A 93462-nucleotide genomic window follows, 5' to 3' on the forward strand; every position below is an offset into this window, starting at 1 on the left:
AGTGCCCGCTCTTCAACACCGCGTACGGGGTGGCGGAGGCGACACTGGCCAAGATCGCGGACGTGCTCGGCCTCGACCCCGAGCCGCACGAGCGCGAGGCGGCCGCGATGACCGCCGCCATGGTGGAGCACCTCTTCGACGGCGGCCTCTTCCAGGCCCGCGACGTGCGCACCGGCGAGCTGATCCGCTCCGAGAGCACCGCCGGGCTGACCCCGCTCATGCTCCCCGGCCTGCCGGCCGAGGTCGCCGACGCGCTGATCGCGACCGCGCTCGACCGGTTCGCGCTCAAGGACGGGGCGCTGCCCAGCTACTCCCCGTCGGGGCCCGAGTTCGACCCGGCCCGCTACTGGCGGGGCCCGAGCTGGATCAACCTCACCTGGCTCGTCTGGCAGGGGCTCACCGAGCGCCGCCCCGACCTGGCCGGCCTGGTCGCCGACGGGATGATCAACGCGGTCTCGCAGGCCGGGTTCCGGGAGTACTTCGACCCGTTCACGCTGCGCGGCCATGGCTGCCGCGACTTCAGCTGGTCAGCCGCCCTCGTCCTCGACGTGGTCGCAGAGCACGGCCTGAACGGTCTGCCGGCGTCCGGCCGCGAGATCGGCCAGGAACTGGGGGGCCTCGGCGAAGCCGACGAGGTCAGTGATCACGTGCTCGCGTAGCCGGGGGCCGTACCTCCTGAGCAGGGTGATCGTCTCGTGCGAGAGCCGCTCCCTGTCCCAGGCGTGCGACAGGCCGCGCGGCACCCGGCCGATCTGGGCGCAGCGCACCGTCAGCCCGTTGTGGTGGAACTCCTCGCCCAGCCGCACCTCGTCGGCGCCCCGCGTGTAGAAGGCGAGGTCCACCAGCGTGCCCTGGGGACGGAGCAGCCTCAGCCCGAGCGCCAGCGCCCTGGGCTGGCCGCGGCACTGGAAGACCACGTCGGCGCCTCGGTCGTCGCGGCCGTGCCGCCAGCGGCGCTTCAGGTCCACCGCCGGGTCGTTGTCGGCGGCCAGGACGTTCGCGCCGAGCGCTTCGGCGATCTCGAGCCGGTCCGGGGTCTCGTCCACGACCACGACCTCGGCCGCGTCACACGACATGGCGAAGCAGGCCGTCAGCAGCCCGACCACGCCGGCGCCCACGACCGCGACCCGCCGCCCGCGCACGCCGTCGCCGAGCTGCTGCACGGCCGGGCCGTGCAGGTCGTGGGCGGCGTGCAGCAGGCCGTTGGCGCAGATCGGGCCCATGTGGGCGACGTAGACGCCGAGCAGCGGGTCGAGGTCCTCCGGCAGCGCCACGAACCTGTCGGCCATCGGGTCCGCCACGTACGCCGTGCGGTGCCCGTAGCACATCGCGACCAGCGCGCCCTCGCTCACGGCCCGCGTGCGCGTCTCCACCACCAGGCCGACCTGCATGTAGCCGATGCCGCGCACGGGATAGCTGATCGACGGCGCGCCGTCCCGGAACAGCCCGAGCGCCGGATCCCAGCTCGAGGCGAGGTAGGGGTTGGTGCCCTTGACGTAGGTGAGCTCGGTGCCGGCCGAGACGCCACTGTGCGTGGTCGCCACCATGAACCCGCCCTCGGGGATCTCGGGCAGCTTCTCCGGCACCAGGCATACCTCGCCGGGCGCCTCAATGCTGATCACATCACTCATCGAGGGTCACCGGCCTCCCTTCAGCCGCGGACCGTGCGAGCGCCAGGGCCAGGCGATGGGTCCGCAGGGCCTCACCGTACGGCACGCGCACGTCGGCGTCCTTACCCTGCACGGCGTTGATGAACTCACGGTCCACCCGCGTCTTCGCCAGACCGTCGTCCTCGATGACCCGCTGGCCGTCCACGAGCAGCCGGGTCTCGCTGAGCTCCAGCGCCAGGCCCTCGGCGCACACCTCCAGGCCCACCCGGTGCTTCTGGGTGAGCAGACAGGAGGTGGCCAGCAGCCCGGCCGCCCCGTCGGCGAAGCGCAGCACCGCCGCCGTCGCCCGGTCCACCTCGCCGTCGATCTTGTTGTCGGCGGGTACGGCGTGCACCATCGTCACCTCGCCCACCAGGACCCGGGCCAGATCCAGTACGTGGACCGCCTGCTCCACGATCTGGCCGCCGGACATGCTCGGGTTCAGCCACCAGGCGACCGGGGGCACCTTGTCCAGCCAGTGGCCCAGGGCGAGCCGTACCGGACGCTCGGCGAGGAGATCGCGGGCCTGCTCGACGATGTCGAGGTAGCGCCAGTGGTGGCCGACCGCGGAGGGCAGAGATCTCCGCTCGATTTCGGACGCGATGATTTCTGCGGTTTGGAGGTCGAGAGAAAGCGGTTTTTCCACAAAAATCGGCAGATTACACGACAGAACATCGTGTTCCGGGTTACCGTGCGCAAAAGGAGGCACACACACGTAGACCGCGTCAAGACCGCCGGCACTGAGCAGGTCGGCATGGCCGCCATAGGCGGTTGCGTCATGCCTTGAGGCCAGCGCCTCGGCCCTGTGGGGATCCGTGTCGGCGATCCCAGCGATCGTGACATCTGGGAAGCCGGACAGTACATCGGCGTGGCGAGCGGCGACATTTCCGGCACCTATGATGCCGACGCGAGTGATTGGGGACACATTCCGGCATATGCCACGTCTACTCGCGGCCAAACAAAGAGGTTCGAAGGCGTATAGATCGGGCAGAAGTCGTGACCTCATGAGATCGGGGCTGACTGCATGGAGACAGATCTGCGAGCCTTGGCCAGGGTCCAGGAGTGGTACGGTCCGCACTCGAGCACAGCAGCCGAGTGGCCGGCGGACGCGTTAATCCTGGCCAAGGGATCCACGACGATCAGCGTCGTGCTACCCGCACGTGACGAGGAGCTCACCGTGGGCGACATCGTCCGCGAGATCCGCCGTGAGCTCGTCGAGCGCCTGCCGCTCGTCGACGAGATCCTGGTCGTCGACTCGAACTCCACCGATGCCACCGCCGAGCGGGCACGCGAGGCAGGCGCCCGCGTGGTGGCACAGAACCAGGTGCTCTCGCACCTGCCACCCCTGACGGGCAAGGGCGAGGCGCTGTGGAAGGGGCTGGCCGCCTCCAGCGGCGACATCGTCGTGTTCGTGGACGCGGACCTGCGCGACTTCTCCGCGCAGTTCGTGTCCGGCCTGGTGGGGCCGCTGCTGACGGATCGCGGCATCCACTTCGTCAAGGGCATGTACGAGCGGCCGTTCACGGGCGAGGACGGGGTCGTGCGCCGCGGCGCGGGCGGGCGCGTGACCGAACTGGTGGCCCGGCCGCTGCTCACCATGTTCTGGCCGGAGCTGACGGGATTCGCCCAGCCCCTCGGCGGCGAGTACGCCGCCCGGCGCGAGGTGCTGGAGCAGGTGCCGTTCGTCACCGAGTACGGCGTGGAGTTCGGGCTCCTCGTCGACCTCCTCGAGCTTGTCGGACTTGACGCGATGGCCCAGGTGGATCTGGGCACGCGTACGCACACGCACCAATCGGTGGCCGCGCTCGGCCGGATGGCCGGGCAGATCATGCTCACCGCCTGGTCCCGCCTGGAACGGCAGGGCCGGGTGCTGCCGGCCGACCCTCCCGGGCACACCATGCTCCAGTTCGGGCTGGAAGGGGTCGACCTGGTGGACGTGGCCGTGGCGGAGCGACCTCCGCTCGCCTCCCTCGTACTTGAGGAGGATGTGGCATGAAAGTCCTGGTGAACGCGGGGCCGTGGCTCGCGGTCCCGCCTCCCGGCTATGGGGGGATCGAGAACGTGGTGGCCACGCTGGTGCCCGCGCTGCGCGAACGCGGCGTGCGGGTCGTCCTGGCCTCCGTAGGGTCCAGCACGCTCGAGGTGGACGAGCTGATCAGCGTCTTCGACGACGGCCAGTTCACGGAGCTGCAGAAGCCGTACAACCAGGTCATGGGGATCGCGCACGCGCACCAGGCCAGGGTGGTGGCCGAGCTGCGCTCCCGCGACGACATCGACCTCGTGCACGACCACGTGGAGGTCGTCGGGCCCGCGGTGCTGTCGGCGCTCGGCGGGCCGCCCGTCCTGCACACCCTGCACTGGGACCTGCGCAAGCATCCGGCCTTCTACGGCGCGTTCCCGCCGGGGATCGCGGTGAACAGCGTCTCGGAGTCGCAGATCGCCCGTGCCCCCGACGCCCTGCGCGCGGCCTCGCTCGGCGCCGTCTACCTGGCGAGCCCGCTCGCCGACCGCGACCTGCGGGTCGAGCGGGGCGAGCACCTGGTGGTCATGGGCCGGATCTGCGCGCTCAAGGGGCAGCACGTGGCGGCCAGGATCTGCCAGAAACTCGGCCTCCCGCTGGTGCTCGCCGGGCCGGTCAGCGGCCGGAACAGCGCCGCCGAGCTGGACGTCGTCGTCCAGAACCCGTACCACCCGCTGCACAGCCACCCGGACGTCCGCTACCACCTCGACCAGGTGTCCCGCTATCTCGACGGGGAGCTGGTCAGGTGGGTCGGCGCGGTGGGCGGCGCGGACCGGGACCGGCTCTACGCCTCGGCCAGGGCCGCGCTCTTCCCGATCCAGTGGGACGAGCCCGGCGGGACGGCGGTCGTCGAGGCGCTCGCGCTGGGAGTGCCGCCGGTGGGCCTGCGCCGCGGCTGCCTGCCCGAGATCATCGACCACGGCCGCACCGGGTTCCTGGCCGACTCCGAGGAGGAGCTGGCGGAGTGGGTGCTGCGGGTGGACGAGCTGGATCCGGAGGAGTGCCGCAGGGAGGCCCGCCGCCGCTTCTCGCCGTCCGTCATGGCCGAGCGCTACCTGGAGCTGTACGAGCGCGTGACGACCCGCTGACCCGCCGCTGCGGCGGCTCGCGCGATGGGTCAGGCGTAGCCGCGGGGGAGCACGATGACCGGGCAGGGTGAGGCCCGTAGCGCCTTCATGGCCAGCTCACCCAGGAACACCCGGTGCGGCTGCGCGTCCTCACTCGCCGCGCAGACCAGCAGCTCGCCCGGCAGCCACTCGACGCCGGCCAGCGCGGCGGCCACGTCGTGCCCCTCGGCCACCTCTGACTCCGCCTCGATCCCCGTGGTCTCCCACGCCAGCCGCACGGCCAGCGCGAGGTCGTCCCTGAGCTTGCCCTGGTTCTCGGTGCGCAGGTCGAGGGTGATCAGCCGGAGCGGGATGCCGAGCCGCAGCGCCGCCTGCGCGACGCGTTCGACCGCCTCGTCGCACTGCGGCCGGTGCACGTAGGCCAGGGTGAGGCGCTCAGGCCCGTTGACGGGGACGTAGTGGGCGGGCGCCAGCATGACCGCCTCCGACGACAGGTGGAGCAGGTGGTCGGCGGTGGCGCCGATCGCGATGCGGCCGTGCTGGCCGCCCTCCTCCGAGCCGACCACGATCAGGTCGGCCCTGATCCGGCTGGCCAGCACCGAGAGCCCGCGCCCCGTGCCCCTGCTCTCGTACGTGAGGTACTCGGCCGGGGTGGGCCCCAGCTCCTCGGCCGCGTGCGCCAGGTTGGCCTGCGCCTCCACCGCCAGCCCCGGGCTGCCCGGCGGGTAGATCGTGGCGACCGTGAGCTCGCCGCCGGTGACGCGCGTGATCGCCGCGCCGAGGGCCAGCGCATCGCGTCCGCCCTGGTCGGCCGTGTAGCCGACGATCACGTGCTCTCCGATCACGACAGCCCTCCTACCCGCTCTGAGCTGGGAATACGCGGCCTTGATCGGAACGTTGTAAACCCTTGGAGGCGCAAAGAAGTGAAGATCACCCTTGATACCCGCTTCAACTTCAACGGGTCCGTCATGGTCACCCTCCGCGAAGCGGTCCAGCAGCTCAGGGAGCGCGATCTGGCCTGCACGGTGGCCGCGGAGGTCGTGGAGAAGAAGGTCACCGTCTTCTCCGACTGCGTCGAGCGCGGTTTCACGCCGCTCCGCAGCGAGATCATGGCCGCCTTCTACGTCGCCTCCCGCGACGCCACCACCGAGGCGTTCGACCGGGGCCTCATCACCAGAGGCGAGCTGGAGACCCAGCAGGCCGCCCTGGTTCGGCAGCTGCTTTCCTAGACTTCTCCCGATATTTCCGTCGAATGGTCGAGGCATCTGACGGCGATAGTTCGTAAGGTCGTGTCCACTGCCCATTAACGGATTGGACACACGTGTACCGCGACATCGTCGACTTCGCCATGACCACGCCCGGGTGGCTGCACACACTCGCCGAAGTCGGGACCGATGCCGGGTTATTCCTGTTCGTGGCGCTGTTCGCGGTCGCCGCCCTCCGGGCGTGGCGGGGCCCGGCCCGTGACCTGGCGCTGGTGATCGCGGGCCCGGCCGGGGTCGTGTGCGCGTACGTCGTGAGCGAGGTCGTCAAGACGATCATCAGGGAGGACCGGCCGTGCCGGGGCGGGATCACGACGATCGCCGCCTGCCCGCCTCCCGACGACTGGTCCTTCCCCAGCAACCACTCGGTGATCGCGGCCGGCGCCGCGGCCACGCTCGTGCTCGCCTGGCGCGCCCTGGCCTGGGTGGTGCTGCCGCTGGCGGCGCTCATGGCGTTCTCGCGGGTCTTCGTGGGCGTGCACTACCCGCACGACGTGGCCGCGGGCTTCCTCGTCGGGGTGACGCTGGCGCCGCTGTTCGCGCTGCTGGTGGTGGGGGCCGTCACTCCTGCCGTACGGCTCGCGAGAACCCGTCTGTCGCCTCAACGAGCCGGTCAGTGATGCCCGGCTCGGTGAAGGCGTGGCCGGCGTCGTCGACGACCTTGAAGTCGGCCTCCGGCCACGCCTTGTGCAGGTCCCAGGCGGTGGTCATGGGCGTGCAGGCGTCGTAACGGCCCTGGACGATCACTGCGGGGATGTGCCGGATCTTGTGGACGTCCCTGAGCAGCTGGTCGGGCTCGAACCAGCCGTTGTGATGGAAGTAGTGGTTCTCGATGCGGGCGAAGCAGACGGCGTGCCTGTCCTCGCCGTACTCCTCGACCCGGTCCGGGTCGGGCAGCAGCGAGATCGTGCCCCCCTCCCACTGCGTCCACGCCTTGGCCGCCGCCAGCCTGGCGGCGGTGTCCTGCCCCTCGAGCCGCCTGCGGTAGGCGCCCATGAGATCGCCGCGCTCCTTGGGCGGGATGGGCGCCAGGTAGGACTCCCACAGGTCGGGGAAGAGGTAGGAGGCGCCTTCCTGATAGAACCAGCGCAGCTCGTGGGGGCGGAGCATGAAGATCCCCCGCAGGACCAGCTCGGTGGTGCGGTCGGGGTGCGTCTGCGCGTACGCGAGCGCCAGCGCGCTGCCCCACGAGCCGCCGAACACCTGCCACCTGTCGATGCCCAGGTGCTCGCGGAGCCTCTCCATGTCGGCCACGAGGTGCCAGGTGGTGTTGGCGGCGAGGTCGGTGGCCGGGTCGCTGGCGTGCGGCAGACTGCGGCCGCAGTTTCGCTGGTCGAACAGGACGATCCGGTAGAGCTCGGGGTCCCATTGGCGCCGGTGCTTGGCCGTGCACCCGCCGCCGGGGCCGCCGTGCAGCATCACGGCGGGCTTGCCGTCCGGGTTGCCGCAGACCTCCCAGTAGATCTGGTTGCCGTCGCCCACGTCCAGCAGGCCCGACTCGTACGGTTCGATGGGCGGGTACAGCGTTCTCATGGTCCCCGATCCTGCCTCATTTGCCGGTCCGTAGGATGATCGCATGGACCTCGTGACCATTGACGACATCCGCGCCGCGGCCGGGCGGATCAAGGGAGTGGCGGTGCGGACGCCGCTCGTGCGGATGGGCGAGGCATGGGTGAAGCCGGAGAGCCTGCAACCCGTCGGTGCGTTCAAGCTCCGGGGCGCCTACAACGCCGTGGCCGCGTTGCGGCCCGACGGCGTCGTCACCCACTCGTCCGGCAACCACGGGCAGGCCCTGGCGTACGCGGCCAGGGAGTTCGGAGTGCCGTGCGTGGTGGTCGTGCCCGAGGGCGCGCCCAAGGTGAAGCTGGCCGCGATCAAAGGCTGGGGCGCCAAGATCGCCATCGTGCCGGTGGCCGAGCGCCAGGTTGTCGCCGAGAGGCTGGCGCGGGAGCGGGGGTTGACGCTGGTGCCGCCCTACGACCACCCGCTGGTGATCGCGGGCCAGGGGACCGTCGGGCTGGAGATCGTCGAGGACCTGCCCGACGTCGAGGTGGTGCTCGTGCCGGTGGGCGGCGGCGGGCTGGGCTCCGGGGTGAGCACGGCCGTCAAGGCGCTGCGCCCCGAGGCCAAGGTGATCGGCGTCGAGCCCGAGCTGGCCGCCGACGCCGCGGAGAGCCTGGCCGCCGGGCGCCTGGTGGAGTGGGGGCTGGCCAGGACGTTCAGGACGATGGCCGACGGACTGCGTACGGGGCTGTCCGAGCTGACCTTCGCGCACCTCAGCCGGCGGCTCGACGGGATCGTCACCGTGTCGGAGGACGAGATCAGGGCCGCCATGGGACACCTGGCGCGGTCGGCGCGGCTCGTGGCCGAGCCCAGCGGGGCGGTCGCCACGGCGGCGCTCCTGTCCGGCCGGGTCCCGGTCCCGGCCGGGCGCACGGTGGCCGTGCTGTCCGGGGGGAACGTCGATCCCGACCTCTTCCGGCAGGTGATCTAGGAGGCCCACTCGTGGCGGCTGAGGAACGAGCGGTCGCCCGTGGCGTACTCGTTGAAGGCCGCCTGCACCTCCTCCAGCTCGGGCACCATGGTCCTGATCAGGGTGCCCTCCTTGTACTCCAGCTCGTAGCCGGGGGAGACCTGCAGGAAGTGGCGGCCGAAGTTGACCAGGGCGACGAACGGGTTCTGCGCCGACAACGTGGCCAGGACGTCGTGGACGAGGCCGAGGTCCGGGTCGTGGACGATCATGCCGTCGCCCGTGTGGAGCTGCATGCCCTCGTACACGCCGAGCGGCGCCACGTTGTGCACCAGGTCGCGCTGAGGGTCGTAGCAGACGAGCCCGTGCGCCCGCGCGACCGTGAGGACCTGGGCAGACGTCTCGTCCATGGTGTCCAGGTCCATCGACACCAGCACGTGTCCCGGATAGAGCGTGACCTCCCCGGGCAGCTCCTTGGCGACGTCGGGCACCTCCCCGTCCACGGGGGGCGTGCGCTTCACCGCCAGATAGGTGGCGCGGGCCTGGTCCCGGCTGATCGGCACCGGCTCGTCCCACACCATCAACTCAACGCTCATCGGTCCATCTTGTCGGACCGGCACCCCGCCCGCGCACCACTCGCCCAAGTGCCGGAAACCTGCGTCGCGCCATCTCCGGGCAAACCTACCTGGGCTTCTCCGAATCCGGCACCAGCTCGACCGTGCAGGCGGCGCACCGGCGGGCCTCTGTCGGGATGTCGGTGAGACATTCGGGGCACTGCTTGGTCGTGACCTTCTTGTCATGGTCGAACAGGCTGATGAGCCGGGTCATCGGGGCCACGATCAGCCAGTAGACGACCGCGGAGACGACCAGGAAGGTGAGCAGGTGGTTGAGGAAGTCGCCGTACTTGAACTGGCTGCCGTTGATCGTGAAGGAGTATTCGGCGAAGTTCGGCTGCCTGCCGCCGGTGATGGCCCCGATCAGGGGCGTGATCAGATCGGTGACGAGCGCCTGCACCAGGCCGCTGAACGTGGCGCCGATGATCACCGCCACCGCGAGCTCGACGATGTTGCCGCGGAGTAAGAACTTTTTGAAGCCGCCCATGGCACCACCACGTAGCCAGGATCCGGCGCGGCAAACCCTTCGGGGACGGCTCACCCCGTTCAACTGGAGTAACGACGTGGTGTCGGTGGAAGGAACAAAGCGGCTTGTCGGGTTGAGCGAGGGAACGGAACATGGGGAGAGACCGCAAGGGAGCCTCGATGATCGAGATCTGGCCGGGTGACCCCTATCCCCTCGGGGCGACCTATGACGGCGCGGGCACGAACTTCTCGCTCTACACCGAGGTCGCGGACGCGGTGGAGCTGTGCCTGTTCGACGAGGACAACGTCGAGTCGAGGGTGCCGCTGACCGAGGTCGACGGGTTCATCTGGCACGGCTACCTGCCGGGGATCGGGCCGGGACAGCGGTACGGCTACCGGGTCCACGGGCCCTACGACCCGGCCCACGGCCTGCGGTGCAACGCCAACAAGCTGCTGCTCGACCCGTACGCCATGGCCATCGAGGGCGACGTGAGCTGGCACGAGGCGGTCTACGGCTACCGGTTCGGCCAGCCCGACACGCGCAACGACATGGACTCGGCCCCGTACGTGCCGCGCTCCATCGTGATCAACCCGTTCTTCGGCTGGGGGCACGACCGGCCGCCCGCGACGCCGTACCACGACACCGTGATCTACGAGGCCCACGTGCGGGGCCTGACGATCAGCCACCCCAAGATCCCCAAGCACCTGCGCGGCACGTACGCGGCGCTCGGCCACCCCGAGATCCTCGACCACCTCACCAAGCTCGGCGTGACGGCGCTGGAGCTCATGCCGGTGCACCAGTTCGTCACCGACCACATCCTGGAGCAGCGCGGGCTGTCCAACTACTGGGGCTACAACTCGATCGGGTTCTTCGCGCCGCACAACCGCTACTCCAGCCAGGGGCAGCGCGGCGGGCAGGTGCTCGAGTTCAAGGCCATGGTCAGGGCGCTGCACGAGGCCGGCATCGAGGTCATCCTCGACGTCGTCTACAACCACACCGCCGAGGGCAACCACCTCGGGCCGACGCTGGGGCTCAGGGGGATCGACAACCTCAACTACTACCGGCTGGTCGAGAACGACGAGCGCTACTACATGGACACCACGGGCACGGGCAACAGCCTGCTCATGCGCTCGCCGCACGTGCTGCAGATGATCATGGATTCGCTGCGTTACTGGGTCATCGAGATGCACGTCGACGGGTTCCGCTTCGACCTGGCCTCGACGCTGGCCAGGGAGCTGCACGAGGTCGACCGGCTGAGCTCGTTCTTCGACCTGGTGCAGCAGGACCCGGTGCTGTCGCAGGTCAAGCTGATCGCCGAGCCGTGGGACGTCGGGCCGGGCGGCTACCAGGTCGGGAACTTCCCGTCCCGGTGGACGGAGTGGAACGGGCGCTACCGCGACACGATCCGCGACCTGTGGCGGGGGCAGGCGGCCACGTTGCCCGAGTTCGGCTCCAGGTTCACCGGGTCGAGCGACCTCTACCAGGACGACAGCCGCCGCCCCGCCGCCTCGATCAACTTCGTCACCTGCCACGACGGCTTCACCCTGCAGGACCTCGTCTCGTACAACGTCAAGCACAACGAGGCCAACAAGGAGGGCAACCGCGACGGCACCGACGACAACCGGTCCTGGAACTGCGGCGAGGAGGGACCGGCGGGCGTCGCCGTGGAGGCGCTGCGCGAGCAGCAGAAACGCAACTTCCTCACCACGCTCTTCCTGTCGCAGGGCGTGCCGATGCTCTCCCACGGCGACGAGCTGGGCCGCACGCAGAAGGGCAACAACAACGGCTACTGCCAGGACAACGAGCTGACCTGGGTCGACTGGTCGGACGTGCGGGAAAACTGGCTGCTGCTGGAGTTCACCCAGAGCCTGGCCGAGCTCCGCAAGAGACATCCGGTCTTCCGCCGCAGACGCTTCTTCTACGGCAAGCCGGTACGCGGCCTGAACGACATCGCGTGGCTCACCCCGTCAGGGGAGGAGATGACCGACAGCGACTGGACCGTCGGCTACGCCAAGTCCCTGGCCGTCTTCCTCAACGGCGACGCCATCACCGAGCCGGACCGCCGCGGTCGCCCGATCCGGGACGACTCGTTCCTGCTGCTGTTCAACGCCCACTACGACACCATCAAGTTCACGATCCCCAAGGACTACGGTGAGATGTGGCTGACCGAGGTCGACACCGCCATGCCGATCAAGGTGGACGCGCGCACCTGCCGCGGCGGCGACGCCATCGAGGTGCCCGGGCGGAGCGTGCAGGTGCTGCGCCGTGTCTAGGCCCTCCTCCACCTACCGGCTGCAGCTGACCCCCGACTTCGGCTTCGCGCAGGTGGCCGAGATCGCCGGCTACCTGCGCGACCTCGGCGTCAGCCACGTCTACCTGTCGCCGATCCTGCAGTCCACGCCCGAGTCGCGGCACGGCTACGACGTCACCGACCACTCCAGGATCAGGCAGGAGTTCGGCGGGGCGGCGGGGTTCAGGGAGATGGCGCAGCAGCTCGCCGCCCATGACCTGGGCATCGTGGTGGACATCGTGCCCAACCACATGAACACGGTCAACGCGCAGTTCTGGTCGGTCCTCAAGGACGGGCCCGCCTCGCCGTACGCGAACTGGTTCGACATCGACTGGTCCGAGGGGAAGGTCGCCCTGCCCGTGCTCTGGGACGACACGGACCCGTACGTGGACGGCGACGTGCTGCGTTACCACGACCACGCCTACCCCTACCCCGGCCACTACCGGCTGGCCGACTGGCGCGAGGGCCCCGGCTACCGGCGCTTCTTCGACGTGTCGTCGTTAATAGGGCTACGGGTCGAGGACCCGTCCGTGCTGTTCGCCACCCATGAGGTGATCTTCTGGCTGCTCGACGAGGGGCTGGTGGACGGGCTGCGCGTCGATCACCCCGACGGGCTGGCCGACCCTCGGGGCTACCTCGAACGGCTGCGCGCCAGGGCGGGCGAGACCTGGACCGTGGTGGAGAAGATCCTCATCGGGCCCGAGCGGCTGCCGGGCGACTGGGCCTGCGACGGCACCACCGGTTACGACGTGCTCAACCGCGTCAACGGCCTCTTCGTGGATCCGGCCGGGAAATCTCCCCTTGTTCAGCTTTTTGCGGACATGACGGGGCAGCCTGCCGAGTACCGTCCCGTGATGGCGCAGGCCAAGCGGGAGGTCATCGACCTGTTCTTCGGCGCGGAGGTCGACCGCCTCGCCGACGCCGCCTGCAAGGACCCGGCCGCCGTGCGCGAACTGCTCGCCGCGATGCCGGTCTACCGCGCGTACGTGGTGCCGGGGGAGCCGCCGCCGCCCGAGTCCGTCGAGATCGTCGAGCTGGCCGCCGAGGCGTGCTCGCCCGCCGTGCTCCCGCTCGCCCGCGAGGTCCTGTACGGCTCCGCCGAGGCGATCGTCCGCTTCCAGCAGGCGTGCGGCCCGGTCATGGCCAAGGGCGTGGAGGACACGGCGCTCTACCGGTGGTATCCGCTGGCGTGCCTCAACGAGGTGGGCGGGGAGCCGGACGTGTTCGGGGTGCCGGTGGAGGAGTTCCACGACTTCTGCGCGGAGATGCGGCCGTACACGATGACCACGCTGTCCACGCACGACACGAAGCGGTCGGAGGACGTGCGCGCGCGGCTGTCGGTGCTGTCGGAGATGCCCGGGGAATGGGCCGCCGCGGTGTCGTCGTGGTCGTCGTCGGTGCGCTTCGATCCCGCGCTGGACTACCTGGCCTGGCAGAACCTCATGGCGGCCTGGCCGATCTCGGTCGAGCGGTTCACGGACTATCTGCTGAAGGCGGCGCGGGAGGCCAAGACCGCCATTTCCTGGATAAATCCGGATCCGTCCTACGAGCGAGGCTTGCGGGAGTTCGCGGAGGCGGCCGTGCGGCTGCCGGTGGGCGAGTTCACCGCGCGCATCGAGCCCTTCGCGATGTCGAACTCGCTCGGGGCCAAGCTCGTGCAGCTGATGATGCCCGGAGTGCCCGATGTGTACCAGGGCAACGAGACCACCGACTTCTCGCTGGTCGATCCGGACAACCGGCGGCCCGTGACGTATCCCCGCAAGCCGGAGAGCTCGTGGGACGCGGCCAAGCTGCTGGTGACGACGCAGGCGCTGCGCCTGCGCCGCCGCCTCGGGGGCGCGGCACCATACCGGCCGCTGCGGGCGGAGGGGCCCGCCGCGGAGCACGTGATCGCCTTCGCCAGGGGCGACCGGCCGCAGGCCGTCGCGGTCGCCACCCGGCTTCCGGTGCGGCTCGCCCGGTCGGGATGGGGCTCCACGTCCCTGACGCTCCCGGCCGGGACGTGGCGGGACCTGCTCACCGGCGGCCTCCACACGGGGCGCATCCCGCTCGCGCACCTGCTCAGTCAGTATCCCGTCTCACTTCTGGAGAGACATGATCTTTGAGGTCTGGGCACCGAAGGCCACGTCCGTCGAACTGTCCCTCGGGGACGTCCGTCACGCGATGTCGCGCGGGGAGGGGGGCTGGTGGTCGGTCGCGGTGGCGGGGGCCTCGCACGGCACGCGGTACGCGTACCTGGTGGACGGCGACGGGCCGTACCCGGATCCGAGGTCGCGGCGGCAGCCGGAAGGGATCTTCGGGCCCAGCGCCGTGTACGACCACGCCCGCTTCACCTGGTCCGACCACGAGTGGAAGGGCCGCGACCTGCGGGGAGCCGTGCTCTACGAGCTGCACGTGGGGACGTTCACGCCGGAGGGGACGTTCTCGGCGGCCATCGAGAAGCTGCCGCACCTCGTGGAGCTCTGCGTCGACTTCGTGGAGGTCATGCCGGTCGCGCCCGTGCCAGGGGGGCGTAACTGGGGGTACGACGGGGTGGATCTGTACGCGGTGAACGAGACGTACGGGGGGCCTGACGGGCTCAAGTCGTTCGTGGACGCGTGCCATCGGGCCGGGATCGGGGTCATCCTGGACGTCGTCTACAACCACCTGGGGCCGTCGGGGAACTTCCTGCACCCGTTCGGCCCGTACTTTGCCGGATTCAAAGGCAGTTATTGGGGCGAGGCCGTCAATCTGGACGGCCCGGACTCCGACGAGGTGCGGCGGTACTTCGTCGGCAACGCCGTGCAGTGGCTGCGCGACTACCACATCGACGGGCTGCGGCTGGACGCCGTGCACGCGCTGCACGACAGCCGCGCCAGGCACCTGCTGGCGGAGCTGTCGGAGGAGGTGGACGCGCTGGCCTGCGCGGTCGGCCGCCCCCTGTCGCTGATCGCCGAGTCCGACCTGAACGACCCGCGCATGGTGCGCTCGCTGGACGCCGACGGCCTGGGCATGACCGCTCAGTGGGACGACGACGTCCACCATGCACTGCACTGCGCGGTGAGCGGGGAGTCGCACGGCTATTACGGGGACTTCGCCCCGCTGTCGGCGCTGGCCAAGGTGCTGACCTCGGGCGTGCTGCACGACGGGAGCTATTCGACCTTCCGCGGCCGCGCCCACGGCCGCTCCTTCGCGGGCGTGTCCGGGCACCGGCTGGTGGCCTGCGTCCAGAACCACGACCAGATCGGCAACCGCCCCATGGGCGACCGGCTGCCCGTACCGGCGCTCAAGCTGGGGGCCGGGCTGCTGCTGACCTCGCCGTTCACGCCGATGCTCTTCATGGGGGAAGAGTGGGGGGCGCGTACGCCGTTCCTGTTCTTCTCCGACCACGTGGAGGCCGAGCTCCGCGAGAGCGAGGGCGCGCGGCGGTCGCGCGAGTTCGACGGTTTCGGGTACGTGTGGGACGCGCCCGATCCCTCGGACGAGGAGACGTTCCTGCGGTCGAAGCTCGACTGGAGCGAGGCCAAGGAGGAGGCGCACTGGTCGGTGCTGTGCTGGTACCGCGACCTGATCGCGCTGCGCAAGGCGCTGCCCGAACTGTCGGATCCGCGGCTGGACCGGGTTCGGGTGGAGGTGGATCCGCTGGAGAAGTGGCTGCTGATGTGGCGGGGCTCGCTGGCGGTGGCCGTCAACTTCGCGCCGGACTCGGTCACGGTGCCGGTGGCGGTGTCGCCGGGGATGGTGCTGCTGGCCTCGGACGAGCCGGTGGTGGCGGACGGGAAGAAACTGCGCCTCCCCGGTCAGTCCATGGCCATCTGCCGAACCTGACGGGGACGCCTCGGGCCGGGGTTGTCCACAGGGGCGTCGCGCGGGCCGGCCGTCGTCCACAGAATCCCGTTCCGCTCCACCTGGGCAACGCCCGATCACCGATGATCCTGAGTGCCTCGCCGACTCCTCTTCTACGCATGGAGCGCACTCACCCATGAAGATCACTTTGCCTTTGCCCGCCACGCTCACGTCCCTCTTCGTCGTGGCCATGGAGCAGTTGCTGTTCGACGTGGAGTCGTTCGTGCCCTGGCGCGTCAGCGGCCCGTACCGGCGGGCCGCGATCAGCGCCCTGGGCAGCGGAGCCCTGACGGTGACCCACCATCGGACACCTTGGAAACCGGCGGCGGCCGACCTCACGGACGACGAGAGACGCCGCCTGCGGCGCACCAGGCAGCACGTGGTGCTCGCCATGACCGCCCCCCCGCACAGGCTCCCCGCCGGGGTCCAGGCCGCGAGAGCGGCCGCCCGTGCCCTGGCCCGCGAATGCGACGGCCTGCTCCTCGATCCGCTGACGGGCTCCACCATCCTCACCTGCGGCAGATGCGCGGGCGAGCCCACGGACTTCCGCCTCGACGACGACTGGCTGTCCTGGGATGTCCAGGTCCACGACGCCGCGACCTGCCCTCCGTGGGACCCGGCCGACACGGGCGTGTGCGACTGCCTCCGCGTCACGTCCCGAGGACTGCGCCGCTTCGCCCTCCCGGAGGTCACCCTCGACGGCGCCGGCTGCGCCCACAACCTCTGCGCGACCAGCCTCCTGCGCACAGTGGCCCACCGCCTGGTCACCGACCACCTGGCCTACGTCACCGCCCATCCGGACGCCACCGAACGCGACATCGACGATTTCCTCCACATCCCCGCCTCGGACCAGCCGGACGGGGGCCTGCCCTTCGGCGTCCGGCTGACGCCGTACGACGCGGAGCTGGGCGAGCTGGGCCGCACCGGCACCATCCGCCGCCTGAAGATCGGCCCCGCCCCGGGCGCCGGCCAGATCACCTGCCTCAAGGTCGGGCCGCCTTCCGGCTTCCCCGGCTCGTTGAACGACTGGCTGTGTGCCACCCAGAGCGCCGTCCACCCGCCGCTGAGATTGATCGACCCGGCGCGGACGTCGGCGATGGCAGCGACCTCGGGCATCGCGGCCTGACGTTGACCGTTATGGCATGATTTATTGAGAAAAATGCCTGATTGTCCTGAACCAAAACGGGGCCTCTGACCGTCAAAGTGACGTGATCCCGTTTGAGATGATCGATGAAGATCTGCGTACGGCCCGTCAGCGGGCCCACAGGTGGGAGAAGCTGCGGGAGCGCCGCGCGGTCATGGCGGGCCTGATCCGTGAGGCCCGGCAGGGGCTGGAGGCGGTCGACGTATGGGATCCGGAACAGGTGGCCGTCGAGGAGGCGAGGCTGGCGGCGTACCGGATGCTCCTCGCGGAGGTGGAGCGGGAGCTGGCCGAGGTGGGGCCGGCGCGGGACCTCTACCAGGAGCTGCTGGCACGCGAGGAGCGGCGGCTGGCCCTGTCGGCCGATCCCCGGGGTGCTGAGCTGCTGGAGATCGGGCGGTTGCTGGCCGAGCTGGACGTCGAGCTGCCGGCATGGGAATGTGCCAGGGCGGCCGGGGTCGCGGTCCTGCGCGGGGACGAGGCGATGGGCGAGTTCGTCGCGAAGGTGCAGGCGCTCGGGATGACGGTGGAGGCAGCCGGCGTCGAGGGGACGGACGCCGTCCATGACCTGGTCGAGCGGCTGGGGGAGCGCTGCCATGAGCTCGAGCGACTGCGTTACCGGCTGCGGACTCGTCGGGAGGAAGTGCTCCTCGCCTGAGCCGGCCACCGGCTCGAGGGCCACGCTCCGATCGGGGCCGGTCTGACGAGCCGCACTCGGCGGTTGGAGCGACCTGACAAGCGCGCTCGGCGGTTAAGGCCGGTCTGACGAGCCGCGCCAGCGGTTGGGGTCGGCCCGACGAGCCGCGCCTCCGGTTGGGGGCCGGGCGGACGTGCCGTGGCCTCCCCCCGAACCGGATGCCGAGGCTTGAAGCCGCGAACGGGTCAGCGGCTGAGGACCTGCCTCAGGACGTGTTCCAGGGTCGCTGCCGGATTCGCGACGGAGCCGGCGGAGCGCCAGGCCACGTAGCCGTCCGGCCGGACCAGTACGGCACCGCCCCCGTTGACGCCGTACCGCTCCCTGAACCGCCCCTCCACGTCCATCAGCTCCTCATCCACCACCACCCGCGTGAGCTGTATCCCGAGCCGTTCCTTGACCACCCGCCCGGCGTCCATCCAGACCTGGCCCCCCTCCCGGTCGGCCAGCAGCACGAAACCGGAGCCGAACAGGTCGATGGTCGAGATGCGCTGCCCCTCCCAGTCGAGGATCACGTGAGGAGCGCGGCTGCCGGGACGTCCGTTCGGTACACGGGGATCCTCCAGGATCGAGCCGTCGTCGCCGGGCTCGTCCAGGATGGCCGTGGAGTGGTGGCGGAAGCCGATGAGGGCGCCCAAGGGGTCGTCCAGGGGCTCCGGGTATCCGACGCGGGCCGCGGGAGGCATGCGTGCGCCGAGGTTGGCGAGCTGGGCGTCGGCTGTCAGGGTGCAGATGGGCCGGCGTTCGGCGTCGTACGTGTCGAGGAAGGCCGGGCCGGCCTGGCCCGATACGACCAGCCAGAGACGCCAGGCGAGGTCGCAGCCGTCCTGGAGCGCCGTGCTGCCGCCCTGCCCGCCGGTGGGCGGCATGGTGTGGGCCGCGTCCCCGGCGAAGAAGACCCGGCCCACGTGGTAGGTGTCGGCCAGCACGTGCGCCATGGCGAAGAAGGCCTTGTCCAGCACCCGGACGTCCAGATCGGGCCGGCCGACCGCGATCCGTACCAGGTCCAGGCAGCGCTCGTCGGTGAAGTCGGCCTCGCTCTCGCCCTCGGAGAAGTTGACCCCCAGCACGTGCGCCCCCACGCCGGTGCCGGTCACGATCACGCCGTTGAAGACGTCGTTCTGCAGGTACCAGAGCGTGACTTCCCGCTCGCGCACCAGCCCGGTCAGGTCGGCGTCGAACATGATCGAGCACATCTGGCCCAGCTCGCCCTTGCCTGAGGTGGGCACGTTCAGGAGGCTCCGAAGCGGGCTACGGTAGCCGTCGGCGGCCACCACGTAGTCGGCCCGCACGAGGTGCTCCCCGCTCGCGTCGCGGATGAGCGCCGTCACCCCCTCGTCGTCCTGCTCCAGCGAGACCAGCTCGGTCGAGAACCGCAGGTCGGCGCCCAGCTCCTCGGCCTTGAACCGCAGCAGCCGCTCGATCTCGGCCTGCGGCGCGCCCACCTGCTGGACGGGCGTGACGTCGGCCAGGAAAGCCGTGTCCTCGCTCTCGCTGTTCATGATCATGTGGGGCTCCGGGTCGGCGAGGCTCTTGGCGATCGCGATGCGCATGTTCTCGCCGATGCCCGCCCAGATCTCGCTGAGCTCCTGCTCTATGCCGGGTACGGGACGCAGCAGCTCGATGGCTCGCGGGCCGACGCCGAACGCCTTCGGCTGGATCGAGGTGCTCGGATGCCTCTCCACCAGCATGACCGGTACGTCGCGCCACGCCAGGAGCATCGCCGTGCTCAGACCCGCGTAACCGCCGCCCACTACGAGGACGGGGACCCGCTCTTGTTCCATGCTTCTCCACCTCCGGGAACGCGTAGTATCGCGTTTGCGGTCGAGCGACACGATATGTCGCGTGTAGAGGACCGGTCAAGACATATCTCGATTTGGAGGCTGAGGGTGCGGGTCACGGAAAGGCGGCCCCCGAGGGGGTGACAGCTGTGCTGGGCGTGGCCCAACCTGGGCTCGGGAGCGTAGCGCGAGGCGGAGCGCCGAGCTGGCCGCGGAGGCGGGGCGCGGAGGCCGGAGGCGGGCCACGGCGCCCGGGCGCGGGACGGAGCGCGGAGGCCGGGCACGGGGGCTGGGTGCGGAGGCCAGGCACGGAGGCGGGGCGCGGAGGGTGGGTGCGGGGGCGACGGTTGCCCCGGCGTGGTTCAGGAGAGGTGGCGTTCCAGGGACTCGAGTTTGCTGGTCATCCCGTCCGTGACCCCCTCACGGAGGTCGGCCTTGAGCACCAGGCTGACCCGGGGCGCGACCTCAGCCACCGCGTCCACCGCGCGCTTGACGACGTCCATGACCTCGTCCCACTCGCCCTCGATCGTGGTGAACATCGCGTCCGTGCGGTTGGGCAGCCCGCTGTCGCGGACCACCTTGACGGCGCGGGCCACGGGCTCGGCGACCCCTTCGCCGACGCCCAGCGGGGTGATGGAGAATGCGACGATCACTGCTGCCCCCTTGCGGCCTGCCCGGAGGCTTTCGATCTTAGCGAGATCTCGGCGAGATCTCAGCCATGCGGTCTTCGTGGTGGGGTGGCCGCGCGAAAAGCCACGACGTCGGCGAACGCCGTGGCCGCCCGCGGTATGTCACACGTGGTCGTGCTCTTCTTCGTCTTCCTCGCTCGGCCCCTCCGACGGCTCCACCCCGAGCACCGCCTCGCGCGGCTCGATCTCGGTGATGTGGTCGACGAGCTGCAGCACGTGGTCGGGCTCGATCAGCCACTGCAGCGCCGAGGCGCCGGTCTCGTCCGAGGCGACCAGCTCGGCCTGCTCGGTGCGCTCCTCTTCGGTGAGGTCAGCCTCGGGATGCCTGATCTCGGCCAGAGCCGCCGCCTGCAGCGCGTCAACGTCGAGCACCTCGACGGTCAGCTCGACCGTGAGGCGCAGGTACTTCGGTTCATCACTCATGGCGACGACTTTAGGGCAGCTTCCACTCGACAGGGGTGGCGCCCTGCTGAATGAGCAGCTCGTTGGCCCGGCTGAACGGGCGCGAGCCGAAGAATCCGCTGCGGGCCGAGAGCGGGGAGGGGTGGGCGGACTCGATGCGCGGGATGTCGCCGAGCATGGGCGCCAGGTTGCGCGCGTCGCGGCCCCAGAGGATGGCGACCATCGGCTTGTTGCGGGCCACGAGCGCGTGGATGGCCTGCTCGGTGACCTGCTCCCAGCCCTTGCCTCGGTGGGAGGCGGGCTTGCCGGGCATCACGGTGAGGACCCTGTTGAGCAGCAGGACGCCCTGCTCGGCCCACGGCGTCAGGTCGCCGTTGGAGGGGCGGGGGAGGCCGAGGTCGGCCTCCATCTCCTTGTAGATGTTGACGAGGCTGCCCGGCAGCGGCCGCACGTCGGGGGCCACCGAGAAGGACAGGCCGACCGGGTGGCCGGGCGTGGGGTAGGGGTCCTGACCCACGATCAGCACCTTGACCTCGTCGAAGGGCTGGTTGAAAGCGCGCAGCACGTGCGCGCCCGCGGGCAGGTACTGCCTGCCTTCGGCGATTTCCTTACGCAGGAACTCGCCCATCTCGGATATCCGCTCGGAGACGGGCTCGAGCGCGCGCGCCCATCCGGCTTCGACGACTTCGTTCAGGGGACGACCGGCCATGGCCGATCAGCCTATCCAGGTCTGGTACGGCTCGCCGCCGAAACGTCGGCTCCGAGCCGTACCAGAATGATCACAGAGCCGGTTTGCCCGGCTTGAAGAGCCAGGCGTCGAAGAGGGAGCCGAGCTGCCTGCCGGAGACCCGCTCCGACAGGGCGATGAAGGCGGCCGTGTCGGCATTGCCGTACTTGTGGTCGGAGGCCCACGTGCGCAGGATCCTGAAGAACGCGTCGTCGCCCACCGTGCGGCGCAGGACGTGCAGGGTCATCGCGCCGCGGTCGTAGACCGGGTCGTGGAAGAGGCCGGCCGGGCCGCCGGGGTCGGCGGGGGGCGTCTGCCAGAACTCGTCGTCGGCCGCCCGCGCGTAGGCCTTGTCGAACGAGCTCTGCACGGTGCCGGCGCCCTGCTTGTCCGACCAGAGCCACTGCGCGTACGTGGCGAAGCCCTCGTTGAGCCAGATGTCCCGCCAGAGCTTCGGCGTCACCGAGTCGCCGAACCACTGGTGCGCCAGCTCGTGGGCCAGCAGCGACTCGCTCGGCACGCGCGGGTAGACGGGCCGGGACTGGGACTCCAGGGCGTAGCCGACCTCGGGGGCGTGGTCGGCGATCCCGCCGGTGGAGGAGAACGGGTACGGGCCGAAGAGGGAGCTGAAGTAGTCGAGCACGGGAGCGTGCCGCTCGGCGAAGTCCTTCGCGCCGTCGGCGAGCTTGGGATCCACGGCGGTGATCACGCGGTAGCCGCCCACCCGGGTGTCGGTGAGCACGAACTTCCCGATCGACACCGTGGCCAGGTAGCTCGCCATCGGCTCCCGGGAGTCCCATACGTACGTGGTGCGATCGCCCTTCGACGCCTTCGACACCAGATCGCCGTTGGCCACCGCCACGCGGGTGCTGGGCACGGTCACCGAGAAGCGGTAGGTGGCCTTGTCGGTCATGTGGTGGTTGCCGGGATACCAGGTCATCGCGCCCTGGGGCTCGTTGGCGTTGAACACGCCGTCGCTCGTCCGGATCCATCCGTCCCGGGAGCCGTCCGGGTCGACGACGTGCGTGGGCCTGCCGTCGTACCGGACCTCGACGGAGAAATCCCGTCCGGGAGGCAGCGCGGAGGTGATCACCAGCTCGGAGCCGCTCTGGGAGAACGCGGCGGGCCGGCCGTCCAGCGTCACGGAGCGGACCGTGAGCGTGCTGACGAGGTCGAGGTCGAAGCGGCTCAGCGCCTGCGTGGCCCGCGCGGAGAGGCGCGCCACGCCGGCCAGGCGGTTGGAGCTCGGGTCGTAGTCGAGCGTGAGGTCGTAGTGGCCGGCGTCGTAGCCGCCGTTCCCCTGGTCGGGGAAGTACGGGTCACCCGCGCCAGGTGCGCCGGGCCGGGCGTCGAGCGCGCGGGCGGGGACGAGCGGTAGAGAGATGAAGGCTGCTGCGGCGAGAGCGAGAAGACGCTTCATCGGACGATCATAGAACCGCGTCGCGGGCGCCCACCGGAACCGGCGGGCGCCCGCGAGCGTGTCACTTCACGGATCCGGCCATCATGCCCTGGACGAAGTACCGCTGGAAGGCGAAGAACAGGACCAGCGGGATGATCAGCGACAGGAACGCGCCGGACGACAGGATGTCGATGTTCGATCCGAACTGCCGCATCTGGGACTGCAGGTGCTTGGTCATCGGCTGGTTCTCGGTGTCGGCGAAGACCAGCGCGATGAGCATGTCGTTCCAGACCCACAGGAACTGGAAGATGCCCAGCGAGGCGATGGCGGGCTTGCCCAGCGGGAAGACCACCGACACGAAGATCTTCCACTCCGGCGCGCCGTCCATTCGCGCCGCCTCCAGCAGCGAGGAGGGGATGCCGACGAAGAAGTTGCGGAGCAGGAAGATGGCGAACGGCAGGCCGAACGCCACGTGGAAGAGCACCACGCCGGGGATCGTGCCGAAGATCCCGATACCTCCGTAGAAGGAGGCGATGGGGATCAGCGCGATCTGGATGGGCACGATCAGCAGCCCCACCACGACGAGGAAGGCCGCGTCACGCCCGGGGAACTCCATCCACGCGAACGCGTAGGCGGCCATGGCCGCGATGCCGATCACCAGGATCGTGGTCGGCACCGTGATCGCCACGGTGTTCCAGAAGGACGCGGTGAAGCCGCTGGCCAGCAGGCTCGCGTAGTTCGAGAGGGTCAGCTCGGCGGGCTTGGTGAAGACCGTCCACCAGCCCTCGGCGGTGTTGACCTGCGTCGTACGCATCGAGACGACCAGCAGGCCCAGCGTCGGCACCAGCCAGAACAGGCCCAGCAGCACCATGATCAGCTGGACGGCGCCGCCGCCGATCCGGTCCACCATCTTGCTCAGCACGCCTCTGCGCGGCGCCCCCGTCTCGAGTCCGGACGGCGCGGTAGCGGTTGCCGTGGTCATGAGTCTCCCCTCCTGAACCGGCGGATGTTCATGATCATGAAGGGGAGGACCAGTATGAGCAGGAAGACGGAGAGCGCGCTGCCCAGGCCCTGGTTGTTCCCGCCGCCGAACGACACGCGCCACATCTCCAGCGCGATCACGTTCGCCTGTGGCTGGACCGAGCCTGGCGCGATGATGAAGACCAGGTCGAACACCTTCAGCGTATTGATGATCATCGTCACGAAGACGACGAGCAGCACCGGCGAGAGCAGCGGCACGGTGATCTTGCGGAACACCTGCCACTCCGTCGCGCCGTCGATGCGGGCGGCCTCCAGCGCGTCACGCGGGATGGCCGCGAGGCCGGCCGCGATGAGCACCATGGCGAAACCTGCCCACACCCAGACGAACGCGCCGATGATCGCCGGGGTGATGAGTGTCGGGCCGAGCCAGCTCAGGCCGCCGTAGGAGGCCTGGAAGTTGGACTGCGGGAGCCGTACGACATAGGAGCCCGCGGGCAGGCCCTCGAAGCGGAACGAGCCGTCCTCGGCCGTCGTGGCGGTGCCGGCGACCTTGCCGTTCTGCACGGCCTCGACGGTCATGCCCGGCAGGCCCTTCTCCGAGGCGTCGACCTGGCCGTTCTTGCCGCCGCCTCCTGGCGTGAAGTCGAACCACACGGTCCCGGAGAGGCCGCCGGCGGCCGCGGGGGCCTTGGCGGGTTGGGCGTTGCCCGGCAGCACGTTCGGCTTGACGCCCACGATCGGGATCAGCACCGGCTGACCGGTCTGGACGGGCTGCTTGGTGACGACCGTGCCGCCCTCGGCGGCGACCGGGGACTGGTCGCCCTCGCGCGGGCGCGCCTCCGGGTAGCCCTGCGAGGAGGAGAACGTGTCGTGCACCGTGGTGAGCACCGCGTTGGCCAGGCCCTTGTCGGGGCTCTGCTCGTAGACGAGGCGGAAGATCACGCCGGCCGCCATCAGCGAGACCGCCATGGGCATGAACACGATGAGCTTGAACGCCGTCGCCCACTTGATCCGCTCGGTCAGCACCGCGAAGATCAGGCCCAGCGTGGTGACCACGATCGGCGCGACGATGACCCAGATGAGGTTGTTGCGGATCGTGGTCAGCGTGCCGGAGTCGGAGAAGATCGTGGCGTAGTTGCCCAGTCCCACGAATCCGGTGCCCGCCGCGTCGAACAGGCTCCGGAAGATGGAGTAGACGATCGGGTAGACCACCCAGATTCCCAGCAGCAGCGCCGCCGGGAGGAGGAAGGCGATGGCGACCGCCGGCGAGGGGCCGAGGCGTCTGTTGGTACGGGGGGTTTCAGCCGGTCCGGAGGAGGGCCCGTCCGCGATCTCCGCGGACGGGGCCTGCGGGCCGTCCAACCGTTCGGTCACGGCCTTACCTCTTTACTTCTTCCAGGCCTTCTTGGCCTCGGCTTCGAGTGCGGTCTGTGCGCCCTTGATGTCGCTCGGGTTGCGGAGGAAGTCCTGCAGCGCCTTCCACTCACCCTTGCCGTCGGTGCCGCCGAACGCGCTCGGCGCGAGGTCGGACATGTCGTAACGGACGGCGTCGCCGGCCGAGACGATCGTCTGGCCGAGCTGCTTGGTCAGCTCGTCGGGGTAGTTGTCAGGGGAGACGTTCTTGTTGGGCGACAGGTAGCCGGGCAGCTTGGCCCAGATCTCGCCGCCCTCCTTGGAGGCCAGGAACTGCAGCAGCGCCATCGCGCCGGGGGAGTCCTTCATCGCGACCGCGACGTCGCCGCCCAGGACGACGGGCGCCGTGTCACCGGCCTTGGGGAAGGGGAAGTACTTCGCCTCCTCGCCGACCTTGGCGCCCGACTGCGCGGCCTCGACGGCCACGAAGTCGCCCTCGACGACCATGGCGGCCTTCTTGTTGCCGTAGACCTTGGACACGCAGGTCGGGTAGTCGGTCTGGAGGGCGCCGGAGCTGCCGTCGAGCAGGAACTCCTTCTTGCCGACGAGCTGCTGGATCTTCTGCAGCGCGGTCGTCACGGTCGGGTCCGTCCACGGGATCTCGTGCTTGGAGAGCTTGTCGTAGTTCTCGGCACCGGCGGTGGACAGGTAGACGTTCTCGAACAGGTCGGTCAGCGTCCAGCCCGAGGCGGCGCAGAGCGAGAACGGCGCGGTGCCGGAGTCGGCGATGGTCTGCGCGTTCTTGACCAGCTCGTCCCAGGTGGTCGCCGGCTGCACGCCCGCGTCGTCGTACGCCTGCCCGCGGTACCAGACCAGCGACTTGTGCGCCGCCTTGATCAGCACGCCGTACACCTTGCCGTCGGCGGAGCCGAGCTCCTTCCAGTACGGGGTGTAGTTGGTGTCGATCTCCTTGATGACGTCGTCGGAGAGCGGCTTGAGCGCGCTCTGGTCGGCGTACTGCTGCACCAGGCCCGGCTGCGGGAGGATGGCCACGTCCGGCGGGTTCTTGCCCTGGATGCGCGGGCCGAGGTAGGCGCCGGTGTCCTCACCGGTGGAGGCGTACGTGACCTCGGCGCCGGTCTTCTCGGTGAAGGCCTTGAGCACCTGCTCGAAGTTCTTCTGCTCGGCGCCGGTCCACTTGGCGGCGACCTCGAGCTTCACGCCCTGGAGCGTCTTGGCGCCGGCGGCGGGAGCCGACGCGGAGCCCGACTCGGTGGGGGTGGTGGTCGTGGGGGCGTTGCCGCAGGCGGCGACGGCTACCGCGAGCCCGGCCAGGATGACTGCTGCTCTGGCTTTGCGCATTGGTGCCTCACTGGGTTCTGAGGATCTCTTCGAGTTCTGACTTCATGGAGGCCGCGACGTCGTCGGCGGACTCGCTGGAGGGGTTACCGAGCGCCTTGGCGACCGAACTGGCGATCACCAGGCTCAGCTGGTTGTAGTTGGCGCTCACCGGCCGTGGCTTGGCCGCGAGGATGCTCTCCTTGAGCACAGGCAGGTACGGGAAGCGTTCGATCAGGGTGGGATCGTCGTAGAGCTCGGTCCACACGGGCGGGAACGAGCCCTCGGTCAGGACGCGGCGCTCGTTCTCCAGGCTCGTGAAGTAGCGGATGAACTCCTGCGCCGTGCGCTGATGCCTGGAGTACGCGCTGATCGCCAGGTTGGCGCCGCCCAGCGAGCTGGACCCGGGGCCGTTGAGCCCGGGGAGCCGGGTCACGCCCAGCTTCTTGCCCAGCTTCGCCCTGGCGGGGCCGTAGGCGTGCGGCCAGTTGCGGGCGAAGGCCAGCCGGCCCTCCTGGAAGGCCAGGCGCGACTCCTCCTCCTTGTAACTCAGCGACTCCTTGGGGATCCAGCCTTCGCGCAGGCCCTGGAGCAGGAAGTCGAGCGCGATCTGAGCCTTGGCCGGATCGAGGGTCACCTCCGTGCCGTCCCGGCTGACGATCTGTCCGCCGGCGGACTGGAGGGCCTCGGAGAAGTTGACGGTGAGCCCTTCGTACGCCAGAAACTGCCCGGCATAGCCTCCAATGTCATGCTTTTTCATGATTTGACGGGCTTGGTCGCGAAGCTCCGCCCACGTCCGGGGTGGCTTCTTGACCAGGTCAGCCCGGTAGTAGAGCAGCCCCGCGTTGCTCGTGTACGGGACGGCCCAGAGCTTGTTCTTGTAGACCGCCGTTTCCACGACGGGCGGCAGGAACCTGTCGAGCGGGAACAACCCGCGCTCCAGGGGGATGATCCAGCCGTTCTCCGCGAACTCGGCAGTCCAGACCACGTCGAGCCCCAGTACGTCATACCGGTTGCTCTTGGCCTGGAGGTTGGCCACCATCTGAGCGCGCTGCTCGTCGGCGGCCTCGGGCAGCTCCAGCAGCGTCACCTTCTCGGCCGGGTGGGCCTGGTTCCAGCGGTCCAGCAGGGGTTGCAGGTACGCCGTGGTGTCGCGACCGGTGGCGAACGTGATGGGGCCTGTGCCGCCCGTACCCGTCTCGCCGCCGCCTTCATCGCTCGCTGACGCGCATCCGGCCGCCGTAAGCAGGACGGCGAGGAAGAGCGACAGTGAGCGCACCTCTGTTTCCTCCGTGTTCAGAGGGGATACATACGTGTTAGGTAGATGCATTCATGTTATGCACACCTGTAATCTGTAGGTCAACGGATAGCCACGTAACGCATTCGTAACACGGTGGGGAGGCGAGGCGGTGCGGCTTCACCTGCTGGCGCTCCTGGCTAAAGAGCCGGCTCACGGCTACGAGCTCAAACAGGCGCTGGAGCAGACGTTCGGCAGTGCCTATCCCTCTCCCAACATCGGCCAGATCTACGTCACGCTCGGCAGGCTGGAGAAGGACGGCCTCATCAGGGCGGTGGACGTCGAGCAGTCCAACCGGCCCAACAAGAAGGTCTACTACCTCACGGCCAAGGGCCGCGAGGTGCTCACCGAGTGGGTGGACGAGCCCACGGAGGGGCCCAGGGTGCGCGACGAGTTCTTCATGAAGCTCGTGCTCGCCCCCCTCACCGGCATCGCCGACCGGATGGTGCTGATCAGCCGGCAGCGCCGCCACTACCTGTCGCTCATGAGCGATCTCAACGACCTCCTCGCCCGCACACCGCCGACCGACCGGGTGGCGACGCTCCTCATCGAGGGCGCCATGCTCCACCTGCAGGCGGATCTTGACTGGCTGGAGCGTTGCCAGGAGGATCTGGCATGAGCACGGTTGTGAAAACGGTCAATCTGGTCAAAATCTACCAGGATGGCGCAGTGCCCGTGCCTGCCGTGCGCGGCGTGGACCTGCAGGTGGAGCCGGGTGAGTTCGTCGCGATCATGGGTCCTTCCGGGTCCGGCAAGTCCACGCTCGTCCACATGCTGGGCGGGCTCGACACCAGGACGAGCGGTGAGATCTGGCTCGACGGCAAGCGGGTCGACACGCTCTCCGAGAGCGCGTGGGCGCTGCTGCGGCGCAAGAAGGTCGGGTTCGTCTTCCAGTTCTTCAACCTCGTCGCCAACATGACCGTCGGCGACAACGTCGAGCTGCCGGCACTGCTCGCCGGGGCCTCTCCCAAGGTGGCCCGCGAGCGCAGGGAGAGCCTGCTCGGCGCGCTCAACCTCAACGACCGGGCCGACGCCTCACCCGCCCAGCTCTCCGGCGGGGAGCAGCAGCGGGTCGCGCTCGCCAGGGCGCTGGCCAACCAGCCGAGCGTGCTGCTGGCCGACGAGCCCACCGGCAACCTCGACAGCCGCAACACCCGCGACGTGCTCCGCCTGCTCGGCGACGTCCACAAGAAGGGGCAGACGATCGTCATGGTCACCCACGACGCCCGCGTCGCCAGCCTGGCCGACCGGGTGGTCTCCCTGTTCGACGGGGAGATCGTGGACGACGGCCGCATCGCGCGCAGGCGTACGGGCACGGCCGGCGAGGTGATCGACCTCCGATGAGCGCGACTCTGGCCGGTAGCCGGTGGATCAAGGCCGACCTGCGGGCCAGGAAGGCTCAGGCGGTGCTCACCGTGCTGACCGTGGCCGGCATCGTGGCCGCGCTGATCACCGCCGCGACCCTGCTCGAGGACAGCACCAACCCGTGGCGGAGCCTGTTCGCCCAGACCGACGGCGCCCACGTCTGGCTCTACACCGACGACAGCCCCCAGGTGTCCCTGGGCGGCATCGACGGCGTGACGCAGGTGGCGGGGCCGTACCGGTCGGCGCCCGTGACGGTGGCGCAGGACGGCAAGAAGGAGCCCGCGGCGCTGCGCGCGATGCCCGCCACGCCGCCGCAGGTGGCGCACCCGGTGGTGGCCGAGGGCAGGTGGCTGGACGCCTCGCAGCCGGACGGGGTGGTCGTCGAGCGCTCCTTCGCGACCTCGCTGCGGCTCAGGATCGGCGCGCCCTTCACGATCATCGCGCTCAGCGGCAAGCGCCACACCCTGTACGTACGCGGCATCGCCGACTCCGCCGAGCAGGGCTTCTACCCGCAGTGGACACCCGGCCTGGCCTACGTGCTGCCCGCCATGCTCGACCGGATCGAGCCCATGCTGGGCCACAGCGAGTGGGTGACCGGGCTGCGCCTGGCCGACCCCGACGCCACGAAGGTCGTCTCACAGCGCGTGGTCGTCATGCTGGAGGACAAGCTCCAGCGCGTCTACACCTGGCGCGAGGTCAGAGCCGCCATGGAGCTGGACAACCGGCTGCTGGGCACGCTCCTGGCGCTGTTCGGCGTGGTCGGGCTCGTGGCCGCCGCGCTCGCGCTGGCCAACGCCGCCGGTGGCCGGGTGCTGGGCCAGCTCCGCGACCTGGCCACGCTCAAGTCGATGGGCTTCACCAAGGGCCAGATCGCGCTGCTGCTCCTGGTCGAGCACGGCGCGCTCGGCCTGCTCGGCGTTGCGATCGGCGCCGTGGTGGGCTGGGGCGTCACGGCGGCGGTGCTCGGCGCGACGTCCGTGGCGCCCATCCCGGTGCTGGCCATCGTCGCGGGCACGGCCCTGATGGTGCTGGCCGCGGTCGGAGTGCCCGCGTGGCGCGGCGGCCGCACCCCGCCGATCCCCGCCGCGCCCGCCCTGCCGCCGCGCGGCCACCTGTCCAGGCTCGCCCGGCTGGCCCTGCTGGTACGCCTCCCGCCCGCCCTCGTCCTCGGCACCAGGGACGCCTTCACCCGTCGGGTGCCGGCGTTCCTGACGGCGTTCGGGCTGGCCGTGCCGATGATGATGATCACGATCGGGCTCGGCGTCTGGGCCACCCTGGACAACTTCGCCGACCACCCCGAGCAGGTCGGCCAGCACGCCAGCCTGTACGTCAGGCCGGGCAAGCTGGAGCCGGCCGCCGCCCAGCACATCGCCGAGTTCGACCAGGACGTGGCCCAGGTCTACCCGGGCACCGACGTGAACGCGCTGGCCCCCGGCGAGGGCCGCTCGGTCCGCGTGCGGGCCATCGGCAGCTCCACGGAGCCGTACCCGTTCCCCGTGGTCGAGGGGCGCATGTACGCCCGCCAGGGCGAGGCGGTGGCCGGTCAGGGCCTGCTCGACCTGCTGGGGGTGAAGATCGGCGACCGGGTGCGGCTGACCGTGGGCGGCACGCCGCTGATCGTCAGGATCGTCGGCAGGACCGTCGAGCCCGACCTCGACGGCGAAGTGATCTCGGTGGGGCTGGACAGCCTGGCGGCCAAGGACTCGGTGCCGCCGGAGTTCTACGCGCTCGCCCTGAAGCCGGGCGCCGACAAGGCGGAGGTGCGCGGGCGGCTGCTGGCCGAGTCGGCGGAGGGCCTGGACGTCCAGGCTGCGGTCAACCCGGCGGACCGGCTGTCGGTCATCCGGGTGGTGATCGTGGCGCTGATCGCCGTGCTGCTGCTGATCGGCCTGGCCAACCTGCTCACCGCCAGCGCGCTCGGCCTGCGCGACCACGCGTTCGACCTGGCCGTGCTGAAGGCCATGGGGCTGACGCCGCGCCAGGTCATGGCCACGCTCGTGACGGGCACGGGGCTGCTGGTCGTGCTCGGGGTCGGCGCGGGCGCCGCGGCGGGCATGTCCGTCGTGACCGGGCTGATCGACCTGCAGGGCCACACGAGCGGCGTCGGCGCGGGCATCGGGCGGGCGCCCTCTGCCCTGACGCTGGTCGTCGCCGTCGTGGTGGCCGTGGGCACGGCCCTCGCGGTGGCGCTCATTCCCGCCCGCCGCGCGGCCCGTGCCCAGGTGCCGGTCACATCCCGCTGAGAGAGCCGCTGTCCCTCGTCAGCTCGGTCTTCTTCAGCGCGAACCAGTAGAAGCCGTGCCCCGGCAGCGTGAGCAGGTACGGCAGCTGACCGATCGGCGGGAACTCCACGCCGCCCCGCGCCTCGACCGGGACCATGCCCTCGAACCTGCGCAGGTCCAGCTCGACCGGCTGCGGGAACTTCGACAGGTTGTTCACGCAGAGCATGATGTCGTCGCGGTCCTCGCGGACGAAGGTGAGCACGGACGGGTTCGAGGACCACATTTCCGTGTACGCCCCCACGCCGAACACCGGGTGCTTGCGCCGGATCTCCAGCATCTTGCGGGTGAAGTGGAGCAGCGAGCCTTCGTGGCGCTGCTGGGCCTCCACGTTGACCGCCTGGTAGCCGTAGATCGGGTCCATGACCGCGGGCAGGTAGAGCCGTCCCGGGTCGGCCGAGGAGAACCCGGCGTTGCGGTCGGGGCTCCACTGCATCGGCGTGCGGACCGAGTCGCGGTCCTCCAGCCAGATGTTGTCGCCCATGCCGATCTCGTCGCCGTAGTACATGACCGGCGAGCCGGGCAGGCTGAGCAGCAGCGCGGTGAACAGCTCGATCCGGTCGCGGTCGTTGTCGAGCAGCGGGGCGAGCCGCCGGCGGATGCCCAGGTAGGCCCGCATGCGCGGGTCCTTGGCGTACTCCTTGTGCATGTAGTCGCGCTCTTCCTCGGTCACCGTCTCGAGCGTCAGCTCGTCGTGGTTACGCAGGAAGATGCCCCACTGCGCCTTCTCCGGCAGCTTGGGCGTGCGCGACATGATCTCGGAGATCGGCTCGCGGGTCTCCTTCTTGACCGCCATGTAGATGCGCGGCATGAGCGGGAAGTGGAAGGCCATGTGGCATTCGTCGCCCCCCGTGGTGGGGTCGCCGAAGTACTCCACCACGTCCTCGGGCCAGCCGTTGGCCTCGGCCAGCAGCACCCGGTCGGGGTAGAGCCGGTCCACCTCGGCCCTGACCTTCTTGAGGTACGCGTGCGTCTCCGGCAGCCCGGAGCACGCCGTGCCCTCGCGCTCGAACAGGTACGGGACCGCGTCCAGCCGGAAACCGTCGATGCCCAGGTCCAGCCAGAACCGCAGGACCTCCAGCATGGCCTCCTGCACCGCCGGGTTGTCATAGTTCAGGTCCGGCTGGTGGTGGAAGAAACGGTGCCAGTAGTACTGCTTGCGCACCGGGTCGTAGGTCCAGTTGGACTCCTCGGCGCCAATGAAGATCACCGGCGCGTCCGGGTAGCCCGTGGGATGGTCGGACCACACGTAGAAGTCGCCGTACGGACCCTCGGGGTCGTGCCGGGACGCCTGGAACCAGGGGTGGCGATCGCTGGTGTGGTTCATCACGAGGTCGGTGATGATCCGCAGGCCGCGCTCGTGTGCCTTCTCGATCAGCGCCACGAAATCGCCCAGGTCGCCGAAGTCCGGGAGGATCTTCATGTAGTCCGAGATGTCGTAACCGCCGTCGCGCAGCGGCGACTCGTACAGCGGCAACAACCACAGGCAGTCCACACCGAGCCACTCGAGATAGCCGAGCTTCTCGATGAGACCGCGCAGGTCGCCGGTGCCGTCGCCGTTGGAGTCCTTGAACCCCCGGACGAGAACCTCGTAGAACACCGCCCGCTTGTACCAGGCTGGATCCTCCGAGACGAAGGCCTCGGAGATCGGCTCCGGCATTGGGGATGCGTTGATCATATGTCGCTCACAGGAAGAGATGTGGGCAGGACGAAGTCACCGGTTACCCCGGCGTTTATCTGGTGACCGCGCCGCGTGGAGTCGTCATCCCTGCGAACCCCACTGCCCTTGAACGAGACCTGATTTGTGATCTGGTGCCCGTTTGTGCGGCGCTTACGGGCCGAACACTACCAGCCCGGTGGCTTTCCGGAACCCGCTTCTGCTGTGCCGGGGTTAATACCCACGAGATCCGTACGTAATCGCCCTGTTACCGTGAGTTCAACTAAAAAGGTGGGGCAAGGTCCGAGACGTCGTTCTCGACGTCACTGATCCAGAGCCCGAAGAGCACCAATCCCCGTACCCAGAAGCGGTCGTTCCACCCGTTGAACCTGGTCAGAGCGTCGGGGCCGCCGGCGATCACCTCGTGCAGCTCCTCCGACAGCAGCCCGGGCACCCGCCTCATCACCGTCTCCAGCATGCGGTGCGCATAATTTCGGGCAGGGGCGGCCGTGGACCGCAGCGGCACCCTCTGGAGGGGCTGCTTGACCACGTTGGTGGAGGGCAGCGCGGCCACCCGCGGGTTGGCCGCGTGCAGCACCTCGCGGTAGAAGCGGCCCTTGTCCTTGCGTGCCACGCCGACCGAGAGCGCGGCGTCGAAGAAGCGGGGGTCGATGAACGGCGCCGCGAACGACGCCTCGGGCCCCACCAGGTTGACCGCGGAGCGGGCGATGCCGCGCACGGTCCGGGTGTGCAGCACCGAGAGCGGCAGCTCGGCCCGGTGCCCGTGGAGCATGGAGGTGGCGGCCGCGAACTGCTCGCGCACGGTCTCCTCCATCCACTGGGCGGCGGCCTTGGACAGGAACGGCTGCGAGGGCGCCCCCAGCGACAGCGAGCCGAGCACGGCCGCGGAGCGCTCCGCCTGGGTCCTGGCCTCCAGCGCGGCCCCGCTGACCATGAAGTTCTTCAGCAGCGGGCCGCCCGCCAGGCCGTCGACGAGGATCCGGCCCGCGCCGTGCACCTCCTTGGCGAAGGGCGCGTACCAGGCGTGGTGGGGCGTGAGGTACTCGAGCCTGCGGGCCACCTCGACCGCGTCGTCCGGGTAGTCGGCGGCGTCCTGGGTGATCACGCGGTGCGTGATGCCCAGCTCCCTGGTGATCGACCTGGCGAACGCGATGTCGGTGTCGGTGCCGTCGTCGGGGCTGGTCGTCCACGACTCGACGTCCATCCCGCGGGCCTTGGCCACGCTGGCGAGCAGCCGCGAGTCGTAGCCGCCGCTGACCGGCACGAGCAGCTTGCGCCCGTCGTAGTCCTCGTAGACCTCGTGCAGCAGCTCGACGATCTCGCCGGGGCTGATCCACGACTCGTACGGCTCCGTGCGCAGCCAGCGCGGCAGCCTGCGCTCGGCCGCGACCCGGCCGTGCCGCCACACCAGCGCGCTCGACCCCGGCAGCCGCTTGACCTCGGCGTACGGCGTCGCCTCGCCCAGCGGGAAGGTCACCTGGATGATCGAGGCCCACGCCGACCAGTCGATCTCGATCGGCACCAGGCTGAGCAGCGGCTGGATCAGCGACGAAAAGTAGACCGCGTCGCCGTGGCGCACGTAGTAGACGTCCACGAGCCCGAGAGCGCCCGCGTGCAGCGTGACGTGCTCGCCGTCGCCGATCAGCCCGGGGGTCTCGTACGTCTCGGCCACCGCCATCCAGTCGTCGGCCTCGGCGGGCTTGCGCTCGCCCCAGGAGAACGCGTACGCGTTCCCCGCGCGGTGGTAGGGCGGCAGCGGCGCGGAGCTGAACAGCGCCGCCTGCGGCGACTGGAGCGCCGGGAGGACCCGCGGGCCCGCGGCGGTCAGCTTGCCGAGCATGGCGGTGTCGATCCGGCCGAGAGCGCCGCAGACATAGGGTCGCACGTTGAACTGCACCGGATCTCATCCCTTCGAGACGCTTGCGGCAAAAGAGTATCCTTTGCCGGGCTGAGGGAGCGGAGGGCCATTTGTCGACAGAGCTAGAGAGCACGCGTAAGGCGCTGCGGGATGCCGTCGCGCAGGCCGAGCGCGCGGCCGAGCTGGCCAGGCTGCTGGACGCCGCCCAGGCCAAGCTGGCCGCCGCCGAGCAGAGCGTCCAGGAGGTCAGGGCCCTGGCCGAGCGGCTGAGCGAGGCCGAGGAGCGGCTCGCGGCCGAGGAGGCGACCGCCGAAAAGCTCCGCAAGGAGCTGGCCGAGCAGCGTTTCCAGGCCGAGGTCGCCAACTGGAAGCTCTCCTCGATCAAGGTCGCCCGCTGGAACCGCCTCGGCGACGCCCTCAAGAGCGGCAAGAGCAACCCGGTGCGGCTGGCCAAGGGGCTCAAGGGCGCAGCCAGGCCCGTCAAGCGGCCCACCGCGCCCACGCGCCGGCCGCCCGCGCCCGTCAAGCCGAAGGACGAGCGCCCGGGGGCCGCGTTCCAGGCCACCAGCACGACCAGGACGGTCGCGGGCGCCTCGTTCAAGCTCAAGCCCTTCCGGGTGCCGACGGGGCCCAACACCCGGCCGCACCTGACGGCGGCGGTGATCGCCGACCCGCACGTCGAGGCGCTGCTGCGCTACGAGTGGCGGCAGACGACCGGCTTCACGCCCCGCGACTTCGCCAGGGTCCTCCCGCTGGAGGTGCCCCACCTGCTGGTGGTCGAGTCCGTCACGCAGGGGCCGTGGGCCGAGGAGATCACCGGCGAGCCGGGTGAGGGGCTCAGGGCGCTGCTCGCCTGGTGCGCCGAGCGCGGCATCCGCACCGTCTTCTGGCACACGCAGGGTGACGTGGCCGAGTACGCCGCGGCGGCGGAGCTGTTCGAGCACCGGTTCACGACCGATCTCACGGTGGCCTGGCCGCGGCTGCAGTTCGGGATCCAGCCCAGGGTGCACAACCCGCTGCCGCTCTCCAGCGGGCGCATCGACCGGGTGCTCACGCTCGACCAGCTCCTGCCCGAGCACCTGACGTACCCTGACGTGCTGACGTCCTACCGGTGGCCGGCCGGCGTGGAGTGCCCGCCCGGCACGCCCCAGTGGCGGCTGGCCGAGCTCGCCGCCTGCGGCACGTCCATCGGCGCCGACCCCGACACCCGGCGGGCGCACGTGGCGCTGCGGCGGGCGTACCAGATGGGCACGATGACCGAGCGCGTCGACGAGCTGCTGGACGCGATCGGCCTGCCCAGCGCCCGTGCCACGCTCAACACCTCGGTCCTGCTGCCGGTCACGGACCCGTACCTGATGGAGCACGCGCTGGCGCAGGTCGCCAAGCAGTCCGGGATCGACCAGCTGATCATCATCGGGCCGCCCGAGTCGGAGCAGCGGGCCCGCGACGTGCTGCCCGACGTGGAGGTCGTCCACCGCCTGCCGCGCCCGGAGATGACCGTGGGCGCGATGCTCGGCGCCGGCATCGACCTGTGCGAGGCCGACCTGGTGGCGGTCATGGACCCGCGCGACATGTACGGCGCGCACTACCTGACCGACCTCAAGCGGGCCTTCCTCTTCAGCACCGCCGACATCGTGGGCAAGGCCGCCTTCTACGCCCACCTGCGCAAGGCCCGGGCCACGCTGATCAAGCAGCCCGACGCCGAGTACACGTACGTGCCCGAGATCGTCGGCGCGACCCTCCTGGCCCGCCGGAACACGCTGCGCGAGGTGGGCTTCGCCGACCTCACCGAAGGGTGGGACGAGGTGCTCATGCGGCAGTGCCGCACGGACGGGATCAAGGTGTTCTCGGCCGACCGGTTCGGCTACGTGCGGGTGCGCGACGAGGACAGCCGGCTGCTCGGTGCGGCCCAGCTGGTCGAGTACGGCTCGGCGGAGCCCCACGCGCTCATCTAGAGTCGACGGTGTGATCGCACGGGAGCTGGCCGGCGTGCTGGGGGAGCCGCCCGCGCCAGAGGGCTCGTGGGAGCGGGAGGCGGTGTACGTCTCCGCGGCGGCCCTGCGGCGGCGGCTGCCCGCACACATGCTCGCCGACCAGGTGCGGGCGGTGCCCGGGGTGGCCGGCGTGGAGGTGCGGGGCGACGGCCTGCTGCGGATCACCGTGGCGGTGCCCGGCGCGCTGCTGGAGTCGATGTCGGTGGAGCGCGCCGACATCCCCGAGCCGGGCTGGCCGGACTTCCCCCGCACCTGGGACAACCCTGGGTTCGTGGTGCGTTACGGGCATGCGCGGGCCTGCGCGGTGCTCCGGTGGGCGCGGGAGCTCGGGGTGGCGTCCGAGGGTTTCCGGGGCGAGCTGCTCGACGATCCGTACGACCGGCGGGTGCTGCGGGCGCTGGCCGAAATCCCGGGGCGGACGGTCAGCAGGGAGCCGGGGTGGGAGACGTACCTCGTGCGGCTGGCGCTGGCCTATCACGACGCGCACGAGCGCGCGCCCGCCGTGCCGGTCGGCGACGAGCCGCCGGGGCCGGTGCACACGGCGCGGGTGCGGCTGGCGGAGGCCGTACGGGGTGTGCTGCCCGGACCTGCGCGAATCTGAGCAGAAAATATCCGGCCAAATGGCGAAAAATCGTAAAAATATCCCTTGGGGAGCTTGATCGCGTCTCGATACGTGGTCAGTGGGTCATGGCTTACTTGCGGTTCCGATAGCCTCGATCGGGTGAGCCGATTCGTCCATCCCGCCGGGGACCGGCATGCCGAGATGCTGCCCCACGAGCGCCCGCCGGTGGCGCCCGCCGATCTCAACCGGATCAACCCCGCGATCTGGCCGCGAACGTCGACCCGGACCGATGGCGCGCTCACTGTCGGCGGCGTGGACGTGCGCGATCTGGCCCGCGAGCACGGCACGCCGCTCTACGTGCTCGACGAGGCCGACGTGCGCTCGCGCATGCGCGACTACGCCACGGCCTTCGCCGGCTCCGAGGTCCACTACGCGGGCAAGGCGTTCCTGTGCAAGGAGATCGTGCGCTGGCTCCGCGACGAGGGGCTCGGCCTGGACGTGGCCAGCAGCGGCGAGCTGGCGGTCGCGCTCAGCGTCGGCTTCCCGCCGGAGCGCATCACGATGCACGGCAACAACAAGTCGCTCGCCGAGCTGTCCAGGGCGCTCGAGGCGGGGGTCGGGCACATCGTGGCCGACTCGTACGAGGAGATCGCCCGGCTCGGCTACCTCGCCCAGGAGCTGGGCAAGCGGCCCAAGGTGATGATCCGGGTGACCACCGGGGTCGAGGCGCACACGCACGAGTTCATCGCGACGGCGCACGACGACCAGAAGTTCGGCCTGTCGCTCAACACCGGGGCGGCCGCCGAGGCCGTGCGGCGCGTCCTCGCGCTCCCGCAGCTCGAGCTGGTCGGGCTCCACTCGCACATCGGCTCCCAGATCGTCGACACGGCCGGGTTCGAGGTGGCGGCCAGGCGCCTGACCGCGCTGCTCGTGGAGATCAAGGAGGAGCACGGCGTCGTGCTCCCCGAGCTCGACCTCGGCGGCGGCTACGGCATCGCCTACGTGGAGGGTGACGAGGCTCCCGACATCAAGGAGCTGGCCGACAGCCTGCGCGAGATCGTCACCAAGGTGTGCAAGGACGCCGGCCTGCCCGTGCCCCGGCTGACCGTGGAGCCGGGGCGCACCGTCGTCGGCCCCGGGGGCATCACCCTCTACGAGGTCGGCACCATCAAGGACGTCGAGGGCCTGCGCACCTACGTGAGCGTCGACGGCGGCATGAGCGACAACGTGCGCACCGCGCTCTACGGCGCCGAGTACACCGCCGTGCTGGCCAGCCGCGAGAGCACCGCCGAGCCGATGCTCAGCCGCCTGGTCGGCAAGCACTGCGAGAGCGGCGACATCCTCGTGCGCGACTTCCACCTACCCGCCGACCTGGCGCCCGGCGACCTGATCGCGGTGGCCGCGACGGGCGCCTACTGCCGCTCGCTGGCCAGCAACTACAACTACCTGCCCAAGCCCGCCGTGGTCGCCGTCTCCGGCGGCGAGTCACGGGTGATCGTGCGGGGCGAGACCGAGGACGACCTGTTGAGGGGACAGCTGTGAAACCGCTGAAGGTGGCCCTCCTGGGCTGCGGCGTCGTCGGCACGCAGGTCATCAGGCTCATGCACGATCAGGCCGCCGACCTCGCCGCGCGCATCGGCGCCCCGCTGGAGCTGGCCGGGGTCGCGGTGCGCCGGCTCGGCCGCAAGCGCGACGTGGAGATCGACCCCGAGCTGTTCACGACCGACGCCGAGGCGCTGGTCACGCGCGACGACGTGGACATCGTGATCGAGGTCATCGGCGGCATCGAGCCCGCCCGCACGCTGATCGTCTCGGCCCTGTCCAGGGGCAAGTCGGTCGTCACGGCCAACAAGGCGCTGCTGGCCGAGGACGGCGCCACCCTGCACGAGGCCGCCAGGAAGGGCAATGGCGACCTCTACTTCGAGGCCAGCGTGGCCGGCGCCATCCCGCTGCTGCGCCCCCTGCGCGAGTCGCTGGCCGGCGACCGCGTCAAGCGGGTGCTTGGCATCGTGAACGGCACCACCAACTACATCCTCGACAAGATGGACACGACCGGGGCGTCCTTCACCGACGCCCTGGAGGAGGCCCAGACCCTGGGCTACGCGGAGGCCGACCCGACGGCCGACGTCGAGGGCTTCGACGCCGCCGCCAAGGCCGCCATCCTGGCCGGCCTCGCCTTCCACAGCCGCGTCACGGCCGCCGACGTGCACCGGGAGGGCATCACCGAGATCACCGCCACTGACGTGGCCTCGGCCAAGGCCATGGGCTACGTCATCAAGCTGCTGGCCATCTGCGCCCGCTCCGACGACGGCCGCTCCTTCGGGGTGCGGGTGCACCCGGCGATGATCCCCCGGACGCATCCGCTGGCCGGGGTGCGGGAGGCGTACAACGCGGTCTTCGTGGAGGCGGAGTCGGCGGGGCAGCTCATGTTCTACGGCAAGGGGGCGGGTGGCGCGCCCACGGCCTCCGCCGTCCTGGGCGACCTGGTGGCCGTCGCGAGAAACCGCTTGGCGGGCACGCGCGGGCCGGAGGAGTCGACGTACGCGGACCTGGCGGCCCACCCCATGGGCGACACGGTCACGCGCTGCCACGTGGCGCTCGACGTGGCCGACAAGCCGGGCGTGCTGGCGCGGGTGGCCGAGCTGTTCGCCAAGCACGACGTGTCGATCCAGACGGTGCGCCAGGAGGGGCACGGCGACGACGCCCAGCTCGTCATCGTCACCCACCGCGCCACCGACGCGGCGCTCTCGGCGACCATGGAGGAGCTGCGGGAGCTCGACATCGTCCGCGCCGTGGCCAGCGTGATGCGCGTCGAGGGCGACGACTAGCCTCAGGCCACCGACGCCTAAGAGCTCTAGGCGTCGGGGAAGGCCAGGCCGCGGACCTTCCGGACGGCTCTCTTGAGCACCGTGCGGTTCTGGGCGCGGGCGAGGCGGACCGCCTCCCTGCGCCAGGACTCCGCCTTCTCGCGCCAGCGGGCCGCGTCCCGGCCGTTCTTGCCCGCCTCGCGCCGCAGCTGGGCGATCTCCGCCCGTAGCGCGGCCACGCGCCTGCGATAGAGGGCGATCTCCTTGTCGTGCTCGGCCGCGACCCGGTCGAGCTCCGGGAGCGGCCTCTTGCGCGGCGGATAGACGGCGGGGCGTCGGGTGAAGCCCCAGCTCTCCCCGTCCAGCCATTCCAGGCCGAAAAGGGCGTCGACGAGGTCGTCCCAGTCGTCGTCCGGCGCGGCCACCAGCGCGGCCCGGGACTGTGCGGCCGTGCGGTCCAGGCGGGCGAGCGTGACGCCCGCCGCCGTCTCTTCCAGGGCCACGCAGAGGGCCCCCAGGTCGTGCTCCTCCATGTACGCCACCAGGCGTTCCACCGTGTCCTTCGAGGGCACCCAGCCGGGCGGGACCGAGAGCCGGAACGGGGGCGTGCCCTCGAGGGGCGGGGCCAGGTGGACGCGGGGGTCGTGGGCGAAGTTCGCGTGGATGAGGCGCAGGTCGAGGTACGGGTCGGCGAGCGGGGAGCGGCGCCCGTCGTCCAGCGCCTCCCAGGGTCCGGGGACGGTGACCCTGATGTCCGGGAGCGAGCTCGCCAGGAGGGCGTCGACCGTGGCCCGGACGTCCTCGTACGTGCCCGCCTGCACCGTCGCGTCCACGTACGGCACCAGCCACTGGCGGCCGGCGTCGGCGCGCAGGTAGCGCCGGTAGGGGACCCGGTCGGCGATGTACGGGTCGTTGTACCGCTTCAGCGCCGCGAAGTCGCGCATCGCCGTCGGGAGCCCGACGTGCCACGCACGCGACTCCGGGTCCGGCACGAACACCGCGCCCGCCTGCGTGAGGCGGTAGCCCAGCTCCGTGTCCTCGGCCAGCACCAGGGACGTGTCCATGCCGCCGATCGAGCGCAGCAGCGCGGCCGGGTAGGACACCGTGGCGCCCACGTGGACGCGGGTGGCCAGCGAGCTGGAGGCGGTGCGCAGGCCGTCGTGGTCGTGGATGATCCGTTCGGCCCAGTCGTGGCGGTGCGGCGCCAGGGGGAAGAGCTCGCCCTCCGCCCCCGTCTCCAGCGCCCGGCGTACCTGCTCCTGCGTCGGGAGGTCGGTGGCGGCGGTGAAGTCGATCCAGCCCAGCGCCACCACGTACGGGGCCAGGTGGTGCCAGCGGAGCTGGGCCTCCACGTGCCGCCGGTGCGGGACCATGTCGGCGTCCAGGACGAACACCACCTCGCCGGTCGCGGCGTCCAGGCCCGCCTGCACGGCCCAGGCCCGGCCCCAGCCGCCGGGCGGGCTGGACATCAGCGTGGTCTTCGCCGGGACGATCTCGGGCAGGCGGAGCGGGGTGGTGCTGCCGTCGTCCACGACGACGACGTCGATGAGGTGCTCGGGATAGCTCTGGGCGGAGAGGGCGGCCAGGGTGAGGTCCAGCGTCTCCTGGCGGTCGTGGACCGGGATGACGACGGTGACGGTGAGCGTGGGCTCCCATTCGCCCAGGGCGGGCGGGGTGAGCACGCCGAAGTCGTTGTGCCGGATGCGCGGAATGCCTGTCATGGGGTCCCGTCCATGGCCATGAGGGCGTTCGGGCGGAAGCCGCGCCACTGCTGTCGGTTGCGCTGCAGGAACGTCCCGATCGGCTCCTGCCAGGTGTGGTTGGCCGCCGGGCCCCTGCGCAGGATGTAGCCGAGCCCGTGCGTACGGTAGATCTGCCCGCCGGCCGCCTGCAGGGCCTCCTGGAACTGCGTGTCCACCGAGCGCCGCAGCGGCCTGAACCCGCCCACCGCCTGGAACGCCGACCGCTCCACCAGGATCGTCCCCCCGGCGACGAAGCTGGTGATCTGCTCGGTCACCTGCTTGCGGTGCACGGTGACGTCGATGGACGACAGGTACACGAACTCCGGCACCGTGCCGACCACCTGGGCGCCCGAGTACGAATGCGCCAGCAGCAGGTCGGACAGGAAGTCGGGGCCGTACCAGTCGTCGTCGTCCATCTTCAGCAGGAACGACCCCGAGGCCCGCGCGGCCGCGTCGTTCAGCACCTCGCCGAACACGGCCTGCTGGTCGGCCTCAAGCACGGTCAGCGGGCGCTCGAACGCCTCGATCGCCTTGGCCACGTCCGGGTGGTTCTTGGGGACGCCGTGCAGGGCGAGGACCACCTCGAGCTGCGCGCCGCGCTGGCGGGCGACCTGGTCGAGCGCGAACGACACCATGTCAGTACGGCGGGTCGCCAGCAGGACCGAGGTGAGCGGGGGAGCGGGGGCGGGGGCGCCGAGCTGCTCCCATCGTGCGGCCACGCCGTGGGTGCGGAGCGCGGCGCGGCGCAGGCGGATGCTGTGCTCCTCGCGCCGCAGGTCGTCGGAGAGGTCCGGACAGCGCTCGATGAGCCCGATGATCTCGTCGCCCAGGGCGCCCGCCCAGCGCGGCACCGTCCGCGCACGCAGCGGCACCCCGGCGGCGGCCAGCCCGGCCAGCACCCGTACGGCGGCCAGCGGGCCGCTGTGCGCGTGCCGCCAGTCGACCTCGACGCCGCGGATCTGCCGCAACCTGGCCACGTCCGCGTCGGTGACACCGCCCGACTCGGCGAACGACGTCATGACCTTCCCGTCCTGCACCACCGACCAGCGGCCGTCCCGCTCGGCCAGCGACGCCATGCCGCGTGACGGGGTGGTGACGAAACCCTGGGGGTTCACGAGCCGTTCGTCCACGGGCGGGATCATGGACGGCTCGCCCAGCACGTCGGGGTCGGTCAGCGGCGAGTCGCCCATCCCGGGGCGGCCCAGGCGCTCCCAGCTCACGGCCCGCAGCGTCGGCCGCTCGATCGGCTTCTCGTCACCGGCCCACTCGACGACCTCGTCGTCGGCGGACGCCCCGATCCCGCCCCCGCCCGCCGCGCCGGCCCGCCCCGCGCGGGATTGCGCGCCACTCCGGACGCCGTCGGCCCGTGCTGCGGGGTTGGCACTGTCGGCCTGTGCCGGGGGCTCGGCGCCATGGGCCTGCGCTGTGGGCTCGGCGCTGTCGGCCCGTGCCGCAAGCTCCGCGCCCTCTGCCCTTGCCGCAAGATCCGTGCCGCCGGCGTGGGACGCTCCTGCGCCGTCGGCGGCCGCCACCCTGCCCTTGTCGCCGTTGACCTGCGCCGGGCCGGGCTCGGGCGTCGCCGTGCCACCCGCGTCCCGGGGGCGTCCGGCGGAGCGGAGGGGCGAGAGGCCCCTCGCAGAGCCACCACCGGCCGCTGCGGCCTGGTCGGCGTCGAACGCGTGCTCCACCGACGGGTGCCCGAGCGTGCGGAGCACCACGTCGCTGCCCGGCGCGCCCACCCGCTCAGGCACCGGCCCCGTGATCTCGGCAGGGGTCGCGTTCGGGTCGCCGGGCCGCCAGTCCGCCGCCCCGACGCCCGCGATCGCCGCCGCGGGCGCCGCGATGACGTCGAGGCGGTGTCCAGCGAACGCCCGCGCCGTCGCCGTCACGGTACGGCCCGCGGGCGTGGACGCGGAGAAGCGGGCATCGACCACCCAGACCCGGTTCTTGGGCTGGTACACCCGCAGATCGGTCAAGGACCGCCACCGGTGGGCGGGCGTCGGCATGGGCACCGGCGCCGGGTGGGAGGCCGGCGTGTCCAGCACCGCCACCACCACCCGCCCGGCCTGCGGCAGCAGCTTGTGCAGCGTCGCGATCCTGCGCAGGTCGGCCGGCGTCCTGGCCAGCACCAGAACCTCATCCGCCTGCGCCGGCTCGGCGGATGGCTCCAGCAGGTCCCGATCGAGGTCCACGACGTCCCGGCCGGCGTCGGCGTAGATCGGGGCAATGTCATCGATCCCGGCGAAGAAGACGCGCGCTCCGCGTAGCTCCGCCAGCAACTTCCGGATCATCCGGCGCTCCGCAGGTGTCTGATCAGCGAGCCCAACCCGCCCCGGTCCTCCCGATCATCGGCAGGAGGCTCGGCGGACAGCCGCTCGACCTCGGCCGCGAGCCGCTGCACCTGCGCGCGCAGCTTCTTGACCTCCGCCAGCCGCTCCCCGGCCAGCGCCCGCCATTTCGCCGGGTCTCCGGCCAGCGGTTCGGCCTCCTCCGCCGTGGCGAAGCCGTACTCGCTCCCGCTGACCCACTCGGACCCGAACATCTCGTCCACCAGGTCATCGGCCGCGCCCTCGAACCGGGCGGCGCGGGCGAAGGCCGCCGTGCGCTCCAGGCGGGCGGCCACGACCCCGGACGCGCTCTCCGACAGCGCGACGCTGACCAGGCCGAGCAGGTCGCGTTCCGCGTGGCGTACGAGCCGGGAAAGGGTGTCGGCGCCCAGCACCCACCCGGCGGGCACGCTGAGCAGGAAGGGGGCCGGCGTGGCGGAGGCGGGTACGCTCTGCGCGAACGACACCCGAGGCTCATGGGCGTAGAGGTTGTGGAGCAGCCGCAGGTCGAGGAAGGGGTCGTCCAGGTTGGAGCGGCGTTCGTCCGTCAGCTGGTCCCAGGGGCCGACGAGCGTCACGGCGGCGTCGGTGAGGGTGCCCGCGAGGGCCGAGTCCACGGTCGCCCGCGTCTCCTCGTAGGTGGTCGCCGCCACGACGACCCGCACGTACGGCACCCGCCAGTGACGCCGGGGATGGCTGCGCAGCCAGCGCAGATCCGGGATGAGATCCCCGAGGTAGGACCAGTTGTGCCGGTGCACGTCCTTCTCCCGCAGCATCACGGTGGAGGGCCCGACGTGCCAGGCCCTGGCCTCCGCGTCGGGGATGAACACCGCACCCGCCTGGGCCAGCCGCCAGCCGAGCTCGGTGTCCTCGGCCATGTTCAGGGAGGCGTCCACGCCGCCCGCCGCACGCAGCAGCTCGGCCCGTACGGACGAGGACGCCCCCGTGTGCAGCAGGTACGCGGTCGGGCCCGCGTCCTTGAGGCGCCTGGAGGACTCCAAGGTCCTGGTCACGTACTCGGACTGGACGCCCTCCTCGCCCGGCCGCTCCACGAACCACGTGTCCCCGATCACCACCGCGTGGTCGATCAGGTGGTGCCAGCGCATGTGCGCCTCGATGTGGTCGTCCGCGAGGAGCATGTCGGAGTCGAGCCAGTGGATCACGTCGCCGGTGGCGGCGAGCTGCCCCGCCTGCCTGGCCGCGCCGCGCCCCCATCCGTCGGCGACCCGTACGACCCGAGCGCCCGGCACGTCGAGCGGCGGCTCGCTCCCGTCGTCCGCGACCACGACTTCCATCAGTTCGGCCGGGTACGTCTGCCGCGCGAGCGCCGCGACCGTACGCCCCAGCGCCTCCGCGCACTTGTAGGCCGGGATGACCACCGAGACCCGCAGCGAGGGCTCCCACGCCCCCAGCGCGGGCGGCCGCAGCACCCCGTAGTCGTTGTGCCTGACCCGCGTCATACGGAGTCCCTGGCCAGCGCGCGAACCTCTTCGCGCAGCTCCTCCACCTCTCGCGCCCGGGCCATGGCGTTCACCCGGTCCTCCCCGAGCGAGGCCAGGATCGCGCCCAGGTCGTCGGCCCGCCGGGCGGCCGAGTCCTCGACGGCCTGCACCAGGAGGTCCAGCCTGGTCTCGATGCTTTTCAGAGCGGTGGTGGTCCGTGCCAGCTCCGCCTCGTACTTCTTGATCCGCAGGTCGATCCGGTGCGCCTTGCCGTCGAGGCGGCGCACGGTGAGCGTGAGGAACGCGAGAGCCGCCAGCGCGACCAGGAAGGCCACCGTGGCCGCGGCCGCGCCGAGGGTGATCAGGCCGGCGAGCACGAGCAGGGCGAGCACGCCGACGGCCAGAGCGGCAAGGATTGCGGCGGTCGCCGCCAGCCGGCGGGGCGAGAGCATCCGCGCATACCTTTCGTAGTTCAACGCTTGACGGACATCAGAGGCGTCACGGACAACACGGGATTATTGACACCTTAATCAACACCGATCCCTACCGTGCCACAGGTTCCTGGAGGAAAACTGAGAATCATCCCGCCTTAACCTGCGGCTCAGGGCCCGCGGAATGCGGCGGAAGGCTCTACCTGTCAGTAAAACCGGCGTAAGGTAGGCGCCGACCGAGTCTCAAGGAGGCTTATGTCCATCACCCCTTGCGGCTTCGCCCGCACGGCGGAGAAGGGGCTGGCCCGCCTGCACTGGTCCGAGGGCGGCTGGGCGGTCGAGGGGCAGCCGCCCGACGTGCCGGCGCTGCGCCCGCTCCGCGGCCTGGAGATCGAGTGGCCCGCCGCCGAGGTGCCCCTGGACGGTCTGCTGAGCCTGGCCGCGGCCGGGATCCCGCTGACCGCCGACCGGGCGGCGCCGTGGGTGCCCGCCGGCCTCTCCGCGCTGCTCACCGACCGCGACTGGCTCGCTCACGCGGCCGACGGCAGCCCGCGTTCGCTGGCCGACCTGCGCAGGGAGGAGCACAGCGTACGCCTGCGCCGCCTGGCGCACCCCGTCGACAGGCCCAAGATCAGCATCGTCATGTCAAGCAAGCGGTCAAGGATGGTGGGGGCGGCGCTGGCCCAGATGGAGGCGCAGCGGGACGTCGAGGCCGAGGTGCTGCTCGGGCTGCACGGGGTGGGGTTCGAGGAGGTACGCGAGCCGGTCGAGTCCTGCTCGCTGCCCGTGAAATGGGTCGAGGCGCCGGAGTCCGTGCCGTTCGGCGAGGTGCTCAACCGGACGGCGGCGCTGGCGGGTGGCGACTACCTGGCCAAATGGGATGACGACGACTGGTACGGGCCGCGCCACCTGGGCGATCTGTTCATGGCGCTGTCGTACTCGGGGGCCGACGTGGTGGGCACGACGGCGGAGTTCTTCTATCTGGAGCCGTTACGGGCGACGGTCCGGCGTACGACCTTCGCCAGCGGGGCGGCGTATCCGAGCGAGGTCTGGGCCGATCATGTGGCCGGTGGGACGATCATGGTGTCTCGAGAGAAATTTCAGGAAATAGGCGGATTTCCCGGGTTACCCCGAGCGGTCGATCTTGAATTCCTGAAAGCGGCGCAAAAGGCCGGTGCGCGCGTCTACCGTACCCACGGACTGGGCTACGTCCTGCGCAGAGGGCTCAGTGACGAGCACACCTGGCAGTTGCCGCTGGCCCACTTCCTCAAGGTGGCCGTCAACCAGTGGCGCGGCTTCCGCCCGAGCCTGCTGATGGAAGCCGCATGACGACGGGCGTCGCCGGGCCGGCGAGGGTACGCGGGAACGACTACCGGATCCTCCGGCCCCTCCTCGGCGACTTCACCCCGGAGCTCAAGGTCAGCGTCGTCATCCCGGCCTACGGCGGGCAGGACAAGCTCGACCTCGTGCTGGCCGGACTGGCCGGGCAGACGTACCCGGCGGAGCTGACCGAGGTCATCGTCGTCGACAACGCCAGCGCGCCCCCGCTGCGCCTGCCCGCCGTCCGCCCCGAAGACACGCGCCTGATCGTCTGCGCGGAGCCGGGGCGCGCGAGCGCCCGCAACGCCGGCCTGGCCCAGGCGACGGGTGACGTGATCCACTGGCTCGACTCCGACGTGGTGCTCACCCCGGGCGCGATCGAGGCCCACATGCGCTGGCACCACGCCGCCCCCTATCTCGTCGTGACCGGCTGCATCCGGTTCACCGACGCGGAACTGCCCGCCGAGCTCCCCTGCGACCTGGAGGAGCACTTCGAGCCCGCCGAGCCGCACACCTGGATCATCGAGCTGCTCGAACGCACCGACGGCCTCACCGACAACCCCCAGCGCCCGTTCAGCCTGCACGTCGGGGGCGCGACCTCCGTCAACGCCGGCCTCGTCGAGGCGGCGGGCCTGATGGACGACGAGCTGATCCTGGGCCAGGACACCGAGATGGGCTACCGGCTCAGCCAGGCGGGCGCGGTCTTCGTGCCGGAGCCCGCGGCCCGCGCGTACCACCTCGGGCCCACCATGCGGATGCGCGACAAGAAGCCGATCGACCGGGTGAGCCACGCGTTCGTGGCCGATCGCATCCCGTCGTACCGCTGGCTGCGCGGGCATCCAGGGCGGCAGTGGAAGGTCCCGTACGTCACCGTGGCGGTGGACGGCACGGCGGGCTACGAAGCGGTTCGGGCCACCGTGGACGCGCTGCTCGCCGGCACCGTGCCCGACCTGTCCGTGCTCCTCGTCGGCCCCTGGGACACCCTCGAGCGCGACCACCGCGCGCCCCTGGAGGACCCCGGCCTCGACCTGGTGCTGGTCCACGGCCATTACCGGTACGAGGGGCGGGTGATCCTGTCGGCCACGGAGTCGGCCGACCCGGCCGTGCCCTTCGTGCTGCGCCTGCCGCCCGGCTGGATCCCCGGCGAGGACTCGCTCGCCCGCCTGCTCGACCTGGCCCGCGGCGAGGGCCTGGGCCTGGTGAACGTGCTGCTCCACGAGTCGTCCCAGGGCGTCGTCGCGGCCCGCCTGGAACGCACGTCCGCCTTCGCCAGGGCCCGCCTCCTGGCAGACCCGGGTGAGGACCTGGACGACGTGGTGGACACGGTGGCGGGCGTCTTCTGGGTGGAGGGCGAGACGTACGGGTTCACCACCGAGGCCGCGCCCCTGCTCGGGCGGCGGGGGGCGTACCGGGCCCGGCTGGAGGCCCAGGCCGAGGCGGCCCGGCTGGCCAAGGAGGCCGAGCGGCTGCGGGCGCAGGTGACCAGGTGGCGGGACGAGGCGCAGCGCTGGCGCAGGTCGGCGGTGGAGCTGCGGCGCGAGGTCGGCACGTTACGCCGCCGGCTGGCCGCCGCCGACCGCGCCCAGCAGAGCCTCCGTGTCGTGGTGTCGACGACGATGAAACGCGCCCTGCGCAAGCGCCTCCGCGGCTGAGCCGGCTGCACCGGGCTGCCTGCGCCGGGCTGCCTGTGCCGGGTCGCCTGTGCCGGGTCGCCTGGTGCGGCCGGTCAGTTGGGGCGGAGGGCGGACTTCAGGCGGCGCAGCAGCGTCTTCTCCGAGGGCGCCACGGACACCGTCACCGGCGCAGGCGCAGGGATGGTCACCGGTTCGGGCTGCTTGGGGGCCGGCCAGAAGCGGTCAGGGCGCTCGTGGCGTACCCCGTGGGTGGTGGCGATGACGTCGTCCAGGTCCGCTCCGGGGTCGGTGAGGAGGACGGCGCGGCCGAGGGCCGAGGTGCGCTCCAGGCGGGCCGTGCGGCCGTCGGCCAGGTCGACGACCAGGACGCCCGTGAGATCCTTCTGCGCCGACTCGATCATGCGCTCCAGCGTCACCCGATGCAGCGGCACGTCCACCGGCCCGCGGTAGCGGAACGGCGTGGGGGCGGGTGTCGGGGCGGCCTCGTCGATCAGGCGGATGCGTTCGTCGTGCGCGAACAGGTCGCGCATCAGCCGCATCTCGAAGCACGGATCCGACAGGACGGAACGGCGCGAGTCGCTCAGCCGCGACCACGGCGCCACCAGCGTCACCACGACGTCCTGCAGCTTGCCGTCCAGCGCCGCCGCCACCGCCTGCCGCACCACCGACTCCGAGGTGTCGGTGACGTCGAGCACGATCTCCACGTACGGCACCAGCCACCGCCGCCCCTGGTCCTTGCGCAGGTCCCTGCGGAGCGGGATCCGGTGCGCCAGGTACGGCTCCACGGCCCGCACGGCGCGTTCCCTGTCGCGGTGCTGCGCGGGCAGCCCCAGGTGCACGGCCTGCGCGTCCATGTCGGGAACGAACACCACGCCGTGCATGGCCAGCCGGTAGGAGAACTCGGTGTCCTCCCCGCGCGCCACGGTCGGGTCGAGACCGCCCACGGCGTGGAAGATCTCCCTGGGGAGGGCGAAGGTCGGCCCTGTGCATACGTGATACGGATTGCGGCTCTTGCGCAGCCCGTCGGTCTTGGCGATCGTCGCCTCGGTGGAGCTCGACACGGCCCCGGCCAGGTCGAACAGCTCGCCCAGGTGCCCCGCCTGGTAGACCTGGCGCGGCGTGACCCGCGGCGGCTCCACGAACTTCTTCATCCCGATCGTGACCAGGTAGTCCGTCACGTGGTGCCATCGGGCCAGCGCCTCGATGTGCTCGCGGCAGGGCACCATGTCGGCGTCGAGCCGCTGGATGATCTCGCCGTCGGCGGCCTTGGCGCCGGTGTTGACGGCGTTGGAGATGCCCCATCCGTCACGCACCCGTACGATGCGGGTGTTGACCGGGCGGATCTCGGGCAGCCGGACGGGAGGCTCGCTGCCGTCGTCGACGACCAGGACCTCCATGAGGTGGTCCGGGTACGTCTGCGCCGCCAGCGCCGCCAGTGACAGGTCGAGCTTGTCCTGCCCGCCGTGAGCCGGTATCACCACGCTCACGGAAAGGGCGGGTGACCAGGCGCCGAGCTCCGGCGCCGCGATCGGTGAATAGTCGTTCTGCCTCAAAGCAGGACGCGCGTCCATGGTGGTGACCCCCTGCCGAGACCTTATCGGGAGATGCTGAGAATTTCCTGAATAGTGCGCCTGTCCAATGGATGTGTCCGGCGGGTGGACACGGCTCCGCGCCGGTCGCCCGCACCCCGTACACTCTGTGCCGAACACCGCAGGTAGGGAGCCATCATGAGCAGGTCGTGGCGAGGCCTCATCGAGGAATACCGCGAGCGTCTTCCCGTCAGTTCCAAGACGCCCGTAATCACGCTGCTCGAAGGCGGGACGCCGCTGGTGCCTGCGCACCGCGTCTCCGCTCTTACGGGGTGCGACGTCTACCTGAAGGTCGAGGGCGCCAACCCGACGGGCAGCTTCAAGGACCGTGGCATGACCATGGCCATCAGCAAGGCGGTCGAGGAGGGGGCCAAGGCGGTCATCTGCGCCTCCACGGGCAACACCTCGGCCTCCGCCGCGGCCTACGCCGTCCGTGCCGGGCTGACCTGTGCCGTGCTGGTGCCGCGAGGGAAGATCGCCATGGGCAAGCTCGCCCAGGCGCTCGTTCACGGGGCCACGCTGCTGCAGGTCGAGGGGTCGTTCGACGACTGCCTGGAGATGACCCGCAAGCTGTCGTCCAGCTACCCGATCGCGCTGGTCAACTCGGTCAACCCGTTCCGCCTCCAGGGGCAGAAGACGGCCGCGTTCGAGATCGTCGACACGCTGGGTGACGCACCGGACATCCACTGCATCCCGGTGGGCAACGCGGGCAACATCTCGGCGTACTGGATGGGCTATCAGGAATACGCGGCCGACGGGGTGTCGGCCAAGCGGCCGCGCATGTTCGGCTTCCAGGCCAGCGGCGCGGCGCCCATCGTGCAGGGCGCGCCCGTCGCCCATCCGCACACGATCGCCACCGCCATCCGCATCGGCAATCCGGCCTCCTGGTCGCTGGCCACCGAGGCCCGCGACGAGTCGGGCGGCGTCATCCAGGCGGTGACCGACCGGCAGATCGCGGCGGCGTACAAGCTGCTGGCGCAGGAAGAGGGCGTCTTCGTCGAGCTCGCCTCCGCCGCCAGCGTGGCCGGGCTCCTGCAGGCCCACGCCCAGGGGCTCGTCGACCCGGGTCAGCGCATCGTCTGCACGGTCACCGGCAACGGGCTGAAGGACCCCGACTGGGCGATCTCCGGCGCGCCCGCGCCCGTCGTCATCCCCATCGACGTCCACGCCGCCGCGGCGGCGCTCAACCTCGCCTGACGGCGAGCACGCGGAGGCAGAGTTGAGGACGGTTCAGATTCGCGTGCCCGCGACCTCGGCGAACCTGGGGCCCGGATTCGACGCGCTCGGGCTGGCCCTGAGCCTGTACGACGACGTCGAGGCCACGCTCACCGACGAGCCGGGGACACGCGTGGTCGTCGAGGGCGAAGGCGCCGGGGAGGTCGATCTCGGGGAGGGGCACCTGGTCGTCAAGGCCATGCGGGCGGCGTTCGACCGCATGGGGGCGGCCCAGCCCGACGGGATCCTTCTCCGCTGCCGTAACAGGATCCCGCACGCGCGCGGACTGGGCTCCTCCTCGGCGGCCGTCTGCGCGGGCATCCTGGCCGCCCGCGCTTTGGCTGAGGGCGAACAACTTTCCGACGGCGCGGTTTTCGCGCTGGCCACCGAGATGGAGGGCCATCCGGACAACGTCGCCCCCTGCCTGGCCGGTGGGCTGACCGTGGCCTGGTCCGACCACACGGGGGCGCCGCATATGGTGAAACTGGTCCCCGACGAGCGCATCCGCCCGGTCGTCGTCGTTCCGTCGACGCGGCTGGCCACGGAGACCGCGCGGGGACTGTTGCCGAAGGACGTGCCCCACAAGGACGCATCGTTCAACGCCGGCCGGGCCGCGCTGCTGATCGCAGCGCTGACCCAGCGGCCGGAGCCAGGGCTTCTGCTCGCGGCCACCGAAGATCGACTCCATCAGCATTATCGCGCGCCTGCGATGCAGGCCACCGCGCATCTGGTAGAACGTCTCCGTGCAGTGGGCGTGCCCGCGGTCGTTTCGGGAGCGGGTCCCACGGTTCTTGCGTTTTCGACATCGGATACGCAGGATTTGATCGCGCCAGAAGTGGGTAATGACTGGCACATCCAGCAAATGGACGTCGACCCGATTGGTGCGGACGTTCAGTTCCCCGAGACACGCTGATGCCTCTTTAGACCTTCAGGGAATAGCCGTGTGCGCTGGTGATGTTAGGCTGGTAGCCGCACCAGATGCCCCCTTGGTGGGTGCGTGCTTGTCAGCCACACATCGCTGCATCATGCTTCACGTCGCGAGGCGTGAGCAGCGCGGCTGTCTCCCCGGAACCCGTCGCCTCCGGTTGGCCCACACCCGGTTGGCTCAGAACGAGGCGGCGACGACGGGGATCTGCGCGTTCGAGACACATCGACATCTGGTTGGCGACAGCAATCTGGGGGGTGTCAGCCACGCGCCACGGCCATGTGGCGGCTTGGACGAGCCCCTCCCCAAGAGTGGCGACCGTCCACAGCGGCGGCCGAAGATCGCAGAGTGCACCCCGACCCGGTCTGTCCCGCCGGATCGCAAGCACCTCCGGGACGCCCGGCAGAACGAAACCGGCGCCCGACCCCTGGGAAGGACCTTTTAGTTGAGCGACACCACCGAACTCCTCTCCGACGCATCAGGCGCAGAGCCGGCGTCCGGCGACACCCCCACCCGCGCACCGGCCAAGACCACACGTGCGCGTCGCTCCGGCACCGGCCTGTCCGCCAAGGTGCTGCCCGAGCTGCAGAAGATGGCAGCTGAGCTGGGCATCAGCGGGACTGGGCGCATGCGGAAGAGCCAGCTCATCGCGGCCATCCAGGAGAAGCAGGGTGGCGGTTCCGGCGAAGGCGCACCTGCCTCCGCCCCGGCGGCCGAGGCTCCTGCCGCGGCTGACGCGGCTCCTGCCGCCGAGCGCCCCACCCGCACGCGCAGGGAACGTTCCCGCGCCAAGACCGCCGAGGAGCCCACGCCGCAGCCGGCCGCGCAGCCGGCGGAGCCCGTGGCCTCGGCTCCTGAGCCCGTCGCCGCTGCCGCGCCGGCAGAGCCGGTCGTGGAGCAGCAGGCCCACGCCGTGGAGAGCGGGCAGAACGAGACGAGGGCCGAGCGCGGCGAGAGCCGTCGCGAGCGCCGCAGCCGCGGCGAGCGCCGCGAGCGGGGCGACCGCTCGGGCAGCGACCGCTCCAGCAGCGACCGCGGTGACCGTGGCGACCGAGGCGACCGTAGTGAGCGCGGTGACCGCAGCGACCGCGGTGAGGGCGGCCGTGCGGAGAGCAGCCGCGACGGCGGGCGCGGTGAGCAGCGCGAGCGCGCCGCCGACTCGGGCGGCCGCGGCGACCAGCGCGGCGACCAGCGGGGCGACCGCTCGGGCAGCGACCCGCGGGGCGGCGACGACGACGAGCGCGGCCGCGGCCGCAGGGGCCGTTTCAGGGAGCGCAACCGTGGCCGTGGCCGCGACCGCTTCGAGGGCGGCGGCGAGCCCGTCATCGGCGACGACGACGTGCTCATCCCGATCGCCGGCATCCTCGACATCCTCGACAACTACGCGTTCGTCAGGACCAGCGGCTACCTGCCGGGCAGCAACGACGTCTACGTCTCGCTCGCCCAGATCCGCCGCAACGGCCTGCGCAAGGGCGACGTCATCACCGGCGCCGTCCGGCAGCCCCGCGACGGCGAGCGGCGCGAGAAGTTCAACGCCCTGGTCCGCCTCGACACCGTCAACGGCATGGACCCGGAGCAGGCCCGCAACCGGCCCGACTTCAACAAGCTGACGCCGCTCTACCCGCAGGAGCGCCTGCGCCTCGAGACCGAGCCGAACATCCTGACCACGCGGATCATCGACCTCGTCTCGCCGATCGGCAAGGGCCAGCGCGGCCTCATCGTCTCGCCGCCCAAGGCCGGTAAGACGATGGTGCTGCAGGCCATCGCCAACGCGATCACCCGCAACAACCCCGAGTGCCACCTGATGGTCGTGCTCGTGGACGAGCGGCCTGAAGAGGTCACCGACATGCAGCGGTCGGTCAAGGGCGAGGTCATCCACTCGACCTTCGACCGCCCCGCCGAGGACCACACCACGGTCGCCGAGCTCGCCATCGAGCGGGCCAAGCGCCTGGTGGAGCTGGGCCACGACGTGGTCGTCCTGCTCGACTCGATCACCCGCCTCGGCCGCGCCTACAACCTGGCGGCCCCGGCGTCCGGTCGCATCCTGTCGGGTGGTGTCGACTCCACGGCGCTCTACCCGCCCAAGCGCTTCTTCGGCGCCGCCCGCAACATCGAGAACGGCGGCTCGCTGACGATCCTCGCCACGGCCCTGGTCGAGACCGGGTCCAAGATGGACGAGGTCATCTTCGAGGAGTTCAAGGGCACCGGCAACGCGGAGCTCAAGCTCAACCGGTCCCTGGCCGACAAGCGGATCTTCCCCGCGGTGGACGTGGACGCGTCCGGCACCCGTAAGGAAGAGATCCTCATGGGCAAGGACGAGCTCCAGATCGTCTGGAAGCTGCGGCGGGTGCTGCACGCTCTGGACATGCAGCAGGCGCTCGAGCTGCTGCTGGAGAAGATGAAGGAGACCAAGTCCAACGCGGAGTTCCTCCTCCAGGTCCAGAAGACCACGGTGAGCAACGACCGCGACTAGCGGCTCCAGGTGTCGAAGGGGCGGCAGGGTTTCTCCCTGCCGCCCCTTCTTCCGTGTCGCGCCGGGGGTTAGCCCTACCTCGGCGACGGAAGCCACCCGCATTCACTCCGGCCCCTCTCCCATGCACTCTTGGGACATGCCATCAGTCGCATTGAAGGACCGGGTTCCGTTCGGCCCCAAGGGCCCCTTGGGCATCGTGGTCGACCCGATGACGTGGCGGGCGGCGCCGTACCTGGGGCTCGCCGGGGTGCTCGGGTTCGGCTGGTTCGCCGTGCTGGCCGTGACCGTGCCCGTCTCGCTCACGCTGACGGTCGTCTGGGTGGGCGTGCCGCTGATGATGGCGACGGTGCTCATGTGGCGGGGCGGTGCGATGCTGGAGCGGCGGCTGATGCGCGCGGCGTTCGGCGTCAGGATCGACGACCCGTACCGTCCCAGGCCGGAGCGCGGGGTGGGCGCGCACATCCGGTGGCTGCTGGCGGACGGGGCCACCTGGCAGGACCTCGGCTATCTGCTGATGCTGCTCCCGCTCGGCCTGGTCGAGACGGCCCTGTCCGTGGCGCTGTGGACGGGGTCGGGCATGCTGCTCGTCCAGCCCGTCCTGATGTCTCTGTGGGTGGCGACGGGCCTGCACGGCGACCTGACCACCCAGAGCTGGCCCGGCGCCTTCGTGGCCATGGCGTTCGGGGTGCTGCTCTTCGTGGTGGCGGCGTACATGGTGCGGGGGATGGCCTGGCTGCACGGGACGCTGGCGACGGTGCTGCTCGGCGGCAGCCAGGAGGAGCGGCTGCGGGCCAGCCGGGCCAGGGGGATCGACGCCGCCGAGGCGGAGCGGCGCAGGATCGAGCGTGACCTGCACGACGGCGCTCAGCAGCGGCTGCTGTCGGTGGCGGTGGACCTGGGGCGGGCGCAGTCGAAGTTCGACAGCGAGCCCGAGGTGGCCAGGACGCTCATCGCCCAGGCCCACGCCGGCACGAAGGCGGCCATCGCCGAGCTGCGCAACCTGGCCAGGGGCATCCATCCGGCCATCCTGAGCGACCGCGGCCTCGACGCGGCCCTTTCCGGGCTGGCCGCGCGGGCGCCCATCCACGTGGACGTCTCCGTCGAGCTGGCCGAGCGGCCGCCCGCGGCCGTCGAGAGCATCGCATACTTCATCGTGGCCGAGACGCTGGCCAACATGGCCAAGCACTCAGGGGCGACCGAGGCGTCGGTCACGGTGCTCAGGGACCACCGCGGCGTGGTCGTCGACGTGTGGGACAACGGCATAGGCGGGGCGCTCGTGTGCCCCGGCGGCGGCCTGTCCGGGCTGGCCGACCGGGCGGCCACCATCGACGGGGTGCTCGTCCTGCACAGCCCTGTCGGCGGCCCCACGCTCGTGCGTGCGGAGCTCCCCTGCGAGTGGTAGCCGGTCCGTTCTCGCTCTCCCGCGCGGAGGAGCGCTCGGAATGGTAGGCGCATCCTGCGGCCTGCAGTGGACAGCTGAACGCTGCCCACTGTAGTCATGTGGCCATGCGCGTGGTCATCGCCGAGGACTCCGTACTGCTGCGCGAGGGGCTCGCGCGCCTGCTCGCCGACGGCGGCATCGAGACCGTCGCGGCCGTCTCGGACGGGTCCGCGCTGGTCTCCGCCGTCCTGGAGCACGAGCCCGACCTCGCGATCGTCGACGTACGCATGCCGCCCACCCACACCGACGAGGGGCTGCGGGCGGCGCTGCAGGTGCGCTCGGCCGTACCCGACTTCCCCATCCTCGTCCTGTCCCAGTACGTCGAGGAGCGGTATGCCGGAGACCTCATCGGCAAGGCCGTCGGCTACCTGCTGAAGGAGCGGGTCGCCGACGTGGCCGAGTTCTTGGAGGCGGTACGCCAGGTCGCCGCCGGCGGCACGGTCATCGACCCCGAGGTCGTCGTGCAGCTGCTGAGCCGCCAGCGCCGCGGCGCTCCGCTCGACTCGCTCTCCCCCCGCGAGCGCGAGGTGCTCGCCCTGATGGCCGAGGGCCGCTCCAACACCGCCATCGCCACCAGGCTGGTCGTCACGGAAGGCGCCGTGGAGAAGCACATCTCCGGCATTTTCGCCAAACTGGCCCTGGGGCCCGCGCCGGAGGATCACCGCCGCGTGCTGGCCGTCCTGACGTACCTGGGCCGCTGACGGGAATGCGCGATGGCCTGGGATGGTTGGACGATCTGGCACACTGGTAGCTGACCATTTTGCGGCTCCGGTTCACGCCGTGCGTGATGGCGACCCGGCGGCCGCACCCCGAAAGGACAGCGATGAAGCGCGACATTCACCCTGACTACAACGTGACGCAGGTCTCCTGCTCCTGCGGTAACACGTTCACCACCCGTAGCACCGCCAAGAACGGCGTCATCCACGCCGACGTCTGCTCTGCCTGCCACCCGTTCTACACCGGCAAGCAGAAGATCCTCGACACCGGCGGCCGGGTGGCTCGCTTCGAGAAGCGCTTCGGCAAGAAGGCCACGGGCAAGTAGCTTCACCGACGCCGGCCCGGACGCACTTCCGTGCGCCGGGTCGGCGTTGTTGGTGTGGAACGGCCCCAACCAGACGTAAGGACCCACGGTGAACCTCGACGAGTTGCTCAAGGAGTATTCCGAGCTGGAGGTGCAGCTCGCCGACCCCGCCGTGCACGCCGACCAGAACAAGGCCCGCACCCTGGGCAGGCGCTACTCGCAGCTCACGCCGGTCGTCGGCACCTACCGCGAGCTCGAGTCGGCCCGCGAGGACCTCAGCGCCGCCAAGGAGCTGGCCGGTGAGGACGAGGCGTTCGCGGCCGAGGCCGCCGAGATCGAGGAGCGCATCCCCCAGCTGGAGGAGCGGCTCAGGCACCTGCTGATCCCGCGCGATCCCAACGATGACAAGGACATCATCATGGAGATCAAGGCGGGCGAGGGCGGTGAGGAGTCCGCGCTGTTCGCGGGCGACCTGCTGCGGATGTACCTGAGATACGCCGAGCGCCTCGGCTGGAAGACCGAGATCATCGACAGCCAGCCCTCCGACCTCGGCGGTTACAAAGACGTCACGGTCGGCATCAGGGCCAAGGGCGACGAGGGCGTGTGGTCCCGGCTCAAATACGAGGGCGGCGTCCACCGCGTGCAGCGGGTGCCCGTCACCGAGTCGCAGGGCCGCATCCACACCAGCGCCGCGGGCGTGCTCGTCTACCCGGAGGCGGAGGAGGTCGACGTCCAGATCGACCCCAACGACCTGCGCATCGACGTCTACCGCTCCAGCGGTCCCGGCGGCCAGAGCGTCAACACCACCGACTCGGCGGTCCGCATCACCCACCTGCCCACCGGCGTGGTCGTCTCGTGCCAGAACGAGAAGAGCCAGCTCCAGAACAAGGAGTCGGCCCTGCGCATCCTGCGCGCCCGGCTGCTGGCCATGGCGCAGGAGCAGGCCGAGGCCGCCGCGCAGGCCGAGCGCAAGTCGCAGGTCCGCACGGTCGACCGCTCCGAGCGCGTACGCACCTACAACTTCCCGGAAAACCGCATCTCCGACCACCGCGTCGGCTTCAAGGCGTATAACCTCGACCAGGTTCTCGACGGCGAGCTCAACGCCGTCACCCAGGCCCTCATCGACGCCGAAATGGCGGAGAAGCTCGCACAACACTCATGACATTTCTGCTGGACGAGATCGCCCTCGCCACCGCCCGGCTGGCCGAGGCAGGTGTTCCCTCACCGCGCACCGACGCTGAGGAGATCGCGGCGTTCGTCCACGGCGTGCGCAGGAGCGAGCTCCACACGGTCAAGGACGCCGACTTCGACGCGCTCTTCTGGGAGGGCGTGGCCAGGCGGGAGGCCCGCGAGCCGCTGCAGCACATCACCGGCCACGCCTACTTCCGCTACCTGGAGCTCGCGGTCGGGCCCGGCGTGTTCGTGCCGCGGCCCGAGACCGAGGTGATGGCGGGCTGGGCCATCGAGACGCTGCGCGAGATGGACGTGACCGCCCCGCTCGTGGTCGACCTCGGCACCGGCTCGGGCGCGATCGCGCTCTCGATCGCCCAGGAGGTGGCGCTGGCCGAGGTCCACGCCGTGGAGGTCGACCCCGCGGCGTACACGTGGGCCAAGCGCAACATCTCCGAGCTCGGCCAGGGCCGCACCCACCTCCACCCGGAGGACCTGGCCGAGGCGCTGCCCGAGCTCAACGGCAAGGTCGACCTGGTCATCTCCAACCCGCCCTACATCCCGCCCGGCGCGATCCCGCGCGACCCCGAGGTGCGCGACTACGACCCCTCCAGGGCGCTGTACGGCTCCGGCGACGACGGCCTCGGCGAGGTGCGCGCGGTCGAGCGCACGGCCCGCCGGCTGCTGCGGCCGGGCGGCTGGGTGGCCGTCGAGCACGCCGACGAGCAGGGCAGGGCGGTCTACCTGACGTTTCCCGAGGACCACGGCTGGCGTGACGTGCGCCTCCGGCAGGACCTCACCAGAAGAGACCGCTTCGTCACGGCCCGGCTGGGCCAGGACTAGGATCTATGCGAGCGGGAGCGAGGCGATAAGAACGTGTCCAGACGTTTTGACTGCACCGACCTGGAGCAACGTACCGTCGGCCTGATGGAGGCCGCGTCGGCCGTGCGCCGCGGCGACCTCGTGGTGCTGCCGACAGACACCGTCTACGGCATCGGCGCGGACGCCTTCACGCCGTCGGCGGTCACCGCGCTGCTCGACGCCAAGGGCCGGGGCCGCGAGATGCCGCCGCCCGTGCTCGTGGGCACCGTCAGAGCCGCCACAGCGCTCATAGACGACCTCGGGCCGTACGGGCAGGACCTGATAGACGCCTTCTGGCCGGGGCCGCTCACGCTCGTCTGCAAGGCCAACAGGGCCCTTTCCTGGGACCTGGGGGAGACCAAGGGCACGGTGGCCGTACGCATGCCGCTCCACCCGGTGGCGCTCGACCTGCTCAAGGAGACCGGCCCCATGGCCGTCTCCAGCGCCAACCGCTCCGGCGCCCCCGCCGCCACCACGGCGGAGGAGGCGGAGGAGCAGCTCGGGGACTCCGTCGACGTCTACCTCGACGGCGGCAAGACCACCGACAACACGCCCTCCACCATCCTCGACCTCACCACGGCCGTGCCCAGGCTGCTGCGTCGCGGGGCGATCCCGGTGGAGAAGCTGCGCGGCATCATCGGATACGTCGCCACCGAGGACTGACGTATACCGTCTGCTTATCCCGGCTGCGATCGCGCTCCGGCCGACACTACGGTGAGCCCCGGAGCGGCGATTACGTCCGGGAGTGGCCCATGGGCAAGTTCGACGGCATGGATCCCAAGCTGGTCCGCGACCTGCTGACCGAGGTGAAACACGCGGCCACGCAGCTGCGTGCGGCCGAGGATCGGGTCAGGCTCGCCATGCACCGGGCCGGGCTGTCCGCCGTGACCACCCACCGCCCCGCCCAGGTCGCGGAGGCGGCCGACACGATGGTCAAGGACGTCAACGTCCGGCTCGGGGTGCTGGAGAAACGGGTCGACCAGCCGCGGGGCGACGTTCCCGGCACGGGGTCCACGCGGGACGACGAGCCGAAGGACGTGCGCGGGGACCAGCACAAGTACGACAATCCGCGCTCCGACGCGACTCCGCCGAAGAACGACGACACCAAGACGGGCGATCAGCCGAAGGCGGACGCTGATGGCAAGACGGGCGATCGGCCGAAGGCGGACGCTGACGGCAAGGCCGGCGATCGGCCGAAGGCGGACGCTGACGGCAAGACCGGGGATCAGCCGAAGGCGGACGCTGACGGCAAGACGGGCGATCGGCCGAAGGGGGACGCCGACGGTAAGACCGGGGATCAGCCGAAGGGGGACGCCGACGGTAAGACCGGGGATCAGCCCAAGGGGGACGCCGACGGTAAGACCGGGGACCAGCCCAAGGCGGACGCCGACGGCAAGCCGGATGCCGACGGTGGCGGGAAGTCGTGTGACGGCGCCAAGGACACCGGGACCGGCCAGGACACCGGGACCGGCCAGGACACCGGGACCGACCAGGACACCGGGACCGACCGCAGAATCGGTGACCAGCCCGTCGATCTACCCGATGACCAGCCCAAGGACGACGACCTGGACAGCCGGCGCGACCGTGGCGCCGAGGCCGACGGCGGCGCGACCGGCACCCCGGCCAAGGACCACCAGGACGTGACCAAGCCGCAGATCGTGGAGGTCGACGGCGTCAAGGTCCTGCAGATCCCCATCGACCCGCCCACGGCCGAGCAGCTGGAGGACCTGCTCGAGAACGCCGACAAGGTGCAACCGGCGGACATGCCGAAGCTCCCCGCCGACACCGCGGCCACCCACGCGGCCGACATCAACGCGTGGGCCGGCCACGACACCGCACCGGCTGCCGGCCACCACACCACACCGGCGGACGGCACGGCCTCCACCGCCGGCACGAACGACGACGCCTGTGCCTCCAACGGCGACACCGCCCCGCGAGGCACCACACCCGACGGCCCCTCGGGCGACGGGGCAGCGCAAAGGGGAGACCAGACGACGGGAGCCCGAGGCGCGCCCGTCTCCGTCCCGCCGACCAACCCGTCGATCCAGATGCAGATCGCGTACGGGCCCGACACCGCGGCGTCGAACGCCGCCACCTGGGCGAACGACGGCAGCGACGTCGTCTCCGTGGACGTCGCACCGCCCAGCCTGGACACGCTGGGGACGGTCGTGGAGCACCACCGCGACATCCAGCCCCTCGACATGCCCTCGGTCGAGGTCCCGCCGGGCGAGTACGGCAAGGGTGAGTGGGCCCCCAGGGACATCCGGCCGGACGGCCCGCAGGGCGAGATTGACCCGGGCACGCCGGAAAGGAGCGCGTGATGTACGTCGACCCCCCGGCGCCCAAGCCAAGGGAGCCCCACGAGACCCCGCCGGTCAGCGCCTCAGGAGCCCTGGACGACCCGCAGAGGGCCTGGGAGTTCAACCCCGACTACCAGCGCCTGGTCGTGGCGTGGAACACCGTCCTGCCCCAGCTGGAGGCCCTCAGAACGGCACTTGACAAGGCGTACGGCCTGGCCAAGAGCCCTCAGACGTGGGACGCCCCCGTGGGGGAGCGCTACGTCCAGGACATCCGCGAGTGGCGCAACAGGCTCGCCGTCTACCGTCACAACGTGCTGACGACCATCAGCGACGAGGCGGCCGACACCCCCAGATGGATCCCGACCACGGCCAGCGCGCCCCACGCGTTCCAGTAGGACACACCAGGCGCACGCAACCCCCGAGGCTGGGTGAAACGGACATTAGGTCGTACAGTGGGGAAATGGGTGGAGAACCCTACTACGGCCCCGACTTCGGGCTGCTGCGGAAGCAGGACCCGGAGCTCGCACAGGTGCTGCTCGACGAGCTGGAGCGGCAGCGGGGCAACCTTCAGCTGGTCGCGAGCGAGAACTTCACCTCGCCCGCCGTGCTGGCCGCGATGGGCTCGACCCTCACCAACAAGTACGCCGAGGGTTACCCGGGCAAGCGCTATTACGGCGGTTGCGAGGTCGTGGACCGGGCCGAGCGGCTGGCGGTGCAGCGGGCGCGCGAGCTGTTCGGTGCGGAGCACGCGAATGTCCAGCCGCACTCCGGCGCCTCGGCGAACCTGGCCGCCTACGCCGCGCTGCTGCAGCCCGGCGACACGATGCTGGCCATGGCTCTGCCGCACGGCGGCCACTTCACCCATGGCTCCAAGGTGAACTTCTCGGGAAAATGGTTCAACGTCGTGTCGTACGGGGTGCGGCGTGACACCGAACTCATCGACTACGACGAGGTCAGGGACCTGGCCCTGCGGCACCAGCCCAAGCTCATCGTGTGCGGCGCCACGGCGTACCCCAGACTGATCGACTTCGCGGTCTTCCGCGGCATCGCGGACGAGGTGGGGGCGTGGCTGCTGGCCGACGTCGCGCACACGATCGGGCTGATGGCGGGCGGCGCGATCCCGTCGGCGGTGCCGCACGCGGACGTCGTGACGCTCACCACCCACAAGGCGCTGCGCGGGCCGCGCGGCGGTGCCATCCTGTGCACGGAGGAGCTGGCCCCGAAGATCGACCGGGCGGTGTACCCGTTCATCCAGGGCGGGCCGCTGATGCACGTGGTGGCGGCCAAGGCGGTGGCGTTCGCGGAGGCGATGCGGCCGGAGTTCGCCGACTATGCCAGGCGCGTGGTCGTGAACGCGCAGGCGCTGGCGCAAGCGCTGGCGGGGGAGGGGATGCGGGCCGTGTCCGGCGGCACGGACACCCATCTGGCCCTGATCGACCTGCGGGACCTCGACGTGTCCGGCGCCGAGGCCGAGCGCAGGTGCGCCCGCGCGGGGATCACGCTCAACCGGAACGTGATCCCGTACGATCCGGAGCCGGCGGCCGTCACGTCGGGGATCCGCGTCGGCACGCCGTGCGTGACCACCCAGGGCATGAGCTCTCAGGAGCTGAAGGAGGTCGGAACCTTGGTGACCAGGGCAGTGCGCCAGCCCGGCGCAGCCGCGGAGATTCGGGAAAGAGTCTCGGCGCTTCTGGCCATCCATCAGCCATATCTCAGCGAATATTAAGCGGGTCTGTGTCGTTTTCCGGCCTCAGCAGGCCGGTGGATCCGGGAAACTAGGTTCGTGCGCGAATACCTGTTCATGGCGCTCATATCGGCGGCGGTCACGTACCTGCTGGTTCCGCTGGTGCGCCGCTTTGCCATCCGCATCGGAGCCATGCCGGAGATTCGCGATCGCGACGTGCACACCACGCCGACGCCCAGACTGGGCGGCCTGGCCATGTACGGCGGGCTGGTCGTGGGGCTCCTGCTGGCCGGCCAGCTCACCCATTCGAGCGAGGCGCTGGCGGGCACCGGCGCCCAGCCCGTGCCGGCCCTGATCATCGCGGGCGGGCTCATCACGTTCACCGGCTTCCTCGACGACTGGTGGGGCATGGACGCCTTCATCAAGCTCGCCGGGCAGGTCGCGGCGGCCGGGGTGCTGGTCTTCTTCGGGATGCGGCTGACCTCCATCCCGCTGCCCGAGGCCTGGGGCGGTCCGACCAGCGTCGACTACACGCTCAGCACGGTCATCACCATCCTGGTCGTGGTGGTGACGATCAACGCGGTCAACTTCGTCGACGGGCTCGACGGGCTCGCGGCCGGGATCGTGTGCATCGCGGCCATGGCCACCTGGGTCTATTCGATCATCATCTCGCAGAAGATCTCCGGAAGTAACATCACCGCCACGGCGGCCATCGTCGCCGTCCTCATCGGCACGTGCCTGGGCTTCCTGCCGCACAACTTCCACCCCGCGAAGATCTTCATGGGCGACACCGGGGCCATGCTGATCGGCCTGGTGCTCGCCTCCTCGATCGTCACCGTGACGCCGGTCGACACCACGGCGATCTCGGACATGAACGAGTTCCCGGTGGTGGTCCCGCTGCTGATCCCCGCGGCGGTCCTGGTGCTGCCGCTCATCGACCTGATAACCGCGGTCGTACGGCGCACGTCACAGGGCCTGTCGCCCTTCGCGCCCGACCGCGGCCACCTGCACCACCGGCTGATGGACATCGGCCACTCGCACCGGCGCTCGGTGCTGATCATGTATGCGTGGACGTTCCTGTTCTCGTTCCTCGTCGTGGGCCTGTCCTGGGTCGGCGTGCCGGTCCTGATCTTCCCCGCCGTCAGCGTTTTCGCGATCGCCGTGCTGGTTCTGATGGCGATGCCGCGCTGGCGGGGCAGGGGCGGGGCGCACGCCTCGCGCACCGACGATCCCGACGATGACGGCGGTCCGCCCACCGGCCCGATGCCGCCCATCCTTCCGCAGGATCCGCAGGTCAAGCGGCAGGAGCCGCCCTCCGGCAGCCCTTCGCACGAGCGCGCGAGCGCCGAGGGCAATCCGGTCATTCCGGCCTTTCCGAGCAGTTCTTGATCGCGAACTAGAAACGGCAGGTAAAAGCGGTCTTCCGTGAGCTTGTGATATCTTTCACGAGCAGGGACTCCAGATGCACCGGCTCTGGAGGTAGCAAACGCTCGCTTGACAACTTGCTGATGGAGCACCGATGCAGGCCAACGACGTGCGCGTACTCAAGAGCGCCGCGATTCCGACCGCGCTGGTCGGGGTGGTTGCCGTGGCCGTCTCGCTCCTGACGAGTGGCGGCAAGGGAGCGCTGGGCGCGGCGATCGGCACCTTGCTCGTAGGTGTTTTCTTTACCATCAGCGTGGTAGCGGTCTCCTATGCCGCCCGGGTCTCCCCCCAGATGATGGCGATCGCAGCGATGGTCAGCTATCTCGTCAAGGTGCTCGCCATCATGGCCGTGCTGGTCTCCTTCCGCGACACCACGGCCTGGAACACCCAGACTTTCGCCTGGTCGGTCGTGGTCTGCACGCTCGTCTGGACGGGCTTCGAAGTGCGCGCGTTCATCAAGACCAAGATGCTCTACGTCGACCCCGAAGCCAGGGTCCCCGGGAAGGGCGACTCATGAAAGCAGGTAAAGGGACGGGGTCCGATATGACTAGTCCTCTACTTGCCTGCTATCGTCAAGGCCGCGATGAGCGCACAGAAACGCCGACCCGAAGAAGACGGTCGCGACTTCGCCGACGCCATGTGGTCAGTCCCCAGCTATCTGCTCGCAGGGATGGCCTTCTACGGCGGCCTCGGGTGGTTGCTGGACCGGTGGTTGGGCCTGTCCGCGCTCTTCCCCATAGGCGTCGTCCTTGGGGTTGTGCTCTCCGGCTATCTGGTCTACCGGAAGTTCGGTCGCTAGCCCGACACAGCGATCACTTCGCTGAGGAAACTCTTGTGATCCACTACCACGTTGAAGGGAACGCCGCGTGAGTGCGCTGACGCTCCTCGCTCCACCATCCGACCAGTTCGGGGCACCGACTCCTGAAGAGCTGTTCAACCTGCCCCCCATCATCCCGGGGGTGGACTGGTTCACCAAGCCGGTTCTTCTCGCGATGCTCTCCGTGATCCTCGTGGTCGGCTTCCTGTGGGCGGCTTTCGCCAACCCCAAGGTCGTGCCGAGGGGCGTCCAGAACGTCGCCGAGTACGGCTACATGTTCGTCCGCGACCAGGTCGCCCGGCCCTTCCTGGGCAAGGACGCCGACCGGTGGATGGGCCTGCTCGTGACGCTCTTCTTCACGGTCCTGCTCTGGAACATCATGGGGGTCATCCCGGTGCTCCAGTTCCCGGTGGCCTCGCACATCGCCTTCCCGGCCGTGCTCGCCGGCTCGATCTACGTGCTCAAGGTCTACCTGGGCATCAAGCACCAGGGAGCGGTCGGCTACTTCAAGAACATGATGTTCCCCCCGGGGCTGCCGAAGTTCATCTACGTCTTGCTTGCCCCGATCGAGTTCCTGTCGAACCTGATCATCGCGCCCTTCACGCACGCGGTCCGACTCTTCGCCAACATGTTCGCCGGCCACATGCTGCTGGCCTTCTTCAGCATGGTCGGCTTCTGGTTCCTCTTCGAGAAGCTGACGCCGGTCGGCGCCGGGGTGGGCGTGGTCGGCGTGGTCATGACCATCATCCTGACCGGCTTCGAGCTGTTCATCCAGTTCCTGCAAGCGTTCCTGTTCGCGATGCTGGCCGCCATGTACATCGGCGGCTCGCTGCACCCAGAGCACTGAGAACCCATATACCGGAATATCCATGACCGGTGAGACTCCGCTTCACCGGCCGTCCAGTAAAGGAATAACAGTAATGAGCGTTCTCGCTGAGGTCTCCGGCAACGTCACCGCCATCGGTTACGGTCTCGCCGCCATCGGCCCCGGCATCGGCGTCGGCATCATCTTCGGTCAGGGCGTGCAGGCCATCGCCCGCCAGCCGGAGGCGTACGGCCTGATCCGCCAGAACATGCTCCTCGGCTTCGTTCTCACCGAGGCCCTCGCCCTGATCGGTCTGGTCGCGCCGTTCATCTTCTCGGCGCTCTGATTAAGCCCTTCTGACGAAAGGCTGCACTCATGACGTACATGGCAGCTACGCTCCTCGCCGAGGAGGGGGGCGCCAACCCCCTCATCCCGCATACCTACGAGCTCGTCGTCGGCATCTTCTCGTTCTTCGTCATTCTCTTCGTCGTCGGCAAGATCCTCATGCCGCGCATCCAGAAGACGCTGGCTGAGCGGACCGACGCGATCGAGGGTGGCATCAAGCGGGCCGAAGAGGCCCAGGCCGAGGCGCAGGCCCTGCAGCAGCAGTACCGGGACCAACTGGCCGAGGCCAGGCACGAGGCGGCCCGGCTGCGCGAGGAGGCTCGCGAGCAGGCCGCGCAGATCAAGGCCGAGCTCCGCGAGGAGGCGCAGGCCGAGGCCCGCCGTCTCGTCGAGGCGGCCCACGCGCAGATCGAGGCGGACCGCCAGGCCGCCTTCTCGCAGCTCCGTGCCGAGATCGGTCGCCTGTCGACCGATCTGGCCGGCCGCATCGTCGGCGAGTCCCTTGAGGACGAGGTCCGGCAGAGCCGCATCGTCGACCGGTTCCTCGACGAGCTCGAGTCCTCGCCGCAGGCGGTGCGCTAATGAGAGGTTTGAGCAGGACGTCGCTGGCCGAGGTCGAGGAGCGGTTCAACGCGGTCGCAGGCAGTGCCGACCTCGGTGCGCTCTCCGACGAGCTGTTCGCGGTCGCGGATCTGCTCGACCGGGAGCACGGCCTGCGCCGCGCCCTGTCCGACCCGGCCAGGCCCGCCGAGCAGAAGGCGGGCACCGTGCGCGCGCTGCTCCAGGGCAAGGTCAACGAGGCGGCCCTGGCCACCACCGAGGCCGCGGTCGCGGCCAGGTGGTCACGGGCCGGTGACCTGGCCGACGTGCTCGAGCGGCTCGGCGTCATCGCCGCGGCCGCCGAGGCGGAGAGCCAGTCCAGGCTCGACGACGTGGAGGACGAGCTCTTCCGCTTCGGCCGCGTCGTCGCCGCCAACCCCGATCTGCGCCGTGCGCTCGCCGACCAGGCGGCGCCCGCGTCAGGCAAGGAGCAGCTGCTGCGCGACCTGCTGGGCGGCAAGGTGGCACCGACCACCCTGCGCCTGATCACGCAGGTCGCGGTGCATCCGCGTGGGCGTAGCCTGGAAGCAGGGCTGGAGGAGGCCGGTCACCTCGTGGCCGCGCAGCGCCAGCGCCTCGTGGCGGTGGTGCGCAGCGCGGTCGAGCTGACCGAGGGGCAGAAGCAGCGCCTGGCGGCGTGGCTCAGCACCTCCTACGGCCGTGACGTGCACCTGAACGTCGAGGTGGACAAGCGAGTGCTCGGTGGGTTCTCGGTCCGCATCGGCGACGAGATCATCGACACCACCATTGTGGGACGAATCGAAGAAGTCCGCCGCCGGTTGGCCGGCTAGGCGAATAGGGAGACAGAGTAGAGATGGCGGAGCTTACGATCCGGCCGGACGAGATCCGGGACGCGCTTGAGCGCTTCGTCCAGGCGTACGAACCGGAAGGCGCCGCGCGCGAGGAGATCGGGACCGTCGTCGACGCCGGCGACGGCATCGCCCATGTCTCCGGCCTTCCCTCGGCGATGGCTAACGAGCTGCTCGAGTTCGAGAACGGCACGCGCGGCCTGGCACTTAACCTCGACACCCGCGAGATCGGTGCCGTGATCCTGGGCGACTTCAGCGGCATCGAGGAGGGCCAGACGGTCCGCAGGACGGGCGAGGTCCTGTCCGTGCCCGTCGGCGACAACTTCCTCGGCCGCGTGGTCGACCCCCTGGGCAACCCGCTCGACGGCAAGGGCGCCATCGAGGCCGAGGCCATTCGTGCCCTCGAGCTGCAGGCCCCCACCGTTGTCCAGCGGCAGCCCGTGAAGGAGTCGCTGGCCACCGGCATCAAGGCGATCGACGCCATGACCGCGATCGGCCGGGGTCAGCGCCAGCTGATCATCGGTGACCGCGGCACCGGCAAGACCGCGATCGCCGTCGACACGATCCTCAACCAGCGCGAGAACTGGGCCTCCGGCGACCCCGCCAAGCAGGTCCGCTGCGTCTACGTCGCGGTCGGCCAGAAGGGCTCGACCATCGCGCAGGTGCGTGCTCGCCTGGAGGAGGCCGGCGCGATGGAGTACACCACCATCGTCGCCGCCCCGGCCTCCGACCCCGCTGGTTACAAGTACATCGCGCCGTACGCCGGTTCGGCGATCGGTCAGCACTGGATGTACCAGGGCAAGCACGTCCTGATCGTCTTCGACGACCTGACCAAGCAGGCGGACGCCTACCGCGCCGTCTCGCTGCTGCTGCGCCGCCCGCCGGGCCGTGAGGCCTTCCCCGGCGACGTGTTCTACCTCCACTCCCGTCTGCTGGAGCGCTGCGCCAAGCTCTCCGACGACATGGGCGGTGGCTCGATGACCGGCCTGCCGGTCATCGAGACCAAGGGCAACGACGTCTCGGCGTTCATCCCGACCAACGTCATCTCCATCACCGACGGCCAGGTCTTCCTCGAGACCGACCTGTTCAACGCCGGTGTGCGGCCCGCCATCAACGTCGGCGTCTCGGTCTCCCGAGTCGGTGGCTCCGCGCAGGCCAAGGCGATGCGGAAGGTCGCGGGCACGCTGCGTCTGTCGCTGTCGCAGTACCGTGACCTGGAGGCCTTCGCGGCCTTCGCCTCCGACCTGGACGCCGCCTCCAAGGCTCAGCTGGAGCGTGGCCAGCGGCTGGTCGAGCTGCTCAAGCAGCCCCAGTACAGCCCGTTCTCGCTGGAGCGCGAGGTGGCCTCGATCTGGGCGGGCACCACGGGCGAGCTGGATGACGTGCCGATCGAGGACGTCCGCCGGTTCGAGCAGGAGTTCCTGGACTACATCCAGTCCTCGCACAAGGGGATCTTCGACACCATCCGCGAGACCAGGGAGCTGACGGACGACACGGTGACCGCTCTGAAGGACGCCATCACGGACTTCAAGAAGGGCTTCACCACGTCGTCGGGTGAGCTGCTGGTCAAGGACGAGCCGGTTGCTCCGCTCGAGGCCGGAGAGGTCGGCCAGGAGAAGATCAAGAAGGTCGTCCGTCCGGCGGAGAAGAAGTAGGACATGGGTGCCCAGCTAAGGCTGCTGCGGCGGCGGATCAGCTCGGTCAAGTCGACCGCGAAGATCACGCGCGCCCAGGAGCTCATCGCCTCTTCACGGATCGTGAAGGCGCAGCAGCGGATGCAGGCGGCGCTGCCGTACGAGCGCGAGATCACTCGCGCCGTCACCGGCGTCGTCAGCAACGCGGCCAGCGTCGACCATCCGCTGACCGTGGCGAAGGAGAACCCCACCAAGGCGGGCGTCCTCATCGTCACCAGCGACAGCGGGTTCTGCGGCGGCTTCAACGCCAACGTGCTGCGCGAGGCCGAGGCCCTGCGCGGGCTGCTGGAGAGCCGCGGCCTGACCGTGGTCCCGTTCGTCACCGGGCGCAAGGGTGTCACCTGGCACTCCTTCCGCGGTCGCGACATGGGTGGCCAGTGGGTCTCCTTCTCCAGGAATCCGGCCTACGCCGACGCCAAGGAGATCGCGCAGACGCTGATCGACTCGTTCAAGGACGAGAACGGGATCGACGAGATCCACATCGTCTCGACCGAGTTCGTCTCGATGCTGACCCAGAACGTCGTGGTCAAGCGCATTCTGCCGCTGGAGGTCGAGGAGACCGAGGCGACGGAGTCGACCGCGATCCCGCCGTACTTCGAGTTCGAGCCGACCGCTGCCGACGTGCTGGAGTCGCTCCTGCCGCGTTACGTGGAGTCGCGCATCTTCACGGCGCTGCTGCAGTCCGCGGCCTCCGAGGAGGCCGCGCGGCGGCGCGCGATGAAGTCCGCGACCGACAACGCCAACGAGCTCATGCGGGTGCTCACCCAGGAGATGAACCAGGCTCGCCAGGCGGAGATCACCCAGGAAATCAGCGAGATCGTCGGTGGCGCCAACGCGCTCGCTGACGCCGCAGCGGGGAAAGAGTGAAATGACTGCAGAGGCTGTTGAAAACGTAGAGGCCGCGGCGGCCGGCACGGGCCGCGTGGCCCGTGTCACCGGCGCCGTCGTCGACGTGGAGTTCCCCGTCGAGGCGATGCCCGACATCTATAACGCTCTCAAGGTCGAGGTGACCCTCGGCGGCGAGACCAAGACCCTGACCCTGGAGGTCGCCCAGCACCTGGGTGACAACCTGGTCCGGACCATCTCGATGCAGCCCACCGACGGCCTGGTCCGCGGCCAGGCGGTCCAGGACACCGGCGCCCCGATCTCGGTGCCGGTCGGCGACGTCGTCAAGGGCCACGTGTGGAACGCGCTGGGCGAGACGCTCGACGTGCCCACCTCGTCGCTCCAGATCAACGAGCGGTGGGGCATCCACCGGCCGTCGCCGCCGTTCGACCAGCTCGAGTCGCGCACCGAGCTGCTCGTCACGGGCATCAAGGTCATCGACCTGCTCACCCCGTACGTGCAGGGTGGGAAGATCGGTCTGTTCGGCGGCGCGGGTGTGGGCAAGACCGTCCTCATCCAGGAGATGATCCGCCGCGTCGCCCGCAACTTCGGTGGCACCTCGTGCTTCGCCGGTGTGGGCGAGCGCACCCGTGAGGGCAACGACCTCTGGCTGGAGATGGAGGAGGCGGACGTCCTCAAGGACACCGCGCTCGTCTTCGGCCAGATGGACGAGCCGCCGGGCACCCGTCTGCGGGTCGCCCTGTCGGCGCTGACCATGGCGGAGTACTTCCGCGATGTGCAGAAGCAGGACGTGCTGCTCTTCATCGACAACATCTTCCGCTTCACGCAGGCCGGTTCCGAGGTCTCCACGCTGCTCGGCCGTATGCCGTCCGCCGTGGGTTACCAGCCCACGCTGGCCGACGAGATGGGTGTGCTCCAGGAGCGCATCACCTCGACGCGCGGTCACTCGATCACCTCCATGCAGGCGATCTACGTGCCCGCTGACGACATCACCGACCCGGCGCCGCACAACGCGTTCGCGCACCTCGACGCGCAGACCGTGCTCTCGCGGCCGATCTCGGAGAAGGGCATCTACCCGGCGGTGGACCCGCTCGACTCCTCCTCCCGGATTCTCGACCCGCAGATTGTGGGCGAGGAGCACTACCGGGTGGCCCAGGAGACCAAGCGGATCCTGCAGAAGTACCGCGAGCTCCAGGACATCATCGCGATCCTCGGTATCGACGAGCTGTCCGAGGAGGACAAGGTCACCGTCCAGCGGGCCCGCCGCATCGAGCGATTCCTGTCGCACCCGATGTACGCCGCCGAGGCGTTCACCGGCCAGCCGGGCGAGACCGTCCCGCTGGACGAGACCATCGCCTCCTTCAAGGGCCTGTGCGCGGGTGAGTACGACCACCTGCCCGAGCAGGCGTTCTTCATGGTCGGTGGCATCGAGCAGGCCGTGGCCAAGGCCAAGGAACTCGAGCGCCGCTAAATCGCCCCAGGTGGTGGTGCGGTGTTCACTGCCGCACCACCACGGATCGGAAAGGAACCTACAAAAGTGGCGAAGCTGCGAGTAGGGGTTGTCTCACCCGAGCGTGAGATCTGGTCGGGCGAGGCCGACATGGTGATTGCCAAGACCGTGGACGGCGAGATCGGTATTATGCCGCAACACGCACCTGTGCTCGGCGTTCTCGTCGAGGGCGGAGTGCTGCGCGTGAAGCGGGAGGGCGAGGGCGACCTCGTGGCGGCCGTACACGGTGGCTTCATCTCCGTGGCCGACGACGAGGTGTCCGTGCTCGCCGAGGTGGCCGAGCTCGGTTCCGAGGTCGACGTCGCGGCTGCCCGTGACGCTCTCGACCGGGCCCAGGCCTCGGTCGAGGCCAACCAGGAAGACGCCGATGCGGCTCTCGAGGTCAAACGTGCCAGGGCCCGGCTTCGCGCGGCAGGCGAAGAGGTTTAATACCAGTGAGAAATCTGCTGGGCGGACTGCCACTGCGGCCTTGATCAGGCAGAGCAGCGGGGCGGCAGTCCGACAGGCGGATTTCTTGTTGGTACAGCGAAACTTTGGGGGGCGGCATGGTAGCGACGGTTCTGATTCTCGTAGCTTTTGCCGCCCTCATCGTGCTGCGTGGCCTCACGCTGGCCCGCTCGCGCGGCAGCGTACCCTGTCGGCTCCGCGTGGGCGACCGCGGCTGGCAGAGCGGGGTAGCCCGCTACGCCGACGGAGAGCTCCACTGGATTCCGCTCTTGGGTGTCCGACTGAGGCCGCGCCACGCGATCGCGAGGCGCGGCCTCGTCGTTTCCGCCCGCCGTGAGATCGACGGCGGGCTTTTCGCTGTCGACTGCGGGGGCACGACCCGGGGGATCTCCCTCGCGATGAGCGCTGACGCCTTGACCGGCTTCCTGGCGTGGCTGGAGTCCGCGCCGCCCAGCGCTTACCTGGACGTCGCCTGACCCTCCCCGCTGTCGCGGCCCTGCGGGAGCGTGCTCAGCGGGTGCCGCCCGGCTTCCAGAGGATCTCGTTGCCCGCGTGGGCGACCCGGCAGGCGATGAAGAGCAGGTCCGACAGGCGGTTGAGGTATTTCGCGGTCAGCGCGTTCATGTCGTCATGAGCCTGCAGCGCCGCCCACGTGGTGCGCTCGGCCCTGCGGACCGTCACCCTGGCCACGTGGAGCGCGGCCGTGGCGGGCTCGCCGCCGGGCAGCACGAAGCTGCGCAAGGGCTTGAGCTCGGCGTTGAGGCGGTCGCACTGCTCCTCCAGCCGGTCGATGTACGACTGCTCCACCCGCAGCGGCGGGAACTCCGGGTTCTCCACGACCGGCGTGGCCAGGTCGGCCCCGACGTCGAACAGCTCGTTCTGGATCCGGACGAGGACCTCCACGAGCTCCGCCGGCAGGGTGCCGAACGAGAGCGCGAGCCCCAGGTGGGCGTTGGCCTCCTCCACGTCGGCATAGGCGGCCAGCCGGGGATCGGTCTTGGACGCCCTGCTCATGTCGCTCAGCGCGGTGGTGCCGTCGTCGCCCGCGCGGGTGTAGATGCGGGAGAGGACGACGGGCTTGTCCTTGTCGGCGCGCGTCATGGCATCAGCGTAATGACAAATGTCATCAGAAAAGCACGCGGGATCCATACCGGGGCCGTGATTTCCACGACTGGCAGGGCGAACACCGCCGACGGCACCATTGACGCATGACAGAGGAGATGACCTGATGCTCGAGATCAGCGAGCTGCGCAAGCGCTTCGGAGGCGGCCCCGGCGCCTCCGAAGGCAAGGTCGCCCTGGACGGAATCAGCTTCACGGTGCGGCCCGGCGAGATGTTCGGGTTCGTGGGCGCGAACGGCGCCGGCAAGACGACGACGATGCGCATCGTCATGGGTGTGCTCCAGGCCGACTCCGGCTCGGTGAGCTGGCAGGGCAGGCCGCTCGGCTACGACGACCGGCGGCGCTTCGGCTACATGCCCGAGGAACGAGGGCTTTACCAGAAGATGCGGGTCGCCGAGCAGATCGAGTATTTCGGCCGCCTGCACGGACTCGGCCCCGCCGCCGCCAAGAAGGCCACGGGCGAGCTGCTGGAACGCCTCGGGCTGACCGAGCGCAGGGGCGAGGCCGTGCAGGCGCTCTCGCTGGGCAACCAGCAGCGGGTGCAGCTGGCCGTGGCGCTGGTGCACGATCCGGAGGTGCTGGTGCTGGACGAGCCGTTCTCCGGCCTCGACCCGATCGCGGTGGACGCGCTGGCCACGGCTCTGCAGGAGCGGTGCAGGAGCGGCGTACCGGTGATCTTCTCCAGCCACCAGCTGGAGCTGGTCGAGCGGCTGTGCGACTCGGTGGGCATCGTGTCGGCGGGCCGGATGGTGGCCACGGGCACGGTGGCCGACCTGCGGGCGGCCGAGGGCAACACGCTGCGCGTCGTCGTACGCGACCCGGCCCCCGGCTGGGCGGACGGCCTGCCCGGCACGGTCACCGTGAACGGCGACAGGCACGTCCTCTGCACCGGCGCCGACGGCGACGACCAGGAGATCCTGCGGCGCGCCGTGAAGGCGGGTCACGTCGAGCACTTCGGGGTCGAACGCCCGACCCTCACCGAGATCTTCAAGGAGGCCGTGGCGTGAACGGGCTGATGCTGGTCGCGCGGCGGGAGATCAGCACCCGGCTGCGGAGCAAGTCGTTCGCGATCGGCCTGCTCATCACCGCCCTGCTGGTGGCGGCGCTGTCCTTCGCGCCCGTGGTGATGGGCGGGACGGACTCGTACACGCTGGGCACCGTCAACTCCCAGCAGCTGCCGCTGCGGGCCGCCGCGCCGGAGATGACGTTCGAGTGGCGCAGCTTCCCCGACGAGGCCGCCGCCAAGCGGGCCGTGCTCGACGGGGACGTGGACGCGGCGCTGGTCGACGGGACGAAGGTGCTGACGGACGGCGAGATCGACAGCCGGCTCGGCGTGCTGCTGCAGAGCGTCAACCGCGAGGTGCGGCTCGGCGCCGCCGGTGTGTCGATCCCGCCGCTGAAGATGGAGTCGGTGGGTGCCGACACGCGCTATGAGGCGGCCCGCACCGGGATCGCCGTGGTGCTCGTCCTGGTGCTCTTCATGCTGCTCATGGGGCAGGTCACGATGGTGGCCATGGGCGTGGTGGAGGAGAAGAGCAGCAGGATCGTGGAGATCCTGTTCGCCACGCTCCGGCCGTGGCAGCTGCTCGCCGGCAAGATCATCGGGCTGGGCGTCGTCGGCCTGGTCAACCTGGTCACCATCCTGGTCGTCGGCCTCGGCGCGGCCACGGTCTCCGGGCTCGCCTCCGACTTCCCGCCCGGGATGCCGGGGCTGGTGGCGGGGGTGCTGGTGTGGTTCGTCCTCGGGTACGCGTTCTTCGCCACGCTGGCGGCCGCGTTCGCCTCGTTGGTCTCGCGCCAGGAGGAGGTGAGCACCGTGATGACGCCGCTGACCATGACCATCATGCTCACGTACTTCGTGGCCTTCTACGCCACCAACGACCCGACCGGCACGCTGGCCACGGTCGTGTCGTACGTGCCGCCGTTCTCCTCCATGGTCATGCCGGTGCGGATGGCCGCGACCGAGGTGCCCCTGTGGCAGGCGGGGGTGTCGATGGCGGCCATGGTGCTGGCCGTGCTCGCGGTGCTCGGCTTCGGCGCCAAGGTCTACCAGCGGGCCGTGCTGCGCTCCGGCGCCCGGCTCAAGCTCGGCGACGTGCTGCGCGCGCGGTAGATGGACGAGATCGCGCGGGCACGCCGCCTCACCTGGAAGGTGTTGGTCTCCAACTTCGTCGTGATGTGGTTGCTCGTCGCCCTGGCGAGCGCGATCTCGATCGTCGAGGGAGGGTTCCAGTGGTGGCGGGCCGTGCCCGCGCTGATCGCCGCGATCTGCTTCACGTGGTGCTGCGCACGCTTACTTGACGAGATGCTCGACCATCGCCGCTACCCCACCAGGCAGGTGGTGGTGGCGGCGATTCTCGCGCTGGTGACGGCGGTCGCGGGCGGGGCCGACCCGTTCAGCTGGGGTTTCGCGCTCATGTGCTGGTTGGGCGTCGCCACGCTGGAGGTTCCCAAGCGCACGTCCTGGCTGCTGGCGGCGGGGGCGTGGGCGGTCGGCGTCGCGCTCAGCGGCCTGTCCCTGGCCACGGGGACGGCTGTCATGGGCTTCGGCATGCCCGTGGACGCGGGTCTCGTCCTGTGCGCGCTGGTCTACGTGATGTGGTGCCTGATAGTGCCGCTGTCCAACAGGTTGTGGGTCTGGATCTGGACGCTCGCCGTACAGGCTCATGAGGGGCGGGAGGCGCACACGCGGCTGGCGCTGGCCGAGGAGCGGCTGCGCTTCGCCAGAGATCTGCACGACCTCGTGGGGCACCAGCTCTCCGCGATCGCGGTCAAGACGGAGCTGGCCGTACGGCTGTCGGATGTGGACGCGGGGGCGGCCAAGGCCGAGATGGCCGAGGTGAACGCCCTCACCAGGAAGGCGCTCAGGGAGCTGCGGCAGGCCGTGCGCGGCTACCGCGAGCTTGACTTGGCCGCCGAGCTGAATAGCGTGAAGGGAGTGCTCGAAGCGGCGGGCGTCCGCTGCCGGCTCCGGATGCCCTACGGCGAGCTGCCTGACGGCGTGGCGCCGGTGTTCGCCTACGCGGTCCGCGAGGCGGTGACCAACGTGCTCAAGCACAGCACCGCCACGTTCTGCGACATCATGATCCGCTTCACTGCGCAGGAGGCGGAGCTGGACGTACGCAACGACGGCGTGGCGCGGAGGCATCCCACGGACCTGGGCAGCGGGCTGACGGGTATGCGGGAGCGGCTGGCGGCCGTGGGCGGCGAGGTGAGCGCGTACCCGACGGAGGACGGAGAGTTCCTGCTGAAAGCAGTCGTGTCACTTCCGCTGAATGGGTAGGGGAGACCTACAGAGTTCGGCTCGATGAGCGCTCTGCTGATCAATTGGGGAGGTGGCATGCGAGTCCGTGGCAATCCGAGTGCCCAGGTGGTGCGGATCGGTGCCAGGCTCGACGCCGGCACCTCTGCGGGGGTGCGGGAGCGTCTGCACGACGCTCTCGACTCCGGCGAGGGTGACCTGATCCTGGATCTCTCCAAGCTGGAGATGATCGACGCGACCGGTCTCGGAGTGCTGGTGGGCTCGCATCGGCGCGCGCTGAGCGTGCAACGCCGCCTTGTTCTTCGGGGGGTGCCACCGAGGATCATGCGGATACTCGCGGTGACCCGGCTGAATCGGGTTCTGCACGTGGAGGTTCCCGCTGCCGCGGTGGCCTGATGTGACATATCGGAGCGGGCGACGATCAGCCGTTGCCCGCTCTTTCTTTGTAGCCAAAATGTAGATTTCGGGCCGACCAATGGAAATGGCCGTCGAATAGTCAGGGCTTGCCGAGGCTCCTGGTGAAGATGTGCACGGCGACGTCGGTGAGTTCGTCGATCGACGGTTGGTCGTTCGCGTGCAGCCATTCGATGAGCAGCTCTTGCAGCGCTCCAACTACGCCGAGCGCCACCAGTCGCCGATTCATCCCGGTGGTCTCCACGAAATCGGCCGACGCCTCCTCGACGAGGCGCGCGAACGCGTCCACCGCGCGCTGACGCGACTGTGTCAGGACATCTCCCGACCGGCGCACCTCGACGTGCATGATGCGGGCCCGCCGCCAGTCGGCCGTGGTGAACTCGACATAGGCCTGAATCCCGGCCTTGACCCTGTCGTCAAGCGTCTTCGGGGCCTCCTGGACGGCTTGGGTCACGACGGCCAGGCTTTCTTCCACGCAGCGCTCGTGTAACGCCTGGAGGAGCTCCTCGCGTCCACCGAAACATTCGTAGAAGGCGCGGTTGGAGATCCTCGCCTCCGAGCACAGCCTTTCGATGGTCGTCGCGGTGAACCCTGGCTTCGCGTATAGCGTGTACGCGGCCGTCATGAGCCGCTCGCGTCTGTCTGCCAGTCTTTGCTCAGCTGACATTCCCCGGTAAGACCGGTTCACATTCCACCCGTCCAACATGATCGTGGCCCCCAGAGCACACAATTATGGACGGATGATCCGTTTTGGGAAAGGGTAAGAAGATTATCTTTTACGTCGGCCGTGCAAGAGCGTGACAAGTCTGATCAGCCGCTCAAGTTCCGCGGGTCCCCGGGTGAACGAGGTCAGGTTCATCCCGGGCATCGCGAAGCGCTGACGGGAGATGGCTTTGGGCCTGGTGAACTCGCGCAGGCCGTCGGCCCCGTGTATCCGCCCGAACCCCGAGTCGCCCACTCCGCCGAACGGCAGCGCCGGAACGCCGGCGAACGAGATGACCGAGTTGATGGCGGTCATCCCGGTACGCATCATGCGGGCGAGTTCCGTGGCCCTGCGCGTGTCGCGGGAGAAGACGGTGCCGCCCAGGCCGTACGCGGAGGCGTTGGCCAGGTCCAGGGCCTCCTGGGCGTCGCGGGTGCGGCGTACGGTGATGGTCGGGCCGAACGTCTCCTCGCGCACCGCGGCGGAGTCCTCGGGCACGTCCTCGACGATCACGGGGTCGACGTACGGGGCGCGTACGGAACCGGGGCCGCCAGTGACGACTTTTCCGGATTTGGCGGCGTCGTCGATGTGCCGCTTGATGATGTCCACCTGCCCCGGCATCGTGATCGGACCGTAGTCCTCGCCGGCCTTCACCTTTGTCACCCGGTCGGACAGCTCGCGCATGAAACTTTCATAGACGTCTTCGACCACGTAGACGCGCTCGACGCCCGCGCAGGTCTGGCCCGCGTTCGACATCGCGCCCCACAGGCAGGCGTCGGCGGCCTTCTCGAGGTCGGCGTCGGCGTCCACGATGAATGCGTCCTTGCCGCCGCACTCGGCCACGATGGGCGTGAGGTTCTCGGCGCAGGCGGCCATCACGCGCTTGGCGGTGGCCGTCGAGCCGGTGAACGCCACCTTCTTGACCCTCGGATCGCCGGCCAGCGCCGCCCCGGTCTCGCCCAGCCCTGTCACGGTCTGGAACACCGGCTGCTCGGGCACCGCCTCGGCGAACAACTCGGCCAGCCGCACGCCGATGCCCGGGGTGAACTCGCTGGGCTTGAAGACGACGGCGTTGCCGGCCGCCAGCGCGTAGGCGATGGAGCCCATGGGGGTGAAGACGGGGTAGTTCCACGGACCGATCACCCCGACGACGCCGAGGGGGAGGTATTCGAGCGTGGCGGCCAGGTTGAGGCCGATCATGCCGGTGCTGACGCGGCGGCGGCGCAGGACCTTGTACGCGTTGCGCGCGGCCCAGTCGAGGTGGGTGACGGCCAGCACGATCTCCAGGGTGGCGTCGCCGACCGGCTTGCCGGTCTCCTCGTGGATCAGCCGGGTGAGGTCCTTGAGGTTCTGGGTGATGATCGCCTTGTAGTCCAGCAACCGCTTCTTGCGCTCGTCCGGCCCGATGGCCTCCCACCACCTGGCCGCCTCCTCCGCCCGGCCGACGACCTCGTGGACGGCGTCGGGGGTGTGCTTGGGATGACTGCCGACGATCTCGCCTGTCGCCGGGTTGAGTGAGTCGAACGTCAGCGTGGCCATGAGGCCCACGATAATCCGGTAAGCCATCGCTTACTAGGTCGCCACCCCCTCGCTGAGCCCGGCCCGGCCTGCTCGTGGTGCGTGACGGTCGTGAGGGAGCTTGTCGTGCGGCGCTGGGCGGCCGGTCGCCGTGCGTGTTGCGCCGGGCAGCGCCGTTCCGCGTCTCGCCGACCCGGCGCCTGGAGGGTTGGGCTCGTGGCCGGCACGCGGGTGGCCGACGTGCGTGTGGCCGTCGCCGTGCGGCGCGCCGGTCCGTCGCACGGCGCCGCGTACGCGAGCGTGGCGTGGCGCATGCAGCGCGATGTGGCGCGATGTGGTGCGGCGCGATGTGGTGCGGCGCGATGTGGTGCGGCGCGATGTGGCGCGGTGCTGTGTGGTGCGGTGAGCGCTGGAAGGGCGCACCCCCGGCGTACCTGCTGCCCGTGGTGCGCTGATGCGTTCCGGTCGCGCCCCTGGGGCCGGACCCGGGGGCGCGGTCGTGGTGGGTCAGAAGAGGGTCGGGTTTTCGGGTTCGATGCCGCGCAGGGCGTCGTAGTCGAGGGTGACGCAGTCGATGCCGCGGTCCGTGGCGAGGACGCGTGCCTGAGGCTTGATCTCCTGGGCGGCGAAGACGCCGCGTACGGGAGCCAGCAGCGGGTCCCGATTGAGCAGCTCGAGGTAGCGGGTGAGCTGCTCGACCCCGTCGATCTCCCCTCGCCGCTTGATCTCCACCGCCACCGTCGCCCCCAGCGCGTCGCGGCAGAGGATGTCCACCGGTCCGATCGCCGTCATGTACTCGCGCCGGATCAGCGAATAGCCGTCCCCCAGCGTCGTGATGTGCTCGGCGAGCAGCTCCTGCAGGTGGGCCTCCACCCCGTCCTTGATCAGCCCGGGGTCGACGCCCAGCTCGTGGCTGGAGTCGTGGAGGATCTCGGCCATCGTCAGGACCAGCTTCTCGCCGGTCTTGCCGTGGGTGACCGTCCAGGTCTCGCCGTCCTCCTTGAGCTTGCACGGCGGATTCATCCAGTTGAGCGGCTTGAAGGCGCGGTCGTCGGCGTGAATGCTCACGCTCCCGTCCGCCTTGATCAGCACAAGCCTGGGCGCCATCGGCAGGTGCGCCGTGAGCCGTCCGATGTAATCCACGCTGCATCGCGCGATGACCAGCCGCATGACGCCCCACCTTAGCGGCTCTGGAAAACTGGACGCATGGCGTTCGAACGGGTGGGAGTGGTCGGGCTCGGCACGATGGGGGCCGGGATCGCGGAGGTGTTCGCGCGGGCAGGGCTGCGCGTGATCGGGGTCGAGGCCGACGCCGAGGCGCTGGCCAGGGGTCGCGGGCATCTCGAGCGCTCCACCGGGAAGGCCGTCGACAAGGGGAAGCTGGCGCCGGGGCAGCGGGACGAGATCCTCGGCCGCATCACGCTGACCACCTCCCGCGAGGACCTGCGGGACGTCGACCTGGTGGTCGAGGCGATTCCCGAGATCCTCGACTACAAGATCTCGCTGTTCAAGGACCTTGACCGGATCTGCGAGCCAGGGACCGTGCTGGCGACCAACACCTCCTCGCTCTCCGTCACCGCCATCGCCGCCGCCACCGGCCGCCCCGGCCGGGTGGTCGGCATGCACTTCTTCAACCCCGCGCCGGTGATGAAGCTGGTCGAGGTGGTGGGGACGGTGGTGACCGAGCCCGGCGTGGTGGCGGATGTCACGGCGCTGGCGGGCAGGCTGGGCAAGACGGCCGTGGCGGTGGGCGACAGGGCCGGGTTCGTGGTCAACCGGCTGCTCCTGCCCTATCTGAACCACGCCGCCGCGCTGATGGAGCTGGGCGTGGCCGGGCGCGACGACATCGACGCCGCGATGCGGCTGGGCGTGGGCCTGCCCATGGGGCCGTTCGCGCTGCTCGACCTGATCGGGCTCGACACCGCGTACGAGGTGATGGGGGTGCTGTTCGACGAGACGCGCGACCGGCGGCACGCGCCCTCGCCGCTGCTGCGCGAGCTGGTCACCGCGGGGCTGCTAGGCCGCAAGTCGGGCCGCGGATTCTACGGCGCATCCGGCGGCGCGCCGCACACGAAGCAGGCGAAGTCGAGGCTCGGCACGTTCAAGGTCGTCGGGTACGAGGACGAGGGCGACGGGCTCGCGGAGCGGCTGCGCGCGGCCGGGTTCAAGTCGTCCGAGGAGCCCGACGTCGTGCTGCGCCTCGCCGACCGCCCCGTGATCGAGCACGCCGTACGCCTCCCCGACCCCGCCCGGATGGTCGGCGTGCACCTCGTCGGCGACCAGGTGGCCGAGCTCGCCTCGACGGCGCTCACCTCGGAGCACGCCGCGACCGCCGCCAGGGACCTGATGAAGATCGTCGGCCTGACGCCGGTGCCGTGCAAGGACCGGGCGGGGTTCGTGGTGGACGCCCTGCTCTTCCCCTACCTGAACGACGCCGTCCGGATGTACGACTCGGGGTACGCCTCGATCGAGGACATCGACGCGGCCATGCGTCTGGGCTGCGGCTATCCCGCCGGGCCCTTCGAGATGCTGGAGTCGTTCGGCCTGGCCAGGGTCAGAGACGGGCTGAGAGCCCTCTACACCGAATACCGCGAGCCCGCCTTCGCGCCCGCGCCCCTGCTCGACCAGCTCGTCACCGCGGACGTGAGCGAGTTCCCGCGCCGATGAGCCCGCGCCGCGCCCGCCGTAGGGAGTCCTCCCGCCCCTTCGGCTTCCCCACCGGGCTGGACAAAGTGGAGGAATGGCCCGACGGCGAGTGGAAAGTACGCATGCTCACCGGCGCGTCCTCGACCAAGAACTACCGGTGTCCGGGCTGCGACCAGGAGATCCGCAGCGGCCAGCCGCACCTCGTCGCCTGGCCCAACTGGCCCGGGGGCGACGAGGAGCGCCGCCACTGGCACCCCGCCTGCTGGCGTAAACGACTCGACCGCGGCCCCGGCCGCAGCCGCTACTGAAAGGCATCCATGGAGGAGATTCGCGCGGCGACCGTGCTGCCTGCCCGGCGCGAGCCGATCGAACTGCACACGGGCGACGGCCTGACCCTGGTGGGCGAGCTCGCCCTGCCACTCGACCGTCCTCCTGTGGCGACGCTGGTGACCCTGCACCCGCTGCCCACGCACGGCGGGTTCATGGACAGCCACGTCTACAAGAAGGCCGCCAACCGGCTGCCCGCCCTCGCCGACCTGGCCGTGCTGCGCTTCAACACCCGGGGCACCTCGTCCGAGCGCGGCGCCTCGGAGGGCACGTTCGACGGGGGCGAGGGGGAGCGGTTCGACGTCTCGGCGGCGCTCGAGTACGCCGAGTACCACGACCTGCCGCGCGTGTGGGTGGTCGGCTGGTCGTTCGGCACCGAGCTGACGCTGAAATGGGCGCACGACCCGCTGGTCGAAGGGGCCATCCTGCTCTCGCCGCCGCTGCACAGGGCCACCGATGACGACCTGGACGCCTGGGCGCGGTTCGGGCGGCCGCTGGTGGCGCTGGTGCCCGAGTTCGACGACTACCTCCGCCCCGACGAGGCCCGCGAGCGGTTCGCGAGGGTGCCGCAGGCCGAGGTCATCGGGGTCGACGGCGCCAAGCATCTGTGGGTGGGCGAGCCGTACGTCCGCATTGCCCTGAACGAGATCGTCAAGCGGGTCAACCCGGCCGCTTGGCCGCTGCCCACGGAGGTCTGAGGCGCGCTCTGGCGGAAATTTCCGAGTGGCTACTGATGCTGAAGGAAATTTTGAGCAGAATGAGCAAAACCCTAGACCTGTCCCATGCCCAAGGTGACAATCCGATCGTCAACCGAAGATCGTGGAGACGCCGGGCGGGTGTTCCGTTCCGCGCGTAACCCCTGCTCACCTTGGGCGAGGACGTATGCGGGCAGTGCGTGGGTTGGTTGCGGCGGCGTTGGCTATCACGGTCTTGGCGATACCGGATACGGCGCCTGCCGCCGTCCAGCCGCCCGAGGAATCGGCGCCGGCCACCGTCCAGCCGCCCGAGGAGGCGGCACTCGCGCTCGCGCGCGCCGACGGCAAGCCGGTCGAGGTCGCGTCGCTGCGCAACGAGACCCGACAGGTCTGGGCCAAGCCCGACGGAACGTTCACCCTGGAGCAGTACGTCCGCCCGGTACGCGTGCGCAAGGCCGACGGCTGGGTTCCCGTGGACACCACCCTCCGCCTGCGCCCCGACGGCGCGGTGGAACCGGTCGCCACGGCGGCCGGGCTGACCTTCTCCGGCGGCGGCACCGGCCCGCTGGCCCGCCTGTCGCGCGGTGCCAAGACCCTGGAGCTCGGCTGGCAGGGCACGCTCCCCAAGCCCGCCCTGAACGGCGACACCGCCACATACCCCGAGGTCATGCCGGGCGTGGACCTCCAGGTGACCGCCGACGTGGACGGCTTCTCGCACGTCCTGGTGGTCAAGTCGCGGGAGGCCGCGGCGAAGCTGGCCGAGCTGAGCTACCCGCTCGCCACCCGGGGCCTGTCGGTGAAGGCGGACAAGGCGGGCAACGTGGAGGCCGTCGACGAGAGCGGAGGGACGATCTTCATCGCGCCCACGCCCAAGATGTGGGATTCCGAGGGCATCGCCGGTCCGAAGGCGCTCAGGGAAGGCCGTTCCCCGGAGGCCCGCGAGGCCACGATGGGCGTGGAGCTCGCGGCCGGGCGACTGCGGCTCAGGCCGGACCGGAAGATGCTGGCCGCCCCGGAGACGAAGTTCCCCGTTTATCTGGACCCGTACTTCTCGGCCTCCCGCGGCTCGTGGACGGCGGTCTGGAAGAACTGGCCCAACTCCAACTACCTCAACTCCAGCGACGTCGCCCGCGTCGGCAAGATCAGCTCCACCCAGACGAACCGGTCGTTCTTCCAGATGGCCACGGGCTCGACCATCCACGGCAAGCAGATCATCAAGGCGACGCTGCGCACGTACGAGACGTGGTCGTACTCGTGCAGCGCCCGCAAGGTGGAGGCCTGGGGGACCGGCCCGATCAGCAAGAGCACCACCTGGAACAACCCGCCGGCGAAGACCAGGTTGCTCTCCACGGTGAACGTGGCCAAGGGCTATGGCACGGGGTCCTGCGCGCCCGGCGGTGTGGAGTTCGACGTCACGTCGTGGGCCGCCGACGCCGCCGCCAAGAAGTGGAGCTCCATGACCATCGGTCTCTACGCCACGAGCGAGACCGACGTGTATGCCTGGAAGAAGTTCAAGAACAACCCGGTCGCCGTCATCGAGTACAACTCGATCCCGAACGACCCGGTGGCCGCGGACACGTGGTCCGACCCGGGCGGCGCCTGCGTCTCCGGCGAGGAGCGGCCGGTCATCAGCACGGCCACGCCGAAGCTCTGGGCCAAGCTGAAGGACGCCGACAACTCGGTCAAGGGCCGCTTCGAGTGGTACAACGCCGCCGGGACGAAGACCGGCGAGTACGTCACCTCGACGGGCTCGTCCGGCTCCGCCTACTACGCGACGATCCCGACCAGCCTGTACGCCGACGGCGCGCTCATCCGCTGGCACGTGCGCGCTGAGGACGGCAAGGCCAACAGCGCCTGGAGCCCCTGGTGCGAGGCGACCGTGGACGCCACGGCCCCCGGCAGGGAACCGGTCGTGACCTCGCCCCAGTTCCCCGAGGAGACCTGGAGCGACGGCGTCGGTCTGGCGGGCACGTTCACGTTCGACCCCAACGGCGTCACCGACGTGGCCGCGTACGTCTACGGGCTCGACACCACGCCCAAGACGGAGGTCGCCCCCGGCGCGGACGGCACGGCCACGATCGCGCTCACCCCGCGCCACGACGGCCCCAACGTCCTGTCGGTCCGCAGCAAGGACCGCGCGGGCCAGCTCGGCCCGATCCGCACGTACGTCTTCAACGTCAACGCGGGCAAGGGCCCGAGCGGTCACTGGGCGCTGGACGAGGGCCAGGGCACCGTGGCCGCCGACGCCACGAAGGCCCACCCCGCGACCCTCTACGGGGCCACGTGGACGACCGGCAGGACCGGCACGGGGCTGCGCCTGGCCAACACCTACGCGCAGGCTTCCGGCCCGGTGGCGGACACCAGCCGCAACTTCACGGTCACCGCCTGGGCCCGCCTGACGAGCAACGCCGCCACCGCCACCGTCGTCACCCAGGAAGGCACGCGGACAGGCGGCTTCGCGCTCCAGTACTCCAAGGCCGACGACCGCTGGGCGCTGACCCGTGCGGGCACGGACGCCGACGGCGCCGCGACCGTCAAGGCCCTCTCCGCGGCCGCCCCGAGGCTCAACGAGTGGACTCACCTGACCGGCGTGTACGACTCCGCGGCGGGCCAGATCTCGCTCTACGTCAACGGCAGGCTGGAGTCCACGGTCGCCTTCACCCAGCCGTGGAACGCCACCGGGCCGCTCACCATCGGCAGGGGCAAGGTCAACGGCGCCGCGGCGGAGTACTGGCCGGGTGACGTGGACGAGGTCCGCGTCTACGGCCGGGCCATGTTCGCCGACGAGGTCGCCGACCTGGTCAACAGCGCTGCCACGCTGGTCGGCCACTGGAAGCTGGACGAGGAGTCAGGCACGTCGGCCGCTGACTCGTCGGGCCGATCCACGGCCGCGACGCTGGCCGGGGGCGCGTCGTGGACCGACGGCTGGCTGGACGGCGCGCTCGCGCTCGACGGCGTCAACGGCTACGCCCAGACCACCGGCGCAGCCGTCAACACCAAGTCGAGCTTCACCGTCGCCGCCTGGACGCAGCTCGACTACCTGCCGACCGCCGACACCGCGGCCGTGGCCCAGCCGGGCAGCAGGGCGGCCGGGTTCCAGCTCGGCTTCGACAAGGAGCAGCAGCGGTGGGCCCTCGGCATGCGGGCCGCCGACACCGACACTGCCGCCCTCGTACGCACCCGCTCCGACGCCATCCCCAACCCGCTGGAGTGGACCCACGTGGCCGGCGTCTACGACGCGCTCGCCGGTGAGCTGCGCATCTACATCAACGGCCAGCTCTCCACCACCACCGTGACCGACCACGTCAGCGCGTGGAACGCCACCGGCCCGCTGCAGCTGGGCCGGACCAAGACCGCGGGCGCCTTCACCGGCTACTGGCCGGGAGCCGTGGACGACGTCCGCACGTATGACGGCGCGCTCAGCGCCGAGCAGATCGCCCAACTGGCCGCACAGTAACTCCCGATTCCGCACCCTTAGCCACCCAGTAAGCCCTGACAGCACCCCTCGACTGGGAGAGGTTCATGGATCTGCCGAGCGAGTTAGACCTGCCCGAATCCCGCTGGAACCGAGCTCAACAACCCGACGAAACCGACAGTCCCGACACTTACTGGAATCGATTCGTCACGCCGAAGCCGGAGTCGCGCTGGCCTCGCAGGCTGGCGGCCGTGCTCTCGGTCGTCCTGGTCCTGCCAGTCCTGAACGCCATGCCGGCGGCGGCGGCGTCCCGTTCGGCCCCGTCGGTGCAGAAGGAGACGCCGGTCAAGGGCGGGAAGGTCCCGGTCCTGCCGCCGCTGGCCGATCCCGTCGAGAAACAGGCGTGGAAAGCGCCACCAGGCGTGACCTGGCCCAAACCGCAGAAGGCGGAGCTGGGCGGGACGGCCACTCTGGCGGCGGGCTTCCCGGTGAAGCTGGCTCCGCAGAAGGGCGTCAAGGCGGACGCGGTCGACCCGGTGAGTGTCGAAGTGCTGGACAGCAAGTTGCTGGGTCTGGCGATGCGGGTTTCGCCCGGTCAGGGTGTCAAGACTCTGGCGGGGAAGAAGACCCGGTTGCAGGTCGACTATTCCGGTTTCCGTTACGCCTTCGGCGGTGACTATGGCGCGCGGCTGCGGGTGGTCAAGCTGGAGGAGTGCGCGCTGACGGGCGCGGATGGTTGTGCCGCGCCGCAGCCGGTCAAGAGCGAGAACGACCCGAAGGCGGGCACGGTCACCGCCGAGGTCGAGTCCGCCGGCCTGTACGCGGTCACCGCCGCCGCCTCCGGCCAGTCGGGCGACCTCGCGGCCACCTCGCTGGCCCCGTCGGCGAAGTGGAGCGTGGGCACCCAGTCCGGCGACTTCAGCTGGAACTACGAGATGCGCACGCCTCCCGCGCTGGGTGGTGACGATCCGGACATCTCCCTCTCCTACTCCTCCCAGAGCGTGGACGGCCGCACCGCCTCCACCAACAACCAGCCCTCCTGGGCGGGCGAGGGCTTCGAGCTCAACCCCAGCGGCTACGTCGAGCGCCGCTACAAGTCCTGCATGATCGACGGCAAGAAGACCGGCGACCTGTGCTGGGACCAGGACAACGCCACCCTGTCCCTCGGCGACTCCGCCGTCGAGCTGATCAAGGACGCCACGACCAAGCAGTGGCGGCCCAAGCGCGACGACGGCACCAGGATCGAGTACCTGACCGGTGCCACCAACGGCGACAACAACGGCGAGTACTGGCGGGTCACCACCGCTGACGGCACCCAGTACACCTTCGGCCTGAACCGGCTGCCCGGCTGGGTGAGCGGCAAGCCGGAGACGAAGTCGGTGCAGACGGTGCCGGTGTTCGGCAACAACAGCGGCGAGCCCTGCTACAACAGCACCCCGGCCAACGCCTGGTGCCAGCAGGCCTACCGCTGGAACCTCGACTACGCCGTGGACACCCACGGGAACGCGACCACGTACTGGTACGAGCGCGAGACCAACTACTACGGCCGCAACATGAAGCCGGAGCTCGGCACCCAGTACGTGCGTGCCGGGTATCTGACCCGGATCGACTACGGCTACCTGCAGAACGAGCTGTTCACCAAGGCCCCGGCCGCCCGCGTGGTGTTCGACGTGGCCGAGCGGTGTCTGCCGAGCGGCACGATCACCTGTGCTCCGGACCAGTTGAAGAAGGAGACCGCGGCGTCCTGGCCGGATGTGCCGTTCGACCAGATCTGCGACGCGGGCGTGAAGTGCGTCGACCGCCTGTCCCCGACGTTCTTCAGCCGCAAGCGGTTGACGAAGGTCACCACGCAGATCCTCAACACCGACACGACGAAGTGCTCGGGTGCGCAGTACTGCCCGGTCGACTCGTGGACGCTGACGCACCAGTTCCCGGCCACGGGTGACGGGATGAGCCCGTCGCTGTGGCTGGCGTCCATCCAGCAGAGCGGGCTCGTGGGCGGCACGCTGACGCTGCCCAAGGTCACCTTCACCGGTGTCCAGCTGCCCAACCGGGTGGATGCCAACGAGGGCCGCGCGCCCCTGGTCAAGTGGCGCGTCCAAGCGGTGAACAACGAGAGCGGCGGCGAGCTGCGCGTCAACTACGCCGCGGCCGAGTGCAAGCCGGGCGAGCTGCCGGCCGCCGACAAGAACACCAAGCGCTGCTTCCCGCAGCGCTGGGCCCCGCCGAACGAGACCGAGGTCACCGACTGGTTCCACAAGTACGTCGTGGCTCAGACGGTGGAGGTCGACCGCGTCGGCGGCGCGCCCAACAAGGTCACCGACTACGAGTACCTGGACGGTGGCGCCTGGCGCTACGCCGAGAACATCCTGGTCAAGCCCGAGCACCGCACCTGGTCGGACTGGCGCGGGTACGGCCGGGTCCGGGTGCGCGAGGGCGACGGGCAGGACACCAAGCGCACGCTCACCGAGTTCCGCTACTTCCGGGGCATGCACGGTGACAAGCAGGCCGACGGCTCCAAGCGCAGCGCCCAGGTCGAGGACACCGAGGGCGTGAAGCTGGACGACCTGGACCAGCTGGCCGGGTTCGAGCGGGAGGAGACCCTCTTCGACGGGGACGGCGGGGCGATCCTGACCTCGACCGTCGAGGAGCCCTGGTCGCTGAAGACGGCCGAGTCCACGCAGGGTGGCATCACCAAGACCGCGTACGTGGTGCAGCCCAAGTCGATGGTCACCCGTACCGCCCTGGCCGGCGGCAAGTGGCGGCGAACCGGTGAGGAGCGCGGCTACGACGCCAAGGGCCTGCTCACGCAGGTGGAGGACAAGGGCGACCTGGCCACCGCCGACGACGACCAGTGCACCCGCTACACCTACGCCCGCAACGACACGAGCTGGATGCTCGACTACACCAGCCGCATCCAGAAGGTCGCCGCGGGCTGCGGCACCTCCGTCTCCACGCTGGCGGCGGGCGAGATCATCTCCGACGAGAAGGTCCAGTACGACAACAAGGCGTACGGGCAGGCTCCGAGCAAGGGCGACGTGACCACGGTCCAGCAGCTCGCGTCCGGAGACGGCACGACGGTGACCGACAGCACCCACACGTACGACGTCTACGGTCGCGAGACCAGCGAGACCGACTCCGTGGGCACCAAGTCCACCACCGCCTACCTGCCGGCCACCGGAGCCCAGCCGACCGAGGTCACGGAGACGAACCAGCTTGGCTTCGTCGACAAGACCGTGCTAGAGCCCGCGTGGGGCGAGCCGATCGCCGAGATCGACGCCAACGGCAAGCGCACGGAGATGGAGCACGACCCGCTCGGCCGCCTCATCAAGGTGTGGCAGAGCGACCGCAGCAAGGCGGCCGGACAGTCGCCGAACACCGAGTACTCGTACCTGATGCGCACCGACGGCCCCAGCGTGGTGACCACCAAGACGCTGCGCGCCGACGGCGGCTACACCACCAGTTACGAGCTGTACGACGGTCTGATGCGCGAGCGCCAGACCCAGGAGCCGGCGCCCCGTGACGACCAGACGCAGGACCCCAACCTGCGTGACGGCCGCACGATCACCGACACCGTCTACAACTCGCTCGGCGAGGTCGCCAAGAACAACACCGGCTACTTCGCCACCGGCAACCCCTCCACCGACCTGCTGGGCGTGGCCGATACCGACGTGCCCAACCAGGTGGTCAACACCTTCGACGGAGCGGGCGACGTCAACGCCCAGATCCTCAAGTCGAAGGGCACGGAGAAGCTGCGGGTCTCGGCCGTCCGCCAGGGCGACCGGGTGGACATCACCGCACCGCTGGGCGGCACCGCCACCACCCGCATCGGCGACGCCGACGACCGCATCATCGAGCTGCGGCAGTACAAGGGCAACACGCCGACGGGCGAGTACGAGTCCACCAAGTACACCTACGACGCCGCCGGCCGGCTGTCCACGGTGACCGACTCGGCGGGCAACGTCTGGCGGCACCACTACGACGTACGCGGCCGGGAGATCAAGTCCGAGGACCCGGACAAGGGCGTCACGACCATGACGTACAACGACGCGGACGAGGTGGTCACCACCACCGACTCCCGCGGCAAGACGCTGTGGTACGGATACGACGAGCTGGGCCGCAAGAAGGAGCTGCGCGAGGGCTCGGCGAGCGGCACGCTGCTGGCCGAGTGGAAGTACGACGCGCTGGCCAAGGGCCACATGAACGCCAGCATCCGCTACGCCGGCGGGCAGGCGTACAAGGCCGAGATCAACGCCATCGACTCCGACTACCGCACGCTGCGCCAGACGGTCACCATCCCGGACCGCGAAGGGAAGCTGGCCGGCTCGTACGTGCTCAACACCCGCTACACGCTCGACGACCAGGTGCAGTCCGTCAGCTTCCCGGCCGTGGGCGGCCTGGAGGATGAGCAGGTCGTCTACACCTACGACGAGCTCGGCCAGGCGATCAAGGTCGGCGGCCTGTCGTCGTACGTCCTCGCGGCCCGCTACTCCAAGCTGGGCGAGACCAGCCAGCTGGAGCTGGGCACGGGAGGGAAGAAGACCTGGCTCACCTACACCCATGACGAGGCCACCCGCAGGCTGACCAGGTCGCTCCTGGACAGGGAGGGCGCCGCGTCGACCGACCTCGACCTGAACTACACCTACGACCCCGCGGGCAACATCACCAAGATCGCGGAGAAGGCCCAGAACCAGGACACGCAGTGCTTCAAGTATGACCATCTGCGCCGCCTGACCTCGGCGTGGACGGCCACCGACGACTGCGCCAGCGGCACCCCGCAGTCCGACAAGATCGGTGGCGTGGCCCCGTACGCGGTCAGCTACGGCTACGACTCCACCGGCAACCGGATCAAGGAGACGAAGCACGCCTGGGGCGGCGGGGCCGAGAGCACCCGCACCTTCACCTACCCGGCGGCCGGCGGCAAGCAGCCGCACGCCCTGCAGAGCGTCGGCTCGGACCTGTTCGAGTACGACAACGCGGGCAACACCACCAGGCGCAAGGTCGGCAACTCCGACCAGACCCTGGTCTGGGACGCCGAGGGCAACCTCGAGTCGGTGACGGAGGCGGGCAAGACCACCTCCTTCATCTACGACGCCGAGGGCGACCGGCTGATCCGCAAGACGCCGACCGACGCCACGCTCTACATCGACGACATGGAGCTGCGCTTCGACTACGGCAAGAACGCCGTCGAGCAGACCCGCTACTACACCATCAACGACCAGCCCATCGCGGTACGCACGCCCGACAACCAGGTCTACTTCCTGGCCAACGACCACCTCGGCACCGCGCAGGCCGCGATCAACGCCGGGACCGGTGAGCTGGCCATCAGGAGGATGACGCCGTTCGGCGAGGACCGGGGCTCACCGCCACCGTGGTGGCCCGGCCAGCGCGGGTTCGTCGGGGGCACGCACGACGCGACGACCGGGCTCGTGCACCTGGGCGCCCGCGAGTACGACCCCAAGAACGGCCGGTTCATATCGGTCGACCCCGTCATCGACGAGGACGACCCGCAGCAGCTCAACGCCTACGCCTACGCCAACAACAGCCCCGTCACCATGAGCGACCCCGACGGCCAGCTGTTCTGGATCGTGGTCGGCATCGCGGCCAGGATCGCGGCCCGCATCATCGCCAGGAAGCTCGCCCAGGCGGCGGCCAGGCGGGCGGCGCTCGCGGCGGCCCGGGCGGCGGCCAGGCGCGCGGCCATCGCGGCGGCCAAGCGCCGGGCGGCGGCACTGGCCAGGAAGAAGGCCATGGAGCTGGCCAGGAAGAGGGCCGCCATTGCGGCGGCACGCAAGAGGGCAGTCGCCGCGGCCAAGAAGGCGGCGGAGAAGGCCAGGAAGGCGGCGCAGGCCGCGGCCAAGCGCCGTGCCGCGGCGGCGAAGGCGAGAAGGGAGGCCAGGAGGAAGGCCGCAGAGGCGGCGGCGAAGCGGCGGGCCGCCCTGGCGTCCAGGGCGAGGAACCACCGGGCGGGCAGACGCCCGGCCGCGCTCCAGCGAGGGCACCGGCCGGCGTGGCGGCCGACCAGCCATAGGGCGGTACAGCGCTCCTCGCCGCCCAAGACAGGCCGTTCGCCGGTGCGTCCGGGCCAGGTCTACCGGAACGACGGAACCGTGCAGCCGACGCAGTCCGTGAGCGTCTACCGCAACGGGGAGATGTACCCGGACGGGCCGCCTCCGCCCAGCATCGCCCGGCCCGGCGGCTCCGGCCAAGGGCAGAAGCAGCTCTTCAAGCCGGAGAAGATCGAGCCCGAGAACACCAGGACGGGCACGATCGCCGAAGCCGGAGCAAAGGTCACCAACTGGTTCAACAAGAGCGGGCTGGACGACGCCATCGACCTGCTCGACATCCTCCTCGGCGGCGGCTGACCGCCCCTGACGCCGGCCCGGGACCCTTGCGGTCCCGGGCCGGCACCCGCCGGCACGGGCGCGGGATCGGGAGAGCACACCTCAGAACTCCAGACACCATTATTAGCATATCGGT

Annotated in this window: 78 protein-coding genes; 52 read left to right on the forward strand and 26 right to left on the reverse strand. The window is 70.2% G+C overall.

Translation table 11 applies throughout. The features are described 5' to 3' along the window. Window positions 1-527: 527 nt before the first annotated feature. Together AB0H84_RS32565 and AB0H84_RS32570 are read right to left on the reverse strand one after the other, a co-directional pair. Window positions 528-1631, reverse strand: coding sequence for a zinc-binding dehydrogenase (locus tag AB0H84_RS32565; protein ID WP_357612708.1), 1104 nt, complete (start codon window positions 1629-1631; stop codon window positions 528-530). Beyond that, window positions 1624-2655, reverse strand: a complete 1032-nt coding sequence (locus tag AB0H84_RS32570; RefSeq protein WP_357612710.1) for a Gfo/Idh/MocA family oxidoreductase — start codon at window positions 2653-2655, stop codon at window positions 1624-1626. Before AB0H84_RS32570 ends, AB0H84_RS32565 begins: the two co-directional genes overlap by 8 nt. An 18-nt stretch (window positions 2656-2673) precedes the next feature. Here AB0H84_RS32570 and AB0H84_RS32575 point away from each other — a divergent pair, with 18 nt between their 5' ends. Then, complete coding sequence (locus AB0H84_RS32575) at window positions 2674-3645, forward strand: glucosyl-3-phosphoglycerate synthase (RefSeq protein ID WP_357612713.1); 972 nt, start codon at window positions 2674-2676, stop codon at window positions 3643-3645. Continuing rightward, window positions 3642-4757 carry a glycosyltransferase gene (locus AB0H84_RS32580; RefSeq protein ID WP_357612716.1) on the forward strand — a complete coding sequence of 372 codons (1116 nt, stop codon included), beginning with the start codon at window positions 3642-3644 and terminating at the stop codon, window positions 4755-4757. The genes AB0H84_RS32575 and AB0H84_RS32580 overlap by 4 nt, the downstream gene beginning before the upstream one ends. A 29-nt stretch (window positions 4758-4786) precedes the next feature. Here the strand turns inward: AB0H84_RS32580 and AB0H84_RS32585 are convergent, their stop codons facing one another. Further along, window positions 4787-5581 carry a universal stress protein gene (locus AB0H84_RS32585; protein ID WP_357612719.1) on the reverse strand — a complete coding sequence of 265 codons (795 nt, stop codon included), beginning with the start codon at window positions 5579-5581 and terminating at the stop codon, window positions 4787-4789. 78 nt (window positions 5582-5659) lie between these two features. On the opposite strand from AB0H84_RS32585, the gene AB0H84_RS32590 reads away from it, so the two are divergent. Together AB0H84_RS32590 and AB0H84_RS32595 are read left to right on the forward strand one after the other, a co-directional pair. Then, complete coding sequence (locus AB0H84_RS32590; protein WP_357612722.1) at window positions 5660-5965, forward strand: hypothetical protein; 306 nt, start codon at window positions 5660-5662, stop codon at window positions 5963-5965. 92 nt (window positions 5966-6057) lie between these two features. Next, a complete protein-coding gene (locus AB0H84_RS32595) occupies window positions 6058-6618 on the forward strand; it encodes a phosphatase PAP2 family protein (protein ID WP_357612725.1) in 561 nt (186 codons plus the stop codon). Here AB0H84_RS32595 and pip read toward each other — a convergent pair. Further along, entirely contained in the window at window positions 6560-7531 is a 972-nt protein-coding gene (pip, locus tag AB0H84_RS32600; protein ID WP_357612728.1) for a prolyl aminopeptidase, read from the reverse strand. The genes AB0H84_RS32595 and pip overlap by 59 nt on opposite strands. Window positions 7532-7574: 43 nt before the next feature. On the opposite strand from pip, the gene AB0H84_RS32605 reads away from it, so the two are divergent. Next, window positions 7575-8492: a threonine/serine dehydratase gene (locus tag AB0H84_RS32605; RefSeq protein ID WP_357612731.1), complete on the forward strand. Its 918-nt coding sequence runs from the start codon at window positions 7575-7577 to the stop codon at window positions 8490-8492. Here AB0H84_RS32605 and AB0H84_RS32610 read toward each other — a convergent pair. Both AB0H84_RS32610 and mscL read right to left on the reverse strand, forming a co-directional pair. Continuing rightward, window positions 8489-9064 (reverse strand): hypothetical protein, encoded by a 576-nt coding sequence (locus tag AB0H84_RS32610; protein WP_357612734.1) that lies wholly within the window; start codon window positions 9062-9064, stop codon window positions 8489-8491. The genes AB0H84_RS32605 and AB0H84_RS32610 overlap by 4 nt on opposite strands. Before the next feature lie 85 nt (window positions 9065-9149). Then, a complete protein-coding gene (gene mscL / locus AB0H84_RS32615) occupies window positions 9150-9569 on the reverse strand; it encodes a large conductance mechanosensitive channel protein MscL (protein WP_357612737.1) in 420 nt (139 codons plus the stop codon). A 158-nt stretch (window positions 9570-9727) separates the two neighbouring features. On the opposite strand from mscL, the gene glgX reads away from it, so the two are divergent. The 5 genes from glgX to AB0H84_RS32640 all read left to right on the forward strand — a co-directional run bounded on the left by glgX (window position 9728) and on the right by AB0H84_RS32640 (window position 17462). Beyond that, window positions 9728-11821 carry a glycogen debranching protein GlgX gene (gene glgX / locus AB0H84_RS32620; protein ID WP_357612739.1) on the forward strand — a complete coding sequence of 698 codons (2094 nt, stop codon included), beginning with the start codon at window positions 9728-9730 and terminating at the stop codon, window positions 11819-11821. Beyond that, complete coding sequence (gene treY / locus AB0H84_RS32625; protein WP_357612742.1) at window positions 11814-13943, forward strand: malto-oligosyltrehalose synthase; 2130 nt, start codon at window positions 11814-11816, stop codon at window positions 13941-13943. Before glgX ends, treY begins: the two co-directional genes overlap by 8 nt. Further along, on the forward strand, window positions 13933-15645 hold the full coding sequence (gene treZ / locus AB0H84_RS32630; protein ID WP_357612745.1) for a malto-oligosyltrehalose trehalohydrolase: 1713 nt from the start codon (window positions 13933-13935) through the stop codon (window positions 15643-15645). Before treY ends, treZ begins: the two co-directional genes overlap by 11 nt. Window positions 15646-15799: 154 nt before the next feature. Further along, window positions 15800-16789, forward strand: a complete 990-nt coding sequence (locus AB0H84_RS32635; RefSeq protein WP_357612748.1) for a hypothetical protein — start codon at window positions 15800-15802, stop codon at window positions 16787-16789. A 97-nt stretch (window positions 16790-16886) separates the two neighbouring features. Next, window positions 16887-17462, forward strand: coding sequence for a hypothetical protein (locus tag AB0H84_RS32640; protein ID WP_357612751.1), 576 nt, complete (start codon window positions 16887-16889; stop codon window positions 17460-17462). A 224-nt stretch (window positions 17463-17686) separates the two neighbouring features. On the opposite strand, the gene AB0H84_RS32645 is transcribed toward AB0H84_RS32640, so the two are convergent. The 9 genes from AB0H84_RS32645 to AB0H84_RS32685 form a co-directional block, all read right to left on the reverse strand. Further along, the gene (locus AB0H84_RS32645) at window positions 17687-19282 is read right to left on the reverse strand and encodes an FAD-dependent monooxygenase (RefSeq protein ID WP_357612754.1); all 1596 of its coding nucleotides are present in this window, start codon (window positions 19280-19282) and stop codon (window positions 17687-17689) included. A gap of 359 nt (window positions 19283-19641) precedes the next feature. Continuing rightward, window positions 19642-19932, reverse strand: a complete 291-nt coding sequence (locus tag AB0H84_RS32650; RefSeq protein ID WP_357612756.1) for an MTH1187 family thiamine-binding protein — start codon at window positions 19930-19932, stop codon at window positions 19642-19644. A gap of 138 nt (window positions 19933-20070) precedes the next feature. Next, on the reverse strand, window positions 20071-20391 hold the full coding sequence (locus AB0H84_RS32655) for a hypothetical protein (RefSeq protein ID WP_357612758.1): 321 nt from the start codon (window positions 20389-20391) through the stop codon (window positions 20071-20073). Window positions 20392-20401: 10 nt separating this feature from the next. Next, window positions 20402-21079, reverse strand: a complete 678-nt coding sequence (locus AB0H84_RS32660; protein WP_357612761.1) for a uracil-DNA glycosylase — start codon at window positions 21077-21079, stop codon at window positions 20402-20404. A gap of 70 nt (window positions 21080-21149) precedes the next feature. After that, window positions 21150-22517 carry a M1 family metallopeptidase gene (locus tag AB0H84_RS32665; protein ID WP_357612764.1) on the reverse strand — a complete coding sequence of 456 codons (1368 nt, stop codon included), beginning with the start codon at window positions 22515-22517 and terminating at the stop codon, window positions 21150-21152. A gap of 61 nt (window positions 22518-22578) precedes the next feature. Continuing rightward, the gene (locus AB0H84_RS32670; RefSeq protein WP_357612767.1) at window positions 22579-23478 is read right to left on the reverse strand and encodes a carbohydrate ABC transporter permease; all 900 of its coding nucleotides are present in this window, start codon (window positions 23476-23478) and stop codon (window positions 22579-22581) included. Then, a complete protein-coding gene (locus AB0H84_RS32675; RefSeq protein WP_357612770.1) occupies window positions 23475-24851 on the reverse strand; it encodes an ABC transporter permease subunit in 1377 nt (458 codons plus the stop codon). Before AB0H84_RS32675 ends, AB0H84_RS32670 begins: the two co-directional genes overlap by 4 nt. 12 nt (window positions 24852-24863) lie before the next feature. Continuing rightward, a complete protein-coding gene (locus tag AB0H84_RS32680; RefSeq protein ID WP_357612773.1) occupies window positions 24864-26192 on the reverse strand; it encodes an ABC transporter substrate-binding protein in 1329 nt (442 codons plus the stop codon). Window positions 26193-26199: 7 nt separating this feature from the next. Continuing rightward, window positions 26200-27447 carry an ABC transporter substrate-binding protein gene (locus AB0H84_RS32685; protein WP_357612776.1) on the reverse strand — a complete coding sequence of 416 codons (1248 nt, stop codon included), beginning with the start codon at window positions 27445-27447 and terminating at the stop codon, window positions 26200-26202. A gap of 130 nt (window positions 27448-27577) precedes the next feature. Here AB0H84_RS32685 and AB0H84_RS32690 point away from each other — a divergent pair, with 130 nt between their 5' ends. The 3 genes from AB0H84_RS32690 to AB0H84_RS32700 are packed head-to-tail and all read left to right on the forward strand — an operon-like array spanning window position 27578 to window position 31073. Beyond that, complete coding sequence (locus tag AB0H84_RS32690) at window positions 27578-28084, forward strand: PadR family transcriptional regulator (RefSeq protein WP_357612779.1); 507 nt, start codon at window positions 27578-27580, stop codon at window positions 28082-28084. Then, window positions 28081-28809, forward strand: a complete 729-nt coding sequence (locus AB0H84_RS32695; RefSeq protein WP_357612782.1) for an ABC transporter ATP-binding protein — start codon at window positions 28081-28083, stop codon at window positions 28807-28809. The genes AB0H84_RS32690 and AB0H84_RS32695 overlap by 4 nt, the downstream gene beginning before the upstream one ends. After that, complete coding sequence (locus AB0H84_RS32700) at window positions 28806-31073, forward strand: FtsX-like permease family protein (protein WP_357612784.1); 2268 nt, start codon at window positions 28806-28808, stop codon at window positions 31071-31073. The genes AB0H84_RS32695 and AB0H84_RS32700 overlap by 4 nt, the downstream gene beginning before the upstream one ends. Here AB0H84_RS32700 and treS read toward each other — a convergent pair. Both treS and AB0H84_RS32710 read right to left on the reverse strand, forming a co-directional pair. After that, complete coding sequence (gene treS, locus AB0H84_RS32705; protein WP_357612787.1) at window positions 31060-32769, reverse strand: maltose alpha-D-glucosyltransferase; 1710 nt, start codon at window positions 32767-32769, stop codon at window positions 31060-31062. The two genes, AB0H84_RS32700 and treS, sit on opposite strands and share 14 nt — an antisense overlap. Before the next feature lie 280 nt (window positions 32770-33049). Beyond that, entirely contained in the window at window positions 33050-34672 is a 1623-nt protein-coding gene (locus tag AB0H84_RS32710) for an asparagine synthetase B family protein (protein ID WP_357612789.1), read from the reverse strand. 83 nt (window positions 34673-34755) lie between these two features. Here AB0H84_RS32710 and AB0H84_RS32715 point away from each other — a divergent pair, with 83 nt between their 5' ends. From AB0H84_RS32715 to AB0H84_RS32730, 4 genes are all read left to right on the forward strand, one after another. Further along, window positions 34756-36600 carry a hypothetical protein gene (locus AB0H84_RS32715; protein WP_357612792.1) on the forward strand — a complete coding sequence of 615 codons (1845 nt, stop codon included), beginning with the start codon at window positions 34756-34758 and terminating at the stop codon, window positions 36598-36600. Window positions 36601-36610: 10 nt separating this feature from the next. Next, window positions 36611-37240, forward strand: a complete 630-nt coding sequence (locus AB0H84_RS32720) for an anticodon-binding protein (protein ID WP_357612795.1) — start codon at window positions 36611-36613, stop codon at window positions 37238-37240. 120 nt (window positions 37241-37360) lie between these two features. Continuing rightward, on the forward strand, window positions 37361-38743 hold the full coding sequence (gene lysA / locus AB0H84_RS32725) for a diaminopimelate decarboxylase (protein ID WP_357612798.1): 1383 nt from the start codon (window positions 37361-37363) through the stop codon (window positions 38741-38743). Continuing rightward, a complete protein-coding gene (locus AB0H84_RS32730; RefSeq protein WP_357612801.1) occupies window positions 38740-40029 on the forward strand; it encodes a homoserine dehydrogenase in 1290 nt (429 codons plus the stop codon). Before lysA ends, AB0H84_RS32730 begins: the two co-directional genes overlap by 4 nt. Window positions 40030-40055: 26 nt before the next feature. On the opposite strand, the gene AB0H84_RS32735 is transcribed toward AB0H84_RS32730, so the two are convergent. Genes AB0H84_RS32735 through AB0H84_RS32750 form a run of 4 tightly spaced genes read right to left on the reverse strand, consistent with a single transcriptional unit; the run spans window position 40056 to window position 45971 of the window. Further along, complete coding sequence (locus AB0H84_RS32735) at window positions 40056-41729, reverse strand: glycosyltransferase (RefSeq protein WP_357612804.1); 1674 nt, start codon at window positions 41727-41729, stop codon at window positions 40056-40058. Then, entirely contained in the window at window positions 41726-44041 is a 2316-nt protein-coding gene (locus AB0H84_RS32740; protein ID WP_357612807.1) for a glycosyltransferase, read from the reverse strand. The genes AB0H84_RS32735 and AB0H84_RS32740 overlap by 4 nt, the downstream gene beginning before the upstream one ends. Then, window positions 44038-45537 carry a glycosyltransferase gene (locus tag AB0H84_RS32745; RefSeq protein WP_357612810.1) on the reverse strand — a complete coding sequence of 500 codons (1500 nt, stop codon included), beginning with the start codon at window positions 45535-45537 and terminating at the stop codon, window positions 44038-44040. The genes AB0H84_RS32740 and AB0H84_RS32745 overlap by 4 nt, the downstream gene beginning before the upstream one ends. After that, window positions 45534-45971: a hypothetical protein gene (locus tag AB0H84_RS32750; protein ID WP_357612813.1), complete on the reverse strand. Its 438-nt coding sequence runs from the start codon at window positions 45969-45971 to the stop codon at window positions 45534-45536. The genes AB0H84_RS32745 and AB0H84_RS32750 overlap by 4 nt, the downstream gene beginning before the upstream one ends. Window positions 45972-46205: 234 nt before the next feature. On the opposite strand from AB0H84_RS32750, the gene AB0H84_RS32755 reads away from it, so the two are divergent. Next, window positions 46206-47279, forward strand: a complete 1074-nt coding sequence (locus tag AB0H84_RS32755; RefSeq protein WP_357612816.1) for a family 2 glycosyl transferase — start codon at window positions 46206-46208, stop codon at window positions 47277-47279. Further along, the gene (locus AB0H84_RS32760) at window positions 47276-48922 is read left to right on the forward strand and encodes a glycosyltransferase (protein ID WP_357612819.1); all 1647 of its coding nucleotides are present in this window, start codon (window positions 47276-47278) and stop codon (window positions 48920-48922) included. The genes AB0H84_RS32755 and AB0H84_RS32760 overlap by 4 nt, the downstream gene beginning before the upstream one ends. A gap of 74 nt (window positions 48923-48996) precedes the next feature. Here AB0H84_RS32760 and AB0H84_RS32765 read toward each other — a convergent pair whose 3' ends face one another. Continuing rightward, window positions 48997-50475 (reverse strand): glycosyltransferase, encoded by a 1479-nt coding sequence (locus tag AB0H84_RS32765; RefSeq protein WP_357612822.1) that lies wholly within the window; start codon window positions 50473-50475, stop codon window positions 48997-48999. A 156-nt stretch (window positions 50476-50631) separates the two neighbouring features. On the opposite strand from AB0H84_RS32765, the gene thrC reads away from it, so the two are divergent. The 24 genes from thrC (at window position 50632) to AB0H84_RS32885 (ending at window position 73357) form a co-directional block, all read left to right on the forward strand. Next, window positions 50632-51690 carry a threonine synthase gene (gene thrC / locus AB0H84_RS32770; protein ID WP_357612825.1) on the forward strand — a complete coding sequence of 353 codons (1059 nt, stop codon included), beginning with the start codon at window positions 50632-50634 and terminating at the stop codon, window positions 51688-51690. Between the two features lie 22 nt (window positions 51691-51712). Further along, on the forward strand, window positions 51713-52621 hold the full coding sequence (gene thrB / locus AB0H84_RS32775; protein WP_357612828.1) for a homoserine kinase: 909 nt from the start codon (window positions 51713-51715) through the stop codon (window positions 52619-52621). A 457-nt stretch (window positions 52622-53078) separates the two neighbouring features. Then, window positions 53079-55106, forward strand: a complete 2028-nt coding sequence (rho, locus tag AB0H84_RS32780) for a transcription termination factor Rho (protein ID WP_357612831.1) — start codon at window positions 53079-53081, stop codon at window positions 55104-55106. A gap of 136 nt (window positions 55107-55242) precedes the next feature. Next, window positions 55243-56508 (forward strand): sensor domain-containing protein, encoded by a 1266-nt coding sequence (locus AB0H84_RS32785; RefSeq protein ID WP_357612834.1) that lies wholly within the window; start codon window positions 55243-55245, stop codon window positions 56506-56508. A 104-nt stretch (window positions 56509-56612) separates the two neighbouring features. Next, complete coding sequence (locus tag AB0H84_RS32790) at window positions 56613-57248, forward strand: response regulator transcription factor (protein WP_357612837.1); 636 nt, start codon at window positions 56613-56615, stop codon at window positions 57246-57248. A 122-nt stretch (window positions 57249-57370) separates the two neighbouring features. Beyond that, window positions 57371-57589: a 50S ribosomal protein L31 gene (rpmE, locus tag AB0H84_RS32795; protein ID WP_106248153.1), complete on the forward strand. Its 219-nt coding sequence runs from the start codon at window positions 57371-57373 to the stop codon at window positions 57587-57589. A gap of 88 nt (window positions 57590-57677) precedes the next feature. Continuing rightward, window positions 57678-58730, forward strand: coding sequence for a peptide chain release factor 1 (gene prfA / locus AB0H84_RS32800; RefSeq protein ID WP_357612840.1), 1053 nt, complete (start codon window positions 57678-57680; stop codon window positions 58728-58730). Then, window positions 58727-59581: a peptide chain release factor N(5)-glutamine methyltransferase gene (gene prmC / locus AB0H84_RS32805; protein WP_357612843.1), complete on the forward strand. Its 855-nt coding sequence runs from the start codon at window positions 58727-58729 to the stop codon at window positions 59579-59581. Before prfA ends, prmC begins: the two co-directional genes overlap by 4 nt. A 33-nt stretch (window positions 59582-59614) precedes the next feature. Further along, window positions 59615-60262, forward strand: a complete 648-nt coding sequence (locus AB0H84_RS32810) for an L-threonylcarbamoyladenylate synthase (protein ID WP_357612846.1) — start codon at window positions 59615-59617, stop codon at window positions 60260-60262. Window positions 60263-60351: 89 nt separating this feature from the next. After that, window positions 60352-61920: a hypothetical protein gene (locus tag AB0H84_RS32815; RefSeq protein ID WP_357612849.1), complete on the forward strand. Its 1569-nt coding sequence runs from the start codon at window positions 60352-60354 to the stop codon at window positions 61918-61920. Next, complete coding sequence (locus AB0H84_RS32820; RefSeq protein WP_357612852.1) at window positions 61920-62294, forward strand: hypothetical protein; 375 nt, start codon at window positions 61920-61922, stop codon at window positions 62292-62294. Before AB0H84_RS32815 ends, AB0H84_RS32820 begins: the two co-directional genes overlap by 1 nt. Before the next feature lie 65 nt (window positions 62295-62359). Continuing rightward, on the forward strand, window positions 62360-63625 hold the full coding sequence (glyA, locus tag AB0H84_RS32825; protein ID WP_357612855.1) for a serine hydroxymethyltransferase: 1266 nt from the start codon (window positions 62360-62362) through the stop codon (window positions 63623-63625). 57 nt (window positions 63626-63682) lie between these two features. Continuing rightward, a complete protein-coding gene (locus AB0H84_RS32830) occupies window positions 63683-64972 on the forward strand; it encodes an MraY family glycosyltransferase (RefSeq protein ID WP_357612858.1) in 1290 nt (429 codons plus the stop codon). A gap of 130 nt (window positions 64973-65102) precedes the next feature. Further along, entirely contained in the window at window positions 65103-65525 is a 423-nt protein-coding gene (locus tag AB0H84_RS32835) for a hypothetical protein (RefSeq protein ID WP_357612861.1), read from the forward strand. 66 nt (window positions 65526-65591) lie between these two features. Then, window positions 65592-65807: an AtpZ/AtpI family protein gene (locus tag AB0H84_RS32840; protein WP_357612864.1), complete on the forward strand. Its 216-nt coding sequence runs from the start codon at window positions 65592-65594 to the stop codon at window positions 65805-65807. A gap of 67 nt (window positions 65808-65874) precedes the next feature. Next, entirely contained in the window at window positions 65875-66672 is a 798-nt protein-coding gene (gene atpB / locus AB0H84_RS32845) for a F0F1 ATP synthase subunit A (RefSeq protein ID WP_357612867.1), read from the forward strand. Between the two features lie 73 nt (window positions 66673-66745). Beyond that, entirely contained in the window at window positions 66746-66976 is a 231-nt protein-coding gene (atpE, locus tag AB0H84_RS32850; protein WP_357612870.1) for an ATP synthase F0 subunit C, read from the forward strand. Between the two features lie 38 nt (window positions 66977-67014). Next, complete coding sequence (locus AB0H84_RS32855) at window positions 67015-67557, forward strand: F0F1 ATP synthase subunit B (RefSeq protein WP_357612918.1); 543 nt, start codon at window positions 67015-67017, stop codon at window positions 67555-67557. Continuing rightward, the gene (locus tag AB0H84_RS32860; protein ID WP_357612872.1) at window positions 67557-68366 is read left to right on the forward strand and encodes a F0F1 ATP synthase subunit delta; all 810 of its coding nucleotides are present in this window, start codon (window positions 67557-67559) and stop codon (window positions 68364-68366) included. The genes AB0H84_RS32855 and AB0H84_RS32860 overlap by 1 nt, the downstream gene beginning before the upstream one ends. A gap of 23 nt (window positions 68367-68389) precedes the next feature. Continuing rightward, window positions 68390-70039 (forward strand): F0F1 ATP synthase subunit alpha, encoded by a 1650-nt coding sequence (atpA, locus tag AB0H84_RS32865; RefSeq protein WP_357612875.1) that lies wholly within the window; start codon window positions 68390-68392, stop codon window positions 70037-70039. Between the two features lie 3 nt (window positions 70040-70042). Then, window positions 70043-70945 carry a F0F1 ATP synthase subunit gamma gene (locus tag AB0H84_RS32870; RefSeq protein WP_357612878.1) on the forward strand — a complete coding sequence of 301 codons (903 nt, stop codon included), beginning with the start codon at window positions 70043-70045 and terminating at the stop codon, window positions 70943-70945. A 1-nt stretch (window position 70946) separates the two neighbouring features. Beyond that, window positions 70947-72395: a F0F1 ATP synthase subunit beta gene (gene atpD / locus AB0H84_RS32875; RefSeq protein WP_357612881.1), complete on the forward strand. Its 1449-nt coding sequence runs from the start codon at window positions 70947-70949 to the stop codon at window positions 72393-72395. A 66-nt stretch (window positions 72396-72461) separates the two neighbouring features. Continuing rightward, window positions 72462-72863, forward strand: coding sequence for a F0F1 ATP synthase subunit epsilon (locus tag AB0H84_RS32880; protein WP_344987083.1), 402 nt, complete (start codon window positions 72462-72464; stop codon window positions 72861-72863). A gap of 116 nt (window positions 72864-72979) precedes the next feature. Further along, window positions 72980-73357: a DUF2550 domain-containing protein gene (locus AB0H84_RS32885; RefSeq protein WP_357612884.1), complete on the forward strand. Its 378-nt coding sequence runs from the start codon at window positions 72980-72982 to the stop codon at window positions 73355-73357. A 34-nt stretch (window positions 73358-73391) separates the two neighbouring features. Here the strand turns inward: AB0H84_RS32885 and AB0H84_RS32890 are convergent, their stop codons facing one another. Next, the gene (locus tag AB0H84_RS32890; protein WP_357612887.1) at window positions 73392-73982 is read right to left on the reverse strand and encodes a cob(I)yrinic acid a,c-diamide adenosyltransferase; all 591 of its coding nucleotides are present in this window, start codon (window positions 73980-73982) and stop codon (window positions 73392-73394) included. 127 nt (window positions 73983-74109) lie between these two features. Between AB0H84_RS32890 and AB0H84_RS32895 the strand changes: the two genes are divergently transcribed. From AB0H84_RS32895 to AB0H84_RS32910, 4 genes are read left to right on the forward strand one after another with little or no spacing between them, the layout of a single operon-like run. After that, window positions 74110-75009 (forward strand): ATP-binding cassette domain-containing protein, encoded by a 900-nt coding sequence (locus AB0H84_RS32895; RefSeq protein ID WP_357612890.1) that lies wholly within the window; start codon window positions 74110-74112, stop codon window positions 75007-75009. Beyond that, window positions 75006-76115: an ABC transporter permease gene (locus tag AB0H84_RS32900; RefSeq protein WP_357612893.1), complete on the forward strand. Its 1110-nt coding sequence runs from the start codon at window positions 75006-75008 to the stop codon at window positions 76113-76115. Before AB0H84_RS32895 ends, AB0H84_RS32900 begins: the two co-directional genes overlap by 4 nt. Continuing rightward, complete coding sequence (locus AB0H84_RS32905) at window positions 76116-77285, forward strand: histidine kinase (protein ID WP_357612895.1); 1170 nt, start codon at window positions 76116-76118, stop codon at window positions 77283-77285. It begins immediately after the preceding gene. A 57-nt stretch (window positions 77286-77342) separates the two neighbouring features. Then, complete coding sequence (locus AB0H84_RS32910; RefSeq protein WP_357612921.1) at window positions 77343-77660, forward strand: STAS domain-containing protein; 318 nt, start codon at window positions 77343-77345, stop codon at window positions 77658-77660. Window positions 77661-77760: 100 nt separating this feature from the next. Here the strand turns inward: AB0H84_RS32910 and AB0H84_RS32915 are convergent, their stop codons facing one another. From AB0H84_RS32915 to nucS, 3 genes are all read right to left on the reverse strand, one after another. After that, complete coding sequence (locus AB0H84_RS32915; RefSeq protein ID WP_357612898.1) at window positions 77761-78303, reverse strand: TetR/AcrR family transcriptional regulator; 543 nt, start codon at window positions 78301-78303, stop codon at window positions 77761-77763. Between the two features lie 144 nt (window positions 78304-78447). Beyond that, a complete protein-coding gene (locus tag AB0H84_RS32920) occupies window positions 78448-79920 on the reverse strand; it encodes an aldehyde dehydrogenase family protein (RefSeq protein WP_357612901.1) in 1473 nt (490 codons plus the stop codon). A gap of 486 nt (window positions 79921-80406) precedes the next feature. Next, window positions 80407-81069 carry an endonuclease NucS gene (gene nucS, locus AB0H84_RS32925; protein ID WP_357612904.1) on the reverse strand — a complete coding sequence of 221 codons (663 nt, stop codon included), beginning with the start codon at window positions 81067-81069 and terminating at the stop codon, window positions 80407-80409. Between the two features lie 36 nt (window positions 81070-81105). Between nucS and AB0H84_RS32930 the strand changes: the two genes are divergently transcribed. From AB0H84_RS32930 to AB0H84_RS32950, 5 genes are all read left to right on the forward strand, one after another. Then, window positions 81106-82566 (forward strand): 3-hydroxybutyryl-CoA dehydrogenase, encoded by a 1461-nt coding sequence (locus AB0H84_RS32930; protein ID WP_357612907.1) that lies wholly within the window; start codon window positions 81106-81108, stop codon window positions 82564-82566. Beyond that, window positions 82563-82853: an ATP/GTP-binding protein gene (locus tag AB0H84_RS32935; RefSeq protein ID WP_344987072.1), complete on the forward strand. Its 291-nt coding sequence runs from the start codon at window positions 82563-82565 to the stop codon at window positions 82851-82853. Before AB0H84_RS32930 ends, AB0H84_RS32935 begins: the two co-directional genes overlap by 4 nt. Window positions 82854-82862: 9 nt before the next feature. Further along, window positions 82863-83570: an alpha/beta fold hydrolase gene (locus AB0H84_RS32940; RefSeq protein WP_357612909.1), complete on the forward strand. Its 708-nt coding sequence runs from the start codon at window positions 82863-82865 to the stop codon at window positions 83568-83570. 232 nt (window positions 83571-83802) lie between these two features. Next, window positions 83803-87024: a LamG-like jellyroll fold domain-containing protein gene (locus AB0H84_RS32945; protein WP_357612912.1), complete on the forward strand. Its 3222-nt coding sequence runs from the start codon at window positions 83803-83805 to the stop codon at window positions 87022-87024. A gap of 65 nt (window positions 87025-87089) precedes the next feature. Further along, window positions 87090-93347 carry an RHS repeat-associated core domain-containing protein gene (locus tag AB0H84_RS32950; protein ID WP_357612915.1) on the forward strand — a complete coding sequence of 2086 codons (6258 nt, stop codon included), beginning with the start codon at window positions 87090-87092 and terminating at the stop codon, window positions 93345-93347. Window positions 93348-93462: the final 115 nt, after the last annotated feature.

This window comes from Nonomuraea sp. NPDC050786 (assembly GCF_040654115.1).
Lineage (GTDB): Bacteria > Actinomycetota > Actinomycetes > Streptosporangiales > Streptosporangiaceae > Nonomuraea.

What these genes read in the sequence shown, in the direction of transcription:
- AB0H84_RS32565 (WP_357612708.1), bottom strand. Translation starts at nt 1,631, where the DNA reads ATGAGTGATGTGATCAGCATTGAGGCGCCCGGCGAGGTATGCCTGGTG.
- AB0H84_RS32570 (WP_357612710.1), bottom strand. Translation starts at nt 2,655, where the DNA reads ATGAGGTCACGACTTCTGCCCGATCTATACGCCTTCGAACCTCTTTGT.
- AB0H84_RS32575 (WP_357612713.1), top strand. Translation starts at nt 2,674, where the DNA reads ATGGAGACAGATCTGCGAGCCTTGGCCAGGGTCCAGGAGTGGTACGGT.
- AB0H84_RS32580 (WP_357612716.1), top strand. Translation starts at nt 3,642, where the DNA reads ATGAAAGTCCTGGTGAACGCGGGGCCGTGGCTCGCGGTCCCGCCTCCC.
- pip (WP_357612728.1), bottom strand. Translation starts at nt 7,531, where the DNA reads ATGAGAACGCTGTACCCGCCCATCGAACCGTACGAGTCGGGCCTGCTG.
- AB0H84_RS32605 (WP_357612731.1), top strand. Translation starts at nt 7,575, where the DNA reads ATGGACCTCGTGACCATTGACGACATCCGCGCCGCGGCCGGGCGGATC.
- AB0H84_RS32610 (WP_357612734.1), bottom strand. Translation starts at nt 9,064, where the DNA reads ATGAGCGTTGAGTTGATGGTGTGGGACGAGCCGGTGCCGATCAGCCGG.
- mscL (WP_357612737.1), bottom strand. Translation starts at nt 9,569, where the DNA reads ATGGGCGGCTTCAAAAAGTTCTTACTCCGCGGCAACATCGTCGAGCTC.
- glgX (WP_357612739.1), top strand. Translation starts at nt 9,728, where the DNA reads ATGATCGAGATCTGGCCGGGTGACCCCTATCCCCTCGGGGCGACCTAT.
- treZ (WP_357612745.1), top strand. Translation starts at nt 13,933, where the DNA reads ATGATCTTTGAGGTCTGGGCACCGAAGGCCACGTCCGTCGAACTGTCC.
- AB0H84_RS32635 (WP_357612748.1), top strand. Translation starts at nt 15,800, where the DNA reads ATGAAGATCACTTTGCCTTTGCCCGCCACGCTCACGTCCCTCTTCGTC.
- AB0H84_RS32640 (WP_357612751.1), top strand. Translation starts at nt 16,887, where the DNA reads ATGATCGATGAAGATCTGCGTACGGCCCGTCAGCGGGCCCACAGGTGG.
- AB0H84_RS32645 (WP_357612754.1), bottom strand. Translation starts at nt 19,282, where the DNA reads ATGGAACAAGAGCGGGTCCCCGTCCTCGTAGTGGGCGGCGGTTACGCG.
- AB0H84_RS32655 (WP_357612758.1), bottom strand. Translation starts at nt 20,391, where the DNA reads ATGAGTGATGAACCGAAGTACCTGCGCCTCACGGTCGAGCTGACCGTC.
- AB0H84_RS32660 (WP_357612761.1), bottom strand. Translation starts at nt 21,079, where the DNA reads ATGGCCGGTCGTCCCCTGAACGAAGTCGTCGAAGCCGGATGGGCGCGC.
- AB0H84_RS32665 (WP_357612764.1), bottom strand. Translation starts at nt 22,517, where the DNA reads ATGAAGCGTCTTCTCGCTCTCGCCGCAGCAGCCTTCATCTCTCTACCG.
- AB0H84_RS32670 (WP_357612767.1), bottom strand. Translation starts at nt 23,478, where the DNA reads ATGACCACGGCAACCGCTACCGCGCCGTCCGGACTCGAGACGGGGGCG.
- AB0H84_RS32680 (WP_357612773.1), bottom strand. Translation starts at nt 26,192, where the DNA reads ATGCGCAAAGCCAGAGCAGCAGTCATCCTGGCCGGGCTCGCGGTAGCC.
- AB0H84_RS32695 (WP_357612782.1), top strand. Translation starts at nt 28,081, where the DNA reads ATGAGCACGGTTGTGAAAACGGTCAATCTGGTCAAAATCTACCAGGAT.
- AB0H84_RS32700 (WP_357612784.1), top strand. Translation starts at nt 28,806, where the DNA reads ATGAGCGCGACTCTGGCCGGTAGCCGGTGGATCAAGGCCGACCTGCGG.
- treS (WP_357612787.1), bottom strand. Translation starts at nt 32,769, where the DNA reads ATGCCGGAGCCGATCTCCGAGGCCTTCGTCTCGGAGGATCCAGCCTGG.
- AB0H84_RS32735 (WP_357612804.1), bottom strand. Translation starts at nt 41,729, where the DNA reads ATGACAGGCATTCCGCGCATCCGGCACAACGACTTCGGCGTGCTCACC.
- AB0H84_RS32740 (WP_357612807.1), bottom strand. Translation starts at nt 44,041, where the DNA reads ATGATCCGGAAGTTGCTGGCGGAGCTACGCGGAGCGCGCGTCTTCTTC.
- AB0H84_RS32745 (WP_357612810.1), bottom strand. Translation starts at nt 45,537, where the DNA reads ATGACGCGGGTCAGGCACAACGACTACGGGGTGCTGCGGCCGCCCGCG.
- AB0H84_RS32750 (WP_357612813.1), bottom strand. Translation starts at nt 45,971, where the DNA reads ATGCTCTCGCCCCGCCGGCTGGCGGCGACCGCCGCAATCCTTGCCGCT.
- AB0H84_RS32755 (WP_357612816.1), top strand. Translation starts at nt 46,206, where the DNA reads ATGTCCATCACCCCTTGCGGCTTCGCCCGCACGGCGGAGAAGGGGCTG.
- AB0H84_RS32760 (WP_357612819.1), top strand. Translation starts at nt 47,276, where the DNA reads ATGACGACGGGCGTCGCCGGGCCGGCGAGGGTACGCGGGAACGACTAC.
- AB0H84_RS32765 (WP_357612822.1), bottom strand. Translation starts at nt 50,475, where the DNA reads ATGGACGCGCGTCCTGCTTTGAGGCAGAACGACTATTCACCGATCGCG.
- thrC (WP_357612825.1), top strand. Translation starts at nt 50,632, where the DNA reads ATGAGCAGGTCGTGGCGAGGCCTCATCGAGGAATACCGCGAGCGTCTT.
- AB0H84_RS32785 (WP_357612834.1), top strand. Translation starts at nt 55,243, where the DNA reads ATGCCATCAGTCGCATTGAAGGACCGGGTTCCGTTCGGCCCCAAGGGC.
- AB0H84_RS32790 (WP_357612837.1), top strand. Translation starts at nt 56,613, where the DNA reads ATGCGCGTGGTCATCGCCGAGGACTCCGTACTGCTGCGCGAGGGGCTC.
- rpmE (WP_106248153.1), top strand. Translation starts at nt 57,371, where the DNA reads ATGAAGCGCGACATTCACCCTGACTACAACGTGACGCAGGTCTCCTGC.
- prmC (WP_357612843.1), top strand. Translation starts at nt 58,727, where the DNA reads ATGACATTTCTGCTGGACGAGATCGCCCTCGCCACCGCCCGGCTGGCC.
- AB0H84_RS32815 (WP_357612849.1), top strand. Translation starts at nt 60,352, where the DNA reads ATGGGCAAGTTCGACGGCATGGATCCCAAGCTGGTCCGCGACCTGCTG.
- AB0H84_RS32820 (WP_357612852.1), top strand. Translation starts at nt 61,920, where the DNA reads ATGTACGTCGACCCCCCGGCGCCCAAGCCAAGGGAGCCCCACGAGACC.
- glyA (WP_357612855.1), top strand. Translation starts at nt 62,360, where the DNA reads ATGGGTGGAGAACCCTACTACGGCCCCGACTTCGGGCTGCTGCGGAAG.
- AB0H84_RS32835 (WP_357612861.1), top strand. Translation starts at nt 65,103, where the DNA reads ATGCAGGCCAACGACGTGCGCGTACTCAAGAGCGCCGCGATTCCGACC.
- AB0H84_RS32840 (WP_357612864.1), top strand. Translation starts at nt 65,592, where the DNA reads ATGAGCGCACAGAAACGCCGACCCGAAGAAGACGGTCGCGACTTCGCC.
- atpE (WP_357612870.1), top strand. Translation starts at nt 66,746, where the DNA reads ATGAGCGTTCTCGCTGAGGTCTCCGGCAACGTCACCGCCATCGGTTAC.
- AB0H84_RS32855 (WP_357612918.1), top strand. Translation starts at nt 67,015, where the DNA reads ATGGCAGCTACGCTCCTCGCCGAGGAGGGGGGCGCCAACCCCCTCATC.
- AB0H84_RS32860 (WP_357612872.1), top strand. Translation starts at nt 67,557, where the DNA reads ATGAGAGGTTTGAGCAGGACGTCGCTGGCCGAGGTCGAGGAGCGGTTC.
- atpA (WP_357612875.1), top strand. Translation starts at nt 68,390, where the DNA reads ATGGCGGAGCTTACGATCCGGCCGGACGAGATCCGGGACGCGCTTGAG.
- AB0H84_RS32870 (WP_357612878.1), top strand. Translation starts at nt 70,043, where the DNA reads ATGGGTGCCCAGCTAAGGCTGCTGCGGCGGCGGATCAGCTCGGTCAAG.
- atpD (WP_357612881.1), top strand. Translation starts at nt 70,947, where the DNA reads ATGACTGCAGAGGCTGTTGAAAACGTAGAGGCCGCGGCGGCCGGCACG.
- AB0H84_RS32885 (WP_357612884.1), top strand. Translation starts at nt 72,980, where the DNA reads ATGGTAGCGACGGTTCTGATTCTCGTAGCTTTTGCCGCCCTCATCGTG.
- AB0H84_RS32890 (WP_357612887.1), bottom strand. Translation starts at nt 73,982, where the DNA reads ATGACGCGCGCCGACAAGGACAAGCCCGTCGTCCTCTCCCGCATCTAC.
- AB0H84_RS32895 (WP_357612890.1), top strand. Translation starts at nt 74,110, where the DNA reads ATGCTCGAGATCAGCGAGCTGCGCAAGCGCTTCGGAGGCGGCCCCGGC.
- AB0H84_RS32905 (WP_357612895.1), top strand. Translation starts at nt 76,116, where the DNA reads ATGGACGAGATCGCGCGGGCACGCCGCCTCACCTGGAAGGTGTTGGTC.
- AB0H84_RS32910 (WP_357612921.1), top strand. Translation starts at nt 77,343, where the DNA reads ATGCGAGTCCGTGGCAATCCGAGTGCCCAGGTGGTGCGGATCGGTGCC.
- AB0H84_RS32915 (WP_357612898.1), bottom strand. Translation starts at nt 78,303, where the DNA reads ATGACGGCCGCGTACACGCTATACGCGAAGCCAGGGTTCACCGCGACG.
- AB0H84_RS32920 (WP_357612901.1), bottom strand. Translation starts at nt 79,920, where the DNA reads ATGGCCACGCTGACGTTCGACTCACTCAACCCGGCGACAGGCGAGATC.
- nucS (WP_357612904.1), bottom strand. Translation starts at nt 81,069, where the DNA reads ATGCGGCTGGTCATCGCGCGATGCAGCGTGGATTACATCGGACGGCTC.
- AB0H84_RS32930 (WP_357612907.1), top strand. Translation starts at nt 81,106, where the DNA reads ATGGCGTTCGAACGGGTGGGAGTGGTCGGGCTCGGCACGATGGGGGCC.
- AB0H84_RS32935 (WP_344987072.1), top strand. Translation starts at nt 82,563, where the DNA reads ATGAGCCCGCGCCGCGCCCGCCGTAGGGAGTCCTCCCGCCCCTTCGGC.
- AB0H84_RS32940 (WP_357612909.1), top strand. Translation starts at nt 82,863, where the DNA reads ATGGAGGAGATTCGCGCGGCGACCGTGCTGCCTGCCCGGCGCGAGCCG.
- AB0H84_RS32950 (WP_357612915.1), top strand. Translation starts at nt 87,090, where the DNA reads ATGGATCTGCCGAGCGAGTTAGACCTGCCCGAATCCCGCTGGAACCGA.